This window comes from Faecalibacterium sp. An122, from assembly GCF_002160895.1.
In the GTDB taxonomy this organism is placed as follows: Bacteria; Bacillota; Clostridia; order Oscillospirales; family Ruminococcaceae; genus Faecalibacterium.
In genome coordinates, this window is the sequence record NZ_NFLL01000005.1 from 57672 (window position 1) to 160251 (window position 102580).

87 protein-coding genes and 3 tRNA genes (1 of these 90 running past the window's edge) are annotated in these 102580 nt (G+C 56.8%); 58 read left to right on the plus strand and 32 right to left on the minus strand.

The window, feature by feature from the left end:
* The 4 genes from B5E67_RS05340 to B5E67_RS05355 all read right to left on the minus strand — a co-directional run.
* On the minus strand, window positions 1–820 hold the 5' portion of the coding sequence (locus B5E67_RS05340; RefSeq protein ID WP_087383601.1) for a hypothetical protein. 257 nt of this gene lie to the left of the window's left edge; only the first 820 of its 1077 coding nucleotides appear in the window; its start codon is at window positions 818–820; its stop codon lies beyond the left edge, outside the window.
* A 79-nt stretch (window positions 821–899) separates the two neighbouring features.
* Complete coding sequence (gene mfd, locus B5E67_RS05345) at window positions 900–4385, minus strand: transcription-repair coupling factor (RefSeq protein ID WP_087383603.1); 3486 nt, start codon at window positions 4383–4385, stop codon at window positions 900–902.
* A 154-nt stretch (window positions 4386–4539) separates the two neighbouring features.
* The gene (gene pth / locus B5E67_RS05350; RefSeq protein ID WP_087383606.1) at window positions 4540–5118 is read right to left on the minus strand and encodes an aminoacyl-tRNA hydrolase; all 579 of its coding nucleotides are present in this window, start codon (window positions 5116–5118) and stop codon (window positions 4540–4542) included.
* Between the two features lie 224 nt (window positions 5119–5342).
* Window positions 5343–6107 carry a DapH/DapD/GlmU-related protein gene (locus tag B5E67_RS05355; protein ID WP_087368419.1) on the minus strand — a complete coding sequence of 255 codons (765 nt, stop codon included), beginning with the start codon at window positions 6105–6107 and terminating at the stop codon, window positions 5343–5345.
* Window positions 6108–6490: 383 nt separating this feature from the next.
* Here B5E67_RS05355 and ppdK point away from each other — a divergent pair, with 383 nt between their 5' ends.
* The 19 genes from ppdK (at window position 6491) to B5E67_RS05450 (ending at window position 32188) form a co-directional block, all read left to right on the plus strand.
* Window positions 6491–9157, plus strand: coding sequence for a pyruvate, phosphate dikinase (gene ppdK / locus B5E67_RS05360; RefSeq protein WP_087247776.1), 2667 nt, complete (start codon window positions 6491–6493; stop codon window positions 9155–9157).
* A gap of 326 nt (window positions 9158–9483) precedes the next feature.
* Window positions 9484–10734 (plus strand): nucleotidyltransferase family protein, encoded by a 1251-nt coding sequence (locus B5E67_RS05365; protein WP_158098849.1) that lies wholly within the window; start codon window positions 9484–9486, stop codon window positions 10732–10734.
* A 603-nt stretch (window positions 10735–11337) separates the two neighbouring features.
* Entirely contained in the window at window positions 11338–12696 is a 1359-nt protein-coding gene (locus B5E67_RS05370) for an exopolysaccharide biosynthesis polyprenyl glycosylphosphotransferase (RefSeq protein WP_087383613.1), read from the plus strand.
* Window positions 12697–12753: 57 nt separating this feature from the next.
* Complete coding sequence (locus tag B5E67_RS05375) at window positions 12754–13818, plus strand: glycosyltransferase family 4 protein (RefSeq protein ID WP_087383617.1); 1065 nt, start codon at window positions 12754–12756, stop codon at window positions 13816–13818.
* Window positions 13819–13829: 11 nt separating this feature from the next.
* Entirely contained in the window at window positions 13830–14309 is a 480-nt protein-coding gene (locus B5E67_RS05380; RefSeq protein ID WP_087383620.1) for an acyltransferase, read from the plus strand.
* A 321-nt stretch (window positions 14310–14630) separates the two neighbouring features.
* Complete coding sequence (locus B5E67_RS05385) at window positions 14631–15935, plus strand: hypothetical protein (RefSeq protein WP_087383623.1); 1305 nt, start codon at window positions 14631–14633, stop codon at window positions 15933–15935.
* A 3-nt stretch (window positions 15936–15938) separates the two neighbouring features.
* Window positions 15939–17003 carry an EpsG family protein gene (locus tag B5E67_RS05390; RefSeq protein ID WP_087383626.1) on the plus strand — a complete coding sequence of 355 codons (1065 nt, stop codon included), beginning with the start codon at window positions 15939–15941 and terminating at the stop codon, window positions 17001–17003.
* Window positions 17004–17013: 10 nt separating this feature from the next.
* Window positions 17014–18213: a glycosyltransferase gene (locus B5E67_RS05395; protein ID WP_158098850.1), complete on the plus strand. Its 1200-nt coding sequence runs from the start codon at window positions 17014–17016 to the stop codon at window positions 18211–18213.
* An 18-nt stretch (window positions 18214–18231) separates the two neighbouring features.
* Window positions 18232–19407 carry a polysaccharide pyruvyl transferase family protein gene (locus tag B5E67_RS05400; RefSeq protein WP_143405387.1) on the plus strand — a complete coding sequence of 392 codons (1176 nt, stop codon included), beginning with the start codon at window positions 18232–18234 and terminating at the stop codon, window positions 19405–19407.
* Entirely contained in the window at window positions 19404–20945 is a 1542-nt protein-coding gene (locus B5E67_RS05405; protein WP_087383635.1) for an oligosaccharide flippase family protein, read from the plus strand. The genes B5E67_RS05400 and B5E67_RS05405 overlap by 4 nt, the downstream gene beginning before the upstream one ends.
* Window positions 20946–20960: 15 nt before the next feature.
* Window positions 20961–22115, plus strand: a complete 1155-nt coding sequence (locus B5E67_RS05410; RefSeq protein WP_087383637.1) for a Coenzyme F420 hydrogenase/dehydrogenase, beta subunit C-terminal domain — start codon at window positions 20961–20963, stop codon at window positions 22113–22115.
* 2 nt (window positions 22116–22117) lie between these two features.
* Window positions 22118–23170 carry a polysaccharide biosynthesis protein gene (locus tag B5E67_RS05415; protein WP_087383640.1) on the plus strand — a complete coding sequence of 351 codons (1053 nt, stop codon included), beginning with the start codon at window positions 22118–22120 and terminating at the stop codon, window positions 23168–23170.
* Window positions 23167–24372, plus strand: coding sequence for a capsular polysaccharide biosynthesis protein CapF (locus B5E67_RS05420; RefSeq protein WP_087383643.1), 1206 nt, complete (start codon window positions 23167–23169; stop codon window positions 24370–24372). The genes B5E67_RS05415 and B5E67_RS05420 overlap by 4 nt, the downstream gene beginning before the upstream one ends.
* A 251-nt stretch (window positions 24373–24623) precedes the next feature.
* Window positions 24624–24905, plus strand: coding sequence for a hypothetical protein (locus B5E67_RS15705; RefSeq protein WP_204246528.1), 282 nt, complete (start codon window positions 24624–24626; stop codon window positions 24903–24905).
* The gene (wecB, locus tag B5E67_RS05430; RefSeq protein ID WP_087383646.1) at window positions 24902–26080 is read left to right on the plus strand and encodes a UDP-N-acetylglucosamine 2-epimerase (non-hydrolyzing); all 1179 of its coding nucleotides are present in this window, start codon (window positions 24902–24904) and stop codon (window positions 26078–26080) included. The genes B5E67_RS15705 and wecB overlap by 4 nt, the downstream gene beginning before the upstream one ends.
* Window positions 26077–27078 carry a kinase gene (locus B5E67_RS05435; RefSeq protein ID WP_087383649.1) on the plus strand — a complete coding sequence of 334 codons (1002 nt, stop codon included), beginning with the start codon at window positions 26077–26079 and terminating at the stop codon, window positions 27076–27078. Before wecB ends, B5E67_RS05435 begins: the two co-directional genes overlap by 4 nt.
* A gap of 22 nt (window positions 27079–27100) precedes the next feature.
* Window positions 27101–28444, plus strand: coding sequence for a D-glycero-beta-D-manno-heptose 1,7-bisphosphate 7-phosphatase (gmhB, locus tag B5E67_RS05440; protein ID WP_087383651.1), 1344 nt, complete (start codon window positions 27101–27103; stop codon window positions 28442–28444).
* A 1-nt stretch (window position 28445) separates the two neighbouring features.
* The gene (locus B5E67_RS05445; RefSeq protein WP_087383654.1) at window positions 28446–29102 is read left to right on the plus strand and encodes an SIS domain-containing protein; all 657 of its coding nucleotides are present in this window, start codon (window positions 28446–28448) and stop codon (window positions 29100–29102) included.
* Between the two features lie 368 nt (window positions 29103–29470).
* Window positions 29471–32188 carry an AAA domain-containing protein gene (locus B5E67_RS05450; RefSeq protein WP_087383657.1) on the plus strand — a complete coding sequence of 906 codons (2718 nt, stop codon included), beginning with the start codon at window positions 29471–29473 and terminating at the stop codon, window positions 32186–32188.
* A gap of 90 nt (window positions 32189–32278) precedes the next feature.
* Here the strand turns inward: B5E67_RS05450 and B5E67_RS05455 are convergent, their stop codons facing one another.
* From B5E67_RS05455 to B5E67_RS05500, 10 genes are all read right to left on the minus strand, one after another.
* Window positions 32279–32923, minus strand: coding sequence for a DUF6198 family protein (locus tag B5E67_RS05455; protein ID WP_087383663.1), 645 nt, complete (start codon window positions 32921–32923; stop codon window positions 32279–32281).
* Window positions 32920–34374 carry a family 1 glycosylhydrolase gene (locus B5E67_RS05460; protein WP_087383666.1) on the minus strand — a complete coding sequence of 485 codons (1455 nt, stop codon included), beginning with the start codon at window positions 34372–34374 and terminating at the stop codon, window positions 32920–32922. Before B5E67_RS05460 ends, B5E67_RS05455 begins: the two co-directional genes overlap by 4 nt.
* Window positions 34375–34396: 22 nt before the next feature.
* The gene (locus B5E67_RS05465; RefSeq protein WP_087383669.1) at window positions 34397–35743 is read right to left on the minus strand and encodes a PTS transporter subunit EIIC; all 1347 of its coding nucleotides are present in this window, start codon (window positions 35741–35743) and stop codon (window positions 34397–34399) included.
* Between the two features lie 36 nt (window positions 35744–35779).
* Window positions 35780–36640: a PRD domain-containing protein gene (locus B5E67_RS05470; protein WP_087383672.1), complete on the minus strand. Its 861-nt coding sequence runs from the start codon at window positions 36638–36640 to the stop codon at window positions 35780–35782.
* 381 nt (window positions 36641–37021) lie between these two features.
* On the minus strand, window positions 37022–37954 hold the full coding sequence (locus B5E67_RS05475) for an AEC family transporter (protein WP_087383676.1): 933 nt from the start codon (window positions 37952–37954) through the stop codon (window positions 37022–37024).
* Between the two features lie 81 nt (window positions 37955–38035).
* Window positions 38036–38893 (minus strand): PRD domain-containing protein, encoded by an 858-nt coding sequence (locus B5E67_RS05480; RefSeq protein ID WP_087383679.1) that lies wholly within the window; start codon window positions 38891–38893, stop codon window positions 38036–38038.
* A 40-nt stretch (window positions 38894–38933) separates the two neighbouring features.
* A complete protein-coding gene (locus tag B5E67_RS05485) occupies window positions 38934–40388 on the minus strand; it encodes a family 1 glycosylhydrolase (protein WP_087367870.1) in 1455 nt (484 codons plus the stop codon).
* Complete coding sequence (locus B5E67_RS05490; RefSeq protein WP_242956796.1) at window positions 40385–42247, minus strand: beta-glucoside-specific PTS transporter subunit IIABC; 1863 nt, start codon at window positions 42245–42247, stop codon at window positions 40385–40387. Before B5E67_RS05490 ends, B5E67_RS05485 begins: the two co-directional genes overlap by 4 nt.
* A gap of 574 nt (window positions 42248–42821) precedes the next feature.
* Window positions 42822–43556: a GntR family transcriptional regulator gene (locus tag B5E67_RS05495; protein ID WP_158098851.1), complete on the minus strand. Its 735-nt coding sequence runs from the start codon at window positions 43554–43556 to the stop codon at window positions 42822–42824.
* Window positions 43557–43578: 22 nt separating this feature from the next.
* Window positions 43579–44778, minus strand: coding sequence for an enolase C-terminal domain-like protein (locus tag B5E67_RS05500; RefSeq protein ID WP_087248673.1), 1200 nt, complete (start codon window positions 44776–44778; stop codon window positions 43579–43581).
* Between the two features lie 448 nt (window positions 44779–45226).
* Here B5E67_RS05500 and B5E67_RS15710 point away from each other — a divergent pair, with 448 nt between their 5' ends.
* From B5E67_RS15710 to B5E67_RS05510, 3 genes are all read left to right on the plus strand, one after another.
* On the plus strand, window positions 45227–45673 hold the full coding sequence (locus tag B5E67_RS15710; protein ID WP_204246529.1) for a PTS transporter subunit EIIB: 447 nt from the start codon (window positions 45227–45229) through the stop codon (window positions 45671–45673).
* Complete coding sequence (locus tag B5E67_RS05505) at window positions 45670–46596, plus strand: PTS transporter subunit EIIC (RefSeq protein WP_204246530.1); 927 nt, start codon at window positions 45670–45672, stop codon at window positions 46594–46596. Before B5E67_RS15710 ends, B5E67_RS05505 begins: the two co-directional genes overlap by 4 nt.
* A gap of 356 nt (window positions 46597–46952) precedes the next feature.
* Complete coding sequence (locus B5E67_RS05510; RefSeq protein ID WP_087383689.1) at window positions 46953–48812, plus strand: leucine-rich repeat domain-containing protein; 1860 nt, start codon at window positions 46953–46955, stop codon at window positions 48810–48812.
* 314 nt (window positions 48813–49126) lie between these two features.
* On the opposite strand, the gene B5E67_RS05515 is transcribed toward B5E67_RS05510, so the two are convergent.
* The 4 genes from B5E67_RS05515 to B5E67_RS05530 all read right to left on the minus strand — a co-directional run bounded on the left by B5E67_RS05515 (window position 49127) and on the right by B5E67_RS05530 (window position 53690).
* Entirely contained in the window at window positions 49127–50317 is a 1191-nt protein-coding gene (locus tag B5E67_RS05515; protein WP_087383692.1) for a hypothetical protein, read from the minus strand.
* A 231-nt stretch (window positions 50318–50548) separates the two neighbouring features.
* Window positions 50549–51703: a transglutaminase domain-containing protein gene (locus tag B5E67_RS05520; RefSeq protein WP_087383696.1), complete on the minus strand. Its 1155-nt coding sequence runs from the start codon at window positions 51701–51703 to the stop codon at window positions 50549–50551.
* A gap of 226 nt (window positions 51704–51929) precedes the next feature.
* Window positions 51930–52160 carry a helix-turn-helix transcriptional regulator gene (locus B5E67_RS05525; protein WP_087248329.1) on the minus strand — a complete coding sequence of 77 codons (231 nt, stop codon included), beginning with the start codon at window positions 52158–52160 and terminating at the stop codon, window positions 51930–51932.
* A gap of 306 nt (window positions 52161–52466) precedes the next feature.
* Window positions 52467–53690, minus strand: a complete 1224-nt coding sequence (locus B5E67_RS05530; protein ID WP_143405390.1) for an IS110 family transposase — start codon at window positions 53688–53690, stop codon at window positions 52467–52469.
* A 343-nt stretch (window positions 53691–54033) separates the two neighbouring features.
* Between B5E67_RS05530 and B5E67_RS15410 the strand changes: the two genes are divergently transcribed.
* From B5E67_RS15410 to B5E67_RS05665, 28 genes are all read left to right on the plus strand, one after another.
* Window positions 54034–54426 (plus strand): hypothetical protein, encoded by a 393-nt coding sequence (locus B5E67_RS15410; RefSeq protein ID WP_143405389.1) that lies wholly within the window; start codon window positions 54034–54036, stop codon window positions 54424–54426.
* A 229-nt stretch (window positions 54427–54655) separates the two neighbouring features.
* Window positions 54656–56485, plus strand: a complete 1830-nt coding sequence (locus tag B5E67_RS05540; RefSeq protein WP_087383707.1) for a recombinase family protein — start codon at window positions 54656–54658, stop codon at window positions 56483–56485.
* A 335-nt stretch (window positions 56486–56820) separates the two neighbouring features.
* Complete coding sequence (locus B5E67_RS05545) at window positions 56821–57234, plus strand: hypothetical protein (RefSeq protein WP_087383710.1); 414 nt, start codon at window positions 56821–56823, stop codon at window positions 57232–57234.
* A 34-nt stretch (window positions 57235–57268) separates the two neighbouring features.
* On the plus strand, window positions 57269–58048 hold the full coding sequence (locus B5E67_RS05550; RefSeq protein WP_087368888.1) for an AraC family transcriptional regulator: 780 nt from the start codon (window positions 57269–57271) through the stop codon (window positions 58046–58048).
* A 366-nt stretch (window positions 58049–58414) separates the two neighbouring features.
* A complete protein-coding gene (locus tag B5E67_RS05555; protein WP_087383713.1) occupies window positions 58415–58849 on the plus strand; it encodes a hypothetical protein in 435 nt (144 codons plus the stop codon).
* Window positions 58850–58864: 15 nt separating this feature from the next.
* A complete protein-coding gene (locus tag B5E67_RS05560; RefSeq protein WP_087383716.1) occupies window positions 58865–60055 on the plus strand; it encodes a glycoside hydrolase family 88 protein in 1191 nt (396 codons plus the stop codon).
* Window positions 60056–60097: 42 nt separating this feature from the next.
* Window positions 60098–60583, plus strand: a complete 486-nt coding sequence (locus tag B5E67_RS05565; protein ID WP_087368891.1) for a PTS system mannose/fructose/N-acetylgalactosamine-transporter subunit IIB — start codon at window positions 60098–60100, stop codon at window positions 60581–60583.
* 25 nt (window positions 60584–60608) lie between these two features.
* Entirely contained in the window at window positions 60609–61385 is a 777-nt protein-coding gene (locus B5E67_RS05570) for a PTS sugar transporter subunit IIC (protein WP_087383718.1), read from the plus strand.
* A complete protein-coding gene (locus B5E67_RS05575; protein ID WP_087368893.1) occupies window positions 61375–62184 on the plus strand; it encodes a PTS system mannose/fructose/sorbose family transporter subunit IID in 810 nt (269 codons plus the stop codon). The genes B5E67_RS05570 and B5E67_RS05575 overlap by 11 nt, the downstream gene beginning before the upstream one ends.
* 107 nt (window positions 62185–62291) lie before the next feature.
* Window positions 62292–64382, plus strand: coding sequence for a heparinase II/III family protein (locus B5E67_RS05580; protein WP_158098852.1), 2091 nt, complete (start codon window positions 62292–62294; stop codon window positions 64380–64382).
* Between the two features lie 18 nt (window positions 64383–64400).
* Window positions 64401–65201 carry a carbohydrate-binding protein gene (locus tag B5E67_RS05585; protein ID WP_087383724.1) on the plus strand — a complete coding sequence of 267 codons (801 nt, stop codon included), beginning with the start codon at window positions 64401–64403 and terminating at the stop codon, window positions 65199–65201.
* Window positions 65202–65279: 78 nt separating this feature from the next.
* A complete protein-coding gene (locus B5E67_RS05590; RefSeq protein WP_087383727.1) occupies window positions 65280–66089 on the plus strand; it encodes a gluconate 5-dehydrogenase in 810 nt (269 codons plus the stop codon).
* 270 nt (window positions 66090–66359) lie between these two features.
* Window positions 66360–67466: an aldo/keto reductase gene (locus B5E67_RS05595; protein ID WP_087383731.1), complete on the plus strand. Its 1107-nt coding sequence runs from the start codon at window positions 66360–66362 to the stop codon at window positions 67464–67466.
* Window positions 67467–67849: 383 nt separating this feature from the next.
* Window positions 67850–69031 carry a site-specific integrase gene (locus tag B5E67_RS05600; RefSeq protein ID WP_087383734.1) on the plus strand — a complete coding sequence of 394 codons (1182 nt, stop codon included), beginning with the start codon at window positions 67850–67852 and terminating at the stop codon, window positions 69029–69031.
* 106 nt (window positions 69032–69137) lie between these two features.
* The gene (locus tag B5E67_RS15580; RefSeq protein ID WP_158098853.1) at window positions 69138–69869 is read left to right on the plus strand and encodes a CpsB/CapC family capsule biosynthesis tyrosine phosphatase; all 732 of its coding nucleotides are present in this window, start codon (window positions 69138–69140) and stop codon (window positions 69867–69869) included.
* Window positions 69866–70879 carry an LCP family protein gene (locus B5E67_RS15585; RefSeq protein WP_158098854.1) on the plus strand — a complete coding sequence of 338 codons (1014 nt, stop codon included), beginning with the start codon at window positions 69866–69868 and terminating at the stop codon, window positions 70877–70879. The genes B5E67_RS15580 and B5E67_RS15585 overlap by 4 nt, the downstream gene beginning before the upstream one ends.
* A gap of 22 nt (window positions 70880–70901) precedes the next feature.
* A complete protein-coding gene (locus B5E67_RS05610; RefSeq protein WP_087383739.1) occupies window positions 70902–71669 on the plus strand; it encodes a Wzz/FepE/Etk N-terminal domain-containing protein in 768 nt (255 codons plus the stop codon).
* Window positions 71666–72406, plus strand: a complete 741-nt coding sequence (locus B5E67_RS05615) for a CpsD/CapB family tyrosine-protein kinase (protein ID WP_158098855.1) — start codon at window positions 71666–71668, stop codon at window positions 72404–72406. Before B5E67_RS05610 ends, B5E67_RS05615 begins: the two co-directional genes overlap by 4 nt.
* Window positions 72407–72409: 3 nt before the next feature.
* Complete coding sequence (locus B5E67_RS05620) at window positions 72410–73138, plus strand: hypothetical protein (RefSeq protein ID WP_087367525.1); 729 nt, start codon at window positions 72410–72412, stop codon at window positions 73136–73138.
* A gap of 207 nt (window positions 73139–73345) precedes the next feature.
* Window positions 73346–74011 carry a sugar transferase gene (locus B5E67_RS05625; protein ID WP_087383744.1) on the plus strand — a complete coding sequence of 222 codons (666 nt, stop codon included), beginning with the start codon at window positions 73346–73348 and terminating at the stop codon, window positions 74009–74011.
* A gap of 13 nt (window positions 74012–74024) precedes the next feature.
* A complete protein-coding gene (locus B5E67_RS05630) occupies window positions 74025–75098 on the plus strand; it encodes a glycosyltransferase (RefSeq protein WP_087383747.1) in 1074 nt (357 codons plus the stop codon).
* A 22-nt stretch (window positions 75099–75120) separates the two neighbouring features.
* A complete protein-coding gene (locus tag B5E67_RS05635; RefSeq protein ID WP_087383750.1) occupies window positions 75121–75948 on the plus strand; it encodes a 6-hydroxymethylpterin diphosphokinase MptE-like protein in 828 nt (275 codons plus the stop codon).
* Between the two features lie 17 nt (window positions 75949–75965).
* Window positions 75966–76634 (plus strand): acylneuraminate cytidylyltransferase family protein, encoded by a 669-nt coding sequence (locus B5E67_RS05640; RefSeq protein ID WP_087383751.1) that lies wholly within the window; start codon window positions 75966–75968, stop codon window positions 76632–76634.
* 1 nt (window position 76635) lies between these two features.
* Window positions 76636–77670, plus strand: coding sequence for an aldolase catalytic domain-containing protein (locus B5E67_RS05645; RefSeq protein ID WP_087383754.1), 1035 nt, complete (start codon window positions 76636–76638; stop codon window positions 77668–77670).
* Entirely contained in the window at window positions 77667–78875 is a 1209-nt protein-coding gene (locus B5E67_RS05650; RefSeq protein ID WP_087383758.1) for a glycosyltransferase, read from the plus strand. The genes B5E67_RS05645 and B5E67_RS05650 overlap by 4 nt, the downstream gene beginning before the upstream one ends.
* Window positions 78841–79731 (plus strand): hypothetical protein, encoded by an 891-nt coding sequence (locus tag B5E67_RS05655; protein WP_087383761.1) that lies wholly within the window; start codon window positions 78841–78843, stop codon window positions 79729–79731. The genes B5E67_RS05650 and B5E67_RS05655 overlap by 35 nt, the downstream gene beginning before the upstream one ends.
* Window positions 79732–79749: 18 nt before the next feature.
* Entirely contained in the window at window positions 79750–81033 is a 1284-nt protein-coding gene (locus tag B5E67_RS05660; RefSeq protein ID WP_087383764.1) for an O-antigen polymerase, read from the plus strand.
* On the plus strand, window positions 81015–82391 hold the full coding sequence (locus tag B5E67_RS05665; protein WP_087383767.1) for a hypothetical protein: 1377 nt from the start codon (window positions 81015–81017) through the stop codon (window positions 82389–82391). The genes B5E67_RS05660 and B5E67_RS05665 overlap by 19 nt, the downstream gene beginning before the upstream one ends.
* Before the next feature lie 53 nt (window positions 82392–82444).
* Here B5E67_RS05665 and glpK read toward each other — a convergent pair whose 3' ends face one another.
* The 3 genes from glpK to B5E67_RS05680 all read right to left on the minus strand — a co-directional run bounded on the left by glpK (window position 82445) and on the right by B5E67_RS05680 (window position 86806).
* Entirely contained in the window at window positions 82445–83941 is a 1497-nt protein-coding gene (glpK, locus tag B5E67_RS05670; protein ID WP_087248611.1) for a glycerol kinase GlpK, read from the minus strand.
* 212 nt (window positions 83942–84153) lie between these two features.
* Window positions 84154–86118, minus strand: coding sequence for an oleate hydratase (locus B5E67_RS05675; RefSeq protein ID WP_087383770.1), 1965 nt, complete (start codon window positions 86116–86118; stop codon window positions 84154–84156).
* Between the two features lie 130 nt (window positions 86119–86248).
* On the minus strand, window positions 86249–86806 hold the full coding sequence (locus B5E67_RS05680) for a TetR/AcrR family transcriptional regulator (RefSeq protein WP_087383774.1): 558 nt from the start codon (window positions 86804–86806) through the stop codon (window positions 86249–86251).
* Window positions 86807–87379: 573 nt separating this feature from the next.
* Here B5E67_RS05680 and B5E67_RS05685 point away from each other — a divergent pair.
* A complete protein-coding gene (locus B5E67_RS05685) occupies window positions 87380–87913 on the plus strand; it encodes a hypothetical protein (RefSeq protein ID WP_087383777.1) in 534 nt (177 codons plus the stop codon).
* 128 nt (window positions 87914–88041) lie between these two features.
* Here B5E67_RS05685 and B5E67_RS05690 read toward each other — a convergent pair whose 3' ends face one another.
* The gene (locus B5E67_RS05690; RefSeq protein WP_087383780.1) at window positions 88042–89052 is read right to left on the minus strand and encodes an ATPase P; all 1011 of its coding nucleotides are present in this window, start codon (window positions 89050–89052) and stop codon (window positions 88042–88044) included.
* Between the two features lie 130 nt (window positions 89053–89182).
* Window positions 89183–90664 carry a carbon starvation CstA family protein gene (locus B5E67_RS05695; protein ID WP_087248602.1) on the minus strand — a complete coding sequence of 494 codons (1482 nt, stop codon included), beginning with the start codon at window positions 90662–90664 and terminating at the stop codon, window positions 89183–89185.
* Window positions 90665–90986: 322 nt separating this feature from the next.
* Between B5E67_RS05695 and B5E67_RS05700 the strand changes: the two genes are divergently transcribed.
* From B5E67_RS05700 to B5E67_RS05715, 4 genes are all read left to right on the plus strand, one after another.
* Window positions 90987–91979, plus strand: coding sequence for a type II CAAX endopeptidase family protein (locus B5E67_RS05700; protein ID WP_087383783.1), 993 nt, complete (start codon window positions 90987–90989; stop codon window positions 91977–91979).
* A 30-nt stretch (window positions 91980–92009) separates the two neighbouring features.
* Entirely contained in the window at window positions 92010–92735 is a 726-nt protein-coding gene (locus B5E67_RS05705; RefSeq protein ID WP_087383786.1) for a DUF5131 family protein, read from the plus strand.
* Window positions 92736–93096: 361 nt separating this feature from the next.
* The gene (locus B5E67_RS05710; RefSeq protein WP_087383789.1) at window positions 93097–93897 is read left to right on the plus strand and encodes an aldo/keto reductase; all 801 of its coding nucleotides are present in this window, start codon (window positions 93097–93099) and stop codon (window positions 93895–93897) included.
* 50 nt (window positions 93898–93947) lie between these two features.
* The gene (locus tag B5E67_RS05715) at window positions 93948–94874 is read left to right on the plus strand and encodes an ROK family protein (protein WP_087383792.1); all 927 of its coding nucleotides are present in this window, start codon (window positions 93948–93950) and stop codon (window positions 94872–94874) included.
* 63 nt (window positions 94875–94937) lie between these two features.
* Here the strand turns inward: B5E67_RS05715 and B5E67_RS05720 are convergent, their stop codons facing one another.
* Genes B5E67_RS05720 through B5E67_RS05730 form a run of 3 tightly spaced genes read right to left on the minus strand, consistent with a single transcriptional unit; the run spans window position 94938 to window position 97381 of the window.
* Complete coding sequence (locus B5E67_RS05720; RefSeq protein WP_087249636.1) at window positions 94938–95087, minus strand: FeoB-associated Cys-rich membrane protein; 150 nt, start codon at window positions 95085–95087, stop codon at window positions 94938–94940.
* A gap of 16 nt (window positions 95088–95103) precedes the next feature.
* Window positions 95104–97155: a ferrous iron transport protein B gene (gene feoB, locus B5E67_RS05725; RefSeq protein ID WP_242956798.1), complete on the minus strand. Its 2052-nt coding sequence runs from the start codon at window positions 97153–97155 to the stop codon at window positions 95104–95106.
* Window positions 97148–97381, minus strand: coding sequence for a FeoA family protein (locus B5E67_RS05730; RefSeq protein WP_087249634.1), 234 nt, complete (start codon window positions 97379–97381; stop codon window positions 97148–97150). Before B5E67_RS05730 ends, feoB begins: the two co-directional genes overlap by 8 nt.
* 226 nt (window positions 97382–97607) lie before the next feature.
* Here B5E67_RS05730 and B5E67_RS05735 point away from each other — a divergent pair, with 226 nt between their 5' ends.
* Window positions 97608–98186: a hypothetical protein gene (locus B5E67_RS05735; protein ID WP_087383796.1), complete on the plus strand. Its 579-nt coding sequence runs from the start codon at window positions 97608–97610 to the stop codon at window positions 98184–98186.
* Window positions 98187–98317: 131 nt separating this feature from the next.
* Here B5E67_RS05735 and B5E67_RS05740 read toward each other — a convergent pair.
* From B5E67_RS05740 to B5E67_RS05760, 5 genes are all read right to left on the minus strand, one after another.
* Window positions 98318–98393, minus strand: a tRNA-Thr gene (locus B5E67_RS05740).
* Window positions 98394–98396: 3 nt separating this feature from the next.
* A tRNA-Asp gene (locus tag B5E67_RS05745) sits at window positions 98397–98473 on the minus strand.
* A 177-nt stretch (window positions 98474–98650) separates the two neighbouring features.
* Entirely contained in the window at window positions 98651–99595 is a 945-nt protein-coding gene (locus B5E67_RS05750; RefSeq protein WP_087383800.1) for a phosphatase PAP2 family protein, read from the minus strand.
* Between the two features lie 114 nt (window positions 99596–99709).
* A tRNA-Trp gene (locus B5E67_RS05755) sits at window positions 99710–99785 on the minus strand.
* A gap of 55 nt (window positions 99786–99840) precedes the next feature.
* Window positions 99841–100311: an Rrf2 family transcriptional regulator gene (locus B5E67_RS05760; RefSeq protein WP_087383803.1), complete on the minus strand. Its 471-nt coding sequence runs from the start codon at window positions 100309–100311 to the stop codon at window positions 99841–99843.
* Between the two features lie 124 nt (window positions 100312–100435).
* Here B5E67_RS05760 and B5E67_RS05765 point away from each other — a divergent pair, with 124 nt between their 5' ends.
* Window positions 100436–100741 carry a rhodanese-like domain-containing protein gene (locus B5E67_RS05765; RefSeq protein ID WP_087383806.1) on the plus strand — a complete coding sequence of 102 codons (306 nt, stop codon included), beginning with the start codon at window positions 100436–100438 and terminating at the stop codon, window positions 100739–100741.
* A 54-nt stretch (window positions 100742–100795) separates the two neighbouring features.
* Complete coding sequence (locus B5E67_RS05770) at window positions 100796–101224, plus strand: hypothetical protein (RefSeq protein WP_087383810.1); 429 nt, start codon at window positions 100796–100798, stop codon at window positions 101222–101224.
* A 94-nt stretch (window positions 101225–101318) separates the two neighbouring features.
* Here the strand turns inward: B5E67_RS05770 and aroD are convergent, their stop codons facing one another.
* A complete protein-coding gene (gene aroD, locus B5E67_RS05775) occupies window positions 101319–102077 on the minus strand; it encodes a type I 3-dehydroquinate dehydratase (protein ID WP_087383813.1) in 759 nt (252 codons plus the stop codon).
* Window positions 102078–102580 lie beyond the last annotated feature (503 nt).

A 102580-nucleotide genomic window follows, 5' to 3' on the forward strand; every position in this document is an offset into this window, starting at 1 on the left:
CCTCGTCGGCAAAGTAGCCGTCCAGCTCGTCCTGGCTCAGGAAGCTGGAACCCAGCTGCGCGGCGGCGTCCTCGGCAGAGACTTCCGACTCCAGAACGGCGTAGATGTCGGGCAGGGCCTCGGCCACCACCTGGTCAAAGGTGTCGGGAGTGCTGGCGGCGGCTGCATCCTTGGCCAGCTGCAGCATCTGGGCGGTCTGGTCCTCGTCGGCAAAGGCGAAGGTGGAGGTGTTGTACAGGGGCACGGTGACGTAGCGGATGTACAGCATCTCGTTTTCCAGATGGTCGGTGAGCTGCTGGTCGGTGAGAGGATCGGAGCCGTCCTGGCCATAGATCAGGTTGATGAGGGAGGCCTGCTTGGACAGGTTGTACTCATACTGGCGGATGGTCTCCTCGCCGATGCCGTTGGCGGCGTAGATGTCGCCGTAGTTCTCCATCAGCTGTTGGGTGTAGCTGTCGGCCTGACTGACGTAGTCGGGGTCCAGCTCGTCGGCCAGCTCGGCAAAACGGTTCTCCACCGCCACATAGCGGCGCAGGTCCTCCTCGGTGGTCTGGGCCACAAAGTCGCTGACGGTGACGCTCTCGCCCTCGTCGGTGGTGATGGTGGCCTTCAGGAAGGACTTGACGTTGGAGGGGTCCTGGTCCTCGCCGGCGTACTGGGCGGCCTGCTGGTAGGCGTCAAACTGGGCCAGCAGGTACAGGCCCGAGCTGATTTCCTGATCGCCCACGGTGCCGACGGTGTCGGGGGTGGAGATGGTGCAGCCTGCCAGGGAGATGCAAAGCGCCAGCACAGTGGCCAGCGTGAGCAGTTTCTGTTTCATGTGCGGTATGCTCCTTGTGAAGATTTTTGAGCGTGTGGGTGATGAACTTACCTAGTATAAACCCGCCGGGCGGGGTGCGTCAAGGGTTTTGGGGCGCAGGGGCGGCGGTTTTGCTCTGGATGTCGGCCATGGCCTGGAGCAGCTGGCTCAGCAGTTCCAGGGGCTTTTCGTCGGCCCGGAGAGTCACCGACAGATAGGGCTTGGCCCCGGCTCCCGCCGTCACCCGGCCGTTGAACGCAGTCAGCAGGCCGCGGATCATGGGCAGTTCCAGCTTTTCCAGCGAGAGGGTCAGCAGGTCCTTTTTCTGGGTGACCTCATAGACTCCCACCGCAGCGGCCTGCACGCGCACCAGAGACACATTCACCAGGTCGCTGACCGAGGCCGGCGGGTCGCCGTAGCGGTCGATCAGTTCGTCCAGCACGTCGGCGGCGTCGGCGGGGTTCTGGACGGCGGCAATCCGGCGGTAGGCCTCGATCCGGCCGGGGCCGTCGGGGATGTACCGCTCGGGGATATAGGCGTCCACCCGCAGGTCCACCAGACATTCGCTCTTGTCCCGCTGGATGGGTTCGCCACGGGCCTGGGCAATGGCCTGGTTCAGCATCTTCATATAGAGGTCGTAGCCCACCGCCTCCATGTGTCCGTGCTGGCTGTGGCCCAGCAGGTTGCCGGCGCCCCGGATCTGCAGGTCCCGCATGGCGATGCGGAAGCCCGAGCCGAAGGCGGTGAACTCCCGGATGGCGGACAGACGCTTCTGGGCGATGTCCGAGAGGGTCTTGTCCCGGCGGAAGGTGAAATAGGCGTAGGCCTTGCGGCCGCTGCGGCCCACACGGCCCCGCAGCTGGTACAGCTGGGCCAGACCCATCCGGTCGGCGTCCTCGATGATGAGGGTGTTGCAGTTGCGCACGTCGATGCCGGTCTCGATGAGGGTGGTGCAGACCAGCACGTCCAGCTCGCCGTTCAGCAGCTTCTGCCAGACGGGGTTCAGCTCCTCCTCGGTCATCTTGCCGTGGGCGATGCCCACCCGGGCCGAGGGGGCCATCTGCTGGACCCGGGCGGCGGTGGCCTCGATGTTGTCCACCCGGTTGTGGAGGTAGTAGACCTGGCCGCCCCGGGCCAGTTCCTTGCGGATGGCCTCGGCCAGAATCACCTCGTTGTACTCCAGCACAAAGGTCTCCACCGGCTGCCGCTCAAAGGGCGGCTCCTCGATGGTGGACATATCCCGGATGCCGCTCATGGCCATGCTGAGGGTGCGGGGGATGGGGGTGGCCGACAAAGTCAGCATATCCACCCCGATAAAGCTCTGCTTCAGCTTTTCCTTGTGGCGGACGCCGAACCGCTGTTCCTCGTCGATGATGACCAGGCCCAGGTCGTGGAACCGCACGTCCTTGGACAGAAGCCGGTGGGTGCCCACCACAATGTCCACACTGCCGGCCTGAATGCCCCGCAGAGCTTCTTTCTGCTGCTTGGCGGTGCGGAACCGGCTCAGCAGCTCGGCGTGTACCGGGAAGGCCTCCATCCGGGACAGGATGGTGTTGTAGTGCTGCCAGGCCAGCAGGGTGGTGGGGGCCAGGATGGCGCACTGCTTGCCGCCCATGACGCACTTGAAGGCGGCCCGCAGGGCCACTTCGGTTTTGCCCACGCCCACGTCGCCGCACAGCAGCCGGTCCATGGGCCAGGTGTGCTCCATGTCCTTTTTGATCTCGGCGGTGGCGGCCAGCTGGTCCTCGGTCTCGTCGTACTCAAAGCGGGCCTCAAAGTCCTGCTGCCAGTCGCCGTCGGGCGGGAAGGCGAAGCCCTGGGCCTGCTTGCGCCGGGCGTAGAGCTCGATCAGCTCCTGGGCCATCTCCTCGGTGGCCTTCTTGACCCGGGCCCGGGTCCGCTGCCACTCGGCTCCGCCCAGTTTGGCCAGCTTGACCTTGTCCTCGTCTCCCGGCGGGGTGTAGCGGCTCAGCAGGTCCAGCTGGGTGACCGGCACATACAGCACGTCCGAGCCGGAATACTGGATTTTCAGATAGTCCTTGGTGGCGCCCTGTACTTCCAGACGCTGGATGCCGGCGTACATGCCGATGCCGTGGCTCTGGTGGACCACATAGTCCCCGGGCTTGACGTCGGCCAGGCTGGACAGGGCGTCCTTGTTCTTTTTGCGGCGCTTGGCCCCGGCGTCGGCCTCGTCCACCCCGTGGCGGCGGCTGGTCAGGACGGCGCAGCGGGCAAAGGGCAGGGTGCACCCGGCGGTCAGATGGCCGGGCAGCACCTGCACCACCCCCGGTGAGGGCCGCAGGCCCCGGCTCATGCTGACCGAGTATCCCTTGTCGGTCAGGTCCCGGGTGAGGGCGGCGGCGCCCTTGGGGGTGCCGGTATAGAGGGTGACGGCGTAGCCCTGTTTCACCAGAGGGTCCAGGTCCTCCAGCAGGCTCCGCAGTTCACCGTTCCAGCTGGGGGAGACGTGGGCCTCGGCGTTGATGAGGTCCTTGAGCTTGAACTCGTTCATTCCCCGCAGGAAGTTTTCGCACAGGAGGGTGGGCAGCTTGCCCGCCGTCACCGCCAGATCCTCCATGGTCTGGTACAGCACGTCCAGGCCGGGGCAGACCACCCCTTCTTCCAGCAGGCCGGTGAGCTCCTCGCCCCGGCGGTATTCGGCGGCCTTCATGGCGTCCCGGATGCCGCCCACCTCGTCCAGAATCAGGAGGGGGCTGTCCATGTGGTCCAGCAGGGTGGCGGGGGCCGGATACCGCAGGCCGTAGTATTTGTCCATGGCCTCGGGCATCTGGCCGGCGTCCAGCTGGGCCAGCTCGGGGGCCGTGGCCTGTTCCAGGGCGGCGCGGTGCTTGCCGCGGGCCTTCTTGACCGCCTCCCGCAGGGCGGCGGCGGTTTCCTGGCAGCTGCCGAACAGCACCTCCCGGGCAGGGGAGAGGTAAATCTTTTTCAGGGAGGCGTCCCGCCGCTGGCTCATCAGGTCAAAGGAAGAGATGGAATCGATTTCCTCGTCCCAGAACTCCAGACGGGCGGGGGCCTGCATATCGGGCGGGTAGATATCCACAATGTCGCCCCGGACGCTGAACTGGCCCGGGCCCTCCACCTGGGAGCGGCGGACGTAGCCGGCGGCGAACAGCCGCTGGACCAGCCCCTCCCGGGAGAAGGTCATCCCCGGCTTGAGGGTCAGGGTGTTGGCCATGAACTCGGCCCGGGGGACAGTGTACTGGGTCAAGGCCTCGGCGGGGACGCAGACGGCCTGCAGCCGTCCGCCCGCCAGGCCGCCCAGCACCGACAGGCGGCGGTATTCGTATTCCCGGTTGGAGCCCTCCACCGGCCGCAGCATGAAGTCCCGCGGGGGGAACACCGCAGCGTGGACTCCCAGGGCTTTCAGGTCGTCGGCAAAGTGGGTGGCCTCGGCCTCGCCGGGGGTCACGATGCAGACCGGGCGGCCCAGGTCCCGCGCAAGCAGGGCATAGACCAGAACCCGCCCGGCGGGGGGCAGGCCAAAGAGGGCCGCAGGCCCCGGCGTGGCGAGGCTGGCAGAAATTTTCTGGTATTCAGGGGTTTGTTTCAGCAGTGCCTCGTACATGCTGGCTCCTTCCTCCGGCGGGCGCAGGGGAGAGATCCCCCGGCCCGCCCGTTTTCATCAAAAATTCCGGCCAGGGCGCACAGGCTGCGGGGCCGGTGAACTTGGCCGGAACAGAGAAATTTTCAAAGGCCCGGCAGAGGGACCCGCAGGGGCCTTACCGGTTGTACTTGTTCTGGGCTTCCCCCAGACGGCCGGCCATGATGAGCCGGGCGGCGGCTTCCAGGTCGGGGAAGCGGTCCTTCACCGCCTTGGCGTCCTCCTCGGGGAAGCGGCCCAGCACCCAGTCGGCCAGGTCGTAGTCGGGGCGGGGCTTTTCGCCCACGCCGATCCGAATCCGGGGGAACTGGTCGGTGCCCAGACGGGCAATGATGCTCTTGAGGCCGTTGTGGCCGCCCGCCGAGCCGGAGGGACGAATCCGCAGCTTGCCGGGGACCTGGGTGATGTCGTCGCACAGGGCGATCACGTGGTCGGGGGGAATCTTGAAGAAGCCGGCCAGGGGGGCAATGGAGTCCCCCGACAGGTTCATATAGGTCAGGGGCTTCAGGAGGCAGACTTTGTGCCCGTCCACCTCGGTCTGGCCCCACAGGCCCTGAAACTTTGCCTTGGACACCGACACGCCCCACTTGTCCGCCAGGTAATCCAGGGCGGAAAAGCCGGCGTTGTGCCGGGTGCCGTCGTATTTGGCCTCGGGGTTGCCGAGGCCGGCGATCAGCCAAATATCATTTGTTATCATAAATCGGTTGCTCTTGTATTGTATGTCGTTTTTCCTGCAGACAAACAGACAAGGCCGCACAGCCGGTGCGCAGCCTTGGTTTGCCTGGGGTATATCTGAAAACGCCTCCACGCTGTCTCATTCTGCCCCAAAGCGATCTGCCGCGTTGCAACTGCATCTTTGGGGCGAATGGTCCAGCATGTTTGCATTCTCCGATACACCCTGGGAATGGTGTGAATGGTCGGTCAGGTTTCGGAGCTCTGTTCCTCCGCCCGCTGCTGGGCCTCCAGGTCCTGCTTTTTGGCGATGTAGGCCTCCATCTTGGGTTCGGCCCAGCCTTCCAGATTGGACTGGCGGCCCCGGGCGATGCCCAGCGCCCCGGCGGGAACGTCCTGGGTGATGGTGCTGCCGGCGGCGGTATACGCGCCGTCTCCCACCGACACCGGCGCCACCAGGTTGGTGTTGCAGCCGATGAAGCAGTAGTCCCCGATGGTGGTGCGGAACTTGGACTGGCCATCGTAGTTGCAGGTGACGGTGCCGCAGCCGAAGTTGCAGTATTTGCCCACGTCGCTATCCCCGATGTAGGTCAGGTGGCTGACGGTGTTGCCCCGGGCCAGGTTGGAGTTCTTGGTCTCCACGTAGGCGCCCAGATGGACGCCGTAGTCGGTGACGGTGCCGGCCCGCACATGGGTGAAGGGGCCGATGGCGTTGTGGGGGCCGATCTGGGAGGAGTAGATCTGGCTGGCGTTGACGGTGGTGCCGGCGCCGATTTCACTGTCCTCGATGAGGCTGTTGGGCCCGATGACGCAGTCCGGGCCGATCACGGTATGGCCCCGCAGGATGGTGCCGGGGAGGATTTTGGCCCCCGGGGCGATCTGGACCGTCTCGTCGATGCAGACGGTCCGGCTGTCAATCTGGACGCCGCGGGCCATGTGGCGCAGCAGCACCGCCTCCCGGGCGGCCTCGGCTGCGTCCAGTGCGTCCCGCATGGCCTGGATGGTATCTTCCATAACAAAGAACCTCCTTTAAGCAAAAAAGAAAATAAGCCTGGAAAAACCCTTTGGGGGATTTCCGGCGAAAAAGCAGGGAAAATGCCGCCGCCCGGCCTGCTGTCCCAAAGACGGGACTGCACCGGCCTTCCCGGGCGCGGAGGATGAAAAGAACTTCCAAACTTATCCCAGTATATATTAACGTAAAAGCCTCATTTTTTCAAGGGAAATGCACAAATTTGTCCAAACAAAATCGGCAGTTTTTAGCTGGTAGCGGCTGGATTTTATCTTGATTGTCTGGTATAATATTTTCGCATGCAGTGAACGTTACGCAAAAAACGAACAATGGGTATGCCCCGGGCTGCAGCGCCTGGGTTGAATCAAAACGGGAGGTAAATGAATCCATGAGCAAAAAGTATATCTACTACTTCAGCGAGGGAAACGACGCTTTCGGCGGCGATAAGACCACGATGAAGAACATTCTGGGCGGCAAGGGCTCCGGCCTGGCTGAGATGACCGCAGCCGGCATGCCTGTGCCCCAGGGCTTCACCATCACCACCGAGGCCTGCACCCAGTACTACGCTGACGGCCGTCAGCTGAACGACGCCCTGGTTGCTGACATCTTCGAGCACGTCAAGGGCCTGGAGGAGATCACCGGCAAGAAGTTCGGCGACAACTCCAACCCCCTGCTGGTGTCGGTCCGTTCCGGCGCCCGTCAGTCCATGCCCGGCATGATGGACACCATCCTGAACCTGGGTCTGAACGACGAGGCCGTTGAGGGCCTGGCCAAGAAGACCGGCAACCCCCGCTTTGCTTATGACTGCTACCGCCGCTTCGTGCAGATGTTCGCGGACGTCGTCATGATGGTTCCCAAGAGCCTGTTCGAGGTCGAAATCGACAAGATGAAGGAAGAGAAGGGCTACAAGACCGACGCAGACCTGACTGCTGAGGATCTGAAGGCTCTGGTCGCTGTCTTCAAGAAGATCTATGAGGACAACGAGGGCCGTCCCTTCCCCCAGGATCCCAAGGAGCAGCTGGTTGAGGCTGTCAAGGCCGTCTTCCGCAGCTGGGACAACCCCCGCGCCAACGTTTACCGCAAGATGAACGAGATCCCCTACGAGTGGGGCACTGCTGTCAACGTCCAGCAGATGGCCTTCGGCAACTCGGGCGACCGTTCGGGCACCGGTGTTGCATTCACCCGTGACCCCGCCACCGGCGCCAAGAAGCTGATGGGCGAGTACCTGATCAACGCACAGGGCGAGGACGTCGTCGCCGGCGTCCGCACTCCGTTCCCCATCAGCCATCTGCAGGAGCAGATGCCTGAGGTGTACGAGGAGTTCATCTCCATCGCCAACCGCCTGGAGAAGTACTTCCGCGACATGCAGGACATGGAGTTCACCATCGAGGATGGCCACCTGTATATGCTGCAGACCCGCAACGGCAAGCGTACCGCTCAGGCCGCTCTGCAGGTTGCCTGCGACCTGGTGGACGAGGGCATGATCACCGAGCAGGAGGCTGTCCTGCGCGTGGAGCCCAAGCAGCTGGACACCCTGCTGCATCCCCAGTTCGACGCCGCTGCCCTGAAGGCCGCTGAGGTCGTGGGCAAGGGCCTGGCTGCTTCTCCTGGTTCCGCTTGCGGCCAGATCGTCTTCAGCGCCGAGGAGGCCGAGGAGATGGTCAAGTCCGGCAAGATGAAGAAGGTCGTTCTGGTCCGTCTGGAGACCTCTCCCGAGGATATCGTCGGCATGCAGGTTTCTCAGGGCATCCTGACCGTCCGCGGCGGCATGACCAGCCACGCTGCTGTCGTTGCCCGTGGTATGGGCACCTGCTGCGTTTCCGGCTGCGGCAATGACAACGACGTCAAGATCGACGAGGAGGCCAAGACCTTCGAGATCAACGGCCACAAGTTTGTCAGCGGCGACTGGATCTCCATCGACGGCTCCACCGGCAACATCTACGCTGAGCAGATTGCCACCGTGGCTGCCACCGGCAACAAGAACTTCAACCGCTTCATGGGCTGGGCTGACGCTGCCCGCCAGATGCTGGTTATGACCAACGCCGACAACCCGCGCGACGCACAGCAGGCTGTGGACATGGGCGCCGAGGGCATCGGCCTGTGCCGTACCGAGCACATGTTCTTCGCTGAGGACCGCATCAAGGCTGTCCGTGAGATGATCTGCGCCCGCACCGTGGAGGCCCGCGAGGCTGCTCTGGCCAAGGTCGAGCCGTTCCAGCAGGGTGACTTCGAGGCCATGTACCGCATCATGGGCGAGCGTCCCATGACCATCCGTTACCTGGATCCCCCTCTGCACGAGTTCCTGCCCAGCAAGGACGAGGAGATCGCCGATCTGGCCAAGGATATGGGCATGACCTTCGAGGAGCTCAAGAACGTTGTTGAGAGCCTGCACGAGTTCAACCCCATGATGGGCCATCGTGGCTGCCGTCTGGCTGTCACCTACCCCGAGATCGCTGCTATGCAGACCCGTGCCGTCATCAAGGCTGCCCTGAAGGTCAGCGCTGAGACCGGCAAGATGATCACTCCTCACATCATGATCCCCCTGGTGGGCGAGGTCAAGGAGCTGAAGTTCGTCAAGGACGTGGTCGTGGAAGTCGCCGACAAGCTGATCGCTGAGGCCGGCGTCGACATGAAGTACCAGGTCGGTACCATGATCGAGATTCCTCGCGCTGCCCTGACCGCTGGCGAGATCGCTAAGGAAGCCGAGTTCTTCAGCTTCGGCACCAACGACCTGACCCAGATGACCTTCGGCTTCAGCCGTGACGACGCTGCCAAGTTCCTGGGCGCTTACTACGATCACAAGATCTACGAGAGCGATCCGTTCCAGCACCTGGATCAGATCGGTGTCGGCAAGCTGGTCAAGATGGCTGCTACCGATGGCCGCGCAACCCGTCCCGAGCTGGGCCTGGGCATCTGCGGCGAGCACGGCGGCGACCCCTCTTCTGTCGAGTTCTGCCACAACATCGGCCTGGACTACGTCAGCTGCTCTCCCTTCCGTGTGCCCATCGCCCGTCTGGCTGCCGCTCAGGCTGCCATCAAAAATCCGCGGAAATAAGAATTCCGCAGGTTTGGCGTGACGCCACCTAAAGGATAGAATATGCGCCCCTCCTGTCTGTAACAAGACGGGAGGGGCGCTTTTTGTTGCAGCCATGCTCCGGTGCGGCTTTGTGCGCAAAAAGGGCATGGATTTGTGAATGATGCGTGCCCTTCTATATATTGTGGCAAAAGGCTGTGCATGATATAATAAAACTATGAATCATTGCTGTTTTGGCGCCATAGAGTAAGAGTGAAGCAGAAGGAGCATGCGGCTCTGCTTTCGTGTTCCGGGCGCCGGGCAGCTGGAGCTTTGAAATCCTTATGCGGCAAAGGGTGGAGACGGGCATGGTCATGGATGGAAGAAGTACTTCATTGAAAAAGAAAGAGGAAGCTCTGGAGAAGGAACAGTGGACGGCGGCTGCCTGGGATATGCTGTATCTGGTTCAGTGCGGTATCAATTCCATCGTGCCAGACCCAGAGCGCATTGCGGAGATGAACCTGGAAAAGGTTTATGCCAGAAGCAAAAGCCAAAGTCTGGAAGTTTTGACCTATATGGCGCTGGAAAGCCTGATGAAGTCGGATCCGCAGGTTGCAATTCCAGATGAAACACAGGTGCTTCCCAGCTGGAGGGCTGCGAAAAACAAAGCCATCGCAAAGAATCTGATGATGGATGCCGCGCGGGAGCAGCTGTTTGCATTTCTGGAAGAGCGGGGGATTTGGCATGTGGCCCTAAAAGGCGTTGTGCTGTGCAATCTGTACCCCCAATACGGGATGCGGCAGATGGCGGATAATGACATCCTGTTTGACCCTTCGTTCCGGCAGGAGGTCCATGACTGGTTTGTGGAACAGGGATACGATGTGAAAAGCTTTTGTGAAGGTAATCACGACGAATATCACAAAAAGCCTATTTATAATTTTGAGATGCACATAACCCTGTTTCCTGAAAATTTGAATTTACCATTTACAAAGTACTACCTTACAGTGAAAGAAAAGCTACTTGCAGTACCAGGGAAGATGTTTGAATACAGTATGTCGGATGAGGATTTTTATTTATATACCATTGCGCATGAGTACAAACATTACGCTAATAGTGGAACAGGAATTCGTGCACTTCTGGATATAGCTGTCTGTAACCGTGTGAAAAACAATATGGATCGCAGCTATTTGGACAAAGAGCTATATAAAATGGGGCTCTTTGAATTTGAGCACGAGATGAGAGTGATTGCGCAAAAAGCATTAAATCTCAAAGTGGCCGTTTCGACAGTGGATGAAGTGCTTTCAGAGAAAGAAAAAGATATACTAAATGAATTGCTCTTCAACGGTACATATGGAAATGAACAAAAGTATTGGAAGAGTCAGATTCTAAGAGATCAGCCAGATAAAGAAGATATTTCTATAGGTGTTAAGGCCCAATACCTGATGCGCAGGCTGTTTCCGGATAGAGAGTATATGAAAATGTGGTGCCAACGATATGAGCCGTATTTTTTGCGGCATCGGTGGCTGATGCCGGTGGCTCCGGTCTGGAGAATTGGAAGAAGAATCCTGGAAAAGGGAAAAGATGTCAAAGACGAAGTGGATGCAGTCAGAAAGTTGTAAAGAGAAGACGCTGGTTTTAACGTATCATCTTTGATTTTTGGCGTTGCCGTGTGCCTGAACAGCCCAAAGCTGCATCTGGATCGCTTACGACAAGACAACGGGCATGACTTGAAAACATGGGTGATCCATGATAGAATATTTATACTTTGATACACTAAATTTTTCAATACGACAAACAAAAATTCCCTTTATTCTCAGGGTTCTGTGAACAGCGGATGCAGCTTGCTTTTTAGGGGAGACATGGCATGATGTGACGATTTCTCCGCGCGGCGTTTTGGGCTGCTGTTCCTGCAATCGGGTGCTGTCAATGGTCCGGGCGGGCTTGCGGTCTGCCGGGAGGCCAGCCTGGCTTGGTTGTCCGGTCAAGGTATCGCTGATTGTACTGCTATGCCTCAGGAAGCATGGTGATTACCGCCCGGGTGCGGGGGAAAGAAAGTTTGATACAGCAACTTTTTCAGGCCAGGGCGGCCGGCCTGAAAGAGCTGTGAGGATGAACGTATAAGGCTGCTTTCCCAGCGCAAAACGCGTAAGGGAGGCAGCTTTTTTGTTTCGTGATCCCCACCGAACGAATAAAACCGATGTTGAAATGTGAGGAGAAACCGTATGTCAAAACTTCAGCATGATGTAATGTTAAGAATTGCAAGGGTGCTGGATATCGTGTTGGTTACGCTGCCGTTTGCGGCATGCTGGGCATTCTACTATGAGCAGGAAGTTCAAATCTCCCTCACATGGATGGGAAACGCGGTCATCCTGCTGCTTTATGCAGTGCTGTTTGTTATGTTCGGCAAGGTGTACGATGCGTTCCAGGTGTCGATCCAGCGCATCTCGGAGCTTTGTTATAGCCAGGTGCTGGCGGCCATGGCGGCGGACGGTCTGATTTATATTGTGATCTGTTTGATGTCTGCAAAGGTTTGCAATCTGCTGCCCGGAATCGCGGCCATTGCGGGGCAATGCCTGGCGGCGGTAATCTGGTCGTATGGCGCCCATAAATGGTATTATGCCGTTTTTCCGCCCCAGCCCACGGCGGTGGTGTATGGCCGCCGCAAGGAAATCGAACAGCTGATTCAGGAGTACGATCTGGAATTGAAATACAATGTCCGGATGACGCTGAACATTGGGGAATGCCTGAAGGATTTGAGCGTTCTGGACTCCATGAAAACCGTTTTCCTGAGCGGGGTCAACAGCCACGATCGAAATGTAATCCTCAAGTACTGTATCCTGCACGATATTGACGTTTTTGTGATTCCGCGGGTGGGGGATATCATCATGAGCGGAGCGCACCAGATGCATATGTTTCATCTGCCGATGCTGCGCGTGGGCCGCTATATGGCGAACCCCGAATATCTGTTCATCAAGCGGATGCTGGATATTGTGCTGTCGCTGCTGGCTCTGGTTGTCACCAGTCCGATTTTCCTTGTGACGTCCATTGCCGTGAAATCCGACGGCGGGCCTGCGTTTTATAAACAGGTTCGTCTGACAAAAGACGGCAAGACCTTTGAAATCCTGAAGTTCCGCAGCATGCGGGTGGATGCGGAGAAAGACGGTGTGGCCCGGCTGTCCACCGGAGATAAAGACGACCGCATCACTCCAGTGGGCCACATCATACGGAAACTGCGGATCGATGAGCTGCCCCAGCTGATCAATATTCTGAAAGGCGATTTGTCCATCTGCGGACCCCGTCCGGAGCGCCCTGAGATCGCGGCGCAGTATTGTGAGGAGATGCCTGAATTTGCGCTGCGGCTGCAGGCGAAAGCCGGCCTGACCGGATATGCGCAGGTATATGGCAAGTACAATACGACGCCCTATGACAAGCTTCAGATGGACCTGATGTACATAGCGCATCCCAGCGTGATCGAGGATCTCAAAATCATGCTGGCCACCATTAAGGTGTTGTTTTTGCCCGAAAGCACCGAGGGCATCGACGAAGGACAGACGACGGCCATGAAGGGCGGGACGGAGTGACTTTTTGGAATTCCAACGCGTTCTTTTTGGGGTTTTGGAGAGAGGAAGGAATGCTCCATGAAGAAAGTGCTGCTGGTAACGCTCTCAGACAACGCAGATCACCAGGATACCGCCTTTGGAATGTATGAGGAGCTGAAAAAGAGAAAGGACTGGGATGTCTACCTGCTCTGCATCCGCACCCCCAAGGTGGAGCTTCAGACGTCGGACCACACCTGGCTGATTGACTGCCCCGAGCGCCCCGGTGTGACCCAAAAGACCTTCAATCTGCCCCTGCTGTTTTCGGTGATGCATCGCGTCCGGAAGGCGCATTTTGATGCCATTTACTTTGAAAGTCTGCACACATGGAATCTGCCGCTGATGATGTTTTCCGGCAAAGCGAAGACCTATCAGGTGGTGCATGAGGTGATCCCGCACGAGGGCGACAGCCAGGTCAAGATGGTGGATCTGATGAACAAGGCTGTGGTCAAGCTGACAGACACCATCGTCCTGCGCAATAAAACCTATATTAATGAGATGATCAAGCGGTACAAAATCACCCCCGAGCGCTTGAAATACCTGGAACTGTGGCGGAGATATCCCCAATATACGGCGCCGGTGCACAGCGGCCGGGCGCTGTTCTTTGGACGGATCAACCCCTACAAGGGCGCGGACAATTTGCTGGAGATCATCAGGCTGTGCCCGGATATCCAATTTGACGTGATCGGGCGGGTGGACCCACAGATGAAGGAAGTTGCCCAGCAGCTCGCCAAGGAACCCAACGTAAAACTGAACAACGACTATGTCACCGATCAGGAAATGCAGGACGCGTTTATCAACTGTGATTGGGTGATCCTGCCGTACAATTCGGCCTCTCAGTCGGGCGTGATCATCGACGCCTATAAATACAGCCGGCCGGTGATCGCCTTTGCAGTGGGTGCTATTCCGGAGCAGGTAGACGACGGCAAGAGCGGCTATCTTGTGGAGCCGGGCAACAATCCGAAGTTTGCGGAAAAGCTGAAGGAAGCGGTCAGCCTGAGCCATGAAGCATACGATGCCATCAGCCGGTATTCGTATCAGTACGGCAGCGAAAAATACGCGGCCAGCGGCGCGGTGGAACGCTTTATGGAGTTGCTGAATCAGTAAGGTGGTTTGATATGTGGAATAGACTGAAACGATATTTTATATTGCTCCGTATATTTTTGATAGGAGGATACGCAAGAGCTGAATATTTAAAGAAAAAGCAGTATTTTAAAGCGATTGGTGACCATGTTTATCTTCAACCATATAATTTTGGAACGGAACCGCATTTGATTTCATTTGGAGATAATGTTCATGTAGCAAGTGGAGTCACATTCATTAATCATGATATCATTTGTATGATGCTCAATCATATGGATAAAAATCATCACTATAAGTTGCGCCAGGGCAGTATTACAATTGGAAATAATGTTTTTATTGGCGCGAAGAGTACTATACTTTATGATGTGAAAATCGGTGATAATGTCATAATTGGCGCAGGGAGCCTTGTGAATAAAGATATTCCGGATGGAGTGATTGCTGCGGGGGTGCCATGTAAAGTGATTGGAAAATTTGAAGAATATCAGCGAAAATTATTAGAGGAAGATTTGAAATGAACTTCGGTAAAAGCCCTCTGGTGGTGGCTTTGTATCTGCTGCAGTTTTATGAAACGGGATACAATAACAAGAGGTGGGAACAGGGCATACCAAGTGGGTTGCGTGTAAAAGAGCCAAATCCCTCTATGAATGGCGTAACTAGCCACACGTGTCTCTCTACAACAACTATTACGACCTGTCGACGAATGATGTGACTTTGGAGCGAAATTGTCATTGATAAAGATAGTGAACGATTGCGAACCGAATGGCTGCTGCAGTGGTATTGTGTAAGTGGTTGATCATTTTGAGGAGTATATGAATTAAGAAGGAGAGATAAAATATATGCATCCTAAAGTTTTGATTATCGCTACAACGCCATATAGTACAAGTGACAGCAGCAGGACGCTGGATGCATATTTTCATTATTGGGAAAAAGATCGGGTGGCACAGATATTTAGCAGAAACTGGATTCCCAATAAAGGGCATTGTGGAGAGATGTATCAAATTACGGATGCCAGTTTGCTGAAAAAATGGCTGCATAAAACGGTTGATGTGGGAAGAATCTATCAATATGATGAAATGCGAGACCAAGATGGAAACGAAATGATCAAAGACAGCTCGGCAGTAAGCTTGAGCTATAAAATAGGAGAAAAACATTTACCCAGTATAGAAATTTTGAGAGCTTTGCTCTGGCGAAAAAAATTTTGGTGTACGCAGAAATTAATTGAATGGCTGGATGAATTTAAACCGGAATGCATCGTTTATAACTTTAGCAATCATCTTTTCACGCAGCAGATTGCCCTGTTTGTTGCGGAACGCTACAGAATTCCGATCATAGTCATTATTGGTGATAATTATTACTTTGATGAAATAAAATCGAGATCACCGTTTTATAAACTGTTTCGCTTGCGGTTTAAAAAATGGACGGAACGTATACTTGCGTCGGGCTGCAGCGCTGTGTATTGCAGTGACAAAATCAAAGAACTATATAATAATTATTTCCATATTCATGGAGAGACCGTTTATTTTAGTTCTTCTTTGAAAAGAAGAGAATTTCGTCCAATCAATGTGAAGAATCCATACATTGTGTATTTTGGAAGCATTCGGCTGGGCAGAAACCTGGCTTTGCTGGACATTGCAAAGGCGCTGTCCAAAATAGATGCAAGCTATAAGCTGGCCGTATACTCAAATGAAAACGACGAAAATATTTATGGGGTATTGAAAGATGCGCCGAATATAATTTACGGTGGATCAATTCCTTACAGTCAGGTGCAAAAGAAAATAGCAGAAAGTGATATTTTTGTTATTGCAGAGGGCTTTAGAGAAGAGGATATTTCGCTGACAAGATACTCGTTGTCTACCAAAGCCTCGGATGGACTAGCGAGCGGAGTTGCCATTCTAACCTATGGGCCAGAAGAGGCAGGTGTTGTAGAGTATATGGAGACGACCGGAGCTTCTATGGTATGTACAGATCCGGACCGGTTGGAAGACAGCATTAGAAAACTGATAAATAATGTTGACCTGCAAAGATTGTATTATCAGAAAGCAATCAATGTTACTGAGGAACATCATACCATCAAAGCCAGTACGGAAAAATTTGAGTCAATTGTAGATAAAGCGGTTAGAAATTATGATTTTAAGAGGTAATTCATGCTAGTATATGGAGTAGTTATAGCCCTGACTCTTTTTGTATATCTATTTGCCAATGACCTGCATTACACGAAACGTGAAGTTGATCGTATAACAATCGTCTTTTTTTTCACTGCATACCTGCTTTTGTTGTGCTTAAGGGATTATAGTGTTGGCGTTGATACATATGGATATGTTGAGGAATATGAATATACGAGGCTGTTGGGCTGGGGAGCTGCGATGGATTATGGAGATGAGGAAATAGGTTTTAAAATTTTTCGGATGATCGTACAGTGCTTTGGAGGCGCAAGGTTATTTGTTTCAATCGCAGCGATTTTAATCGTGGTTCCCGTTATGTACCTTTATCAGAAGGAAGCAGAGGGATCGATCATTTGTATTTCGTTTTTTCTGATTTCACTGCTTTTTGAAATGTTTTTTTCGGGGATGCGCCAGAGTATTGCGATTGCTCTTGGCGTTCCGGCTTATTATTGCGTAAAAAAGAATCTTAAAATTAAATACTTGCTGATTATAGCATTGGCATGCTCTTTTCATAGATCTGCAGTGGTCCTTTTGCTTCTGTATCCAACTTACCATTTACGCATCACAAAAAGATGGCTCTGGGCTATTATTCCGTCAATGGCGTTTATAGTATGGCAAAGAGACTTGCTGCTAGGATGGATTTTTCAATTGGCAGGAGAGGAATATACATATAAATATTCTTATTTGACCGGTGATTCAGGCCAAGTAAAGCTGATGATTTTGTTTATGATGATCTCAATATATGGTTATGTGGTTCTTGACGAAAAAAAGGCAGGAAAAGAGGATATAGGACCTCGTAATATTCTGCTTTTGGCAACATGCATTCATTTGTTTACACCTCTTCATCCCACGATTTCAAGAATAAACTACTATTTTATATTGTTTATTCCAGTGGCGATTAGTCGAATTAATAATAGATGCACCAAACAGATGTGTGAATTAAGAACAATTGCAACAGCTGTTATGCCGATGTTCTTTATTTTTTACTTTTTTGTGTTTAAAGACGATTCACTGAATGTTATGGATTATAGATTTTTCTTTTTATAAGGGAACTTTTATGAAAATATTGCAGATGAATTGCTGGCTGAATGCGGGAAGCACAGGAAAAATTGTTCATGCCATTGATGATTATATAAAAAGCCGAGGCGATGATTCTTATGTTGTGTATGGATTGGGGGATAAATCGTCAAATCCGAATGAATTCAGAACAACACCCAAATTGGTAAGAAAAGCCCAATCATTTCGGTCGAGAATCACTGGATATCCTTATGGCGGTTGCATATGGGGGACAAGCGCTGCAGTTGGATTTTTAAAGAAAACCAAACCGGACTTGGTACATATCCATTGTATTAATGGATATATGGTAAATATCTATAAAGTTTTGAGCTTTCTCAAAGAGAATAAAATTCCCACTGTGATAACGAATCACGCTGAATTTATGTACACTGGTGGATGCACTCACGCTGTTGAATGCGAAAAATGGAAAACAGGGTGTTTTTCATGTAAAAAACTATGTGCGGAGCACCCGATTTCGTATTTTTTTGATCAAACAAACCGTGAATGGAACTTGATGAAGGAAGCGTATTTTGGGTTTGAGAAATTGTATGTATGTAATGTTTCAGACTGGTTGACAGAACGTGCAAGACAGTCACTGTTTTATAAAGGTTATCCGGTTGAAACAGTATACAATGGTGTTGATACAGAAATTTTTCATTATACAGGGAAAAAGAGCTGTGAGCAAGCGGGAGTAAAACGCCCGCTTATAATTCACGTTACACCAAATTTCTATGATAAAATTAAAGGAGGTCATTATGTTATAGAGATGGGTAGGCGTTGTCCGGAAATGGATTTTTTGGTGATTGGAAGTAAAGCAAGGAGCGAATTAAAACTTCCTCCCAATATTAGATTTATGGGACAAGTTTCCGATCAGAGTGTGTTGGCTCAAATGTACTCAAATGCAGATGTTTGCTTGCTGACGAGTATGCGTGAAACATTTAGTATGGTTACAGCTGAAAGCCTGTGCTGTGGAACACCTGTTGTTGGCTTTGAAGCTGGAGGGCCAGAAAGCATAGCATTAAAAGAATACAGTATCTTTGTAGATCAAGGGAATGTTGATGCGATGGAAAATGCGCTTAGAACAATGGTGAAAAGAAAAACAGACAAAGAGCGCATTTCAAATGAAGCTGCTTGCAGGTACAGCAAAGACGAGATGTGTCAGCAGTATTATAAAATCTATAAAAAATTGATTGGAACATAATAAGAGCGTTTTGTATGTGTGAGTGAAGGAGATAATTTAATTGCAATGAAGTCTATCGGAATTATCACACATTATTACAATAGCAAAAATTATGGCGGAGTTCTTCAGGCTTATGCGCTGTGCTGGTTTTTAAAAAATCAGGGGTATGATGCCGAACAAATTCAATTTGATAAAGAAAAAGGACAAAGTTTTAAACATTGGGCAGGAAATCGATATCGTGAATTTTTGCGCCTTTTTGATGAAATTAGGTATAAAAAAATTTATGAGCAGATTCGTAGAAGAGAAAAAGCATTTAAAGTTTTTCGAGATAGACAAATTCCACATAGCGAAAAAGTTTTTTCTCAACGCACCCTAAAGGAATTGGCTAAAGAATATAAAGTGTTTATTACGGGAAGCGACCAGGTGTGGCACCCGAATGCAGTATGTGATGCATATCTTCTTGACTTTGGAGTGGACCATATCAAGAAAATATCTTACGCTGCAAGTATTGCAAAAAATAACCTGACGGAATGTGAACTGAAAAGATATAAAAAAGCACTTTTAGATTATTGCGCAATTTCTGTAAGAGAAAGAGATGCGGTTGAAATTCTTCAGCCAATTGCACCAGTGTGTGTGAAATGGGTGGTAGATCCCGTTTTCCTTCTAAGAAAAACAGAATGGGAAAAAGTGATTGATAAGAAGCCAATCTCGGATCGGTATGTTTTCTGTTACTTTCTTGGATCGGACATCGACGCAAGAGAACTTGCACAGGAGTATGCAAAGAACAATAATCTCAAAGTAAAGTCGATTGCGTTTCCAAATGGTGAGGTAAATGAATGGGAACTTAATTTTGGGGATGAAAGTATTGCAGATGCCTCTCCTGAGAATTTCGTTGAACTGATCCAAGGTGCAGAAATGGTATTTACAGATAGTTTTCATGCGATGGCGTTCTCGTTGTTGTTTGAAAAGCAATTTTTGGTGTTTAAACGAGACTGGCATTCTTCTATGGAATCGAGAATTGTTTCTTTGGCAGAATTGTTCGGTGTTTCGGATCATTTTTGCAATACAAAAAATAAAATGACATATGACTATATTGAAAATTTGATGGTCATTGATTATTCGAAGAAATTTGATTGTTTTGAAAAAATGAGAACAGAGTCAATTGCGTTTTTATTGGATAGTATAAATAATTGCGTGAGAGAGGACAAGAAATGAATCAAAGGAAATTTGGTTCGATTATTTCATATATTCAAATGTTTCTCGGCGTAATAATCAGTTTGATTTATACGCCGTATATGATAAATAAGCTGGGCCAGAGTGAATACGGCCTATATAACACGGTCGCATCAACGATATCGATGATGTCGATTCTAAGCTTGGGGTTTAATAGTAGCTACATAAGATATTACTCAAGATATAAAGAAGAGAATGATACAGAAAGTATCTGGAAATTAAATGGACTGTTTATTTTAATCTTTACTATTATTGGTTTTGTGGCTCTTGCCTGCGGGATTTATATATCCCGACACTTGGAAATCGTTTTCAAAAGTGGATTGACGGATGACGAATATACACTCGCTCAGAATTTGTTGGTTTTATTGACGATTAATTTGGCTGTCTCCTTTCCGATGAGCGTATTTGGAGACATTATAAGTGCACATGAACAGTTCATATTTTTAAAACTGCTTGGAGTTGTTAAAACTGTTTGCAGTCCGTTACTGACAATCCCTTTGCTGTTTGCCGGCTTCCGTTCGATCGCGATTGTTGCGAGTACCATGGCTTTGTCGCTTTTCACAGATATTGTATATCTAATTTTTGTAATTGGATATTTGAAGGAGAAATTTGTTTTTCGAGATTTGAGCAAAAAATTGTTTAAAGAAATTTTTGTTTATACTTCATTTATTGCCGTCAATATGGTTGTTGATCAAATCAACTGGAATATTGATAAGATTCTGTTGGCTCGATTCAAGGGAACGGTTGCGGTTGCTGTTTACTCGATAGGCTATACGCTGAATAATTATTACAGCATGATTTCTACAGCAATATCTGGCGTTTTTACGCCGTTGGTTCATAAAATAGTCAATGAGACATATTGCGATTTGAAAGCTCAAAAGAAACGGCTTACAGATTTGTTTGTGCGTGTGGGGCGAATTCAGCTGTTCATTCTGGCGCTGATTGCATCGGGGCTGATCTTTTTTGGCAAACCGTTTGTTAGATTTTGGGCTGGTGAAGGCTATCAGGAAGCTTACTATGTCGTATTGCTGCTGGCGCTGCCTGCTACGATTCCATTGATTCAGAATGTTGGTATTGAAATTCAGCGTGCAGAGAATAAACATAAATTTCGTTCCATTGTTTATTTGATTATGGCACTGCTTAATTTGGGCGTTTCGGTTGTTTTCTGTCAATGGTGGGGCGCAGTGGGAAGCGCATTGGGAACGGCTATATCCCTTGTTGTCGCAAATGGCTTTATAATGAATTGGTATTACCAAAAAGCATGCAATATAGATGTTGTCGAGTTTTGGAAAAATGTTTTGAATGTGGCCAAGGGATTTATTGTGCCAATCCTGTTTGGGATATATATCCTGTTGTTTGTGCAATTTGATTCCTTTTTAAAATTGATAGGGTGGATTGTAGGATATAGTTTTGTATATTGCATAAGTATTTGGGTGCTTAGTATGAATTCGTACGAAAAAAATTTGGTTGTCAGACCAGTTGAACAGATTGCCGAGAAGATACACAAAAAGCTTTTTTAGAGTAAGGGTAGAGAGATGATAGAAATCATTCAGAAAGCAATGTGCGTTGGCTGCTATGCTTGCTGCAGCTGCTGCCCGCAACAATGTATATCTATGGAAGAAGATGGAGAAGGGTTTAAATATCCATCTGTAAATAAATCAAAATGTATAAACTGCAACAAGTGTGAGACCGTTTGCCCAGTGATTCACAGCGCTCCGACGCAGGATTTTTCTGAGATTTCTTTCGCGGCATATTCTAAAGATGAGGTCATAAGAAGTCAAAGCTCTTCAGGCGGTGTGTTTTCTGTTTTGGCAGAAGCGGTTATAAACCAGGGCGGTGTGGTCTTTGGGGCTGCTTTTGATAGAGAATTTCAAGTGCATCATATTGGAATTACGTCAACCGATGATCTGAAATTTCTTAGAGGCTCAAAGTATATTCAAAGCAGAATAGAGGATACATATAAAGAGATCAAAGAAATCTTAAAAACAGATCGAAAGGTTTATTTTTCAGGGACACCATGCCAAGTTGACGGATTGAAAAATTTTCTTGGAAAAGAATATGATAACCTGCTGACACAGGATATTATTTGTCATGGTGTTTCTTCACCCGTCGTGTGGGAAAAGTATTTAAACTATGTTAAGGACAAAATTCATTCAGATATAAAGCACATTACTTTTAGAGATAAAACCTTTGGGTGGAATAAATATGCGGTAAAAATTGAAGGCAAAAATGGAACGGAAGAAAAGAGTACATTTTTAGAAAATGAAATGATGAAAGCATACTTGAGAAATGTATGTTTAAGGCCGTCATGTTACAATTGTCCAAGCAAAGGATTAAAGAGAAGCAGCGATATAACATTGGCTGATTTTTGGGCTGTCAATGATTATATTAAAGGATTTGACGATAATAAAGGAATTGATTTGGTTGTTTGCCATTCTGAAAAAGGCGCAAAATTCTGGAAAGAGGTAGTTCCTTTACTGGTATGCCGTGAGGTAGATATACAGGCCGCATCTGGAAATTTTTCGATGAATTGTTCTTCGCGACTGCCCAAGTACAGAGATGATTTTATGCATTCACTGGAGAACCATACGTTTGCCGATGCGGTTAAACGATATTGTTCGATTCCTTTGTCCGAGAGAATCTATACGAAAATTAAATTGGGGATCAAAAAAGTGAGCAGGAGAAAATAAAAATGTCTGTTTTCAATAACGCTACCCTCATGATCACCGGTGGCACCGGTTCCTTTGGATCCACGGTTCTCAAGCAATTCCTCGATTCCGACCTTCGTGAAATCCGCATCTTCTCCCGTGACGAAAAGAAACAGGATGACATGCGGCATGAGCTCCAGGCAAAGCATCCTGAAAGCGCGGGTAAAGTGAAGTTCTATATCGGGGATGTCCGCAACCTGCAGTCCATCCGTGATGCCATGCCTGGTGTTGACTACATTTTCCATGCGGCAGCTCTGAAACAGGTTCCCAGCTGCGAATTTTTCCCGATGGAGGCTGTTCGCACGAATATCATTGGTACGGACAACTTGCTCCATGCTGCTATTGATGCAGGAGTCAAGCGTGTGGTTTGCCTCTCTACCGACAAGGCCGCCTATCCCATCAATGCCATGGGTATCTCCAAGGCTATGATGGAGCATGTCATCTATGCAAACGCTCGGGTGGCTGCTGAACGTGGTGGTACAACTATCTGCTGCACCCGGTACGGCAATGTTATGTGCAGCCGCGGCAGCGTGATCCCGCTGTTCATCGATCAGATCAAGGCGGGCAACCCCATCACCATCACCGACCCCAACATGACCCGGTTTTTGATGAACCTGGATGAGGCTGTAGATCTGGTGATGTTCGCGTTCCAGCACGCCAACCCTGGGGACCTGTTTATCCAGAAGGCGGACGCCTCCACCATCGGTGACCTGGCCAAAGCGGTACAGCAGCTGTTTGGCGATACGGGTACACAGATCATCGGAACCCGTCATGGCGAGAAGCTGTATGAAACTCTTATGACCCGGGAAGAGCGGCTTCGCAGCGAGGATATGGGGCATTATTTCCGCGTAGCTGCAGATAACCGTGACCTGAACTACGACAAGTTTGTGGTGAAGGGCGAAGTGCATACCATGGCGGATGAGGCCTATACCAGCCACAACACCAACCGTCTGGACGTCGAGGGTACGGTGAAGAAGATTCTGACCACTGATTATGTGCAGGAGGCACTGAAAACTTGGGAGGAACACAAGGCATGAACGTCCTGGTTACCGGTGCCAAAGGTTTTGTGGGCAAAAATTTGGTCTGTAATTTACGCAATATTGCAGAGGGAAAGAACCGGACCCGCCCAAAGCTGACCATTGGCGAGATCTATGAATATGATCTGGATACTGACCCGGCTTTACTGGACAAGTTTTGCGCTGGGGCGGATTTTGTGTTCAACCTGGCTGGCGTCAACCGGCCCAAGGACCAGAGCGAGTTCATGGAGGGAAATTTTGGCTTTGCATCGGATTTGCTGGAAAAGCTGGAAAAGCATGGCAACAAGTGCCCGGTGATGTTGTCCAGCTCCATCCAGGCTACCCTGATTGGACGGTATGGGCAGAGCGATTACGGTAAAAGCAAACTTGCAGGCGAAGAACTTTTCTTTGAATACAGCAGGGAAACCGGCGCGCCGATCCTGGTCTATCGCTTCCCGAATCTCTTTGGCAAGTGGTGCAGGCCCAACTATAACAGCGTGGTGGCGACCTTCTGCAACAACATTGCGAACGATCTTCCCATTCAGGTGAATGATCGCTCCACCGAGCTGGAGTTTGTCTATATTGATGATCTGGTAGAGGAAATGCTGGATGCCTTGGAGGGCAAAGAACATCGTTGCGAGTTCTCCGGGCTGGATGCTGTGGCCAAAGAAAATGGCCGCTACTGTTATGTTCCTGTAACGTCGAAAGCAACACTGGGGGAAATTGTAGACCTGCTGGAATCCTTTAAGGAACAGCCCAGGACATTGGTGATGCCGGAAATTCCGGCAGGCAGTTTTGCCAAGAAACTTTACAGCACCTATCTGTCTTACCTTCCCAAAAAAGCGGTATGTGTTCCGCTGAAAATGAATGTGGATGATCGCGGCAGCTTTACGGAGTTGCTCAAAACCGCCCATTGCGGCCAGGTGTCGGTTAATATTTCCAAGCCTGGAATTACAAAAGGCCAGCACTGGCATAATTCCAAGTGGGAGTTTTTCATGGTAGTCAGCGGCCATGGGCTGATTCAGGAGCGAAAAATCGGTACCGATGAGGTAATGGAGTTTGAAGTCAGCGGGGATAAGATAGAAGCTGTACATATGCTGCCGGGTTATACCCACAATATTATCAACCTTAGCGACACCGAAAATCTGGTGACAGTTATGTGGGCCAATGAGACTTTTGATCCACAGCATCCGGACACATTCTTTGAGAAGGTGAAAGAATGAGCAAACAACAGCATCTTGTAATTCTGGGAGCAGGCGGCTACGGCCGTACTGTGGCCGACCTGGCGGTGTAGTCCGGGGAATTTGAAACGATTTCTTTCCTGGATGACAACAGTACAGCCAGTGACGTGTTGGGCAAATGCGCAGAGTATGAAAAGTATCTGAATGGCGAGACGGTGTTTTATCCGGCTTTTGGAAACAATAAAGGTCGGATGAACTGGCTTCTCCGTCTGCAAGAAACAGGATGCAGGCTGTTGACTCTGGTACATCCCACAGCTTATGTAAGTCCTAAATCGGTGATTGAAGAGGGAACAGTGGTTTTGCCCCATGCCGTCGTCAATACCGGCGTACATGTAGGGAAGGGCTGTATCATCAACTGCAGCAGTATCATCGACCATGGCTGTTGGATTGAGGATGGGGTCCATATTTGTCTGGGAGCCATCGTCAAGGCAGAAAACCAGATCGAAGCACTCCGAAAAATCGAGGCGGGAGAAGTGATTGAAGCACGGACTTTCCCGGTAGGAGGATATAGATGAGCGATTATAGCAACGTATCGTTTCAGAATAACGGCAAATTAAAATTGCTGATCATCGTAGGAACTCGCCCTGAAATCATTCGGCTTTCTGCGGTGATCCATAAGACCCGCAAGTATTTTGATGTGATTTTGGCTCATACTGGCCAGAACTACGATTACAACCTCAATGGGATTTTTTTCCGGGATTTGGAACTGGCAGATCCGGAGGTTTATCTGGATGCCGTAGGTGCAGATCTTGGAGAGACCATGGGCAATATCATTTCAGAGTCCTACAAACTGATGGTGGCCACTCAGCCGGATGCAGTTCTGGTGTTGGGGGATACCAACAGCTGCTTGTCTGTGATTGGCGCCAAGCGCTTGCACATTCCTATTTTCCACATGGAAGCAGGCAACCGGTGCAAGGACGAGTGCCTGCCGGAGGAGACCAACCGCCGGATCGTGGATATCATTTCCGATGTGAATATGGCCTACTCGGAACATGCCCGGCGCTATCTGGCAGATACCGGTTTGCCCAAAGAGCGCACCTATGTGACCGGTTCTCCAATGGCAGAAGTGCTTCACAAAAACCTGGCTAAGATCGAGGCTTCCGATATCCATGCCCGCCTGGGGTTGGAAAAGGGCAGGTATATCCTGCTTTCGGCCCATCGGGAAGAAAACATTGATACCGAGAAGAATTTTGTTTCCCTCTTCACAGCGATCAATCAGATGGCAGAAAAGTATGATATGCCGATTCTGTACTCCTGTCATCCCCGCAGCCGCAAGCGTCTGGAAGCATCTGGATTCCAGCTGGACAAGCGAGTGATTCAGCATGAACCGCTGGGCTTCCATGACTATAACTGCCTTCAGATGAATGCATTCTGTGTGGTCAGTGACAGCGGCACACTGCCCGAGGAAAGCAGCTTTTTCACCAGTGTGGGACATCCGTTCCCGGCGGTTTGCATCCGTACCAGCACAGAGCGACCGGAAGCACTGGATAAGGGCGATTTTATTCTGGCCGGCATTGACACTGACAGCCTTTTGCAGGCGGTGGACGTAGCGGTCGAGATGAATAAAAACAACGACCTGGGGATTCCGGTGCCGGATTATACCGATGAAAATGTCTCGGACAAAGTGGTGAAGATCATCCAGAGTTATACCGGCGTGGTTAATAAGATGGTGTGGAGAAAAAGCCAATGATTATCACGAAAACGCCTTTTCGAATGTCTTTCTTTGGCGGCGGAACAGACTTGGAGGACTTTTTTAAAAAATACGGTGGAGCAGTACTTTCCACTACGTTTGATAAGTACTGCTATGTGACCGTGCGCCATTTGCCGCGCTTTTTCGATTACTCTACAGAACTGTCCTATTCTAAGATTGAACGTGTGACAAGCATTGATGATATTCAGCATCCTGCGATTCGAAATGCAATGAAAATGCTGGATATGCATGAAATTCGTCTTACATACGAGGCGGATCTTCCGGCGCGTTCTGGTTTGGGAACGTCCAGTTCTTTTGCAGTCGGTATGCTGAATGCTTTTTATGCACTAAAAGGAAAGTATGTGGATAAAAAGAGGCTGGCGGATGAAGCAATTTACCTTGAGCGAACGCTTTGTCAGGAAGCTGGCGGATGGCAAGACCAGATTGCAGCGTCTTTTGGCGGGTTTAACCGCATCAATTTTAATGCGGAAGGTTATGAGATTTTGCCTGTAATTATCTCACCAGAGCGAAAAAAGCAGCTCAATGATCATTTGATGATGTTTTTTACCGGCTTTACCCGGCTTTCGTCGGAGGTGCAGAAAGTCAATGCAGCTGGAAGACAGGATAAAACCGCTCAACTCAGAGAGATGCTGGCATTGGTCGATGATGCAGAACGTGTGCTGACCGATAAGAACGCGGATCTGGATGACTTTGGGCGGATGCTTGATCATTCATGGAAACTAAAACGACAGACAGGAGCTGCAGTTTCTACCAGCAGCATTGATGATTTGTACGCGAAGGGAATTGCTGCCGGCGCGCTTGGTGGAAAATTGCTGGGTGCTGGCGGCGGAGGATTTCTTGTATTTTATGTCCGGCCAGAACGTCAGGATTCGGTGCGTTGGGCGATGCGGGATCTGATGCATATTCCGTTTGAGTTTGAGAATGGCGGAACAAGGGTGATCCATTATACGCCGGAAACATATGAACCCAAGGATTGAATTCAAGTAAGGATGGTTTGAGATGAAAACAGTCATCATGGCTGGAGGCAAAGGAACACGGATTTCTTCCATCGCAAACGATATCCCAAAGCCGATGATTCAAATAGAAGGGAAGCCTGTTCTTGAGCATGAGTTGGAGTGCCTCCGCGATCAAGGATTCACGGATATAATTCTGACGGTGTCCCATCTTGGAAATGTCATTATGGACTATTTTGGGGATGGAACGAAAATTTCCCCCGCGACCGGAAAGCCGTTTGGAGTCCATATCGAATATTACTTTGAGGAAAAACCGCTGGGCAATGCAGGCGCACTGTTTAAAATAAAGGATAAACTGGATTCGGATTTTCTTCTGCTGAATGCAGACTCTGTCTTTCATGTGGATTTCAATCGTTTTGTAGATTTCCACAGAGAACACAGAGGCCTGGTTACACTCTTTACTCATCCCAATAGTCACCCTTACGACAGCGGGCTCATTATAACGGACCAAAACGGGGCCGTCAGTCAGTGGCTGACCAAAGAGGACAACCGGCCCAGATATTACCGGAATCGTGTGAATGCCGGACTGCACGTTATCAATCCGGATGCATTGAATCTGTCAGGGATCGATGCCGATCAAGTCGGCACAGCAGGTGAAAACGGGAAAATTCTCAAGGTTGACCTGGATCGGCAGATTCTCAAACCTCTGGCAGGAACCGGAAAGATGTTTTGCTATGACAGCCCTGAATATGTAAAAGATATGGGCACGCCGGAGCGTTATGCTTCGGTGTGCGCGGACTACAAGGCTGGACGTATTTTGGAAAAAAACTTGAAACACAAGCAGAAGGCAATATTTCTTGACCGGGATGGGACGATCAATAAATATGTAGGATTTCTTCGTAATATAGACGAGTTTGAATTGACGGATGGCGCGGCAGACGCTGTCCGCACAATCAATCGCTCCGGATATCTGGCGATCGTTGTTACCAACCAGCCGGTTGTCGCACGTGGAGAGGTGTCTTTTGAGGAATTGGAAGAAATCCATAACAAGATGGAGACGCTTCTGGGAAAAGAGGGCGCGTATCTGGATGCAATTTATTTTTGTCCGCATCATCCGGACAGAGGATATGAAGGCGAGCGGCCTGATCTGAAATTCGACTGCGAATGCCGCAAGCCCAAGCCCGGAATGCTTCTGAAAGCCGCAAAAGATTTTAATATTGATCTGGCGAAATCCTGGATGGTTGGCGATGGCGAAAATGATGTCAAGGCGGGACAAAATGCGGGCTGTCAGACAGCTTTGATTGGAAGCAAGGATTATGGTCAAACCGTGACGGTGTCGTCGTTGAAGGACTTTGCGGATCGATATCTGAAACAGGAGGAGGTCTTGTGAAATGCGTGAACTGGAAAAGCGGTTGATAAAACACATGGACCTGCTGCTGACAAGATATCCGGCTCTGGAGCCTGCAAAAGATGACATCATTGCGGCATATCTTTTGATAGAAGAATGCTATGAGAATGGCGGCAAATTGCTTGTGGCTGGCAATGGCGGTTCCGCCGCCGATGCAGAGCATATTGTTGGCGAACTGATGAAAGGCTTTAAAATGCCACGTAAACCCAAAGCGGAGTTTGCAGAAAAGCTTGTTGCAGGAAATCAGGAGCTGGGGCCGCTCTTGGCTGAAAAGTTGCAGGGGGCGCTTCCGGCCATTGCACTGGATGGACATCTGGCATTGTCTACAGCCTACATGAATGACTGTGAACCTTTGCTATGCTTTGCGCAGCAGGTGAATGGTTATGGCAGGGCTGGAGATGTGTTTTTGGGGATTTCTACAAGTGGCAACAGCAAAAATATCTTATATGCAGCAGTAACTGCACGCGCCAAAGGAATAAAAGTTGTCGGTTTGACCGGAATGAAGGCCAGTAAACTGGATCCGATGTGCGATGTGTGCATTAAGGTGGCTCAGACAGAAACGTACATGATTCAAGAGCTGCACCTGCCGATTTATCATTGCCTCTGTTTGATGCTGGAGGATCGGTTTTTTGCGGAGTAAGGGGGCGTGAACAAAATCTGGACCAAGAGCTTGAAAAGATCTGTGGTCTACAGATTTCTTCTATTTTTGATATAGCTGCTGCTATAATAGGCAAGAAGCCATTACGCTGTATTCCTTTCATATGTATCCTTTCTACTGGATTGTTTGGTCGCTGTTCAGTATAAAGGATTTGAAAGGTTTTGGGTAATGGCTTTTTGTTTTGGCCTGGATTTGGCTATTTCTGCTGAACGCGAAAAATGTCCAGCGAACTTGCAACTTTTCAGTAAATATATTCTGCTTTATCTTGTGGCAAAAGATGGTACATGTTATAATGAAGCGCCGAATTAAGGCAATTTTGACAGCAGTCGGAAAGACGATGGAGGCTTGGCATGGATCAAGAAAAATATCTTATCCTCATCAATGGGCAGGATAAAACCGATGCGATTGCTTCGTTTCGGATGGAAGGCCAATACTGCGAGATTATCTATGCCAATTCTCCCAAAGCGTATCATTATCGGCGGGATAAAGTGCAGATTTTGGAACTGCAGCAGCGCTTGAATCCGGATGATTGGATTGTGGAGGCGGGAAATCATTCCCTGAACGATCTGGACGAGATTCTGGATTATGGCAGCTGGTATCGTTTTGTCCGGGCAGGACAAAAGGCTGTCTCGTGTCCCAAGGCGGATGTTTTGTTTCACCGGAACTGCCTGACGGATCAGTGGGTGCAGTCTCTCTTTGCCTATTTTAAGGAGACCGCCGGAGCGGTCGGACTGACGGTTGACAATGGTGTAAATCTGCTGAGCGCCCAATATGAACGGTGCAAGCGGATTGATAGTGAAACGGCGCTGGCCTGCTATCTGGATCCGGACATCAAGCCCCAAAAGCGCGATTTGCCCGGCGTCATTCTGTATCCGTTTGGCTTGAATCAGAGCCAAAAGATTGCGGTGGAACACGCCCTGTCCTCGCAGGTGAGCATCATCCAGGGCCCACCGGGAACGGGAAAGACCCAAACCATTCTGAATATTATCGCCAATGCGGTCCGGAACGGGAAAACGGTGGCGGTTGTTTCCAACAACAACGCCGCCACCCTCAACGTGGCCGAGAAAATGGAGGCCAAGGGCCTCTCGTTTCTCACCGCCTTTTTGGGCAGCCGGGCCAATAAAGAGCATTTTCTGGAAACCCAGACCGGGGAGTATCCCAATATGGAGTCCTGGGTGCTGGAGCCGGAAGAACAGCAGCGTCTGGCAAAGACCGTTGCGCAGCTGTCGCAGGAATTGAATCAGCGCCTGGATGCCAAGAACCGGATTGCGGCCATTCAGCAGGAACTGCTGGAATTGACCCCGGAAGAGCACAACTTTACATCCTATTATGAGAATGTAGGACAGGCTTTTCAGGGCCAGATCAAAAACTTATCGGCCCAGGAAACCCTGTCTCTGTGGCTGGAGTATGAGGCTCATGCAGAAAATGGGAAACGGCTGGGCCTGCTGAAAAAGTTCTCGATTTGGCTTCGGTTCAACCGCAGCGCCCTGACGATTTTTGGTCAGGCTCCGGAAGTGGTCATTCCTTATCTTCAGCGGCAATTTTACCAGCTGCGCCGTCAGGAGCTGACGGATGAAAGAGAGCACCTGGAAAAGATGCTGGAACACTATTCCTTCGATGAGAAAATGGAGGAATTGACAGACCTGTCCCTGTGCCTGTTTCGGGCAGAGCTGAGCCGGCGGTTCCGCTGGAAAGGAAAGCGGCCCTGTTTTGATGGGAAGAGCTTTTGGGGGGATCCCGGCAAAGTCAACGCAGCATATCCGGTGATCCTGAGCACGACCCATTCCATCAAGGGAACGCTGCATCCCGATCATGTTTATGACTATCTAATTGTGGATGAGGCCTCGCAGGTGGATCTGGCCACCGGCGTGCTTGCTCTCTCCTGTGCAAAGAATGTGGTGATTGTGGGCGACTTCCAGCAGCTTCCCAATGTTCTGGACGGCGATACCATTCAAAAGAGTGAGGCGGTCTGGAACCAGTGTTCTTTGCCGGAGGCCTACCGTTTCTCGACCCACAGCCTGCTTGCCTCTGCGCTGGAAGTGTGGAAGGATGCGCCGATGGTACTCTTGCGGGAGCATTACCGCTGCCATCCCAAAATCATCAATTTCTGCAATCAGAAATTCTATGGGGGCAAACTGATCGTCATGACCGAGGACCACGGAGAACCCGATGTCCTGACCATGTACAAGACGCCCCAGGGCAATCACGCCCGGGGACACCTGAACCAGCGTCAGATTGACGTGATGCGGGAAGAAGTGCTGCCCAGGCTGAAAAAGCAGGGATACGACCAGATTGGAATTATCACTCCCTATCGGGATCAGGTGGCGGCCATCCAGACCCAGCTGGGCGAAGAATGGGAAGTGGCAACCGTCCACGAATTCCAGGGCCGCGAAAAGGAAGCCATTGTACTGACTTCGGTGGACAATGTGATCACCCAGTTTGTGGACGATCCCCATATGCTCAACGTGGCCGTGTCACGGGCGGTGCGGTCCCTTGCGGTGATTACCTCCAGCGATCCGCGGAACGACACAACCAACTATGGCGAGCTGACCCGCTATATTCAGTACAACAACTGCGAAGTGGTGAACAGCGCGGTTTACTCGGTGTTTGACCTGCTCTACAAGGGCTATGCGGAACAGCGCCGGGTGTATCTGCAAAAGCACAGACGGATTTCAGACTACGACTCCGAAAATCTGCTCTATACCGTCCTTGAAGGAATACTCCAGAAAGAACCGTTTGCTTCGGTGGACTGCGCCGTCCATGTGTCGGTCAATCACTTGATCCGGGATTACAGCCTCTTGACCGAGGAGGAAGCTGTTTACGCCCGGAATCCCCTGACCCATGTGGACTTTCTGCTGTTCCGGCGGGTGGATAAATCGCCGGTGCTGGCCGTGGAGGTGGATGGAACCGCATTCCATGCAGCCGGCAGCGTACAGGCCCGGCGAGACGAGAAAAAGAATCGTATCTTTGCGCGGTGCGGAATTCCCTTGCTGCGCCTTCGGTCCGATGAGAGCGAAGAGGCCCTTCGGATCGAACAGGCTCTGGAACAGGCGCTGAAAGGAAACTGAAACCACACAACAACAGATAGCAAAAGCCTCCTGTGGTAAGAGAAGCTACCACAGGAGGCCTTTTTGTTGTCGGTTCAGGGGAGCAGGCGATCAGCTTGCTTTGGCCAGGCAGGATTCAAACCAGGGGGCCAGCAGGCGGCCGAACAGCTGGCACAGCCGCCCGGTCAGGAGGGCGGCGGCCACGGTGCCGATGCCAATGCCCACCGTGTGACCGGTGCGCACCAGCGCATACCCGGCCGACAGGACAATCATGATGATGTCAAAGGTGTACTTGGCGCGGCCGAAGTCCCAGCCAAGGGCATCGCCGAAAGCCCGGACCATCCCGTCGGGGGCGGCGGGAACCAGATCGGTCTGGACCACCAGGGTAGTTCCAAAAGCCGTCAGGGGAATGGCGCCGCACAGCAGCAGAAGACCGTCGGCCAGACCCTGAGCCTGAAAGGTCAGGACGTAGTCGTTGAAAAAGTCTACGATCCGGCCGATCAGGATGCTCATGGGAACCTGAAGGAGAATCTTCCACCCCAGAGAGCGGCGCAGCAGGCACTGGGCGCCCGCAAAGACGAAATAGAGTAGCATGGTGGCGGTGCCCAGGCTGATCCCCTCCACTTCGCTGAGGGTGTAGGGGGTGGTGTTGATGGAGGCCACGCCCAGGCCGGTTTTGGTGTTCAGGACGATGCCGAAACAGAGAATCACCAGTCCCGCGCAGAAGGTGATTCCCCGGCGGAACGCGGCGCTCACAGATTTGCCCCGTTGCTAGCGATCAGATCCCGATACCAGTAGTAGCTGTCCTTGATGTACCGCTTTTTGCTGCCGTTGCCGTAGTCGTCCTGATCCACATAGATGAAGCCATACCGCTTGGTCATCTCACTGGTGGAGGAGGAAATGATGTCGATGGGACCCCACATGGTGTAGCCGATCACATCCACGCCGTCCTGGGTGACGGCGTCCATCATGGCCCGGATATGAGCCCGCAGGAACTCCACCCGGTAGGGGTCGTGGACGGTGCCGTCCGGCTCCAGGGTGTCCATGAAGCCAGAGCTGTTTTCCAGGATAAACAGGGGTTTGCCGTACCGGTCGTACAGATGGTTCAGGGTGTAGCGCAGGCCCACCGGGTCGATCTGCCAGCCCCAGGCGTTGGCCGACAGATAGGGATTTTTGTAGGCGCTGGCCACGTTGCCGTTGGTCAGCTCCAGCTGGGAGGTGTCCCCGGCGCTGACCATGCTGTTGTAGTAGCTCAGGCCCACAAAGTCGGCGGGGTTCTGGCGGATTTCCTCCAGCTCGGCCTCGCTGGTCTGGAGCTGGATGCCCTTCTGATCAAAATAGGCCCGGGCGTAGTAGGGCAGGGGACGGCCATTCAGGCTGTCCAGGAAGTAGAGGTTTTTCATCCGGTCGTCAAACTGGGCGGCCAGGCTGTCCTCCGGCTTGCAGGTGTAGGGGTAGGTGGTGAAGTAGGCCACCATGCAGCCAACTTTGTTTTCGGGGTCGATCTGATGGGCCATTTTGGTGACCCGGGCCGCCGCCACAAACTGGTGGTACAGCGCCTGGAACAGCATCTCCTCATAGTTGGGCTGGCCCTGATCCACCACGCCCATGGTCTTGGGGCCGGCCTTCAGGCTCATGTTGATCTCGTTGAAGGTGACCCAGTAGCGCACCTTGCCCTTGTACCGCTCCATCAGGACGCGGCAATACTTTTCGTACAGGTCAATCAGCCGGCGGTCGCTCCAGCCGCCGTACTTTTTCACCAGGTAGACCGGAAAGTCAAAGTGGCTGATGGTCATCAGCGGCTCCATCCCGTGGCTGCGGATGGTGTCGATCAGGTCATCATAGAAGGCCAGGGCCTTTTCGTTGGGCTGGGGCTGGTCCCCCTCGGGGAACACCCGGGCCCAGGAAAAGGAGTATCGGAAGCATTTCAGCCCCATGCCGGCCAGGAGAGCAAGGTCCTCCTTATAAGTATGATAGAAGTCGATGCCCCGGCGCTTGGGGTATTTGATGGTGTCGGGGTCGGCCTCCGCCTCGGCGATGGTCTCCATGGTGATTTTCATTTGGCGGGTGACCTTGTGGTCCACCTTGCCGAACTTCATCACCTCGGGGATGGTCATGGTCTTGCCGTCCTCCAGCCAGGCGCCTTCCGCCTGGCAGCCGGCCAGCGCGCCGCCCCAGAGAAAGTTGGAAGGAAAATTTCTGCTCATGGTTGATTACCTCGGTCAATGCTTACTCTTTTTCGTCGATGCCCACCACGCAGGTAAAGACGGCGGCCAGGATGAAGGAGGCCAGGACCATCAGGGGAATCCAAATGAAGCCGGCGTCACAGTTGAACACAGGCAGCGAGAGGATGCCGGGCAGGGCGATGGCGGTGGCGTAGCCGTTCAGCAGGCCCAGGATGCCGGAAGTGATGGCGGCAGCGGTGCAGGCGCAGAAGAAAGGCTTCTTGTACCGCAGGGTGACGCCGTAGATGGCGGGCTCAGTGATGCCAAAGAAGGCGGTGATGCAGGCCGACAGGGCGGCGGTGCGCATGGTCTTGCTGCGGGTGCGGATGGCCACGCCGAGGGCGGCGCCGCTCTGGGCGATGTTGGCACAGATGGCGCTGCAGAGCATGGCGGTCATGCCGGTCTCAGCCACCAGCTGGATCTGGATGGGCATGATGGAGTAGTGCATGCCGAACATGACCAGGATGGGCCGTAAGAAGCCCAGCAGGGCGCCGGCCACCAGGCCGCTGACCGAGAACAGCCAGGCGATGGCGTTGGCCAGGTAGGAACCGATGTAGGCGCCGATGGGGCCCAGCAGGGCCAGCTCCAGGGGAATCATGATGAACAGGGTCACCATGGGCACCAGGACCACCCGCAGCATGTCGGGGATGATCCGGTTGACGAAGTCATAGACGTACTTCAGGACGAACACCGACAGGATGATGGGGATGACGGTGCTGGTATAGGTGACGGTCCGTAGGGGAATGCCCAGGAAGTCCAGGCTGACGTCGGCGTAGTTGACGGTGAAATAGATGTAGCCGCCGGCCAGCAGCATGGCCAGGGCGCGGTTGGTCTTGAATTTTTCTGCAGCGGTGATGGCCAGCATGAAGGGCAGGAAGTAGAAAATCAGCTGGCCCATCATGTTCAGGACGGTATAGGTGCCGCTGGAGGAATCCAGGCCCAGGGCCACCGCAATGTTCAGCACGCACTGAATCATGCCGCAGCCCACCAGGGCGGGCAGGATGGGGGTGAACATGCTGGCAATGGTCTCGGCCAGAGCGTTGATGGGGTTCTGCTTTTTCTTGGGCAGGGGGGCGCCGTCGTCGTCCACTTCGCCGCCGGCTGCAATCTTGTAGGAGGAGATGATCTCCTTATAGAAGGCTTCCACCTTGGCGCCGATGACCACCTGGGTCTGGCCGCCCTTGTTCTGGGCGGTGAGGACGCCCTCCACGCTGCCCAGATGATCCATATCCACCTGGGCCTCATTCTTGACCACAAAGCGCAGGCGGGTGGCGCAGTGGGTCAGGCTCTGGATGTTGTCAACGCCGCCGACATACTGTACGATCTGCGACGCACTGGTTTTGATGTCCATGGTTGCTCCTTTCTGTTCCAAGGGCGGGGCCGGGGATCAGTCCTGATCCGGCTTTTTCTCCCGCGTTTCCAGAATCACGTTCATGATGTGATAGATCAGATAGCCCTGTTCTGCATCCGATACCTTGCGGTGATAGTCGCGCTCAATCATCCGGGCGATGTCCTTGACGCACAGGAAAGCGTCGGGGAATTCCAGCCGGCCCATATTGTACATCAGAAGGTTGGTTTCCTGTTCGCTGGCGGGGTCCAGAATCCGTCGCGCAAAAAATTGCAGATGGCGGATGAACCGCTCATACCGCAGAGAATTCTCGTTCAGGTGCACCTCAAAGGATGTCTCGATGATGCAGAGAATCTTCTGGATGATATGGGTGATCTCCAGCAGGTCGTCGAAGCGGCCGTCGATGGAGGCGCTGACAATGTGCAGGGTGATGAAGCCGATTTCGTCGGGGGAAACGTTGATGCCGGTCCGCTGGGCAATGATCTGCCCGGCCTGCTCGGCCAGCTGATACTGCTTGTGGTACAGCTGGCGGATGTCTGGCAGCAGGGGATTGGCCAGCACTACACCGGTCCGCTCCCGCTCAAGGGAAGTGGAAATATGGTCGGTGAGGGTCAGAAGCAGGCTTTCCTTGACGGGATAGCCCTGGGAACGGATCATGGAAAGGATTTCTTCCGAAATGGACAGATAAACGTCCGCCTGGTCGATGCTGCTGAGGATGGTGTCCAGCCGGCTGCCCAGACCCGGGTCACTGAGCAGGTACCGCTTTTCCACCAGCGCTTCATCCAGCAGGTCGCCGGCCTTTTTTCCAAAGACCACGCCCCGGCCGGTGACAATCATGTCCTGGCCATCGCCGTCGGTGACGGCGGCGCAGCTGTTGTTGTATATCCGTGTGATTACCATGGTGTCCACCTCCTTTGTCTTTGTGTTGGGATGCAGAGCTCTGTTTTAAACGTTCCGGCCTCCTTTCCGCTGGAAAAGCCGGCCTGAAACAGAAAAAAGCAGGCTCTCCCACACAGCAAAAAAACGATAGTCCAACCCTTCAGGGGGCTGGATATCCTGTTTTGCAAGACCGTGGTTAAGCCTACTTTCGTAGTTGCCTTCCTTGTTTCTTGTGATACAAGAATAGTGAAAAATTCACATTTTGTCAATACGATTTCGTTGTAAAAGTCATTTTTGGAAGTTGTGCATAAAAAAGTCTGTCGATTTTGTGCACAAGCGAAGGCCCCTGGAATCCGATGCCTGCGGATTCCAGGAAGCGCTCCGTATTCGGCTGCCGGTTAATTAAATGACCACGTCAAACAGCCCCAGCATCACCGGCATGGTTGCGATGGACAGCAGGGTGGACAGGACATAGAGGGAGCTGGATTTCCCGGCATCCTGGCCGTACAGCTGGGCCATGGAGGTGATGGTGGTGCAGGCCGGAGTGATGGCGGCCAGATAGACGGTCATCAGGATGGCCTTGCCGTCGGGCAGAAAGGATACAGCCCCAGACACCCACAACAAAGCCAGAGCGGCCAGGGGATAGATCAGCAGCCGCAGAGCAGCTGTAAGGTAATAGCGAGGGGTGCACAGCAGCTGCTTCAGGGGAGATTCCGCGATGGCCATGCCGGCCAGCAGCATCCCCAGAGGCCCCATCAGATTCCCCATGCTGTCCATGGCCCCCACCAGGACGCTGGGCAGGGGGATATGGCCCAGATAGAGCACAGCGCCCACCAGGATGGAGATCAAATTCACGTTGGTGAGGATGGATTTCAGACTGAGGGAGCCGGCGCCCCGCAGAACCGTGCTGCCGTGGGTCCACAGCAGGACCAGCTGAACAATGATGAAGGCACAGGAGTAAATCACATATTCCTGACCCAGAAGGGCCTGTACCAGCGGAATCACCAGAGCACCGGCGTTGCTGTAGATGGCGGTGGCTCGCTCCACCGCATCCAGCCCCAAAGGCCGCCGCAGGACGACAGTCAGGGCCAGAAACACGATGTGAATAGCTGCAGCCGCCCCAAAGGAAACCAGCAGGCCGGCGCGCACCTGGGGGCTGTCCTGGATCTGAAAAGCGTCGATGATGACGCAGGGAATCACCAGATAGACCAGAATCACCGACAGCACCTTGCTGTCGGCCGCCCGGAGCAGGCCGGTGCGGACAATCAGATAGCCGCAAAACAAAATCAGGAACAGCTGCGCAATCTGCTGCGCCAGCAAAAGGGCAATCTCCATAGAACATACCTCCTCACCCGGAAACAGAGCGGGCATAAAAAGAGAGATGCCCCAAAGGGCACCTCTCTGCGTGGGACAGGCTTACTTGGATGACGTGTCGTCCTCCGTGGTTTTGGTCAGACGGGCGATGTGCAGCGCCAGATAGGCGGTCTCCTCGTTGGGAAGAAAGACGTTGTATTTGCGCAGCAAAAAGGTGCGGATTCGCTCGGCGCAGTCGGTGGCTTCGGGATAGCCGCTCTGCATCTGCCGGAACAGGAAATCATCCTCGCTGTCCATCAGCTTGCCGGAGAAAAAACGGTCGGCGAAAAACTGCAGATGGCTGATGAACCGGGAAAAATGGATGCTCTCGGTGTTCAGGCTGGTGTGCATGCGGTAGGTGACGATGTTGGTCAGCTCGCCGATCAGCAGCGCGGCCTTCATGGCATCGCCGCCGGCCCCCACATCCTGGCGGGCGTTGACGATGTGAAAAGCGATGTTCCCGGCTTCCTCCTCGGGCAGATCCACACCCAGAAGCTCGGAAGTACGCCGCAGGCCCCGCAGGCCCACCTCAAATTCCCGGCGGTAAAAATGCTTGATCTCCCAGAAAACCCGGTTGGTGACCACAATGCCCTTCTTCTGGCGCTCCACTGCAAAATGAAGGTGATCGGTCAGCATCAGGTAGATGTGGGGAGAAAGGGTCACCCCCATGGACGTCTCCGCATCGGCCACAATGTCCTGGGTCAGTTCCAGATACACCGGCGGGATGGAGGAAAACAGCTCAATCATGGGCTGAGCATCGGGGTTGGACAGCGGAATGAAAACCCGGTCTGAAGGCTGACGGTCTATGGTTTCCCCGGGGCGGCGGCCATAACCGATTCCTTTGCCCAGCAGGATGGATTCCTCTCCGTTTTCATCCTGCACCAGCACGACGCTGCTGTTCAGCACCTTGCGTATCTGCATGGGGTCATCACCGCCTCCTTTGTGTTGATGCTGTCTCGGTTCAGGTCAAATCCTCTCCGTTGGAGGCAATGACTTTTTTGTACCATTCAAAGCTGTCCTTACGGCTGCGGGCCAGGGTACCGTTGCCCATATCGTCCTGATCCACATAGATGAAACCATACCGCTTGCTCATCTGGTTGGTGGATGCCGAAATCAGGTCGATGGGAGCCCAGCTGGTATAACCCCACATCTCCACGCCCTCGTCGATGGCCTTGCCCATCTCGCTGATGTGCTGGCGGAAATACTCGATGCGGTAGGGGTCGTGGATGGAGCCGTCGGGTTCTACAGTGTCTTTTGCGCCGATGCCGTTTTCCACAACCATCAAAGGCTTGCGGTAACGGTCGTACAGCTCAATCAGACTGTAGCGAAGGCCCTTGGGGTCGATCTGCCAGCCCCAGTCGCTGGTGGCCAGATAGGGATTCTTGACACCCAGGACGGTATTGCCGGGGGTGCGCTCGGCGTTGGGGTCCACCGACTCGGTCATGGTCATGTAGTAGCTGCAGGAGACAAAGTCCACGCAGCCCGCTTTCAGGATGGCGGCATCTTCCGGCTGGGTCTGAATATGGATGCCCTTGCGCTCAAACATCTTGAGAATCAGGCGGGGATATTCACCCCAGACGTGGACGTCGGCGTAGAACAGGTTCTCCAGGTTTTTGGCCTGGGTGGCCAGCTCATCGTCGGGGGCACAGGTGCGGGCGTAGGTGGTGAGCTTGGTCAGCATGCAGCCCACCTTGCTGCCCGGGATGACTTCATGGCAGTCCTTGACCACCAGAGCGCTGGCCACCAGCTGATGGTGCAGGGCCTGGTAGCAGACCTCCAGCAGCTTGTCCTCCGGCACGCGGCTGGGGATGATGCCGGCGGTGGTGAAGGGGTGGCGGATGATGCTGTCCACCTCGTTGAAGGTCAGCCAGTACTTTACATCGTTCTTGTACCGCTCAAAGCAGGTATGGCAGAACTTGGTGAAGCAGTCGATGACCCGGCGGTCGTGCCAGCCGTTGTACTTGGTGGCCAGGGCCAGCGGCATCTCGTAGTGGCTCAGAGTGACCAGCGGCTCGATATGCAGGCGGTGCATCTCGGCGAACAGGTCGCTGTAGAACTGGAGGCCGGCCTCGTTGGGCTGGGCTTCCTCGCCGGTGGGATAGATGCGGGTCCAGGCAATGGACACCCGCAGCATGGTAAAGCCCATCTCGGCAAAGAGGGCCAGGTCCTCTTTGTAGTGGTGGTAAAAATCAATGCCGCGGCGCTTGGGGTACCAGGTGTCCTCGGGGTCGGCCATGGCTGCGGCGATCATCTCGTCGTTGATGGCCATGTGGGCCTTGTAATCCTTGACGTCGGTGTTGGGCTTATAGGTGGCCACATCGGCTACGCTGGGACCCTTGCCGTCCACGTTCCAGGCGCCTTCCACCTGGTTGGCAGCGAGCGCGCCGCCCCAGAAAAAACCTTTGGGAAAACTCATTGTACAGCCTCCAACTTCATCAGGGCGGCGCCGGGCTTGACTGCACCGTCCGCCGCCGGTGTGACGGTAAAGGTGTCGCCGTTGGTCACAACGATGGGGGTAGTGGTGTCGAATCCGGCGGCCTGAATGGCTGCGATATCAAACTTCATCAGCAGCTGGCCCTTCTGGACCTTGTCGCCGTTTTTGACAGCGGGAGCGAAACCTTTGCCTTCCAGTTTTACAGTATCCATGCCAATATGCATCAGCAGCTCAGCGCCGGTGCTGGTGACCATCGAAATGGCGTGCCTGGACTCAAAGACCGACTCAATGGTGCCGTCCGCAGGGGCGTACAGCTCTCCTTTGCTGGGAACCACGGCGATGCCGTCGCCCAGAATTTTCCGGGAGAAAACCTCATCCTTCACGCTGGTCAGGGGAACTGCCTTGCCCTCCAGAGGGCTGGCGATGGTGCAGCTGGCGGGCTTGGCGGAAGAATCCGGAGCAGCCTCTGCGGAAGGAGCGTCGGTGTCGTCCTCGTCTTTGTAGAGGATCAGGGTCAGGATAAAGGATGCGGCCACCGAGATGGCAAAGCCCACGCAGGCCCAGACAAAGTTCATGCTGTTGGCGGGGTCAATGTACATGGCCATGCTGGCAATGCCGGGGCCGACTGCGGCGAAGGCCTTGATGCCCATAAGGCCGATGAACAGGCCGCCGATAAAGCTGGACAGCACCACCGCAATGGTCACCTTGCGGCGCTGCAGGGTGACACCGTACAGAGCGGGCTCCGTGATGCCGAACAGGCCGGAAATGCCGGCAGAGATGGCAGTGGAGCGGAGATTTTCGTCCTTGGTCTTGATGGCGACCGCCAGGCAGGCGCCGCCTTCCGAGATGTTGTGAGCCAGCGAAGCGGGCAGATACAGCATATCGAAGCCGGGATCAGCAATAGAGGCAACCGCATAGGGGACCAGAGCCTTGTGCATGCCCAGGGAGATCATGAAGGGCAGGATGGCGGCCACCAGGGCGACGGCCAGCCAGCCCAGAGTGTTGTACAGGCCGAGGATGGCAGAAGTCAGCAGGCTGCCGATGTTGTAGCCCAGAGGTCCCAGCAGGAGCAGACCCACCGGGAAGGCCACAGCAAAACAGAACAGGGGCACAAAGAACACGCGGATGGCCTTGGGGCACCACTTGTTGCACCATTTTTCCAGGAAGGCCATAAAGATGACGATCAGAATGGAGGGGAAAACCTGGCCGGTGTAGCCGATGCTCTGAATGTGGAGACCAAAGAAGTAGGCGCCGCCCTCGGTCGCCAGCAGGGCGGAGGTGCTGGGAGAGATCATGGCCGCAGCCAGAGCCACGGCAACCAGTTTGTTGCAGCCGAATTTGGTGGCGGTGGTGAAGGCTACCAGAACGGGCAGATAATACAGTGCCGCGTCGGCCACATTATAGAAGACCTGATACACCACGTCGGAGGAAGAGAGGAGGCCGAAGGTGGTGAAGATGGTCAGGATGGCCTTCAGGACGCCGGCGCCTGCGATGGCGGGAACCAGAGGCTGGAAAATGCCCACCATGTAGTCCAGGATCAGGCCGCCGATGTTCTTTTTGCCGCCGGATGCAGCGGCGGGGGCTGCGGCGTTGAAGCTGCCCAGCTTGAGCAGCTCATCGTATACCTCGATGACATCGTTTCCGATGACCACCTGGCACTGGGGACCGCTTGCGATGACGCCCATGACGCCGGGGGTCTTTTTCAGTGCGGCAGCATCCGCCTTGGCGGGGTCGGCCAGGGTGAAGCGCAGCCGGGTGGAACAGTGTTCCAGATGCGAGACGTTTTTATCTCCGCCCACCAGGCGCAGAACGTCCGCAGCAGTCTGCTTGTAGTTTTTCACTTGAGAAATCCTCCTTGTTGACTGTACACATCCTTTGCCATTCGGCCAAAATGGCAAAAGAAAAAGACCCAACAGAACACAACCTACAGCTTCCCCCTCTTGTGATAAAGAAATGGTAAGCCTGGGATGTTCCGTCAGATCCTGCCTGCATGACCAGTGACATGTCCAACCGGTAACTTGTATCCATAGTATAGTAAAATGCACGCCCCGACGCAACATCCAATTCACACAAAATTCATACTTTCAATTTGTGCAGATATACTTTGACAGGGCGTGAATTTGTTCCTGGACAAAGCAGAAAAGACGGCAGGCATGGCCCGGATGGAACGGTAGCTCATACATGGCAAAGCCCTCCTGCGGAAGATTCTCTTGCCACAGGAAGCCTTTTCGCTGCCTGTTGAGGCGGTTTAAAATGGATTGCTCAAGAGAACAGGCGATGGGTCCGTTTTGGCCGGAAAGGATTCAGACCGGGGGCCGGCAGGCTGAAAAATCGAAAAGCGGCAGAGGCTTTTGGGCCCTGCCGCTTTTGTTTATCGGGAGAGGCACCAAATTTTAAATCCTATGCCTCCCGATGTTATTCGTCCTTTTCCTTGTGGCGGTTCCTTCGATGCAGATACACTTCCTTGTTAAAGGGGACGATATAGGTGCATTCGTAGTGAATCGCTGTAATGTTGCTGTGGACAAAGACCCGACCGTCCCGCAGGTAACCCCGTGAAGTGATACAGAAAGCCGGTTCGCCTTTTTTGCAGCTGAGCAGACCTGCTTCTTCACGGGTCAGCTGGGTGGGACGGTAGGTGGTCATAAAACGTGAGATGCGGTAGCCTTGTTCCATCGCAAGGTTTTGGATGGAATCTTCCACGCTCTCTCTGTCCACATAGGGAAACAAGGTGCAGGGAAGGTAGCCCGTCTCGATCTGGGTCTTGATATAGTTCATGATCCGTACCCGGCGGAACTCCCATACTTCTTCGCTGGCATCAATGTCAAAAATCCGGATCAGCTCCGGGCCCGCCTTTATTTTGCGCAGGGACAGCATTTCAGAGCGAAGGGTACTGTACTGGATCTGGGTGGCTGAATTGTAGACCATCGGATATTTTTGGACGTTTCTCCGAATGTAGATACCGTCTCCGCGCTGGCGGTGAATCATGCCCATCCCTTCCAGACGGTTCAGGGCCTGCTGGACGGTGTAGCGGGATACCCCGTAGTCTTGTGCCAGGACACGTTCCGCCGGCAGCTTTCCCTCAGGAAATTGATGCTGAAAGATCTTACTGATCAGATCTTCGATCAAAAACTGCGTCTTTTTGGCTGTCATCCTGGCACCTCTTTTCGATCTGTCACGGTGTAACCAGTGTTCCGTCCGGCACACGGCTTTGGGTCCACTCATGGGGACGATAAGTACAGGGATACTGGCCGGCCAAAGCCTCGTCAAAGTCGACGCCGATGCCCGGGCGGTCTATGGGATAGAAGTAGCCGCCGACCGGTTCCGTGTACCCGGGGAACAGGCTCTTGGTGTTGTCTTTCAGTTCGATGTTTTCTTGAATGGCAGCGTTATGACAATGGATGTTCAGGTGGGTGTTCACGGCAAGCCCGATGGGGGTGATGTCCGAGGGAGTATGCCAGGCGATGCCCACGCCATAAGCATCCGCCACCGAAGCCACCTTCAGCGCCGGCGTGATGCCGCCCAGCTGAGACACATGACAACGCAGGTAGTCGATCAGACGGCCTTCCAGCAGGGGCATCCACTCGGTGGGATTATTGAAGAGCTCGCCGGTGGCAATGGGGGTGGCGCACTGGGTGCGCAGCTGGGCCAGCCAGGCGTTTTGATCCGGCGGCAGCAGATCCTCGATGAAATAGGGGTGGTATGCCTCAACCTGTTTGGCAAAGTTGAGGGCCTGGGTGGGGCTCAGTCTCTCGTGCACATCGTGCAGAATATGGAAGGCGTCTCCATATTTCTCACGCAGCAGCCGGAACATGGTCAAGGTGTTCCGCATATAGTCGTCCGGGTCAAAATAGGCTCCGGGCAGGGGATGCTCCGGCGTCTGGAGGTGGTCCGGATTCCCGCCGTAAAAGCCCAGCTGGCAGCGGATGTGCCGGTAGCCTTCGCTGCGGATGCGCTCCACTTCTTCATAGAGCTGTTCCATGGTATCTGCCACGGCGTGGGTGTAAGCGGGAATGGCCGTGCGGGCACGGCCGCCCCACAACTCATACAGCGGCATCTCGGCCAGCTTGCCCTTGATGTCCCACAGAGCCATGTCCACTCCGGACACTGCATTGTTCAGGACCGGACCGTTGCGCCAATAGGCGTTCACCATCATCAGGTGCCACAAATCCTCGATTTCGTTGGCATCCCGTCCAATCAGAAGGGGACGCAGGTATTCCTGAACGGTGGTCTGGACGGCCAGAGGCCGCTGCTGAAAGGTGGCGCAGCCAACGCCGTAAACACCCCGGTCGGTCAGAACCTTGACCACCACCAGATTGTGGCGGTCGGGGCGAACCACATAACATTGGACATCTGTGATGATTGTCGCTTTCACAAAAAGAACCTCCTTCGTTTCTGCTGCAGACTGTTTCCTGTCCACGCAGCCTGGACGGCATTGCAGACAGGGGATGTGCCATGGATTTCAGAACGGGCGGTTCTCCATCAGCGCTTTGATTAAACCACACAGCTTCGCCTTTCGTCAAGAGTTGCTGATTTTTCTAATAAAAGTTAATAAAAAACAGTCCAATTTTCCTGGACTTGTTTTGAGAAAATGAAATAACATGCGATTTATCGATGGATATGCGCGGGTGGCATCGAAATCCTGCCGGTTTTTAACATTTGCCCATTTCCGGCGGACTTGCTATACTCCTTTCCAGAAAGCGGGCGGCCCATGAGGCCTGGCACGGGATGAAGCCAGGCGACCCATTTGCGGTAGAAGATCATCCCGAACGGAAAAAGACAGGATACACAAATGGAATGGTCTGAACAGGAGGACTGTTGCGATGGAACTCTCAAAGTCTGTTGCCAGCATCATTGCGCATGTTGGCGGTAAGGAAAACATTGTAAATGTGTGGCACTGTATGACCCGGCTCCGCTTTGAGCTGGTGGACTACGACAAGGCTGATATGGAAGCGATCAAAGCGATTCCGGATGTGATCGGCGTCCAGTTCGCCAAAGGACAGGTGCAGATTGTCATTGGCACCACCGTGGAGAAATTCTATACCGAGGCCATGAAACAGCTGGGCCTGGATGCGGCCAAAGAGGCGGACAAAGCCCCGGCGGATGAACCCAGCGGCGAAAAGAAGGGCCTGGTTTCCCAGTTCATGGATCTGATGTCCGGCATTTTTGGACCCATTGTGCCGGCCATTGCAGGCGCCGGCATGATCAAAGGTCTGATGACCGGCCTGGTTGCCCTGAATGTGATTTCTAACACGACGGACACCTATTGATTATTGATATGCTGGCCAGCGGCGTATTCAATTTCCTTCCCTTCCTGGTAGCGGCTTCCGAGGCCAAAAAGCTGAAGACCAACCAGTATCTGGCCATTGCTCTGGCAACCGTCATCATGTACCCCACCATGGTGAATGCGGCTGCCGCCGGCGAAATCAGCAACTTCTATCTGTTTGGGATGATTCCTGTCCCGGTGTTTAACTATTCGAGCTCGGTTATCCCCATCTTCTTTGGCGTGCTGCTGATGAGTTATGTGCACCGCTGGGTGGACCGGATTATTCCCAGTGCAGCCAAAACCGTGATTGTCCCCACCCTGACCTTGTTTATCAGCGGCATCCTGACCCTGACCGTCGTGGGCCCCATCGGCATTTATCTGGGCCGTGGTCTGGCATCGGTTGTCAACACGGTTTATGACATCAGCCCCGTTCTCTGCGGCGTCTTCTTTGGTGCAATTCGCCCTGTGTCGATTCTGGTGGGTATGCACCACGCCATGACCCCCATTGCCATGGAAAACTTCGCCTCTCAGGGCTGGGATATGCTGATGCCCATGATGTTTGTGGCAAACCTGTCCATCGTGGGTGCCGCTGCCGGCTGCTACTTCAAAGCCAACTCCAAGTCTGAAAAAACCGTGATCGGCGGCGCTGTGCTGTCGGGCTTCCTGGGCATTACCGAGCCGGCTCTGTTCGGCGTGCTGACCAAGTACAAGATGGCCTTTGTTGCCGCTACGGTGGGCAGCGTGGTAGGCAGTGCCTTCATTAGCTTCTTTGGCGTCCGTCTGTATGGCTACATCACTTCCAGCGTGTTCAGCATTCCCGCCTACATCGGACCGTATTTCCCCTTCGCTGTTCTGGGCTGGATCATTACCCTGGCCGTCTCGTTCTCTCTGTCCTATCTGCTGGTTGTTAAAATGAATCGCAGCTGATCATCCGCTGCGCATAAAAGAGGGCATACAGGTTTGACCTGTATGCCTTTTTATGTGCTGTAATGATACTTTATCATTGCAGAAAATAGTTTGTTTTATAGAATAACTTGGCTTTTATAAAACACACAGAATACAATTTGATTCATACTAAAACATTGGTGGGTTACTTAAAAATAATATTAATAAAATGAAGACTGTTTACAAGTCCTAATTTATCTTTTGATTTTGGTGAAATTACCAGATAATATTGTGTTGATTTTGTGAAATAATCGGCTTTTTGTTCCTTTAGAATTTGTTGTACTGTACAGAGCAAAATTTATTTGCGTTTTGTTCAATAGACAAAAGGAGGAATTTTTGTGACACGACTTAAACGAGTTTTTGCCATTCTTTTAGTTGCGGTAATGACACTTACTCTACTGGCAGGTTGCGGTAAAATACCTGATCCATCTACTTGGGATATAAAAAATGGGGTGTTAATTGTTCCAGAGGGTGTAACAAGACTCAGCAAACAGCAGATTGAGAAGGTTTCAGGCAATTTTACGTCCGTTATTTTACCTGCCAGCCTTACCTCCATTGGAGATAGTGCCTTCGAGGGTAACACTGCCTTGGAAAGCGTTACCTTTGAAGCCGGGGACAATACACAGCTTACTCCCGCTGGATGGATGAATTTTACCTCGGTTGCAGCGGCTATAAATATCCCTGCCCGTGAAGCGGAGAACACCTATATTATTCCTGCGAGTCTCACCTCCATTGGTGCTCAGGGGAGTACCGTGTTGAAAAGTATCACGGAGGCAACAGCGAGCAACTATACAAAACTGAATTCCACTGCTGGATGGATGAATTTTGCTGTTGCGGCAGCGGCAAATGCCCATAAATCCAGAGCTGCAGGCAACTGTAGTATAGGGAAGAAGGCTTTCTATGGCTGTACAAGTTTAACTACTATTACTGGCTGGAGCCATATCGTTTCCATTGGTTCCAGCGCTTTCCAAAACACCAATATTAGTGGCAAAATTGATTTGAGCAATGTTACTTCCATTGGTGCAAGCGCTTTTGAGGGCTGTACTGGTATCCGAGGCAGCCTGGATTTGAGCAGTGTTGTTTCCATTGGGGTAAATGCATTTAAAGGCTGCATTGAAATCACTGTGGTCATTATTCCGTCCGAGGCGGATGTGGGGGATAATGCCTTTTCCGCTAATGTAACCATTAATATTGGAACTGGTAACAACCCTGATGATGGAAATGGTGGTACTGTTACAGATCCCGATGATAATGATGATGGGGAAGGTGAAATCGAAACTCCTTCTGATCCTGTTGATCAGAGTAAAGTTGAGACACAGCTTCGGAATTGGCTGGCAGGAGCAGGTTGTTCCATTGAGCTGGATACAGCATTTGAAAACGATACTGCTTCCCTGACCAAGCAAATTTCCGGTGCTCCTAGTACATATATTTCCTCTGAAGGCTCCCAGACCCAGCCCTTTAAAGAATTGCTTGCTGACTTCCAGGGTCTCTGCCGAACTTTTTATAACACTTACGGCAGCGACGTAAAAGAGTCTCTTGCAGTCCCTGTTGTTTTGTCTGGCGATCTGACAGAAGATCAAGTGGTAGCTACGATTCAATCTTACTCTGCTCCTTCCGAGGATATACAAGAGTCTGTCAATGATGCCAAGAAAATGGGATACACAACCTATGTGATTTGCTATACAGATTACGCTGTAAATGCAACGGATCCCAAGGACAGCGCATGGATAGTATATTGGGCTATGTATGGTGTTCAAGATAAAGTTGATGAACCCACTGTTGAGCGATGCACTGATCTGGAAGCATACGCTACAAAGGTGCTCAATGACAATCAGATCACTCCATTGGATACTACTACACAAACACTCTTTGCCACACATGCAGAAAAGTATGCCCTTGAGATCTTTAATAACTACGACGATTATGGAACTTTGGCTTCGGAGTGGACTAAAACTTGTGCGAATACAGTTGATGCGGATTTGTCTAGATTTCATATTATTTCCTTGAGGCATAAAGGTACTAATCCTAGTCAGAAAATTGCTGAGGAAACAACAGAAAGTTTGACGGATCTTTCTGATCGGAATTTTACGTTAACTGACTTTAATTACTTTGTTCGTGTATACAAGGTTTCGAATGCCGACAGCTACATTTATCTTTTGATGGCGCTTCTTTATGATGTTCCTGAAAATGAATCATAATTAATAAAAAGCCAGGGATCAGGCAACGCTGCTCCCTGGCTTTTCTAAATTCCAAATAGTTGGGCGTTATTATAGTCACTTCAGGACATAAAGTTCATGAGACAGTTGGAATGCTGGTAGAAATCATGGATAGAAGATTGGGGCGACATAATGTGCGGATATCTTCGCTCAAGATAGATCGTTATCGCTAGCTGTTTTTCACCAAGCTGTAAATCACAGCACCATCTGACCTCAATTTGAGGACTTCCATTGCTGGAGCGTCCCTGTCATTTGGAATTTTGAAACGGCGTAGCTGCATCCCTGATGAAATAACTTTATTCCCTGGATGCGGATTCCTTCTGCTTGGCCAGTTTTTTGTCTAGCCGCTTCTTTTCGTATTCATAGGATGTTGACGCGACGATGCCGTCGAGCGGTTCTTTTTCCAGAGTTTGATAGTACTTGATCATCATGCCGTAATAGGGCTTGTTCAGCATGCTCTTTTCAAGGTTGTCGATGCTCTGCGATATGTTTTGACAACAAGTGCTTAAGCACCAACTTACAAAGGGTCTTTCTTCCAACTCCATTTGTCTATCGAACTCTTCTCTTTGGGCCCGAAATGTTTCTTCATCCTCAGGTTCAGAAAAATCAAGTTCATCGTAATCAATCTCTTCAGGTTCTTTTTCTTCCGCTTCTTCCAATCGGTCAAGTTCACTTTGGTAAGAATCGATTCCGTGCTGTGAGATGTCGTAGTTCTTCATGAAATCCGAAAGAAGAAATTTGTCGGAAAGAATGGCCTCGACATATCTCTCGCATGCTTTTTGACTTTCGTTGCTGGCGAGATGTTTTCTAACCCAATCGGGCATGTTTTTTACAACGTCCGACGGATAAATGGATTTCAGATAGTCTTCATCTGGATGATTCAGGGCGTCATAGGTCATCGGAGACATCAGGATGCGCTGCTGGATCATAGACTGAATTGTTCCATATTCTGAAAGGATGTACTTTAATTCGTCGATTTCTATGTTGCTCAGAAATTCCTTTTTATCACGGAGGGCAGAGCTGAAAGCCGGAATAAAATTAGGCAGCAGCTTCCATGTAATCTGAATGATATCTTTTGGTTTATCATAGTCAAGGATATCCTCTATCCCGCCGGCGGCTACAAATTCTTCGTGAGCCTTGATTTCTGCCCGCTGGTGCGGCGTCTGCCGCAACATAATCTGCTTATGGCCTTCATAATGGATAACTGCTGAGTAGTACTCCTGTAGCTCATGCCAGGCTAGGCGGTTGTGCTTGTAGTTGCTGGATAGCTCAACGACAAAGGAAACAATGGAGGACCCAACTGCACCCGTTGTCAAAGCGAATACAATGTCATAACCAGTGGACTCTTTGGGCATAACAGCCATCACAGCTCCAAGGATTGTAATTACAAACACGGAAAAGACAGCACAGGCAATCAAAGTGGTTTTGGGATAAAAAGCAAATGTTAGAAGTTGCAGTGTTTCGTAGGCACGGTTTTTGAATCGCATATAGATATCTCCAGATCAATTTCTGATCTATTCGGTATGGGATACGGCAGCTCCATCTGATTGCCGTCCAGGTCAAACAACAGATTTCAGTTGTTGTGTGAACTTGCATGGTATCATCTTCTTGTACCCAGCACTTGGCATACTGGCTATCAGTGCTGAGCTTCGGTCAGATGACATCCTTGCTGAGAAGAAGACAGCTCATCCGAAAAAGCCTTTTCGTTTGAGGGAATCTTATTTGATGCTGTAGAGCATACATATGTGAAGCCCATAGAAGCCGATGCCTGCGGATTCCAGGAAACGATCCATATTTGGCTGCCAGTTATAGGAAGGGTAGAATACATAGCTGGAGTAGGAAATATAGCCTTTGCCGGTTTTGCTCTTCAGCTCGCTCAAAACAGTGTCTTTGTTCTCACCGCGGGCGATCCGGAGGGCAGCTCTGGACATCTCGGCGTCCCAGGACATGGGACTGACGCCGGCGGCCGACCGGGCTTCGTTGATATGAGTGAAATAGTTATACCCCTGCCCAAAGCCGTAGGCTGCCGGGACAGTGCCGCTGGCTATAATATTGCTCTGCACCACGTCGGCAGCATACAGGATGTATTTGTCCGGCACTTCTTCATAGGTTTTGCAGAAGCGGAGATACCGGATGGCACCATCGGCGGCGATGTTGTCCTCCACCTGGGGGTCAAAGACATAGTCCACCCCGTGGATGTTGATGACGCACCAGGCGTGGCCGGTGTAGCCGCCGGCAGCCCGGTGGGTCTGGCCGGTTTGGATTCTGGCGTCAAAACCGATCATCCGGGCCAGCACCGCAAATGCAGCCGAATAATTGTCGCATACGCCCACCCGCTGGGTCATGATGGAATAGGCATCCTCTGCGAGCCAGCCGCCCTGGTTCAGATTGGACAGGACACTGCCATAGGAGCAATTTTGAATCAGCCAGTCATAGCAGCCCCGGAGCTGTTCGTAGGGTGTGGAGCCGCCCACCTGGGCCAGGATTTGGTCTGCCACCGTCAGCAGCGGTTCCGGCCAGTTGCGGTCGGGGGTAAGGGTGGCGTTGGCGATGCGGGCCTCTGCTCCGGTAAGGCTCTGCTGGGTCTGGTAAGCCTGCTGGGCATTTTCCTCCAGCACAAAAGGCTGCCCGGTCCGCAGGGAATAGGCGGCCCGGCCTTCGCTGGCGCCAAAGTTCAGATAGTGCAGATAGAGATCTTCCAGATAGAGGTCTCGCCCGTAGGCTTGCATCAAGTCCGGGTTATCGCTGACATAGCGGGCAAAGTCAAAGTCGCTCACAGGGTCCGCCGCACTGGCCCCCATGGCCAACATCCCGCAGCTTGCCGCCAGCACCACCAGGAAGAACAACGCACGGTAAAGATGTCGTTTCATCATTGGATACCTCCTCACACGGCGGCTGCAAGAGCGCAGCCGCTCTTTTACTATAAAGATAGCAAAAAAGAGAGGTTGCGTAAAGCTTTTGGCGCAGAGATGTGATGTTTTTCTTCAAAGCGATAATAACAGCAGGCGTTCCACATGGGAAAACGACTGGCAAACATATTGGACAAAGAGAATCACCCGCAGCTTCCCGAAGAACAGGAAGGCGGCGGGTGATCGGGTTTTATTCAAACTGCAAAAACTTGTAGGCCGGCACATCCAGCGCCTGGGCGATCCGCAGCAGGGTGGTCAGGGAGATGGGCTTGTACATGCCGGGGGCTTCAATCTGGCCGATGTAGGAGGTGGCCACCCCCAGCTTGTCGGCCAGCTTTTCCTGAGTGTAACCCTGCAGTTTGCGGTAGTAGGCGACCTTCAGGCCGATCATTTTGTATTCCTGTTCAAATTCACGTTCCATGGCGTACACCTCATGTCTTCATTGTACGGAAGAATGGAGTGATTTTTTATTCCATAAACATATTGTAATTATTACTGTAATAGTTATAATAATAAGTACAAAGGTTGTTGTTTTGCTTTGCTGCGTCCAAAATGCGCACAGCGGATCACAAAAGGCACGGCATGGGAAAGGGAGCCTGCAAATAAAAAGTCAAGCCCCCAAATGAAAAAACTTTCGCCCCAAAGCGAAAGTAAAAAAGCGTACACCAAATCTGACCGGCGAGAAAACAACATCGCCAGTCTGGCAGAGAGGTATTTGAAATGGAACTTACTCCTGTTCGGGCGGCTCACAGCCAGCCGCTGTGAGGCATTCTTTTACCCGTGCGTAGTAAATGCGCAGGAACTTGTTCTGCGCGGCGGTCATGTATACGAAGTAGGGCTTGCCTTCGGCGCGTTTCTTGTCCAGGAACTGGTACACCGGTTCGTCGGCCGGAGACTTCTTCAGGTAGGTGCAAACCACCTGGTAGAGGATCTTACGAAGATGCGGAGAGCCTCGTTTGGTAGCCGGATTGCTCTGTGCGATGTGCTTGCCCGACTGGTTCACGGCCGGGTCAACGCCAGCGAACGCCACCAGCGAGCTGCGGTGGGCAAAGCGGCGGACGTCGCCGATCTCAGCGATCAGCTGGGCGGCGGTGACATCCCCCACGCCGTACATGGCCCGTACCGTCTCGTATTCGGGAAGCTGCTGAGCCAGGCGGATCATTTCCTGCCGCAGGGCTGCCGTTGCGGCACGCGCATCGGTGAGCTGCCTGGCAGCCGTTGTAATCAGCATCTTGGTATTGCTGTTCCTGGGCAGCGTCGTGTAGCACTGGCGGCTGCCGGCATATACGTCAATAGCTTTATCGGGGCTGAAGTTGTAACCTTTTCGCTTGCACCACTTCCGGTAGCGCTCGGTGAACGTCTCCTGCGATATGCGGCACAGGCAGTCGCGGTGCCAGAAAGTCATGACAAAGTCCACCCATTTCTGGTGGCCGTCAGGACGCTCCGGGCTGGAGAACAGTTCGTTCACGCCGGGATATACCTTGTCGGTCAGAGAAATGAGATTGTTTTGCAGCGCCACGTTGGTTTTCATGTATAGGTCGTACTGGCGGCTGTAGAGTTTCAGTTGTTGTCGAATTGCATCCATAAGTGTATATTCCTGCAATTTGACCCAGTTGTCAAGAGCGTATTTGGCGATCTTCATTGCGTCCGCTTTGTCGGTCTTGACTTTCCGAATGGAACCGCCGCCGCTCTGCTTAATGTAGAGCGGGTTCAGCACAGATACATAAATTCCGTATTCGTGCAGTGCCGCTGCCACAGGCTCATGGTAACGGCCGGTCGCTTCCATGACAACTCTTGTTTCCTCGCCCAGGCCAATAATGGCATTTGCCATCTGCTCCAGACCAAGTTCTGTGTGAGGAAACTCGCGGGGGGTAAGAGCCACTTCCCCCATTGGCCGCAGGGCGGCCACCATGCTTTTACATTTGGATACATCGATCCCGACTGCGTTTATTTTCAACCTCCTGGATTTTGAATTTGGCCTTCCCGCCTTTTTCTCATCGCTTGTTCAATCTCCTGGGGTTGACACGAACGCGCCAAAAGCTGGCGGTACTACCTGCGCAAATCGAATACTGCGAATGAGAAAGGCGGCTGACGGACTCCCTTGCGGGCGTGCTGGCCCTTGGTCAATCAAGTCAGGCCATTCCTCTCTCATTCTAACAGCTTCAGCTCTGAGATGGAAAAAGACACGGCTGGCTGCCGTGCCTTTCACCGTATCTTTATTGTAGGAGGTCAAACCTACGGCAACTGAGCTGGCAGCGGTGTCCAGAGCAGCACCTGAAGAACGCCCCAGCCTTGTGGCGGAGATTTGCAGGCCACGGCAGGAGAAACGAACAGCCCGGGAAAAACAGGTAGCCCAAGAGAAGGCCGTTATCCAAGAAGCAGCGGCTGCTTTACCGGAGCCTCCCAAGCCAACCAGCGGGCGGCGAAGCCAAAGCAGAAAGGTTCTGGAATCCATCCAGGAAATCTCGAAAAAAATGCTCCAGGCCAGCAGCGATATCGAAGAAGCGGACGTTTTCGGCGAGATGGAGGACGCTCTGGACAGCCTGATCTTCCGCTGGAACACCTGTTTGCAGAACAACCCGGAGCTCTGCCTCTCAGGGCTGGAGGGCATCCGGCGGATTGGGGAACAGGGTATGGAATTTATTAAAAACTTTGAACAATCTATCCGTGAAGCCAACGCCGGATGAGTTGAAACATTCCGATCGACATCCTCAACGAAACAAAATGTATGTGATAAGATGGAGGTGCCAAAACCAAGAACAACAAGATTGATGAACTCTATGCAGCGGTTGCCCTGATCGAAATTCTGATGAAGAAAGGTCTGGTCAACCCGGAAACCTACGCCAACGTGGTTCGCAACACAAGCAAAGCCCCTGCCAAGGGGCACAGCATTTAAGAAACAAGGAGGGCGGCATTATGATGCGGGACGATTACAACTATCGCTTTAAGCTGACGGACTACACCCAGTTGGACCGGAACCGGAAGCGGAAGGTGGCCGTCTATGGCCGGGTATCCACCGAGCACGAGGCGCAGATTGCTGCCCTGGAAAACCAGATGCAGTGGTATGACGATCAGGCGCGGTATCATCCCAATTGGGAGATTCAGGACCGGTATATAGACGAGGGCATTACCGGTACCCAGGCCAAGAAAAGGCCCTCCTTTCTGCGGATGATTGACGACGCCCGGCAGGGCAAATTCGATCTGATTGTAACCCGTGAGGTCTGCCGGTTCGCCCGGAACGTGGTGGACACCCTGGTCATCACCCGGGAGCTGAAAGGCATCGGGGTGGAAGTCTACTTCATCGAGGACAACATCTGGACCATGGATGGCGACGGCGAGCTTCGCCTCTCCCTGATGGCCACCCTGGCCCAGGAGGAGAGCCGCAAGACCTCTGAGCGGGTCCGGGCGGGCCAGAAGGTGAGCCGGGAAAAAGGCGTGCTGTACGGCAACGGCAATATCCTGGGCTACGACCGGGTTGGAGATACTTATCAAATCAACGAGGAGCAGGCCGAGACGGTGCGGATGATCTTCGACCTGTATCTGCAGGGGAAGGGCTCTTTGCAGATTGCCAACGAGCTGAACGCCCGGCACCGGAAGAGCGCCATGGGGCTGGTGAAGTGGTGCGCATCCAGTGTGGTGCGTGTTCTGAAAAACGCTACCTACACTGGCACCAAGTGCTACAATAAATCCCGGAGCAACAACTACCTGGAACAGCACCGGGTGCTGAACCTGGACGCATCCACCTATCAATATCACGAAGGAGATTTCCCGGCCATTGTCTCCAAAGAAATCTGGAACAAGGCTCAGAGCATCCGAATCAACCGGAGAAAGGCGGTGGCCCTGCGGGACGGCAAGGTAACCATCAGCAACCGGAGTTCCGAGGACATCTGGGTCAACAAGTTGCGGTGCAGCTGCGGCTACGCCTGCCGCCGGGACAAGTGGCACGTCCGCAAAGACGGCAGCATCTCCTACGGGTACCAGTGCTACAACCGGATCAACAACGGCTCCAAACAGAAGCGGGAAGAGATGGGCCTGGACAGCGAGGGCTACTGCGGGATTCGGATGTACGGGGACTGGAAGCTGGAGATGATGGCCGACACCCTCTTTGAGCAGCTGCTGGGGGACAAGCACCAGATCATCCAGACCGCCCTGGAGTTGCTGAAAAAATACTACAAGGAGACCAGCCGGAAAGATCAACAGGGGAACAGCGAGCGGAAGATCCAGCTGGAGCGGATTGACACCCGGCTGCGGAACCTGACCGTCATGCGGGCGGACGGGGAGATCAGAAAGGAGAAATACCAGGAGCTGCGGGATCAGCTGGAGGCCGAGAAGAGCCGCCTGGAGGAAGAACAGAAAAAGGCAGAGTCGGTAGAGTGCCGGGAGGCTATGGACCTGGACCGGATTCAGCAGGCGCTGGAAGAACTGGTCCACCTGAAAGGAAAGGGGGTCAGCCGGGAGCTGGTGGACCAGATCGTCTACCGGGTGACGCCGGTGTCCGAGACCCACTTCGAGTGGTACCTCCATTTGGGCCCCGGAACCGATGCCCAGGTGGGCCTTCTGGTGGAGGGCAAAAAGGGAAACTGTGTGCCCTCGGTAAACGGTATCAGGGGGTTCTTAAACCCTGGTGAAGTGAAAACGGACGTGGCTGCGAATCGAATTTTAGGCTCCCTACCGACAGAGCAGCTACACAGGCTGCCTTTAAGAACCCCGCAAACCTTTGCCCAGTTCCAGTGTAAGGTTGTATAAAGTTTAAAGCGTGCCCCTCCTGTCTGCAACAAGACGGGAGGGGCGCTTTTTTACATGAGCCTTGGAGCCCGACGAACTCCCACCCCACTACCTACCTCCTGGTTCCAACCGTGGACGCCGCTTGATAAGGCACAACAGGGGACCTGCCGTCACACCCCGCCGCCCGCCCGGGCAGGTGAGGAATGGCGGAAGGAGGGGTGGTATAATAGACAGATCTGTGCTATGATAGAGCCAAACATCCAAATCGCCCGTACCCAGAACAGATTTGGCAGCGACCTTTTGTGCATCCGTGCAAAAAGAAACAAAAAAGAACAATCGTGAAAAGGAGAGTTTCCATGCTTGTAGGAGAGGCCGTAAAAGTCAAGTTCAGCATCTTTAAAAACCGGTTCGCCTTTGAATGCGGCAGCCATGGCGTCACCCTGGAGAAGATCGGCGGGGGAATCTGCCTGTATGCCACCGACAGCAGCCATGAGGAAATCTACTGCGCCATGCCGCTGGGCCTGGAGCGGGATTTCAAGGACAGCGCCTATTACATCTACGCGCCCAATGATCACCAGATGCTGCTGCGGGTCCACAAGGCGGTGATGCTGGTGGATTTTGAGGGGAAGTGGTGTTCCACCAACGTCAAGGACTTCCGGGTCTATGGCTCCAAGCTGTGGGGTCAGGACTGCCTGATCCCCTGGAAAGACGAGTACACCCGGATCTACAACGCCGCCGAAAAGGCCCGCATCGCCGCCGGAGAGTCCTGACCGGCGTCTTTGTCCAATCCAGCGAGGTAACAAAATGAACAGGATTATGTACGTGGGGGAACATCCCAAAATTTACAATGTCCGCATGCACAAACACGATCACTGGGAAGTGGTTTACTGTACGGCAGGGGAGGGCACCTTCCGGTTTGAGGAACAGCCCTCCATCACCTATTCCGCCGGCGAGACCGTTGTCATCCCGCCCCGAATGGCCCACGCCAACTCCAGCACCGAGGGATTTGCCAACATCCATATCATGCTGGATTCCCCGTCTTTTCCCTTCCAGGACGCCTTCCGGGTGGCGGACGAGGACGGCAGCCTGGCCCATGCCTTTGCCCAGGTCCGTCTGTATCATATGTCCGACCGCAAGCGCCACGAGCTGGTGCTGGCCTCTCTGGGCGAGCTGATCGCCAGCTACATTGTGGTGTTCCGCAGCAATGTGGAGTTTTCCCAGCCGGTGGCCCAGATCCGGGCCAGCATCATGGAGAACTTTGACCGCTCCGACTACCAGCTGGATGAGTTCATCCGGACCCTGCCCTTCCACTACGACTACCTGCGCAAGCTGTTTAAAAAAGAGGTGGGGCTGTCTCCGCTGGAGTATCTGACCGACGTCCGGATGAAAACCGCCGAGCGCCTTTTGACCCTGTGGGCGGCGGGATACACCATCGCCGAAATCGCCGAAATGTGCGGGTTTGACAATGCCCTGTACTTTTCGCGGGTGTTCAAAAAATACTATGGCTGCGCTCCGTCCCAGTTCATGAAAGACAAGGCCGGCGTCTATTCCAATGTGCCGGATCGGACAGAACTGGAAACCTGACCCCGCGCGGGAAAACTGCAGAGAAAACAGAGCGGGACTTTACCGCCTTTCGCGAAAAAACGCCGTACAGCGATCAAAGCTGTATGGCGTTTTTTACAATTTTAAGATTTTCATTTTGTGCGCTTTTACAAACGCAGCTGTGAGAAGGCTGAAATCTGCAGCCAAAATATCCGTTTCGTGAATGAAATGTGTCGTAAAAGGTATTCAAGTGGAGGACGCGGGACGGTATACTGTAGGTACAGTTGAGCGGCGGCAAACACACCGCCGGGCACAGCCGAAACGGCTGGAGATTGGCGCCCGGCGCCCGGCTTGGAAGCGCCGGACGGCGCCGGCAGATACGCGATTGGATGAAGGAGGATGTCTACTATGGTCAGCATTTTGATTATCGGCCACGGCAACTTTGCCACCGGTGCTTTGAGCGCAACCCGCCTGGTTGCAGGCGCACCGGAAAATGTATATGCGCTGGATTTCCCCGAGGGAATGAGCGCAGAGGAGCTGAAGGAGGCCATGCAGGCCCGTCTGGCCGCCATCGAGACCCCGGAGATCCTGGTGATGGCTGACCTGGCCGGCGGCACCCCCTTCCGCACCGCGGTGGAGCTGAAGATGACCATGCCGGAAAAGCAGATCCGGGTGGTGGCCGGCACCAGCATGCCGGCCCTGATGGAAGCCGCCTTCTCCTCGGACAGCATGGACCTGGCCGAGCTCACCGCCGATGTGATTCAGACCGGCGTGGAAGGCTTTGTGGACTGGGATGCCCAGACCACAGAGGAGGAAGAGCCGGAGTTTGAGGACGGCCTGTAAGGCGGAGGGATCGAAATGATCAAGACCATTCATGTGGAGCCCATCAAAAACCGTGAGAAATACCTCTCCACCCCGCTGCTGACCCGGGCCGAAGTGGAAAAGGCTATGGACTTTGTGGTGGCCCAGACCCGGGCCAACATGGAGTATTTCGGCAGCAAGTTCCCCTGGTCGGCCACCAAAGGCCTGAAATACCCCATCATCGAGAACATCGAGTGGACCGACGGTTTCTGGACCGGCCTGCTGTGGCTGTGCTACGAATACACCGGGGACGAAGCGTTCCGGCAGCGTGCCGAACAGAACATCGATTCCTTCCTCCACCGTGTGGAAAACCGCATCGAGCTGGACCACCACGATCTGGGCTTTTTGTACTCTCCCTCCTGCGTGGCGGGCTACAAGCTGGTGGGCTCCGAAAAGGGCAAGCGGGCCGGCATTCTGGCGGCCGACAAGCTGATGGAGCGCTACAACCAGCGGGACGGCTTCATTCAGGCCTGGGGCGCTGTGGGCGCACAGGACAACTACCGCCTGATTATCGACTGCTTTATGAATATCCCCCTGCTGTACTGGGCCACCGGCATCACCGGCGATCCCAAGTACGCAGACGCGGCGGACAAGCACTTTGAAAAGGCCGCCAACTACGTCATTCGGGATGACGCCTCGGCCTTCCACACCTACTACTTTGACGCACAGACCGGCCAGCCCCTGCGGGGCGCCACCCGTCAGGGCTACAGCGATGATTCCGCCTGGGCCCGGGGCCAGGCCTGGGGCATCTATGGCATCCCCCTGAACTACCTGCAGAACCACAACCCCGCTTCGGTCAACCTGTTCGAGGGCATGACCAACTACTTCCTCAACCGCCTGCCGGAGGACGACGTCTGCTATTGGGACCTGATTTTCGGCGACGGGTCGGGCCAGTCCCGGGATTCCTCGGCCGCGGCTATTGCCGTCTGCGGCATGCTGGAAATGGGCAAATACCTGCCCGAGCTGCACCCCGAGAAGGAGACCTATCAGCGGGCCTGCCACCGCATCCTGCGCAGCCTGATCGAGAACTATCAGGGCACCACGGCGGAGCCCGGCAGCCCGGTGCTGTACCACGGCGTCTACTCCTGGCACAGCGGCAAGGGCGTGGACGAGGGCAACATCTGGGGCGACTACTACTACATGGAAGCGCTGGTCCGCTTCTACAAAGACTGGAATCTGTACTGGTAACCCGGTACTCAATGTTAAGAACCATCAAGGAGGAAACAGAGTATGCCGAACATTGTTGCATTCCGCATTGACGAGCGCCTGATCCATGGTCAGGGCCAGATCTGGATCAAGGCCCTGGGCGCCAACACGGTGATCGTGGCCAACGATGCCGCCAGCGAGGACCCCATGCAGCAGCAGCTGATGAAGGCCGTGGTCCCCAAGACCATCGCCATGCGGTTCTTCTCGGTCCAGAAAACCTGCGACCTGATCCACAAGGCATCCCCCAAGCAGGTGATCTTCATCGTCTGCAAGACCCCCCAGGACGCCCTGCGCCTGGTGGCGGGCGGCGTGCCGGTCAAGGAGATCAACGTGGGCAACATCCACCGCGCTCCCGGCAAGGAGGAGATCAGCAAGTTCATCGCCCTGGGCCCTGAGGACAAGGCTGCCCTGCGGGAACTGCGGGATCAGTACGGGATTACCTTCAACACCAAGGCTACGGCCACCGGCGACGACGGCGCCGCTCTGGTGGACCTGAATAAGTACATCTAACGTCAAAAAGAGGAGGAAGATTTTCGTGCAAATCACAATGTTTCAAGCGGTGCTGATTGCCCTCTGGACCGGCGTCTGTCTGGCCGGTATGCTGCTGGGCATCTACACCAACCGCTGCCTGGTCATGGCAACGGGTGTCGGTCTGATTCTGGGTGACCCTGTCACCGGTCTGGCAATGGGCGCTGTGGGCGAGCTGGCCTTCATGGGCTACGGCGTCTCCCAGGGAGGCTCCATTCCCCCCAACCACATGGGCCCCGGCATCGTGGGCGCCATCATGGCCATCACCGCAGGCGTCAGCGTGGAAACCGCTCTGGCCCTGTCCATCCCCTTCGCGGTGGGCTTCCAGTTCGTGCTGACCGCCACCTATACCTTCGCCACCACCCTGACCGGTGCCGCCACCCGCGCACTGGAGAAGAAGAACTTCCGGATGTTCCGTCTGGCTGCCAACCTGACGGTGTGGGTCTTCTTCATTGTGGGCTGCCTGATCGGCCTGGCTGCTGCCCTCAGCGCCTCCGGCCTGGAAGCCGTCATCAACCTGATCCCCGCCTGGCTGAGCACCGGCCTGACCGTTGCCGGCAAGATGCTGCCCGCCGTCGGCTTCGCCATGATCCTGAACGTCATGGCCAAGAAGGAGCTGATCCCCTTCGTGCTGCTGGGCTACGTCCTGGTTTCCTACCTGGGCCTGGGCACCATGGCTGTGGCCATCACCGCCACCGCTGTGGCTCTGATCGTGTTCTTCAACCAGAATAAGGGCGGCGTGGCTGCTGAAGATGAGGAGGTTGTGTTCGAAGATGGCATCTAATGTCTTGACCAAGAGCGATTACATCAAAACATCGCTGCGCGCATATTTCATCCAGAACGGTTTCAACTACGGCAACTACCAGGGCCTGGGCTACGCCAACATGCTGTATCCCGCCCTGCGCAAGATGTACAAGGACGACGATGACGCCCTGCAGGCCGCACTCCAGGAGAACCTGGACTTCTACAACACCAACATTCACTTTGTTCCCTTCATCACCAGCCTGCACCTGGTGATGCTGGAGAACGGCACCCCCAACAGCGAGATCCGCAACATCAAGATGGCTCTGATGGGCCCCCTGGCCGGCATCGGCGACTCTCTGTCCCAGTTCGTCCTGGCCCCCCTGCTGGGCACCATCGGCGCATCCCTGGCCTACGAAGGCCTGATGATGGGCCCCATCATCTACCTGCTGGGCATGAACATCGTGCTGCTGCTGGTCAAGCTGATGTCCGGCATGCTGGGCTATAACCTGGGCACCAGCATCATCGGCACCCTCACCAGCCAGATCGAGAAGATCTCCCGTGTGGCCAGCATGATCGGCGTCACCGTCATCGCGGGCCTGGCGGTCAGCTTTGTCAAGATCACCACCCCCATCCAGTACGTGGCCTCGGTCCCCGGCGGCGGGGAACAGGTGGTGTCCCTGCAGTCCATGATCGACGCCATCGCACCCAACCTGCTGCCGTGCCTGTTTGTGGGCCTGGTGTTCTACCTCATCAAAGTGAAGAAGTGGACGACCGTCAAGCTGGTCTGCATGACCATCCTGCTGGGAATCCTGCTGTCTGTGCTGCACCTGGTAGCCTGACCTTTCTGTGTGGTCTGCGCTGACAGGCATCACAGAACTCACCCGTACACGTTCGGGCAGGGATGTTGCGCCACATCCCTGCCTCTTTTTTATCGGAGGATGCACCCATGAACGTCTCCCTCAAACAGCTGCGTTCGACTGCCCGCGTCCTGGCCGCACAGTACGATGTGCAGGCCGTTGCCCGCTATGTGGAGACCCACTGCGGGCAGGAGGCCGCGGCCCTGCGGGCGCAGGCGGATGACCTGCTGGAAAACCGCTTTGTGTTCTGTGACCGGTGGGACATGGAGCCCTGCCGCATCCCTTATACTGTGGCCCCGGGGCAGTGGACCCACAGCCCCAATGGAGACCCGGAGTGGGTCTTTATGCTCAACCGCCACGACTACCTTCCCAAGCTGTGGCAGGCCGCCGTCCTGACCGGAGACGGCCGCTACACCCGCAAGGTGACGGCGTCCATTCTGGACTGGATTGCCAGCAACCCCATCACCCTGGAGGGGACCCCGGCCACCCGCACCATCGACACCGGCATCCGGTGCATGAACTGGTGCAGGCTGCTGCCCTTCCTCCTGGCGGGGGACGCCCTCACCGATGCAGAGGCCGAAACCATTCTGCACAGCCTGGCGGAACAGTTCGCCAACCTGCGCCAGCGGTATCTGGCCCGGTACACCCTCAGCAACTGGGGCGTCCTACAGACCACAGCCATCTGCGCCGGCTCTGCCTGGCTGTCCGGCGTGCTACCCGACGGGTTGGAGGCGTGGGCATGGGAGGAGCTGCGGACCCAGCTGCGGCTGCAGATTCTGGAGGACGGCACCCACTGGGAACAGTCCCCCATGTACCATGTGGAGGTCCTGAACGCCTGCACCAAACTGCTGATCCAGCTGCAGGCGGCCCGGCAGGCGGGCTGCACCCTGTGTCCTGCGGCGCAGGACGCCCTGGCCAGGCCGGAAACCGTCTGCGCAGAACAGCAGGCCGGGCCGGGGGAGGGGCTGGACTTTGCATCCGGCGGCTGGCTGGAACAGGCGGTGCGGGTCATGAGCCGGCACGTCCTGTACACAGCGGACCCGGCCCTGTTCCAGCTGCCCCAGTGCGACAGTGATGTGACCGACGTGCGGGATGTGCTGGCCCGGGCCGCCGCTCTGCTGCCCGACGGCGGGATATTCCGCTGGGCGGCAGGGGAGACCCTGGACATGGACAGCGCCTGGCAGCTGGGCGCTCCGGGCATTGCAGCCTTTGAGGCCCAGCCGGCCCAAAAGCCGGTCCAGTGCAGCTGGAACTGTCCCCGCAGCGGCAATCTGGCGCTGCGGTCGGGCTGGGAGCCAGCGGCCCACTTTACCGCCGTCAAAAACAGCCCTCTGGGCAGCAGCCACGGCCACGCAGACCAGACCCACCTGAACCTCTACTACAAGGGAAAGCCCTTCCTGGTGGACAGCGGCCGCTACACCTACCGGGAGGACGATCCCCTGCGTCTGGAACTCAAGGCCCCGGCGGCCCACAACGTCTGCGTCATCGACGGCCAGTCGGGCGGAACCCCCGACGGCTCCTGGAGCTATGCGGATTACGCCGAGACGGGGCCCAACTACTTCGCTGAGGAGGGCGGGGTCCACTATGTGGAGATGCCCTTCCATGGAACCCTGCGGGATGGCACCCCCTATCAAATCATCCGCCGCCTGATGGTGCTGGATGAAGGGGTCTGGCTGTCGGTGCAGGATGTTATCTGCCGGGGAGAGCACCAGGTCCGGGAATATTTCCACCTGGCCGCCGATGTACAGGCAGAATCCATCCCGGAGGGATGGCTGCTGCGCAGCGGCGGGGCGGCCCTGAAATTGCGCTCCACCCACCCCTTCACCGCCCGGACGGGGATTCTGTCCCCCTGCTACAACGAAAAGCAGGATGGGGTGGTGCTGGTGGGAGAGATTGCCATGCGGGACCGCTGGACCGGCTGCACCCTCTTTGTGGACAAGGACTGGACGGCCGAGCCGGCCCACGTATATCAGGCCGGCAGCACCCGGCCTCTGGACCCCGAAACCGTATCGGCCTGGACGGTTCGGTCGGGCAGTGAAAAGGCCTGGACCCTTCTGGTCTGGAACCGGGAAAATTTCCGCGGGGCCAAGGTGTTTGACTGCCAGGGCCAGCCGGTCTACGGCAAGGCGGTGGCCCTGTGCGGCGAGGCCCACAGCCGCCGCACCGTTCGCCTGAAATAAACAAGGGAGAAACTGAGGATGAACAATCGAATTTGTATCGTGGACGCGCAGGGCGCGTGCAAGGCGGAAGCCAATGGCCGGGAGGAAGCGATTCTGGCCTGGAGCGGCGCCTATGAGCCCGGGGACGTGATCCTGTTTGAAGTGGACCAGCCCGGCCATTACATGGTCCGTGTGGACGACTGTCTGGACGAGGCTCTGGTGTATCTGGCACAGAACACCCTGCGCTATTCTGTCCTGTTTGACGAAAAAAAGGACGCCCACAACCCCAAGGCCTTTACTGGCGAACGGCACTATCTGACTCTGCGTCCCGCCCGAAGCTGGGAGCTGGGCTATCGCAACCTTGCCCGCAACCCCGCTGACCAGCACGACGTGGAGGGCTGCTACCCTCACGCCAGAGCCAATGTGGAAACCCGTGGCGAGTCGGTGTTTGCCGCCCGCAACGCCATCGACGGGGTGGCGGCGGTGTCCTCCCATGGCCGTTGGCCCTATTCTTCCTGGGGCATCAACCGGCAGGATGACGCCGAGCTGACTTTGGAGTTTGGCCGCCCGGTGGACTTTGACACCATCGTACTGTACACCCGCGCCGACTTCCCCCATGACAACTGGTGGATTCGGGGCACCTTCACCTTCTCGGACGGTACCCAGGAGCAGGTGGAGATGGAAAAGAGCAGCGAGCCCCACCGGTTCGCCATTGCTCGCTCCGGCATTACCTGGCTCAAGCTGGGCAGCCTGATCAAAGCCGACGACCCGTCCCCCTTCCCGGCCCTGACCCAGCTGGAAGTATACGGACAGGACTCGTCCGCTCCCGCCCGGCCGTAAGAGCTGAGGCTGGCACAAATCCCACGCCGACCTGGCGATTGGATACACATCTGCATCATTTTAAGGAGGTTTTGCACAATGTCTGTTTGCACCCAGAAATCCTTTGACCTGACCGGCAAAGTGGCGCTGATCACCGGCGCATCCTACGGCATCGGCTTCGCCATCGCTACCGCTATGGCCAACTGCGGCGCCACCATCGTGTTCAACGACATCAAGCAGGAGCTGGTGGACAAGGGCCTGGCCGCCTACAAGGAGGCCGGCATCAACGCTCACGGCTACGTCTGCGACGTCACCAATGAGAGCGCCGTCAACGAGATGGTGAAGAAGATCACCGAGGAAGTGGGCCACATCAACATTCTGGTGAACAACGCCGGCATCATCAAGCGCATCCCCATGTGCGACATGACCGCAGAGCAGTTCCGCCAGGTCATCGACGTGGACCTGAACGCTCCCTTCATCGTGTCCAAGGCTGTGATCCCCGACATGATCGCTCAGGGCGGCGGCAAGATCATCAACATCTGCTCCATGATGAGCGAGCTGGGCCGCGAGACCGTTTCGGCCTATGCAGCAGCCAAGGGCGGCTTGAAGATGCTGACCAAGAACATTGCCTCCGAGTACGGCGCTTACAACATCCAGTGCAACGGCATTGGACCTGGCTACATCGCCACTCCGCAGACCGCACCCCTGCGTGAGATCCAGCCCGACGGCAGCCGTCATCCCTTCGACCAGTTCATCATCGCCAAGACTCCGGCCGGCCGCTGGGGCGAGGCTGAGGATCTGGGCGGACCCGCTGTCTTCCTGGCTTCGGATGCTTCCAACTTCATCAACGGCCACATCCTGTATGTGGACGGCGGCATCCTGGCCTATATTGGCAAGCAGCCCCAGTAATAAGCCATTCTCTCCCATTCACATAAAAGCGCCGGGCCCTGGTTTTCGGGGCCCGGCCCTTTTTTCGCCCTTGAATGAAAGTTACAGCGCCCGCGCAGGCGGGCGCTGGTCTGAAAAGCTTTTTGCCAGGCTTTTTCTCGAAAAAGCCGAAAAAGCTCTCGCCGCGCATTTTGTCCGAACCCATTTCCATCCCGGGGCCGGTGTGTTATACTGATGCCAGAAAGCCCGCGGCCGGCCGGGCCCGGCGGGGCAATGGAAAGGATGAGACAGATGAACACAGCGGCAAACCATGCGCCTCTGGGGTTTGGCCTGATGCGCCTGCCCAAGGTGGGCGAGGAAATCGACGTGGCCCAGACCAGCCGGATGGTGGACGCCTTCCTGGCGGCGGGTTTTACCTACTTTGACACCGCTTATGTCTACCCGGGCAGCGAGGAAGCCACCCGGAAAGCCCTGGTGGAGCGCCATCCCCGGGACAGCTACACCCTGGCCACCAAGCTGAACGCCCGGGTAGCCAAGGACGCGGCGGACGCCCGCAGCGAACTGGAACAGAGCCTGGAGCGCACCGGCGCAGGATACTTTGACTACTACCTGCTCCACGCCCTGCAGGACTCCAACGCCAAAAAATACGACGCCTGGGGTCTGTGGGACTTTGTGAAGGAGGAAAAGGCCAGAGGCCGCATCCGGCACTATGGGTTCTCCTTCCACGGCACCCCCGCCCTGCTGGACAAGCTGCTCACCGAACATCCGGATGTGGATTTCGTTCAGCTCCAAATCAACTATGCCGACTGGGATAACCCCGAGGTCACCTCGGGGGAAAACTACCGGATTGCCCGGGCCCACGGCAAGCAGATCGTCATCATGGAGCCGGTGAAGGGCGGAGCTCTGGCCGACCCGCCTCAGGAGATCAAGGACCTGTTTGACCAGACCCGGCCCGGCATGTCCTATGCGTCCTGGGCGCTGCGGTTTGCCGCCAGCCTGGACGGCGTTCTGGCGGTGCTGTCGGGCATGTCCAACCTGGCCCAGATGGAGGACAACCTGGCCACCTTCACCCAGTTCGGGCCGGTGGACCAGGCCGAGCGGGACGCGGTGGCCCGGGCTCAGCAGATTCTGGCCCATTCGGCTGCCATTCCCTGCACCGGCTGCGGCTACTGCGTGAACGGCTGCCCCCGCCAGATCTTCATCCCCAAGGTCTTTTCGGCCGCCAACAAGCAGCTGGCCCGCAACGAGCCCGATCAGGCCCGGGAGGCCTACGCCCGGGCGGTGGAAGGCCGGGGCAAGGCGTCGGACTGCATCGGCTGCGGCCAGTGCGAAGGGGCCTGCCCCCAGCACCTGCCGGTGATTGAGTGGCTGCGCAAGTGCGCTGAAATTCTGGAGTAACTTTTTCGATAGCGAGAGCTGTTCCCCTGTCTGCGAAAGCAGATGGGGGAGCAGCTTTTTTGTTTGCGGAAAAACGGTTTTCGAGGGTCTGGTATGTAGGAAGGCAGGGGCGGGGCATACTGTAGCCGGGCGGGAAAGAAAAAGATCCTCCATCTGGAAAATGGAGGATCCACGCTCAAAGCCGGGCCAATTGCCCTGCTATTCTATCATGCCGGCCGGGCGGTTGCAATAGGAAGGAATACGGTAAACTTGGATGGATTTTCCATTTAGGGACATGAATTTTCCTGCGCTGGACAATCTGCCGCAAAAACTGCCGCCGCGCCGCCGGCAAATTGTGCTTTCTGTGCAGGGGCGCGCAGCCCAGACCGAAGGAGGGTCCTGAAATGGCAAAACATGGCGAAAACATCCGCAGACGAAAGGACGGCCGCTGGGAGGGCCGGTATATCAAAGCCCGCACCCCCGACCGGAAAGCCGTTTGGGGGTCGGTGTACGGCTCCAGCTACGCCGAAGTCCGGCAGGAACTGATCCGCCGAAAGGCAGAGTGCGGGCTGTATCAGCTGTCGGGGCGGCGGATGCGGTTTGGACAGCTGGCCTGGCAGTGGCTGGCTTCCATTGGATGCGGGGTCAAGGAATCCACCCTGGCCCACTACCGCTATACCCTCCAGCGCTATCTGCTGCCGGTCTTTGGAGAGGCGGAACTGCTGTCCCTGGACGAACAGGCCCTGGAACAGGGGATGCTGCGGGTGCTGGACCCGGCGGACGGCAGCCACCGGCCTCTGGGGTCCTCCTCGGCCCGGGAATGTCTGGTGATGCTGCGCCGCATCTGCAAATATGCGGCCCATCTGCGGCTGATCCGCCCCATGGAAATCTGCGTCAAACTGCCTCAGGCCCAGACCCGGACCGCCGAGCCTCTTTCCAGCTCGGAACAGGCCCGGGTGCGGGAATTTGTGCTGGAACGCCCCACCCCACGCAGGGTGGGGCTGCTGCTCCAGATGGAGCTGGGCCTGCGGATCGGGGAGGTCTGCGGGCTGCAGTGGGGAGACTTTGATCTGGAAGCCGGCCTTTTGACGGTGCGCCGGACGGTGAGCCGGATTTACGGCCCCGATGGGCACACCCGGCTGGTGATCCAAACCCCCAAAACCCGCAGCTCGGGCCGGGAAATCCCCATCCCCCGCAGCCTGCTGTCTTTTCTGGCCGAGCTGGGCCGGGAGGCCGGGGCCGACAGCTGGTTTTTGTCAGGGAATACCGGCCGGCCGGTAGAGCCCCGGTGCTACCGCAAGAGCATCCAGGGTTATCTGCGGCGGGCGGCGGTGCGGAAGGTTCACCCCCATCTGCTGCGGCATACCTTTGCCACCACCTGCCTGCAGGCGGGATGCGACATCAAGACCCTCAGCGAGATTCTGGGCCACACCGACGCCAACATCACCCTGAAACGCTATGTGCACTCCAATCTGGGCCGGATGCGGCGGGAGATGAACCGGATTTTTTCGCTGCCCGGCCGGAGCCCAAAGGGGTCCATAAAGGGCAGGCCAAACGAAAAAAGCCCGGCGGCAGCCGGGCTTTGAGGCGGTGAGCTTTCATTTTCCAGATGGAAGATCCTTTCCGGCCCCCGCCGGAGGCGGAAAAGCCGGGAGTACAGGCCCAGTATACCAGAGGAAAGGAGGGGCTGCAATGGATACGGAAAAGCTGGCGGACATCCACTGCCATGTTCTGCCCGGCATGGACGACGGCAGCCCCGACACGGCGGTCTCGCTGGGGATGCTGCGCCGCCAGGCGGAACAGGGCATCGGCACCGTATGCTGTACCTCCCACTATTACGCCAGCCGGGAGAAAATCGACGCCTTCTGCCGGCGGCGGGAGGAGGCCCTGAACAGCCTGCGGCCGGTTCTCACCCGGGACCTGCCCCGGCTGCTGCCGGCGGCAGAGACGGCCTTTTTCTCAGGGATCAGCGAATGCCCCGACCTGGACCGCCTCTGCATCCAGGGCACCCGCACTCTTTTGCTGGAAATGCCTTTCTCCATCTGGAACGACTTTCAGGTGGAGGAGGTGGCGGCTTTGGTGCTGGACCGGGGCTTTCGGGTGGTGCTGGCTCACCCCGAGCGGTTTTGCGGGTTCAAGGGCAACCGGGAACGCATCCGCCAGCTGGAACAGCTGCCGGTGGCTTTGCAGGTGAATGCCGGGGCGCTTTTGTCCTGGCGGACCCGCCGTCTGGCGGTGGAACTGCTGCGGGAAGCCCGGTTCCCTCTGCTGGCCAGCGACTGCCACAATCTCACCCACCGGGTGCCAAATCTCCAGGAAGGAAGAAGGACAGCCGCCCAGAAACTGGGGGCGGGCTTTTTGACCCGGCTGGACCGGAACGCGGAAACCCTGCTCCAGCCGGCTGTCTGTGCTGCAAATCCATGAAAGATTACCGTGACCGCCGGGTCAGCCGGCGGGACTTTTGCCGGGCGGCGGGAGCGGCCGCCCTGGCTCTGGCTGCTCTTGGCTGCGGGGGCTATGCCCTCCAGCGCTGGGATCAGACGGACGCCGCCGCTCCGGCCGGAAGCACCGGCAGCGACCACCGCACCCCCGTCTATCTGGAGGAGATGACGGTGGAGGGCCGCACCTACCGCCAGAAAAAGAATGTGGAGAGCTATCTGTTTCTGGGCATCGACGTGATGGGCAAGGCGGTGGGCACCCAGAGCTATATTGCGGGCGGCCAGGCCGACGCCCAGATTCTGCTGGTGCTGGACCACGATGCCCGCACCTGGCAGATGCTCCAGATCAACCGGGACAGCATGGTGGAGGTGCCGGTGCTGAGCATGATGGGCACCGTGCCCTATACCATCCGCCAGCAGATCGCCCTGGCCCACGCCTACGGCAACGGCCGGGAACAGAGCTGCGAGAACAACGTCCGGGCGGTGTCCATGCTGCTGGGGGACCAGCCCATCGACGGGTATGTGTCCCTCACCATGGGGGGCGTGGGGGTGCTGGTGGATCTGGTGGGCGGGGTGACCCTGACGGTCACCTCAGACCTGTCGGCGGTGGACCCCACCCTGGTGGAAGGCCAGACCCTCACCCTCAACGGGGAACAGGCCCTGGAATACGTCCACACCCGCCAGAACGTGGACGACCAGACCAATCTGGCCCGCATGGAGCGCCAGCGCCAGTTTCTCCGGGCCTTTGAGGAGAAGGCACGCCAGATGGACCCCTCCTTTGTGGTGGAGGCCTACGAGGAGGCGGCCGACTATATCATCACCGATATTCCCAGCGGACGGGCGGCCCAGATTGCCGGCCGCCTGCAGCAGTATGCCCAGCTCCCGGTACTGACCATCGACGGCGAAAACACGGTGGAGGACGGATACTGGGCCTACTATCTGGACGAGGACAGCCTGCAAAAGACCATTCTGCAGCTGTTCTATCAGGAAATCTGAGATTCAGGAGACATTGCGCGTTATGGAACATCACGAAGCCCTCAACGAAGCCCCGGCGGCATGGGGCGCTCCCCGGGAGGAAATCGACCTGGTGGAGCTGTTCTATCTGCTGTGGGGGCACATCTGGGTGATTCTGGGCTGTCTGGCCGCCGGCGCGGCCGCCGCCCTGGTCATCACCCGGTTTTTCATCACCCCGCTGTACGAAGCCACCTCCAGTTTGTACATTGTGTCCGCCTCCAACAATTCGGTGGTCAACCTCACCGACCTGCAGATCGGCTCCCAGCTGACGGCGGACTATCAGGAACTGATGCGCAGCCGCCCCTTGCTGGAGGACGTCATCGACCGTCTGGACCTGGAGGGGATGACCACCCGGGATCTGGAGGAGATGATCCGCATCACCAACGCCTCCGACACCCGCATCCTCAAGATCACCGTCTCCAGCCCCGACCCCCAGCAGGCCGCCTCCATCGCCAATGAGCTGGTGTCTCTGGCCCGGGTGTACCTGCCCCAGATCATGGAGACCCAGGAGCCCAACCTGGTGGAGGAGGCCATCGTCCCCACCCAAAAGGCCAGCCCCAGCTATCTGTACAATCTGCTGCTGGGCGGGGTGCTGGGCGCTGTGCTGTGCTGCGGGGTGCTGCTGGGCCGTCACCTGCTGAACGATACCTTTGTGACCCCCGATGACATGGCCCGGCACTTTGGGGTACAGCCGCTGGCCACCATCCCTGAGTCGGAGCCCGGGGAAGCCGGAGCCAAGCGGAGATGGTTCCGACGAAAGGAAGCGATATGAAAGAGCTGAAAATCCATTCCATGCCCGAGCTGCCCTTTGCGGCGGCCGAGGCCCTCAACCAGCTGCGGATCAATCTGGGCTTTTGCGGCGACGGGATTCGCACCGTCATGATGACCAGCAGCGTCCCCAACGAGGGCAAGAGCTTTCTGACCATCCAGCTGTGGCGGCAGATGGCCCTGGTGGGGACGCCGGTGCTCCTCATCGACTGCGACTTCCGCAACTCGGAAATGCGCCGCAAATACGGCATCCGCAGCGCCAGCCAGGAAAAACTCCTCAGCGCCGCCCACTATCTGGCGGGCAAAGCGGAGATCCAGGATGTGATCTACAAGACCAATATTCCAAATGGTTATATGATCCCGGTGGCGTCCACCATCGCCAACCCCACCATCCTGCTGGAAAGCCCCCAGTTTGCCCGGATGGTGGAGTACTGCGCCCAGCGCTTTGCCTACATACTGATTGACACGCCGCCCCTGTGCAGTGTGGCGGACGGCTTGAACATCGCCCGCCACTGCGACGGCAGCGTCCTGGTGGTGCGCAGCGGCAGCACCCCCCGCAAGCTGGTGGAGCACTCGGCCCAGCTGCTCAAACGGACCGAGACCCCCCTGCTGGGGATGGTTCTCAATCGGGCCGACACCGGCAGCCGGGCCAGCGCCTACTACCAGCGTTATTACGGTAGCAGTGACTACGGCTACGGCCGGGGTCATTCGCACAATAAATCACCCAATGGAGGTACGTAAATCATGAACAACAAGTTGGTCCGAAATCTGGCCAGCGCATCGGTGGCGGCAGCCATTGCCGTGGCCATGGGCAGCCAGGTGCTGGCGGTGGAGTGGTATCCCAGCCGCACCCAGAGCGAGGTGGGGGTCACCCAGCCTTCCGTCTCTACCAGCACCGGCACGTCCATCACCGTCTCCTCGAAGCCGTCCATCGACCCGGCCACCGGCTCGGCGGTGCAGGTGGAGTCCTCGCAGGATGTCATCATCCAGGTGACCCCGGTGTCGGCCACCCTGGCCGCCAACGCTGCCCTGAACGCCACCGGCCTGTCGGCACAGCAGCTGTCGGGCCAGGCCACCTCCAGCGGCCTGTCCTACGCCGCCAACGGCCAGCTGAACAGCCTGTATCAGAAGGTCACCGAGGCGGAATCGGTCAGCGGCCTGCTGGCCGCCACGGCCCCTGCGGCAGCGGCTGCCTTTGAGTCCACGGTGGGCGCTTCGGCCGACAGCTACAGCCCCATCGCCCTGTATGACATTGCCGCCTCGCTGGGCGCCGCCAATGCCATCGCCCAGGGCGGCAGCGTGGATGTGGCCATCGCCGTGCCTGGCGTCACCGACGGCACCCAGATGGTGGCCATCTGCTGGGACCGCGCCGGCAACTCCCGCATTGTGCCGGTCCGCGTGTCGGGCGGCGCCGTCTATCTGTCCGTTACCACCTCCGGCCCGGTCATGCTGATGGCCCGCGCCCAGGCTTGATGTTGAGGGCGGCGCCCCGGGGCGCGGTCAGCCGGCCCTGAGGCACTGTCCCGATGAAAAGGACATCGAAGGCTGCTTTCTCACCGCGGACGGCGCGGGGGAGGGCAGCCTTCTTCCTTTTGCAGGATTTTGCCAGATTCGGCAGAGAAAGGAAAAGGGGGGAGTGCTGTGACACCCAGGACAGACAAACAATTTTCCGCGCAGAGGATGCCGGCCCCGCCGCCCGGCGGCCGCTGGCTGGACCGGCGCAAGGTGCTGGACGGCAAGCGCCGGTATTGGATGGGACGCCGGACCCAGGATGTAATTTTATCGGCGGGGGCCCTGGCGGTGCTGTGGCCCCTGATGGGGGCGGTGGCTCTGGTGATTTGGCTGGACAGCCCGGGAGCCAGCCCCATTTTCGTCCAGGACCGGGTGGGCCGGGACGGAAGGATTTTCCGGTTTTACAAGTTCCGGTCCATGGTGCCGGGGGCCGAGGCCCGGCTGAACGAGGTGCTGGATCAGAACGAGATGGATGGCCCGGTCTTTAAGATACGGGACGACCCCCGCATCACCCGGGTGGGGCGGTTTCTGCGGCGGACCGGCCTGGACGAGCTGCCCCAGCTGGTGAACGTCCTGAAAAGCGACATGAGCCTTGTGGGGCCCCGGCCGGCCCTGCCCCGGGAGGCGGCCCAGTACACCGACTATGAGCGCCAGCGCCTCTATGTGACCCCCGGGCTCACATGCTACTGGCAGATTGCTCCCCACCGCAACCAACTCAGCTTTGCCCAGTGGGTGGAGTTGGACCTCCAATACATACAGGAGCGGAGCTTTTGCCAGGACTGGAAGATTCTCTTCCGCACCGTGGGCGCGGTGCTGCGGATGTACGGCGCCTGAAAGGAGAAATACCATGCAGAAAAAACTTCTCTGGGTCGTGGAGGCCATGGGCGGCGGCGTCTTTACCTATGTGGTGGAGCTGGCCAACCGGCTGGCGGAGGTGTACGACCTCTATCTCGCTTATGGGCTGCGGCCCGAGACCCCGCCCGACTTCCGGGCGCGGTTTGACCGGCGGATTCATCTGGTGGAGGTGGAGAGCTTTTGCCGGGAGATCCGCCCCGCCCGGGACCTGGAAGCCCTGCGGGAGCTGCGGCGCCTGGCCCGGGCCATCCGGCCCGACCTGATCCACCTCCACAGCAGCAAGGCCGGGGCCCTGGGCCGCCTGGCCTGGAGCGGAAAGAAAACCCCGCTCTTTTACACTCCCCACGGCTACAGCTTTTTGATGGAGGACTGCAGCCCCCTCAAGCGGGAACTCTACCGCACCATCGAGGCGGTCTGCGCCCGGCGGCGGTGCACCACCATCAGCTGCGGGGCGGGGGAACACCGGGAGAGCCTCCGGCTGACCCGGCGGTCGGCCTGGGTCCCCAACGGCATCGACGTGGAGGAGCTGCACCACATGATGAACCGGGTCCAGCCCTCCGCCCGGTCCGGCCGGCCCTTCACCGTCTACACCCTGGGCCGCATCTGCACCCAGAAGGGCCCCGAACGGTTTGAGGCAATCGCTCGGGCCATGCCCGACCTGCGGTTTGTCTGGGTGGGGGATGGGGAGCTGCGGGACCGCCTCACCGCCCCCAACATCGAAGTCACCGGCTGGGTGGGCCGGGAAGAAGCCCTCCGCCGGGCCATGGAAGGGGATGTATTTCTCCTCACCTCCCGGTGGGAGGGTCTGCCCATGAGCCTGCTGGAATCCATGTATCTGGAGAAAACCTGTGTGGTCAGCGACGCCGCCGGCGGGGACGTTATCCGCACCGGGGAAAACGGCTTTGTCTGCCATGAGGTGGAGGACTATGTCCGGGCCATCCGGCAGGCCCAGCAGCGCCGGACCGGCCCGCTGATCCAGCAGGCCCGGCGGGAAATTCTGGAGACCTACAACGCCCAGTCCATGGCCCGGGCCTACCAGAAGATTTACGAGAAGTGCACCGGCTGAACCGCCGGGGAAGGAGGCAGCCATGAGGGAGCAGACCCTGCTGCAAAAAGCCAAACAAAACCCCCTTCTGGACGCCGCCGCCCGGGTGGCGGCCTGGCCGGTGCTGGCGGCTCAATACCGGCAGGCCCAGCGGCAGGCGGACGCCCGCCGCGCCGGAGCCCACGACCCCCGGTATGAGTGGATTCGAAGCCAGCGGGGCCGCTTTGCAGGGCAGCGGTGCTTTGTGGTGGCCACCGGCCCCAGCCTCACCATGGAAGACCTGGACCGCATCCGGGGGGAGTACAGTTTCAGCATGAATTCCTGTCTGCTGGCCTGGGAGAACACCGCCTGGCGGCCGGACGTCTACATGATACAGGACCGGTATGTCTACCAGAAGCTGGCGCCCCTGCTGGCCGGGGATGCGGGCAGCCAGCTGCCCGAAATTTGGGTCAGCGGGCAGATTGCAGCGGCTTACCCGGTGCCGGAGCGGTTCCGGGCGTTCCCCCTCCATGAGCTGGACCACAAGATGTTCCACCGGAAGGGCTGGGGGGAGTTTCGCTTTTCGGAGGACTGCTACAGCTGCGTCTGCGACGGCTATTCGGTGACCTTCTCGGCTTTGCAGATGGCCTGCTATATGGGCTTTCGGGAGATTTACCTGCTGGGGTGCGACTGCAACTACAACCAGCCCAAAAGCCATTTTCTGCCCTACGGCTACCATGACCCCAAGGCCGCCGTCATGGGGGATAAAATGCTGCAGGCCCACGCCGCCTTCCGGCGGTTCGCCCAGGCCCGGGGCGTCCGGGTCGTCAACTGTACCCGGGGCGGGATGCTGGAAGCCTATCCCCGCATCCCCCTGGAGGAAATCGTCTGAAAGGAGAACCTTTGCCTATGACCACCGTTGCCGTTGTCCCCATCAAGCGGAACAACCACCGCCTTCCCCATAAAAACACCAGGCCCTTCACCGGGGGCAAACCCCTGTGCTGGTATGTCCTGTCCACCCTGCTGACCCTGCCCGAGCTGGACCGGGTCTACGTCTACTGCAGCGACCCGGACATCCAGACCTTTCTGCCGCCGGGGGTGGAGTTTCTGCGCCGGTCCCCCGACCTGGACCGGGACACCGCCAGCATGACCCAGGTTCTGGCCGCCTTTGCCCGGGATGTGGAGGCCGACTGCTACCTGATGACCCACGCCACCGCCCCTTTCATCGGGGCGGCGTCCCTCCGCAGAGGGCTGGAAGCCGTCCGCAGCGGGGAATACGACTCGGCCTTTGCGGCCCGGAAAGTCCAGGACTTCCTGTGGAAGGACGGCCGGCCCTGGAACTATGACCCCGCCTGCATCCCCCGCACCCAGGACCTGCCGCCCCTCTATCAGGAGACCAGCGGCTTTTATATCTACACCCGGGAGGTCATCACCCAGATGGGCCGCCGGGTGGGCCAGCGGCCTTATCTGGTGGAAGTGAGCCAGATCGAGGCGGTAGACATCGACGAGGCGGAGGATTTCCGCATCGCCGACGCCCTCTACCGCTGCGGCTATCTGCCGGGACAGGGGGTGGAGTGAGATGGGAACCATTCAGATGCTGGACTGCACCCTCCGGGACGGAGGCTACTGCAACGACTGCCGTTTCGGGCTGGACAACCAGCGCCGAATCACCGCCGGGCTGGCGGCCGCCGGGGTGGAAATCATCGAGTGCGGCTTTCTGCTGGACCGGGTGCTCCATCACCCCGACGTCACCCGCTTCACCCATCCGGAACAGATCGGGGCCATTCTGCCCCGGGGCCGGGCTGCCGGCCGGGCCCGGTATGTGGCCCTGGCCGACTACGGCAAATACGATTTCAGCCGGCTGCCGCCCCAGGCGGAGGCCCCCATCCAGGGCATCCGGGTGGCTTTCCACAAAAAGGACCGGCGGGCTGCGCTGGAGGCCTGCCGCACCGTCCGGGAGAAGGGATATCAGGTGTTTGTCCAGCCCATGGTGTCGGTGAGCTATACCGAAGGGGAATTTCTGGACCTGATCGCCCGGGTCAATGGGCTGCAGCCCTATGCCTTTTACATCGTGGACAGCTTCGGCACCCTCCAGCGGGGCGACCTGCTGCGGCTGTTCCGGCTGGCGGAAACCCATCTGGACCCGGCGGTGAAGATCGGCTTCCACCCCCACAACAATTTGCAGCTGGCCTTTGCCAATGCTCAGGCCCTGGTGGAGCAGAACAGCCCCCGGGACCTGATTGTGGACAGCTCGGTCTACGGCATGGGCCGGGGCGCCGGAAACCTGAACACCGAGCTGTTTGCCCGCTATCTCAACGACCGGGCCGGGGCCTCCTACCGGATGGGCCCTCTGCTGGACATTCTGGACGGGGTGGTGCTGGACTTTTACCGCCAGAATCCCTGGGGGTATTCGGCGGCCCACTACCTGTCAGCGTCCCATCAGGCCCACCCCGACTACGGCAGTTATCTGGAGGGAAAAAAGACCCTCACCGCCCGGGAGATGGATGAGATTCTGGCGGGGATGGACCCGGAGAAAAGGCGGATGTTTGACCCCGACTACATCGAGGAGCTGTACCGGGCTTACCGGACCGAGCAGAAAGGACGGGCCCTGTGAAGATCCTGTTTGTGCAGGGCGGGTCCCGGTGGAAATACGACGCCGACGGGGGATTGTACACCGACTCCAATTTCAGTGAGGCAGTGTGGGCGCGGTATCGGGAATGGGGGGACCTGACGGTGCTGCTGCGGCGGGAGGACAAAGTCTATCCGCCCCGGGAGGCCATGGAGCGGTTCAACCGCTGCGACACCAGCCGGATGACCTGTCTGGCCCTGCCCGACCTCTACCGTCCGGGAACCCGGCTGCTGAACCCCCGCTGTCGCCGCCAGGTGCGGCGGGCCATCGCCCAGGCAGTCCGGGAGGCCGACCGGGTGATTGTCCGCTCGCCGGGGAACTTTTACACCAACACCGCGTTGGCCTGCTGCCGGCGGTACCGGCGGCCTTACCTGGTGGAGGTGACCGGCTTTGCCTGGGAGGGCAGCTGGTACCACAGCCTCCGGGGCAAGATGCTTGCCCCCTGGCGGGAAATGCGGTGCCGAGCCCTGGTCCGGCGGGCCCCCTGGGCGGTGTATGTGACCCGGCAGGCCCTCCAAAAGCGGTATCCCTGCCGCGGCCGGAGTCTGGGCTGTTCCGACGTGGAACTGGCCCCGCTGGACGAAAAGGTGCTGGCGGCCCGGCTGGAGAAAATCCAGGCCGGGCAGGACGCCCTGGTGCTGGGCACCGCGGGCTTTCTGGACGTGGCCTTTAAGGGCCAGCGGTGGGTAATAGAAGCCCTGGCCCTGCTGCGCCGGAAGGGGAACACCCGCTTCCGCTATCAGCTGGCGGGGTCCGGGTCGGGCAGGGAACTGCTGGCCCTGGCCCAAAAGCTGGGGGTGGCGGACCAGGTGGAGATTCTGGGCAGCCTGCCCCGGGAGCGGATGAACAACTGGTACGACGGGCTGGACATCTACGTCCACCCCAGCGACAGCGAGGGGCTGTGCCGGTCCATTGCGGAGGCCATGAGCCGGGCGGTGCCGGTGGCCTGCAGCCGGGTGGGAGGAAACCCCGAGCTGGCCAGCCCGGCCTGCCTCTTTGGGCGGAGGGACCCGGCGGGGATTGCCGCCGTCCTGGAACGGCTGGCCGACCCCGGCGTCCGGGCCGCCGAGGCCCGGCGCAGCCTGGAGGCGGCCCGCGCCTTTGAATGCCGGACCCTGGACCGGGCCAGAAACGAGTTTTACCAGAGGTTTCTCCATGATGACACAACCCAAAACTCTTGTCCTGATTGACAGCCTCTATGAGCAGTACGGCCTGGACGGCGCTGAGCGGGACGGCATCCTGTTTCTGCCCATGCTGAGAGGGCAGTGGACCGGCCGGGCCATCCGGGCGGCCCGCAAGGCGCACCTCTCGTTAAACCTGCCGGGCCGGGAACTCTGGCTGGGGGACTGGACCCGCGCGGCGGGGGACTACGATACCATCGTCCTGGCCGACGCGGGGAATACTCCCAACGTGGTGCGGTATCTCAAACAGCGTTACCCCCGCAAGCGGGTGATTGTCTGGTACCGCAACCCTGTGGCGGCCACCCTTTCCCCTGACGCTCTGGACCGGTCGGCCTGTGAAGTGTGGTCCTTTGACCCGGCGGACTGCGCCGCCTATGGAATGCGGTACAATCCCCAGTTCTATATTCCGCGGGACTCCGGCGGGCCTCAGGCCATCCGGCAGGACGTGTTTTTTGTGGGACAGGACAAGGGCCGCGGCCCGCTGCTGGCCCAGATGGAACAGGCCCTGCAGGAGGCCGGATGCCGGACCCGGTTCTGCATTGTGGGGGTCAACAGCCCCCGGCTGTCCTACCGGGAGATTGTGGCGGAAATCGCCGCCTCCCGGGTGGTGGTGGACTGCCCCTGCGCCGGCCAGGCGGGGCTGACCCTGCGGCCTCTGGAGGCTTTGTTCTACCGCAGAAAACTGCTGACCACCAGCCCCGACATCAAGACCCGGGACTTCTACCACCCGGGATGGGTCTTTGTCTGGGGCCAGGACGACCCCGGCGCTCTGGGGGATTTTCTGGCCCGGCCCTGGCAGGGGCCGGACGAGGCCTGCCGGGACGCCTACGGCCTGAAAGCCTGGGTGGACCGCTTTGCTACCTGAAAACCGGAGGGAAGGACCATGATCTATCTTTTGCTTGCCGCCCTGGTGCTGCTCACCCTGGTGAGCTACGGCCTGTGCGGCCGGGACTTCTTTGCCCCCGGCACCATGCTGTGTCTGGCCTTTGTCTTCAGCTGTGCCAGCGCCCTCTACAATGCGTCTTACTGGCAGCTGGATCTGGCCCCTCGGACGGTGGGGGTGATTGTGAGCGCCCTGTCCATCACGGTGGGAGTGAACATCTGGGCCCACGGGTGTTTTCAGCGGGTGCGGGTCCAGCCATGGAGCGGCCGGGCCACCCCCATCCCGGTGTGGGTGTCGGCGGGCCTGCTGGCCGCCCTGGGGGTGGTGCTGGTGGTGATGCTGGCCCAGATCCGCCGGATCGGTGGAGGCGGGTCCTTCGCCAGCGCCATGGTGATTTTCCGGGCCAAAAACGCCTACGGCGTCGATCTGGCCGACCAGCTGCCCGGCTGGGTCCGCCAGATGCTGAATGCCTCGGCGGTGATCGCCTTTCTGTATCTGTTTCATCTGATCTGGTTTGGCCGCCGTCTGGGCAGGCTGCATCTGGCCTTGAACGCCGCCGTGCTGGCCGCCTGCGTGACGGTGAGCCTGCTGACCGGCGGGCGGTTTTCGGCCATGACCATGGTGGTGGCCGGGGCGGTGCTGTGGTATATGCTGCGCTCGGGCGGGCCCCGCGGGGTCCGGCTGAAAACTCTGTTCTGGGTCATGATGGCGGCGCTGGCGGTCCTCTATGGCTTTTACGCCGTCAAGGCCCTGGTGGGCCGCCAGTCGGACCAGACGGTGGTGGAGTACATCACCCACTATGCCGGCGGAGGCATTCCGGGTCTGGACCTCTATCTGAAAGACCCGCCCGCACCCTCCGGCATCTGGGGCAAGGAGACCTTCTACGCCCTCAACAACGGCCTGCGGAAGCTGGGGCTGTTGGACATCCCCTATTACTACATCCACCATGAATTCCGCCAGAGCGGCGGTGTGTCGGTGGGCAACATCTACACCGCCCTGCGGGACTATCACTACGACTTCGGCATGGCGGGAATGTACCTGCTGCACACCGTTTTTTCGGTGGTGTTCTGCTTCTACTATGAGTACCAGAAAAAGCGCCGGTCTCATCTGGGGATTCTGGTTTGGGCCATGGTGTATTACTGCGTGGTGTTTTACCCCATTTCCAATTCCTTTTTCGCCAGCGTGGTGTCCTTCGGCTTTGGAATCCGGCTGGGGCTGCTGGTTTTCCTCTACCTTCTCCTGATCCGAAAGAAAGGGGACGCGCCATGCAGGAATCCTCTCTGAAACGGAATTTCTCCTATGCCTTCGCCGCCCAGGGGGTGGCCCTGGCGGTGGGCAGCGTCACCAACCTGATTTTGCCCCGGGTGCTGGGGGCGGAGGATTTCAGCTGGTGGCAGCTCTTTGTGTTTTATGCCACCTACATACCCTGTCTGGCTCTGGGTCTCAACGACGGGGTGTATCTGCGCTGGGGCGGCAAGACCCGGGAAGAACTGGACCCCGCCGTCCTGCGCAGTCAGTTCTGGGTGGGGGCGGCCTTTCAGCTGGCGCTGGCGGCAGCTCTTGGCGGGGTGGTTTCTCTGGCGGTGGCGGACCTGCGCCGCCGGGCCATCCTGCTGGCGGTGCTGGTGTATTTCTGGCTCTACTCCTGCCACAACCATCTGAGTTATCTCTTTCAGGCCCGGGGAGAGACGGACGTCTATTCCCGCTCCCTGATCCTGAACAAACTGGTGTATCTGGGAGGACAGTGCCTCCTGCTGGCCGCCGGGGCGGCGGGGGTCTTTGCCCTGATCCCTCTCTACATCGGGGCCTGCGGGCTGGGGCTGGCCTATCTGGCGGTGCGCATCCGGGGGGAGTTCCGGGGCGCGCGGCTGGATCTGCGCCTGGGGGCGGCGGAATGCCGCCGCAGCGCCGCCGTGGGTCTGAGCCTGATGCTCTCCAACCTCTGCGCCATGCTGGTGCTGGGGGTGGGGCGTCAGGTGGTGGACTGGCGGTGGGGTGTGCTGGCCTTCGGGCAGATTTCCTTCTCGTTGACCCTCATCAATTTTGCACTGACCTTCCTGTCCCAGATCAGCATGGTGCTGTTTCCGGCCCTGCGGCGGGTGTCGGGGCAGGAGCTGGCCGCCTACAGCCAAAAGCTGGAGGACGGGCTGTATCTGCTGCTGCCCTGGATGTATGTGCTGTATCTGCCCGGCCGGGCGTTGCTGGAGCTGTGGCTGCCGGACTACCGGGAGAGCCTGAAATATCTGGCCCTGGTGCTGCCCGTCTGCTACTTTGACTGCAAGATGAACCTGCTGGGCAACACCTTCCTGAAAGTTCTGAACCGCCAGAACCAGCTGCTGCACATCAACCTGGTCACCATCCTGGTGAGCCTGGGCTTTGCGCTGGCAGGGGCCTGGGTGATGGATGAAATCCTCTGGGTGGTGTACGGGATGGTGGCGGCCATTGCCCTCCGCAGCGTTCTGGCCGACCGGGTCCTGCACCGGGCGCTGGACCTGCCCGGCCGGGGCTACGACCGGCGGGACCTGCTGCTGGCGGGGACCTTTCTGGCGGCCAGCCAGCTGCTGCCCTGGTGGGGGATGATGCCCCTGATGACCGTTCTGGCCGTAGGCCGGGCCCTCCGTCTGGGCCGCGCCCGGGCATAAAAACAAACCGCTCCCTCTGCGGCGCAGAAGGGGCGGTTTTTGTGTGTTGGGATTTATTCCTCGTCCAGGGCCCAGTGGTAGGCGCAGCGGACGGCTTTGTTCCAGCCCCGCAGGCGCTTGGCCCGCTGTTCTTCGGGGATATTGGGACGGAAGGTGCAGTCCACCGACCAGTTCTTGGCCACCTCCTGGGGAGAGGACCAGTAGCCCACCGCCAGACCCGCCAGGTAGGCGGCGCCCAGGGCGGTGGTTTCCAGGCAGCGGGGCCGGAGAACCGGCACGTTGCTGATGTCGGCCATGGTCTGGAGCAGGTAATTGTTGGCGGAGGCTCCGCCGTCCACCCGCAGGCTGGTCATGGGGATGCCCGAGTCAGCCTCCATGGCGTGAAGGACATCGTTGACCTGATAGCACAGGCTGTCCAGGGTGGCCCGGATGATATGGTACTTGTTGCAGCCCCGGGTCAGGCCCACAATGGTGCCCCGGGCGTACTGGTCCCAGTGGGGGGCACCCAGGCCGGTGAAGGCCGGCACCACATAGCAGCCGTTGGTGTCGGGGACCTTGTTGGCCATGTATTCCGAGTCCCGGGCCTCTTCCAGCAGGCGCAGCTCATCCCGCAGCCACTGGATGGCGGCTCCGGCCACAAAGATGGACCCCTCCAGAGCGTAGCTGACGGTGCCGTTGATGCCCCAGGCGATGGTGGTGACCAGGCCGTTCTGGGAGAACACCGGGCGGCTGCCGGTGTTCATTAGCATGAAGCCGCCGGTGCCGAAGGTGTTTTTGGCGTCGCCGGGGGCAAAGCAGGTCTGACCGAACAGGGCGGCCTGCTGGTCGCCGGCCGCTCCAGCGATCTTGATGGCCCCGCCGAAGTGCATGGGGTCGGCGTAGTCGTAAAACTGGCTGGAGGGCATGGGCTGGGGCAGCATGCACCGTGGGATGTTCAGTTCGGCCAGGATCTCGTCGTCCCAGTCCAGGGTATGGATGTTGAACAGCATGGTGCGGCTGGCGTTGGAATAGTCGGTGACGTGGATTTTGCCGCAGGTGAGCTTCCAGATCAGCCAGGTTTCCACCGTGCCGAACAAAAGCTGTCCGGCCTCGGCCTTTTCCCGGGCGCCGGGGACGTTGTCCAGAATCCATTTCAGCTTGGTGCCGGAGAAATAGGCGTCGATGACCAGGCCGGTCTTTTGACGGAACTTCTCGGTCAGGCCCCGGGCTTTCAGCTCGTCGCAGTAGGCGCTGGTCCGCCGGCACTGCCACACGATGGCATGATACACCGGCTCGCCGGTGTCCCGGTCCCACACAATGGTGGTTTCCCGCTGGTTGGTGATGCCGATGGCGGCAATGTCCTTGGCGGTGGCGCCGATCTGGTTCATGGCGGACAGAGCCACGCCCAGCTGGGTGGTCCAGATTTCGTTGGCGTCGTGCTCCACCCAGCCGGGTTTGGGAAAGTACTGGGTGAATTCCTTTTGGGCGACGCTGCACATTTCCCCCGCTTGGTTGAACAGGATGCACCGGTTGGAGGTGGTTCCGGCGTCCAGTGCCATGACGTAGGCCATGGAGACCCTCCTTTATTTATCTTTGCAGTCTGCGCACAAAATCGCGCTTTGCACAAAACAACTATTGTACAAATTATACTAAACTCTCGGCTCTTTTACAATCCCTTCCCGGCTTTTCCATCCAAAAGCAAAACCCCGGGCGCCTGTGGGGGCGTCCGGGGTCTGCCTGTTGCAATGCGGGTCTCTTGGAAGGAGGAGATGGTAAAAGGAAATCAGCGCTGGGGAGTTTCCTGGAGGATGCCGTGGTCCCGCAGCAGCTTTTCCAGGACGGTGCCCTGGATGAAGTGGAGCAGGGGCTTTTTGGCGGCCGAGAAGGGGGCCACATCCAGCGGAGAACGGCCGTCCATCAGGCAGACGGCGCTGTCCAGCAGGGCGCGGATGTCATAGACGCTGCCCCACACCTCGGGGACGCCGCGGTCCACGCCCAGCAGGCCGTAGACCGCCTCCATGGCGGTGCGGACCGAGTACTCGGTGGTGAAAACGGTATCCCGGGGGGTATCGGCGAACTGGCCCAGGAAAGCAAAGTTGACGCAGCCGTCGGGAATCACGTCGGGACGGTCGCCCTTGGCCCGGGGCATGAAGAAAGCGGTGATATAGGGCATCATGGTGGGGACGCAGACGGCGCTTTCAGCGGCCAGCTGGGGAATCTGGTCCACCGGCACACCCAGATGGTACAGCCATTCCTCGGTGATCTCGCGGCCGGTGCAGTCCTTCATGGGCTTGTGGACGTAGTCGCCGGGAACGTCGGTGAACAGGCCGTACACCCAGACGCAGACCTTTTCGGGATCCTGGGCCTTGAACTGGCCCTGACGGTTGATGGTCCAGCTCATCAGCCACTTGGAATCCTGGCAGCTGACAATGCCGCCGGTGACCACCTGGCCGCTGCGGGGGTCCCGCTTGCAGATGGCCGAGATATAGGGGAGAATCTTGTCGTCCAGGGTGGTGATGGTGGCCGACTCCCAGTTGGTCCGGGAGATATCGGAGCAGAACTTTTCGGGGTGGCCGAAAGACGGGTCCTGACGGGCAATGTTCTTCCACAGGCTCCAGCAGCCGCTGGTGCGGACCTCGGCGTCCCCGTTGGGGGCGTGGTCCTGATCGCCGTAGATGGTGCCCTCGGTGCAGCTGCCGTTGGTCACAAACACCAGGTCCTTCTCGGTGAGGGGGATGCCCTGTTCCTTGCCGTTGACACGGCACTCGATGGCGGTGGCAATCTTTTTGCCGCCCCGGTGCTCAAACAGGACATTGGTCACCTCGGTGCCGAAGCGGAAGTCCACCCCGGCCTCCTCCAGATACTTCTGCATGGGCAGGATCAGGGATTCGTACTGGTTGTAGCGGGTGAACTTGAGGGCGCTGAAGTCGGGCAGGCCGGCGATGTGGTGGATGAAACGCTGGAAATACAGCTTCATCTCCAGGGCGCTGTGCCAGTTCTCAAAGGCGAACATGGTGCGCCAGTACAGCCAGAAGGTGGAGTCAAACACCTCGTCGTCAAAGACATCCTCGATGGTCTTGTCGTAGAGGTCCTCGTCAGGGGTCATGAACAGCTTGACGATCTCCATGATGGCCTTCTGGCTCAGGTTGAACCGGCCGTCGGTGTGGGCGTCCTGGCCGCGGTTGACGGTGGCCCGGCAGAGGGAGTAGTTGGGGTCGTGCTTGTTGAGCCAGTAGAACTCATCCAGCACCGAGGCCCCCGGGGTGTCCAGAGAGGGAATGGACCGGAACAGGTCCCACAGGCACTCGAAATGGTTTTCCATCTCCCGGCCGCCCCGCATCACATAGCCGCGGGAGGGGTCCAGGATGCCGTCGCAGGCGCCGCCCGCCACGTCCATGGCTTCCAGAATGTGAATGTGGGAGCCGGGCATCTGGCCGTCCCGCACCAGGAAGCAGGCCGCCGCCAGAGAGGCCAGACCGCTGCCCACAATCCATGCGTTTTTATCGTCTACGCCGGCGGGCTTTTCGGGCCGGGCGAATGCTTCATAGTTTCCGTTGGAATAGTAAATCCCCTTGCTGTTGGGGTGCTGTTTGCCCCGCTCGGTGTTGCGGTAACCGCTGGCCGGCACAGCCGGACGGGCTGCTGCAGCGTGGTTTTTCTGTTGATATTTGCGGGTCAGGGCCAGGGCTGCGCCGGCTCCGGCTGCCCCCAGCGCCGCCGCGGTCAGGGGAGAAATTTTCTTGGTCATGGCAGAACCATCCTTTCTTGCAGGTGCTTGTTTAGAGGATGGCATGATCTTACCATACCGTGGCCCTGCCCGCTATCTACAAAGGACCTCGTATGAGTGATTTTTGTGCATCGGAGGCCCTTTGTAAGGGTCATGCTCTGGAAAAATTCCGGATGGCGTTGTCCACGCCTCCCTGGGCGGTCAGGCTGATGTTCCGCACCAGGTCGTGATAGTCCGCGTGCATTCCCTTCTTGATCCAGTCCAGCATCAGCCCCACAAAGCTGTACTTGTAAAAATCCGCGATGAAGGCCTTTTGTTCCTCGGTGACGGGGGCGCCGGCGCTCTTTTCATCCACCACCCCGCGGATCAGCCCATAGGTCATTTTGAACAGGAAATTCTCCATCTGTTCCCGGCTGATGCACCGGCAGGCGTTGAGGACAAAGGGCTTGTTCTCCAGCACCGCCTCAAACACCTGGGTCAGGCCCTCCTGCCAGGTGTCGCAGGTCTTTTTTCCCTGGAGGGCCGCGGTGGCATCCTCGATGCAGACCCATTCCACCAGGTCGTAGATGTCCTGGAAGTGATAGTAAAAGGTCATCCGGCTGATGCCGCACTCGTCGGTGATGTCCCGGATGGTGATTTTGTCCAGCGGCTTCTGGAGCATCAGCTTTTTCAGGGCTGTTTCCAGCGCTTTTTTGGTGATATTGGACATGGGGTGCCCTCCTTCTGCAAAGTGTTGCCCGCCTGCGGCGGCCCGGCGCGTTTTCTTTATTCTACCATATTTCACCCGCGATGGACACACCTTCCGGACGAGGTTCCGGAGAGATTTTTGACTGCAGGACATGGAAATCCTTTGCCAGGATAGCGAAGTATCGCTTTCCTGTGCTAAATCAACATAAAATTATCTCAAACTTTAGATACAATATAGAACTTCGCTTTTTTGACAAAAAATGACGGGATTTTTATTGACCCGCTCGCGCAGCACATGATATTATGTTTTGGTGAAAATAGCCAATACGGACGCCGATTTTACTGCAAAAAAGATACAGTTTGCGACAATCGGGCCGCGTTTTCAGCTCTCCGGCTTTGTGGTTTGAAAGGCTGTATGCAAAGCTTTGGCGCAGCAGATGCCGGGCTTTTCAGATAAAATGTCCGCTTACAAACCTCAAAAGACGGCTTTTTGCAAAGCTGTCCTTCTGTGATCGAAAGGAGTGTCCATTTTATGTGCAGCATCCAAGCGAAAAAGAGATCTTTGGCCGGAATTCTTTTGGCGGGAGTTCTGTCGATGTTGTTTCTGGGCGGCTGTGGCTATACGATGGTTCCCAACGAGTATTTGCTCCAGTTAAACGGGACACCGTCGGAGGACCAGGAGGGCGAAGAAGAAACTGTTTTGACCGAAGGAACCCGCCTGCGCAACCAGATGATTGCGGTGCTGAACCTGGGCCGGGACCTGGAGAATCGGATTTCCTCCAGTACCTCCCTGGATGAGGCTGCCTCGCTTTTCCTGGAAATCGTTCTGGAGGACCCGGAAACCTATATCCTGTCCACACAGCAGGGCAATCAGAATCAGGAGGAAGATCAAGAGGAAGATCAGGGGGACGGTCAGGGGGGCGGTCAGGAGGAAGAGAAAGCCTATCTTTACGTATACGATGGGGACCTGTCCTCCGGCAGCGTGGCGACGCTGGCCCTGAAAGACATCACAGAAGACGAGGCTTCCATCACAAAGAACCTTCTTAAAATGGCAAGCATCAGCGTGACCCATGGAAGCGGCGAAAAGGGTTCGGTCTGGGTGATTCTGGTGGAGTACATAGACGAATAAGGGAAGGCAGGAGAAACCGGGCCGCCGGCCTGGTCCAGAAAAAAGAACGCCCCAACCGGGCCCAATCCATATAAAAACCCAACCCCCGGACTAGATGGCCCGGGGGTTGGGTTTTTGAAGGAAAAGGCTCAGCGATAATTTTCGTTTAGGAACATGGGCTTGATGGCCACCACTTCGTCGTACTCCTCCTGGTCCACTTCCACGTCCGAGTTCAGGGATTTCAGCTCCTGCTTGACGGCCTCCAGAGCCTCGGGCAGATGGACGGCCCGGCCTTCTTCCAGGACGCGGATCATCCGCTGGAGGACAATGGGGTGGGCATACCGGGCGGGCACCGGGAAGCTGTCGTAATTCCGCAGATAGTCCTCCATGGCCTGGAGGGCCCGGTCAGCCCGGCCCATCACCACTTTTTTGTTGTTCTGGGCGGTGGGCAGGACGCTGGCGCCCGAGAACATGAAGATGGCCGCCAGGCCGAACAGGGCAAAGTAGGCGCCAAAGCTGCCGCTGCCCTGGGCAAAGAGGGTCACGCCAAAGATCAGGGAGGCCACGCCCAGCAGGGTGATGGCCAGGGCTACCCAGCGGTAGCTGGGCTTGCTGCACAGGTAGGCCCGCTTGCGCTTGGCCGACAGGCTCAGCTCCTGGGCCAGCTCGGGCTTTTGGGTCAGATAGTCGGAGGCCTGCTCCAGGGTGCGGATGCTCTTCTGGGCCTCGGGGGAGAGGTTGGGCTTTTTGCGGGCGGCCCGTTCCCGCTCCCGCTGGGCCAGCCGCTCCTCGGCGGCGGCGCTGACCCGCTTGATTTCGGGATGGGTCTTGGCCAGGCAGTCCAGCAGCTGGTCCACCTGCTCCTCATACTTGAAGTTGCATTGTTTCTCTTTGCCGTTGTCGTACTGAACCACCAGATAGGGGATGGACGCAAACACGCCTTTCTGGGTGAAGCCGCCCCGGCTCATGGCCACCCGCTTGAAGGCCCGGGTGATGGAGGGATAGGTGACGTAATACCGGCGGTCCAGGTAAAAGCTGTTGAGATACAAAGCCTTGTCGCCCACGCCGCAGGGGCCGATGCGGCGGCAGTTCTTTTTGTCTGCGGCCAGGGTTTGGGGGTCCAGGGCCTCGCGGCCCAGCTGTACGGGTTTGAAGATCATAGGATGCAACCTCCGGGCGTCCGGGGACGCCGCTTGTTTGATGTTTGATAAAAAACCTGCCAGCCGCTGTTGGAGGTCAGCGGCTGGCAGGAAGGGTGAATTTTACGTATGCCAGGCCGGGCAGAAGGGGTTACTTCTTGGCGGGCTGCTTCTTGGTGGCGTGGATGAAGATGGCCAGCAGCAGGACGGCGAAGATGATGCCCACGGGGTAAGCCACGGCGGTGTTGTAAACGACGGCGCCGGAGGCGTCCTTGGTGTTCAGGAACTGGCCCAGGCACTCATTGCCCAGCAGGAAGTAGGTGGCCGACACGGCGCTCATGAAGGTGGCGGGAACAGCGGTGATCCAGTAGTTCTTCTTCTGCTGGAACAGGTACATGCTGGCAGCCCACAGAACGATCATGGCCAGGGTCTGGTTGGTCCAGCTGAAGTAACGCCAGACGATGGAGTAGTCCAGGTGACCGACGAAGGCGCCCACCAGCAGCAGAGGCACACAGAGGATCAGACGGTTCTTGAAGCCCTCCTGGTCCAGCTTGAACCAGTCGGCCAGGGTCAGACGAGCGCTGCGGAATGCGGTGTCGCCCGAGGTGATGGGGCAGGCGATGACGCCCAGCATGGCCAGAGCCACGCCGATGCCGCCCATGGTCTTGGCGCAGACGTCGTAGATGGCGGCGGACTGGCCGTTGGCCAGGGAAGCCTGCAGACCGGTGTTCAGACCGTTGGTGACTTCGTAGATGGAGCAGCCGGCGGCGGCCCAGATCAGAGCGATGATGCCCTCACAGACCATGGCGCCATAGAACACCATGTGGCCCTGACGCTCCGACTTCATGCAGCGGGCCATCAGAGGCGACTGGGTGGCGTGGAAACCGGAGATAGCGCCGCAGGCGACGGTGATGAACATGAAGCTCCAGATGGGCTTGCCGGTGGGCTCCATGTTGTAGAAGTGGGTCCACAGCTCAGGAATGACGTAGTTGGAGTTGGTGAAGATGCCGATGGCAACGCCCACGGCCATCACGATCAGGCAGATACCAAAGACGGGATAAATCTTGCCGATGATCTTGTCGATGGACAGGAAGGTGGCGATGAAGTAGTAGGCCAGGATGATCCACAGCCACACTTCGGTGTTGGCCAGCAGACCGGTGACGCCGCCGTTCTTGAACAGAGTGACGATCAGGCCGGCGGGGCCGACGGCAAAGACGGTGCCAACCATGACCAGCAGCACCACGCTGAAGATACGCATGACGGTCTTCATGCCGTTGCCCAGGTAGATGCCGCAGATCTCGGAGATGGAAGCGCCTTCGTTGCGCTCAGACAGCATGCCCGAGAAGTAGTCGTGGACGCCGCCGGCAAAGATGGTGCCGAAGGTGATCCACAGGAAAACCACAGGGCCCCACAGGGCACCCTGCATTGCGCCGAAGATGGGGCCAAGGCCCGCGATGTTCAGCAGCTGAACCAGGAACAGTTTCCACTGGGGCATAACGACGTAGTCGACGCCGTCGTTGATGCGGACAGCGGGAGTTTCCCGGTCATCCGGCCCAAAGGTGTTATCGACGACCTTGCCGTAGGTCAGGTAGCCGATGATCAGCAGAGCCAGGCAGAGCAGAAAACTTACCATAAAGATTCCTCCTATTTGTATGATTTCTTGCCAGGCTGGATGCCTGCCGCAATCCAGCCGCTCCATCTCCCATTCTAGTCCTTTTTTCAGAAAATGCAAGGGGTTTGTTTATACTTTTTTCATGTTTTGTTCAAAATTTGCCTATCTTCGTCCTGTCCGGAATGAAGTATATTTCAGCGCCCGGAGGACGGGCCCAAACCGCCGGTTCAGGACAATAAAACCCCTTAAAACCGCAGGAAAAAGGGGACAAGGATCCTATTCCGCGCCGGGCCGGTTTGTGATACAATGGGCTTATCTTTAATAAGGAAAAGGAGACCTGATTATGGAAGATTCCCCGCGCTGCACCGCCCGCCAGCTGGTGCCCTTTGCCCTGATTGCCTACGGGCTGCCCTTTCTGATGGGGATACCTCTGGCCATCGCCCAGCGGGCCGGCTACCCCACCGACATCTTCGCCAACGCCCAGATGTACTACCCGGCCGCAGGCGCCATCGCGGCCCTGCTGCTGACCGGGCAGGCGGACGCTATGCCCCGGCGCTTCTTTGTCTTTCATCTGATCTGCACCGGCCTGATGGCCCTGTGCTGCCTGGGTACGGTGATCCTGCCGGGAGGCGGCTGGCTGGTGGCCTGCAATCTCATTGTGATTCTGGGGAGTCTGGCGGGCTGGGGCGTCCTTCTGGCCCAGAAAAAAGAGCTGCGGCAGGCCGCCGGCCTGGGCTGGCAAAAGGGGAAACTGGTCTGCGGCTGTGTGGTGCTGTACATCCTGCTGCGGACGGCGCTGGTGTTTGCCGGCGCGGCCATCAGCGGACAGCTGGAGGAATATCTGGTCTACTGGACGACCCCTGCGCCATATCTGGCGCTGGTGATGCTGATCCCCAACTTTTTCTGCAGCTTTGAGCCCTTCTGGGGAGAAGAGTACGGCTGGCGGTATTTTCTCCAGCCCCGGCTTCAGAGCCAGTTCGGGATGCGGGGCGGCGTCCTGCTGCTGGGGGTGCTGTGGGGACTGTGGCATCTGCCCTTGAACTTATTTTACCATAACCCGGACACCGCCCTGCAGAACGTGGCCGGCCAGCTGATTACCTGCGTGACCCTGGGAATCTTTTTTGCCTGGGCCTACCTCAAGACCGGGAACATCTGGGCCCCGGTGCTGCTCCACTTCTTCAACAACAACCTGGGGGAGGTTTGCAACGCCACCGCCGACATCAGCAACCAGACCATCGGCTGGCTGGATGTGGGGCTGCATCTGGTGCTGATGGGAGTGGTCTTTTTGCCCTTCCTGGCTTCGCCGGTGTTCGGCAAAAAGGCAAAGGTCCAGTGAGTCCTGAACCGGTGGAAAGAAGGTGACCTCATGCCCATCTGGAACCCCTGGCACGGCTGCCATAAGATCAGCGCCGGGTGCATGCACTGCTATGTCTACCGGCGTGACGCCTCGGTGGGGCGGGACGCCAGCGCCGTGGCCAAAACCGGGGATTTTGACCTGCCGCTCCGGCGGGACCGGCACAGGGAATACAAGCTGCAGCCCGGGGAGGGGACGGTGTTCACCTGCATGACCTCCGATTTCTTTCTGGAGGAGGCGGACCCCTGGCGGCCTGCCTGCTGGCAGATGATGCGGCAGCGGCCGGATCTGGAGTTTGCCATCATCACCAAGCGGATCCACCGGTTTATGGACTGCATCCCGCCGGACTGGGGCGAGGGCTATCCCAACGTCTCCATCTGCTGCACCGCGGAAAACCAGGAGATGGCCGACGCCCGCCTGCCCATCTATCTGACCCTGCCCATCCGGCACAAGCACATCTGCCATGAGCCCATGCTGGGGCCCATCAACATCGAGCCCTATCTGGCCTCGGGCCAAATCGAATATGTGCTGTGCGGCGGCGAGTCGGGCCCCGGGGCCCGGCCCTGCCGGTACGAATGGATTTTGTCCACCCGGGAACAGTGCGTCCGATATGGGGTGCGGTTTCACTTCAAACAGACCGGTGCGGTGTTCATCAAGGACGGGAAGGTCTATCACATCCCCCGGAAGCTGCAGCAAAGTCAGGCCGCCCGGGCAGGGATTGACTATGCAGGACAATAACTTTTTGTATATAACGTGGCGTGTTAAACCTAAAGTTTCTGGTGTGGACGGAATAAAAAGAACGCCGTATCGTATCGTGCCGCAGGCACAAACGCCGGGAACGAGCGGAAACGGGACGGCTCCGCGGAAGTGACGGAGAACGGAAAAGGTATAGAAAAAAGGCAGGATTTGGTGATGACCAAGGCAGTCGGCAATGTGGGGAAAACCTCTTGCGCTGAGCCAATTTTCCCGGCGGACATGAATGTCCTTGTGAAAATTGGAGCGCGGCGCCAGCGGCGGCTCCCTGTTTCATCCACTGGATGCGGTCGCCGCCGCTGCCTTTGCTTACTTTTCTTCCAGAAAAGTAAGAGAAAGGGGAAAGATGGAGTATTTTGAGATCGGGAACGGGGTGCAGATGCCGGCGCTGGGCTTTGGAACCTGGACGCTGCGGGGCGAGGAAGGCCGCCGGTGCATCCGGGAAGCTTTGGAAGTGGGCTACCGGCTTTTGGACACTGCCCGCATGTATGAAAACGAGGACGTGGTGGGACAGGCCCTCCGGGACAGCAGCCTGCCCCGGGAAGAAGTGTTCCTGACCACCAAGCTGTGGGAGCCCAGCAACAGCTACCAGAAGGCGAAAGCGGACATTGACCGCTCGCTGAAAACTCTGGGAACCGACTATGTGGACCTGCTGCTGCTCCATGAACCCTACCCCGAGTCGGAAGAAATGTACCGGGCCATGGAGGAGGCTCTCCGGGCCGGAAAGGCCCGGGCCATCGGGGTGTCCAACTTCAACCAGGAGGAATACGACCGCCTGGTGGAGCGGTGCAGCATCCGCCCCGCCGTGAATCAGGTGGAATCCCATGTGTATTATCCGCGGTTGGCGCTGCAGAAGGCTCTGGCGGCCCGGGGTACCCGGATGCAGTCCTGGGCGCCCTTCACCGAGGGACGGCGGGATGTCTTTCATGAGCCGGTGCTGATGGAGATCGGGGCAGCCCACGGCAAAACCGCCGCCCAGACGGCGCTGCGGTATCTGGTACAGAACGGCATCGCCGTCATCCCCAAATCCGCCCACCGGGAACGGATGGAGGAAAACTTTTCGATTTTTGATTTTGCCCTCACCGGGGAGGAAATGGCCCGGATCGGGCAGCTGACGGACGGGGCATCCCTGTTCGGCTGGCCCTGAGGCCGGGCCGCTGCACACCAAAACAGGCACAGAAGAAAGGACGGGTAACCATGAAACAGTATCTGGCGTTTGACATCGGGGGCACCTTTATCAAATATGCCCTCATGGGGGAGGACGGGAGTTTTCTGGAAAACGGCAAGACCCCTACCCCCGCCGACAGCCTGGACCACCTGCTGGACGCCATGGCGGAAATCGGGGCCCAATTCGAGGGAAGATTTGAGGGCGTGGCGGTGTCCATGCCGGGGCGGATTGACACCGCCACCGGCATCGCACACACCGGCGGCACCCTGATGTACATTGACGCCACCCCCATGGGCCAGCTGCTGGAAGAGCGGCTGCACAAGCCGGTGCGTCTGGCCAACGACGCCAAGTGCGCCGCCAACGCCGAGGTCTGGAGCGGCGCGCTGGCGGATACCGCCAACGGCGCGGTTCTGGTACTGGGCACCGGCACCGGCGGGGCCATCGTCCTGAACCATCAGATTTGGATGGGCAATACCTTTGCCGCCGGAGAACTGTCCTTTTTGCCGGTCCACTTCGCCGGGCTGGGCCGGATCTTCAACCGGAACGTTCAGGACAGCGGCATGGGGTCTTTTTGGGCCTCCTATGCCTCGGCCAGCGGCCTGCTGAACGCCTATGCCAGACGCAAGGGCATCCCGGCGGAGGAGCTGGACGGGCTGAAATTCTTTGCCGCCTATGACGCCGGCGAGCCGGAGGCCGCCGACGCGCTGGCGGAGTTCGGCGAGATGACCGCCGCCGGCATCTACGGGGTGCAGTCGGTGCTGGATCTGGGCCGGTTCGCCATCGGCGGCGGAATCAGTGCCCGCCCCGAGGTGACCGACATCATCCGCACCAAGCTGGATGCGATTTACGCCGCCGTTCCCTTTACCGCCTTTGCCAAGCCGGAGATTGTCCGCTGCCGCTACGGCAACGACGCCAACCTGATCGGCGCCCTTCGGTTTTTGCTGAGCAGCATCTGATCCAACAAGAAAAGCGCCCCGGTGCCTTGACGGCATCGGGGCGCTTGTGCGTTTCAGGAAATTTCAGCGGCACTGGTCATGGTAGGGGCAGTGGGAAGAACAGCCGGCACAGCCGCCGCCCTGCTTTTTGCGGCGGCGGATGCGGGCCAGCGCCCAGCCCAGCCACAGGCCCAGAGCCAGCAGAATCAGTGCAATCACAAGGAGGGAACCCATGGGCGCATCCTCCCGGTTACAGGATCAACATGCCGACCTGGTAGACCAGGAAGGTCACCACCCAGGCCACCGCCAGCTGGAAAGCGGCGGTAAAGACCATCCAGGTCCAGCTGCCCGATTCCTTGCGGATGGTGCCCAGGGCAGCGGCGCAGGGAATGTACAGCAGGCAGAAGATCATCAGGCACAGGGCATTGAAGGAGCCAAAGCCGATCCCCTCCAGGGCGGCGGCAAAGGCGGACATGCCGGCGGGGGAGCTGGCGTTGACGATGCCGAACAGCACCGCACAGCTGGACACCACCACTTCCTTGGCCGAGATGCCGGCGATGAGGGCCACCGCAATCTGCCAGTAGCCCAGGCCGATGGGGGCAAAGAAGGGGGTGAGGATTTTGCCCAGAACGGCGCCGAAGCTGTCGGCCATGTCGGGGGTGTAGCCGCCGGGGCCGAAGTTCAGCACCACCCAGATGATGAGGGTGGCAATGAAGATGGTGGTGCCGGCCTTTTCCAGGTAGTCCATCACCTTTTCCCAGACGTAGATGGCCACGGTGCGGGCGTCAGGGAGCTTGTACTCGGGCAGCTCGATGATAAGGTAGTTGGCGTGATCCTTTTTGCGGTCCAGCAGGTGGAGCAGGGCCGATATCAGGATGGCCACCAGGATGCCGATGAGGTACATGGAGTAGGCCACGATCATGGCATGATCCCCAAAGAACATCTCGGAGAACAAAATGTAAATGGTCAGCCGGGCGTTGCAGCTCATGAAGGGGGTCACCAGCATGACCTTGAGCCGGTCGTGCTGGTTTTCCAGGGCGCGGGAGGCCATGATGGCCGGCACCGTACAGCCGAAGCCCAGCAGCATGGGGATGAAAGCCTTGCCCGACAGGCCCATCTTGCTCATGATGCCCTCCATCACGTAGGCCACCCGGGCCATATAGCCGCTGTCCTCCAGCAGAGCCAGGCAGAGGAACAGGATCAGGATGTTGGGCAGGAAGGTGACGATGGTTCCCACGCCGGCGATGATGCCGTCCACAATCAGGGAGGTGAGAATGTCCCCGGCGTGGATGGCGGTGAGGCCCGCCAGGGCCCCGTCCGAAATGGCCCCGATGGCCAGTTCCAGATAGCCTTTCAGCCAGTCGCCCAGGGTGAAGGTCAGGAAGAAGATCACCGCCATGATGCCGAAGAACACCGGAATGCTCCACACCTTGCTGGTGAGGATCTGGTCGGCCTTTTCGGTCAGGACGTCCTGGCGCTCCTTGTGGATCAGGACTTCGTCGATGATCTCGCCGATGAAGTCGTATTTCTGGTTGATGATGTCCGACTCATAGCTGCGGTCCAGCACCTGGGGCAGGTCCACCGGATATTTCTGGGTGATTTCCTGGTCTCCCTCCAGCAGCTTGATGGCGTGCCAGCGGTAGTTGGTCAGGCTGGGGTACCGGTGCTGTAGTTCGGGGATGATCTGGTCGATCTTGTCCTCGATGGTGTCGGAGTACACCATGGTGTATTCCGTGTGATGGTCGTGCTGGTGGTGGGACTCGGTTTTGTGCTGATGGACCAGCGGGTCGGGACCGGTGCTGTCCTTGTGGTGGGCCGCTGCGTGAAGCAGAGCGTCCAGGCCCCGGCGCTGCCGGGCCGACACCGGAATCACCGGCACGCCCAGCATCTCGGGCAGGCGGTGGAGGTCGATCTCCATGCCCCGCTTTTCCACAATGTCCATCATGTTCAGGGCCATCACCACCGGCTTGCCCAGCTCCAGCAGCTGCAAGGTCAGGTACAGGCCCCGTTCCAGAGCCGAGGCGTCCACTACGTTGATGATGACGTCCACCTCGCCGCTGAGGATGAACTGGCGGGACACCGTCTCCTCCATGGTGTAGGAAGTCAGGCTGTAGGTGCCCGGCAGGTCCACCAGGTGGATGTTGAGGCCGTGGTGCTTGATGGCGCCCTCCACCTTTTCCACCGTGACGCCGGGCCAGTTGGCCACCTTCAGGTTGGCGCCGGTGTAGGCGTTGAACAGGGTGGTCTTGCCGCAGTTGGGGTTGCCGATGAACCCGATGGTCATTTCATGCTGTTCAGGCATCCAGCTCACCCTCCCTTACTTCAATGTTCTGGGTAATGTTGTACCCCAATGCGAAGCGGGTGCCCCGCAGTTTGATGATGAGAATTCCTTTTCCTTTCCGGTTCAGCACCGAGATGGGGGTCTGGCGGGTCATCCCCAGAGCCTCCAGCCGGCGCTCCATCTGAAAGGGCAGATGGATGCTCTCCACAATATAGGTCCGCCCAATCTGCGCGTCCTTTAAATACATCTTTCACACCTCCCAATCGGCGGGAGTTGTACGCGTTTAACTTCCGCCATCCCTTATATTACAAAGAAGAACCCCATTCGTCAATGGGGGCAAACCGTTTTCTTTGGGGGAAAGAGCTGCCCGGCGGCGGAAAATTTCACCCTTTGGGGATGCAATTTCCCGGCGGGGCCGAACGTATCCAGAATAAGAGCTAGGAGGCGGCGCAGCCGCAGAAAGGAGAAACCCTATGGCAGTTCAGCGCAGAAAAAAGGCCGGGGCGGCTGCCCTGGCCCTGGCAATGGTGCTGTGTACGGCCACCGCCTGCGGGCCGGCCGGCCCATCCAGCCAGGAAACCTCGGAATCCCAGCCGGCCCAGGTCCAGGTGGAGCCGGAATCCACCGAGCCCGGCGAAGTCACCGACGGGGAGATCATCGCTTATTTTGAGACATTCCAGCAGGCGGCGGCCGCAGGAGAGCGGGAGAAGGTGGCGGAGATGTTCCTCTACCCCAAACAGCTGCAGCTCCCCGGCCAGGAACTGACCTATGTGAACTCGGCGGAGGAGTTTCTGCCCTATTATGACCAGGTGTTCACCGCGGAGTTCCTGGAACAGATCGCCCAGATGGAGCCGGACGCCTTTGTCCGGGAAGGCTCCACCATCGGCTGGGGAGACGGGGCCGTCTGGGCCCGGACCTACGACGGCCAGCTGACCATGGCGTCGGTCTTTGCCTCCCGGGAGGACCGGTATCTGGCCTACTATGAAGGCAACGACAACGAACTGGAAGCAGAGGGCCAGACCAGCCCCGCTTCCCCGGCACAGCCGGAATAAGACATCCCATGCCCCCGGCCCTGGCCGGGGGTTTTGCATTGAGCCCGGAAAGGGAACAGGGAAACGCCCGCTTTTCCCGCAAACGCAAAAAAGCACCCCTGAAGTTCTGTGACTTCAAGGGTGCTGTGCTCTGGAGCTGCTATCCAGATTTGAACTGGAGACCTCATCCTTACCAAGGATGCGCTCTACCAACTGAGCTATAGCAGCATATGGCGACCCGGATCGGGCTCGAACCGACGACCCCCAGCGTGACAGGCTGGTGCTCTAACCAACTGAGCTACCGGGCCATACTCTCTGATGGCCGCCGGCGTCTGACCGCCGGAACGTGACTTATTATACCAGCGCGGGGCGGGATTGTCAAGCCTGAAATGCAAATTTTTTTGATTTTGCAGAAATTGAACGAAAACATACGAATCAACGAAAAAGGCCTCCCCGAAGGGAGGCGAAAAAACCGGAAAGAGACCTCAGCGGGCCTTGCGCTGGAGCCTGCAGATGAGGGCGGGCACCAGGGCGGTGACGTAAAAGGCCAGCAGAGCGCAGCTGACAAAGGCGGCCCAGAGGGGGCCCATGATGCCGGTCAGAGCCAGGGGCAGCAGCTTGTAGATCAGCAGCATGGGCAGCAGGGCCAGAGCGGCCAGGATAAACTGCCCGGCGCTGCGGTGGTCGGTGGAGAACTGGAGCCACCGGCGCTCGATGAGCCAGCCGGGGAAGAAGCCAAAGACCATGCCCGCCGCCATGAAGCCGTCCTCCTTCATGATTTCGGGGTCCACCAGAAGGACGCCGTTGACGTAATCCATGGGATAGCTCTTGCACTCAAACCAGAGGACGGCGGCCAGGGCCAGAACGGTACCCACCGCCGCCACCTTCAGGTCAAAGCTGGGCTGACGCTCCAGCCGGGCCAGGATTTTGCTGTTGAGCCACAGGTAGCCGCAGGTTAAAGCCAGGCTGACCAGGACATCCTGGGGGGTGTGGACCCCCAGATAGTTCCGGGAAAAGCCGGTGAGCAGGATCATAACCGCCATCAGGACCGCCAGCCAGCGGCGCTTTTTGCCGTACCACAGGCCCACGCTGCCGTAAATGGCGGCGGCGCTCTGGGTGTGGCCGGAAGGGAAGGAATAGCCGGTGGCGGTGTCGATGGCGTTGGTGACCGGCTGAATGCGGGGGTCTCGCACCCAGGGGCGGTAGACGCAGGCGGTGAGCTTGAACACCTGGACCAGCAGACTGCTGCCCACATAGTTGAGCATCAAAAAGCTGCCGAACCGGCGGTCCACCGCCCAGAACACAAAGGCCGCCACAGCAATGGTCAGGGAACTGGCGGCCAGTTCGCTGATCAGTTCCATCGCCGGGGTCAGCAGCCAGCCGGCTGCCTCCCGCAGGCGCTGCAAAAGCAGCAGATAGGCAAGATCCATAAAACGCCTCCTTGCGCTTGAAAAAATACCCGCACCCTCCCTGCCGGGGAGAGTCTGGGTCAAACGCCGGGCGGATAAAACAAAAAAGCACAGCGCCGGCTGGCACTGTGCTCTTGGCAGGGGTAGTAAGTCTCGAACTCACGGCACGCGGTTTTGGAGACCGCTGCTCTACCAACTGAGCTATACCCCTATACACCCGGCATTCGTCGAATGCCAGATTATTATAACCAATCTTTCGGCAAATGTCAAGAGTCTTTTTCGGGCAAATTTCGATTTTTTGCGCAGGCGCAGGCGCCGCCAGAGGCCTCCGCCATACTTTTGGCGATGTCGGCCAGGGTGACGCTGTCCAGATACTGGTTAATGACCTCGTCCAGTCCCGCCCAGAAGGGCAGGGTGGCGCACTGGTCGGACAGCGGGCAGGCGTTGGTTTCGCTCTCAAGGCAGGGGATGGGGGCGACGCTCCCCTCCATGGCGGCGATGATTTCGCCGGCGGTGGTTTCGCTGGGGTCCTTGACCAGACGATAGCCGCCCTGGCTGCCCCGCTCGCTCTTGACCAGGCCGGCCCGGGCCAGCGGCGTCACCAGCTGTTCCAGGTATTTCAGGCTGAGGCGCTGGCGCTCGCTGATCTCTTTCAGGGGCATGGCACGCCCGGTGCCCGAGCAGGCCAGCTCCGCCATCAGGCGCAGGCCATACCGGCTTTTGGTGGAAAATCGCATCCTTGAACCTCCTTGTCTGGATGTGTTCAGTATAACACGGGGAGGGAAATTTGAAAAGCCTTGTGAAAACAAAAAAGGTTTGTTATCATAAGATGGAAAAGAAACGAAAGAGGAGGAAAGAACAATGGTTCAAAAGATTACCCCCGCCGCAGCGCGGCGGATGATGGAGGCGGGAGAGGCCGTCCCGGTGGATGTCCGGGAGCCCTCGGAGTACGCCGCAGGCCACATTCCGGGGGCGCGGCTGCTGCCCCTGGGCAGCGTCCGGATCAAAGCGGCGGACGTGATTCCCGATCAGGAGGCCGCCTGGCTGATCTATTGCCGCAGCGGCCAGCGCAGCGCCATGGCGGCGGCCCAGCTGGAGGCCATGGGATACCACAACCTGTACGATCTGGGCGGCATCATGGCCTGGCCCTACGATGTGGAACGCTAAGATGAATCAATCCCTGTCAGGGGAAACGAAAGCAGAAAGGAATGGGTGAAGGGTATGGCCTACCATGCCAGAGACTTTGCCGGGAGCCATTGCGGCTGCCGGTACCAGCAGGACTACCGCCCCACGCTGGGCCGCGACGGAAAAAAGGAGTCGGGCACGCTGGAAGTCATCAAGTTTTATTATGACGGGAAAATCCGGTTTGAACAGCACTGCTACGGCGAGGCGGCCACCTTTGTGTTCGGCGCCTGGGCCGAGCGGATGGATGAGGACGGCACCCTTCATTGGCTCCGCCCCAAAACCGGCTACTACAATGAGGAGTATCTCCCCAAAAAGCTGACCAGGGTGGATGAGGCGGGCAATCTGTATTTTGACGGCACCGTCTATCCCTGGAAGCTGGCGGACGACTTCACCGAGGACCCCCGTTGGGGCTATCCCCGCTGGAAGGTGGCCCTGGGCAAACTGACCGGCCGGGGCCGCGGCTGACCGCCCTGAATCCCTGAAAGAAAACGGACCGCACCCCTGCCAGAGCGGGAGAGGGCGGTCCGCTGTTTTTGTCTCTTACATATAATAGGGAAAATCAGGACAAAGCCAAACGGTCCAGGATGGGGGCAAGGACGTCCAACTCGATTTGACCCGGGGCGCTGGCCTTGCCGGCACAGGCAAAGGTCATGGCCGAGCCCATGGCCTCGCCGCAAATCCGGCTGACTCCGCCCAGAGCCCCCATGCTCATGGTGATGACAGGGGTTTCAGGGTGGAGATCGGCCATTTCGGCGGTGGCTTCCAGCAGAGCCAACACGTCCCGGCGGTTCTGGGGCATAACGGCCAGTTTGGGCAGATCTGCCCCGGCGGTCTGCATGGCGCAGAGGCGGGATACCATTTCCGCCCGGGAGGGAGTCTGGGCAAAGTCGTGGCTGGAACAGACCACCTTGACCCCGTGGGCGTGGGCCTCTGCAATCAGCCCGGGCAGTGCATCCCCGGCGGGGAGGAACTCAATGTCCAGCAGATCGGCACAGCCGCTCTCCCAGACCCGGCGGCAAAAGGTAGTGTATTCTTCAAGGGAGGCGTCTGCCTCGCCGCCCTCGGCCCGGGTGCGGAGGGTGACCAGAAGGAGCGTATCTCCCAGCACCTGCCGCAGCCCGGTGAGACAGCGGCTCAGCGCTGCGCTGTCCCGCCATCCCTCAAACCAATCGGCACGGAATTCCACGCAGTCCACTTTCAGACCGGCAAACGCCTGGCCCTGTTCCAGGACGGCGGACTCGGTCTGCTCCACAATGGGCAGGATGATTTTGGGCCGGCCTTCTCCAACCCGGCAGCCCCGCACAGTGATACAGGACATGATAACCCACGCTCCTTTTATTCTATATATTCTATAAGATCATGCCGCCCGTCCCAAAAGAGCGTTCGCGCGGCGGAGATATTCCCAGGGATCCGTTGAGGTAAAGCAGTTGGAAAGGAGCCCGGCGGCCTGCAAAGCAGGCGGGGCCGGGACTCTCTTACTTATATAGAGAATACCTGTATCATAATGGGGGATAGGGGGCGTTGTCAAGAAAGTTTTCCGACTTGCAAAAAAGTTGAAAAAAGGGGTTGACAAAAAGAGGGAAAGGTAGTACTATATGTGAGCGCCCTGACGGGGCGGCCCACAAAGCGAAAAGAACTGAAAAACACTTCAAAAAAGTGCTTGACAAGTTTGAAACGCTGTGGTAAAATAAACAGGTCGCCGGCCGAGAGGCTGAGCGGACAGGACCTTGAAAATTGAACAATATCGAATACTTGTAACGGAACCTTTAAAGTGTTGGAAACACTTAAAATTCCAAAAAGTAATTCTTACAGGACGCAAGC

What these genes read in the sequence shown, in the direction of transcription:
- B5E67_RS05390 (WP_087383626.1), top strand. Translation starts at nt 15,939, where the DNA reads ATGCTAGTATATGGAGTAGTTATAGCCCTGACTCTTTTTGTATATCTA.
- B5E67_RS05610 (WP_087383739.1), top strand. Translation starts at nt 70,902, where the DNA reads ATGGAACATCACGAAGCCCTCAACGAAGCCCCGGCGGCATGGGGCGCT.
- B5E67_RS05645 (WP_087383754.1), top strand. Translation starts at nt 76,636, where the DNA reads ATGGGAACCATTCAGATGCTGGACTGCACCCTCCGGGACGGAGGCTAC.
- B5E67_RS15580 (WP_158098853.1), top strand. Translation starts at nt 69,138, where the DNA reads ATGGATACGGAAAAGCTGGCGGACATCCACTGCCATGTTCTGCCCGGC.
- B5E67_RS05715 (WP_087383792.1), top strand. Translation starts at nt 93,948, where the DNA reads ATGAAACAGTATCTGGCGTTTGACATCGGGGGCACCTTTATCAAATAT.
- B5E67_RS05770 (WP_087383810.1), top strand. Translation starts at nt 100,796, where the DNA reads ATGGCCTACCATGCCAGAGACTTTGCCGGGAGCCATTGCGGCTGCCGG.
- B5E67_RS05700 (WP_087383783.1), top strand. Translation starts at nt 90,987, where the DNA reads ATGGAAGATTCCCCGCGCTGCACCGCCCGCCAGCTGGTGCCCTTTGCC.
- B5E67_RS05450 (WP_087383657.1), top strand. Translation starts at nt 29,471, where the DNA reads ATGGATCAAGAAAAATATCTTATCCTCATCAATGGGCAGGATAAAACC.
- B5E67_RS05615 (WP_158098855.1), top strand. Translation starts at nt 71,666, where the DNA reads ATGAAAGAGCTGAAAATCCATTCCATGCCCGAGCTGCCCTTTGCGGCG.
- B5E67_RS05355 (WP_087368419.1), bottom strand. Translation starts at nt 6,107, where the DNA reads ATGGAAGATACCATCCAGGCCATGCGGGACGCACTGGACGCAGCCGAG.
- B5E67_RS15585 (WP_158098854.1), top strand. Translation starts at nt 69,866, where the DNA reads ATGAAAGATTACCGTGACCGCCGGGTCAGCCGGCGGGACTTTTGCCGG.
- B5E67_RS05445 (WP_087383654.1), top strand. Translation starts at nt 28,446, where the DNA reads ATGCGTGAACTGGAAAAGCGGTTGATAAAACACATGGACCTGCTGCTG.
- B5E67_RS05580 (WP_158098852.1), top strand. Translation starts at nt 62,292, where the DNA reads ATGAACGTCTCCCTCAAACAGCTGCGTTCGACTGCCCGCGTCCTGGCC.
- pth (WP_087383606.1), bottom strand. Translation starts at nt 5,118, where the DNA reads ATGATAACAAATGATATTTGGCTGATCGCCGGCCTCGGCAACCCCGAG.
- B5E67_RS05565 (WP_087368891.1), top strand. Translation starts at nt 60,098, where the DNA reads ATGCCGAACATTGTTGCATTCCGCATTGACGAGCGCCTGATCCATGGT.
- B5E67_RS05705 (WP_087383786.1), top strand. Translation starts at nt 92,010, where the DNA reads ATGCCCATCTGGAACCCCTGGCACGGCTGCCATAAGATCAGCGCCGGG.
- B5E67_RS05420 (WP_087383643.1), top strand. Translation starts at nt 23,167, where the DNA reads ATGAACGTCCTGGTTACCGGTGCCAAAGGTTTTGTGGGCAAAAATTTG.
- B5E67_RS05765 (WP_087383806.1), top strand. Translation starts at nt 100,436, where the DNA reads ATGGTTCAAAAGATTACCCCCGCCGCAGCGCGGCGGATGATGGAGGCG.
- B5E67_RS05680 (WP_087383774.1), bottom strand. Translation starts at nt 86,806, where the DNA reads ATGTCCAATATCACCAAAAAAGCGCTGGAAACAGCCCTGAAAAAGCTG.
- B5E67_RS05465 (WP_087383669.1), bottom strand. Translation starts at nt 35,743, where the DNA reads ATGGACATCAAAACCAGTGCGTCGCAGATCGTACAGTATGTCGGCGGC.
- B5E67_RS15710 (WP_204246529.1), top strand. Translation starts at nt 45,227, where the DNA reads ATGGAACTCTCAAAGTCTGTTGCCAGCATCATTGCGCATGTTGGCGGT.
- B5E67_RS05735 (WP_087383796.1), top strand. Translation starts at nt 97,608, where the DNA reads ATGGCAGTTCAGCGCAGAAAAAAGGCCGGGGCGGCTGCCCTGGCCCTG.
- B5E67_RS05710 (WP_087383789.1), top strand. Translation starts at nt 93,097, where the DNA reads ATGGAGTATTTTGAGATCGGGAACGGGGTGCAGATGCCGGCGCTGGGC.
- B5E67_RS05655 (WP_087383761.1), top strand. Translation starts at nt 78,841, where the DNA reads ATGATGACACAACCCAAAACTCTTGTCCTGATTGACAGCCTCTATGAG.
- B5E67_RS05760 (WP_087383803.1), bottom strand. Translation starts at nt 100,311, where the DNA reads ATGCGATTTTCCACCAAAAGCCGGTATGGCCTGCGCCTGATGGCGGAG.
- ppdK (WP_087247776.1), top strand. Translation starts at nt 6,491, where the DNA reads ATGAGCAAAAAGTATATCTACTACTTCAGCGAGGGAAACGACGCTTTC.
- B5E67_RS05590 (WP_087383727.1), top strand. Translation starts at nt 65,280, where the DNA reads ATGTCTGTTTGCACCCAGAAATCCTTTGACCTGACCGGCAAAGTGGCG.
- B5E67_RS05540 (WP_087383707.1), top strand. Translation starts at nt 54,656, where the DNA reads ATGATGCGGGACGATTACAACTATCGCTTTAAGCTGACGGACTACACC.
- B5E67_RS05665 (WP_087383767.1), top strand. Translation starts at nt 81,015, where the DNA reads ATGCAGGAATCCTCTCTGAAACGGAATTTCTCCTATGCCTTCGCCGCC.
- B5E67_RS05545 (WP_087383710.1), top strand. Translation starts at nt 56,821, where the DNA reads ATGCTTGTAGGAGAGGCCGTAAAAGTCAAGTTCAGCATCTTTAAAAAC.
- B5E67_RS05460 (WP_087383666.1), bottom strand. Translation starts at nt 34,374, where the DNA reads ATGAGCAGAAATTTTCCTTCCAACTTTCTCTGGGGCGGCGCGCTGGCC.
- B5E67_RS05410 (WP_087383637.1), top strand. Translation starts at nt 20,961, where the DNA reads ATGATAGAAATCATTCAGAAAGCAATGTGCGTTGGCTGCTATGCTTGC.
- B5E67_RS05730 (WP_087249634.1), bottom strand. Translation starts at nt 97,381, where the DNA reads ATGTATTTAAAGGACGCGCAGATTGGGCGGACCTATATTGTGGAGAGC.
- B5E67_RS05690 (WP_087383780.1), bottom strand. Translation starts at nt 89,052, where the DNA reads ATGATCTTCAAACCCGTACAGCTGGGCCGCGAGGCCCTGGACCCCCAA.
- B5E67_RS05525 (WP_087248329.1), bottom strand. Translation starts at nt 52,160, where the DNA reads ATGGAACGTGAATTTGAACAGGAATACAAAATGATCGGCCTGAAGGTC.
- B5E67_RS05480 (WP_087383679.1), bottom strand. Translation starts at nt 38,893, where the DNA reads ATGCAGATACGCAAGGTGCTGAACAGCAGCGTCGTGCTGGTGCAGGAT.
- B5E67_RS05515 (WP_087383692.1), bottom strand. Translation starts at nt 50,317, where the DNA reads ATGCGATTCAAAAACCGTGCCTACGAAACACTGCAACTTCTAACATTT.
- B5E67_RS05660 (WP_087383764.1), top strand. Translation starts at nt 79,750, where the DNA reads ATGATCTATCTTTTGCTTGCCGCCCTGGTGCTGCTCACCCTGGTGAGC.
- B5E67_RS05415 (WP_087383640.1), top strand. Translation starts at nt 22,118, where the DNA reads ATGTCTGTTTTCAATAACGCTACCCTCATGATCACCGGTGGCACCGGT.
- B5E67_RS05575 (WP_087368893.1), top strand. Translation starts at nt 61,375, where the DNA reads ATGGCATCTAATGTCTTGACCAAGAGCGATTACATCAAAACATCGCTG.
- feoB (WP_242956798.1), bottom strand. Translation starts at nt 97,155, where the DNA reads ATGCCTGAACAGCATGAAATGACCATCGGGTTCATCGGCAACCCCAAC.
- B5E67_RS05380 (WP_087383620.1), top strand. Translation starts at nt 13,830, where the DNA reads ATGTGGAATAGACTGAAACGATATTTTATATTGCTCCGTATATTTTTG.
- gmhB (WP_087383651.1), top strand. Translation starts at nt 27,101, where the DNA reads ATGAAAACAGTCATCATGGCTGGAGGCAAAGGAACACGGATTTCTTCC.
- B5E67_RS05640 (WP_087383751.1), top strand. Translation starts at nt 75,966, where the DNA reads ATGACCACCGTTGCCGTTGTCCCCATCAAGCGGAACAACCACCGCCTT.
- B5E67_RS05520 (WP_087383696.1), bottom strand. Translation starts at nt 51,703, where the DNA reads ATGATGAAACGACATCTTTACCGTGCGTTGTTCTTCCTGGTGGTGCTG.
- mfd (WP_087383603.1), bottom strand. Translation starts at nt 4,385, where the DNA reads ATGTACGAGGCACTGCTGAAACAAACCCCTGAATACCAGAAAATTTCT.
- B5E67_RS05475 (WP_087383676.1), bottom strand. Translation starts at nt 37,954, where the DNA reads ATGGAGATTGCCCTTTTGCTGGCGCAGCAGATTGCGCAGCTGTTCCTG.
- B5E67_RS05750 (WP_087383800.1), bottom strand. Translation starts at nt 99,595, where the DNA reads ATGGATCTTGCCTATCTGCTGCTTTTGCAGCGCCTGCGGGAGGCAGCC.
- B5E67_RS05485 (WP_087367870.1), bottom strand. Translation starts at nt 40,388, where the DNA reads ATGAGTTTTCCCAAAGGTTTTTTCTGGGGCGGCGCGCTCGCTGCCAAC.
- B5E67_RS05470 (WP_087383672.1), bottom strand. Translation starts at nt 36,640, where the DNA reads ATGGTAATCACACGGATATACAACAACAGCTGCGCCGCCGTCACCGAC.
- B5E67_RS05675 (WP_087383770.1), bottom strand. Translation starts at nt 86,118, where the DNA reads ATGACCAAGAAAATTTCTCCCCTGACCGCGGCGGCGCTGGGGGCAGCC.
- B5E67_RS05495 (WP_158098851.1), bottom strand. Translation starts at nt 43,556, where the DNA reads ATGACAGCCAAAAAGACGCAGTTTTTGATCGAAGATCTGATCAGTAAG.
- B5E67_RS05370 (WP_087383613.1), top strand. Translation starts at nt 11,338, where the DNA reads ATGTCAAAACTTCAGCATGATGTAATGTTAAGAATTGCAAGGGTGCTG.
- B5E67_RS05385 (WP_087383623.1), top strand. Translation starts at nt 14,631, where the DNA reads ATGCATCCTAAAGTTTTGATTATCGCTACAACGCCATATAGTACAAGT.
- B5E67_RS05560 (WP_087383716.1), top strand. Translation starts at nt 58,865, where the DNA reads ATGATCAAGACCATTCATGTGGAGCCCATCAAAAACCGTGAGAAATAC.
- B5E67_RS05395 (WP_158098850.1), top strand. Translation starts at nt 17,014, where the DNA reads ATGAAAATATTGCAGATGAATTGCTGGCTGAATGCGGGAAGCACAGGA.
- B5E67_RS05635 (WP_087383750.1), top strand. Translation starts at nt 75,121, where the DNA reads ATGAGGGAGCAGACCCTGCTGCAAAAAGCCAAACAAAACCCCCTTCTG.
- B5E67_RS05630 (WP_087383747.1), top strand. Translation starts at nt 74,025, where the DNA reads ATGCAGAAAAAACTTCTCTGGGTCGTGGAGGCCATGGGCGGCGGCGTC.
- B5E67_RS05365 (WP_158098849.1), top strand. Translation starts at nt 9,484, where the DNA reads ATGGTCATGGATGGAAGAAGTACTTCATTGAAAAAGAAAGAGGAAGCT.
- B5E67_RS05620 (WP_087367525.1), top strand. Translation starts at nt 72,410, where the DNA reads ATGAACAACAAGTTGGTCCGAAATCTGGCCAGCGCATCGGTGGCGGCA.
- B5E67_RS05405 (WP_087383635.1), top strand. Translation starts at nt 19,404, where the DNA reads ATGAATCAAAGGAAATTTGGTTCGATTATTTCATATATTCAAATGTTT.
- B5E67_RS05695 (WP_087248602.1), bottom strand. Translation starts at nt 90,664, where the DNA reads ATGGTAAGTTTTCTGCTCTGCCTGGCTCTGCTGATCATCGGCTACCTG.
- B5E67_RS05550 (WP_087368888.1), top strand. Translation starts at nt 57,269, where the DNA reads ATGAACAGGATTATGTACGTGGGGGAACATCCCAAAATTTACAATGTC.
- B5E67_RS05595 (WP_087383731.1), top strand. Translation starts at nt 66,360, where the DNA reads ATGAACACAGCGGCAAACCATGCGCCTCTGGGGTTTGGCCTGATGCGC.
- B5E67_RS05555 (WP_087383713.1), top strand. Translation starts at nt 58,415, where the DNA reads ATGGTCAGCATTTTGATTATCGGCCACGGCAACTTTGCCACCGGTGCT.
- glpK (WP_087248611.1), bottom strand. Translation starts at nt 83,941, where the DNA reads ATGGCCTACGTCATGGCACTGGACGCCGGAACCACCTCCAACCGGTGC.
- B5E67_RS05435 (WP_087383649.1), top strand. Translation starts at nt 26,077, where the DNA reads ATGATTATCACGAAAACGCCTTTTCGAATGTCTTTCTTTGGCGGCGGA.
- wecB (WP_087383646.1), top strand. Translation starts at nt 24,902, where the DNA reads ATGAGCGATTATAGCAACGTATCGTTTCAGAATAACGGCAAATTAAAA.
- B5E67_RS05685 (WP_087383777.1), top strand. Translation starts at nt 87,380, where the DNA reads ATGTTGTTTCTGGGCGGCTGTGGCTATACGATGGTTCCCAACGAGTAT.
- B5E67_RS05720 (WP_087249636.1), bottom strand. Translation starts at nt 95,087, where the DNA reads ATGGGTTCCCTCCTTGTGATTGCACTGATTCTGCTGGCTCTGGGCCTG.
- B5E67_RS05585 (WP_087383724.1), top strand. Translation starts at nt 64,401, where the DNA reads ATGAACAATCGAATTTGTATCGTGGACGCGCAGGGCGCGTGCAAGGCG.
- aroD (WP_087383813.1), bottom strand. Translation starts at nt 102,077, where the DNA reads ATGTCCTGTATCACTGTGCGGGGCTGCCGGGTTGGAGAAGGCCGGCCC.
- B5E67_RS05625 (WP_087383744.1), top strand. Translation starts at nt 73,346, where the DNA reads ATGCCGGCCCCGCCGCCCGGCGGCCGCTGGCTGGACCGGCGCAAGGTG.
- B5E67_RS05600 (WP_087383734.1), top strand. Translation starts at nt 67,850, where the DNA reads ATGGCAAAACATGGCGAAAACATCCGCAGACGAAAGGACGGCCGCTGG.
- B5E67_RS05375 (WP_087383617.1), top strand. Translation starts at nt 12,754, where the DNA reads ATGAAGAAAGTGCTGCTGGTAACGCTCTCAGACAACGCAGATCACCAG.